Annotated in this window: 107 protein-coding genes, 5 tRNA genes and 7 pseudogenes (2 of these 119 only partly in view); 74 read left to right on the forward strand and 45 right to left on the reverse strand. The window is 28.2% G+C overall.

Going from position 1 to position 115,343, the window contains the following annotated elements; genetic code table 11:
- The 3 genes from QN326_RS01030 to QN326_RS01040 all read left to right on the forward strand — a co-directional run.
- On the forward strand, positions 1-509 hold the end of the coding sequence (locus tag QN326_RS01030; protein ID WP_342386692.1) for a DUF2963 domain-containing protein. It extends 568 nt beyond the left edge of the window; only the last 509 of its 1,077 coding nucleotides appear in the window; its start codon lies beyond the left edge, outside the window; it ends in the stop codon at positions 507-509.
- A 140-nt stretch (positions 510-649) separates the two neighbouring features.
- Positions 650-3,766 (forward strand): UvrD-helicase domain-containing protein, encoded by a 3,117-nt coding sequence (locus QN326_RS01035; protein WP_342386693.1) that lies wholly within the window; start codon positions 650-652, stop codon positions 3,764-3,766.
- A 304-nt stretch (positions 3,767-4,070) separates the two neighbouring features.
- Positions 4,071-4,484 (forward strand): hypothetical protein, encoded by a 414-nt coding sequence (locus QN326_RS01040; RefSeq protein ID WP_342386374.1) that lies wholly within the window; start codon positions 4,071-4,073, stop codon positions 4,482-4,484.
- Between the two features lie 617 nt (positions 4,485-5,101).
- On the opposite strand, the gene QN326_RS01045 is transcribed toward QN326_RS01040, so the two are convergent.
- The 17 genes and pseudogenes from QN326_RS01045 to QN326_RS01125 all read right to left on the reverse strand — a co-directional run bounded on the left by QN326_RS01045 (position 5,102) and on the right by QN326_RS01125 (position 18,436).
- Positions 5,102-6,598 (reverse strand): replicative DNA helicase, encoded by a 1,497-nt coding sequence (locus QN326_RS01045; protein ID WP_342386694.1) that lies wholly within the window; start codon positions 6,596-6,598, stop codon positions 5,102-5,104.
- A 21-nt stretch (positions 6,599-6,619) separates the two neighbouring features.
- The gene (locus QN326_RS01050) at positions 6,620-7,231 is read right to left on the reverse strand and encodes a hypothetical protein (RefSeq protein ID WP_342386695.1); all 612 of its coding nucleotides are present in this window, start codon (positions 7,229-7,231) and stop codon (positions 6,620-6,622) included.
- 37 nt (positions 7,232-7,268) lie between these two features.
- Positions 7,269-7,412, reverse strand: coding sequence for a hypothetical protein (locus QN326_RS01055; RefSeq protein WP_240992325.1), 144 nt, complete (start codon positions 7,410-7,412; stop codon positions 7,269-7,271).
- Positions 7,396-8,025 carry a dTMP kinase gene (gene tmk, locus QN326_RS01060; protein WP_342386696.1) on the reverse strand — a complete coding sequence of 210 codons (630 nt, stop codon included), beginning with the start codon at positions 8,023-8,025 and terminating at the stop codon, positions 7,396-7,398. The genes QN326_RS01055 and tmk overlap by 17 nt, the downstream gene beginning before the upstream one ends.
- Positions 8,026-8,083: 58 nt before the next feature.
- Positions 8,084-8,721: pseudogene (locus QN326_RS04155) on the reverse strand (lambda-exonuclease family protein).
- 105 nt (positions 8,722-8,826) lie between these two features.
- Entirely contained in the window at positions 8,827-9,090 is a 264-nt protein-coding gene (locus QN326_RS01070; RefSeq protein ID WP_069028159.1) for an SVM family protein, read from the reverse strand.
- A 20-nt stretch (positions 9,091-9,110) separates the two neighbouring features.
- Positions 9,111-9,917 carry a hypothetical protein gene (locus QN326_RS01075; RefSeq protein WP_011412560.1) on the reverse strand — a complete coding sequence of 269 codons (807 nt, stop codon included), beginning with the start codon at positions 9,915-9,917 and terminating at the stop codon, positions 9,111-9,113.
- 80 nt (positions 9,918-9,997) lie between these two features.
- Positions 9,998-12,301 (reverse strand): hypothetical protein, encoded by a 2,304-nt coding sequence (locus tag QN326_RS01080; protein ID WP_342386697.1) that lies wholly within the window; start codon positions 12,299-12,301, stop codon positions 9,998-10,000.
- 89 nt (positions 12,302-12,390) lie between these two features.
- Complete coding sequence (locus QN326_RS01085; RefSeq protein ID WP_011412557.1) at positions 12,391-13,293, reverse strand: hypothetical protein; 903 nt, start codon at positions 13,291-13,293, stop codon at positions 12,391-12,393.
- Between the two features lie 20 nt (positions 13,294-13,313).
- Positions 13,314-15,461: an ATP-binding protein gene (locus QN326_RS01090; protein ID WP_342386698.1), complete on the reverse strand. Its 2,148-nt coding sequence runs from the start codon at positions 15,459-15,461 to the stop codon at positions 13,314-13,316.
- Between the two features lie 61 nt (positions 15,462-15,522).
- Positions 15,523-15,771, reverse strand: coding sequence for a hypothetical protein (locus tag QN326_RS01095; RefSeq protein ID WP_342386699.1), 249 nt, complete (start codon positions 15,769-15,771; stop codon positions 15,523-15,525).
- A gap of 38 nt (positions 15,772-15,809) precedes the next feature.
- On the reverse strand, positions 15,810-16,253 hold the full coding sequence (locus QN326_RS01100; RefSeq protein ID WP_011412554.1) for a hypothetical protein: 444 nt from the start codon (positions 16,251-16,253) through the stop codon (positions 15,810-15,812).
- Positions 16,254-16,290: 37 nt separating this feature from the next.
- Positions 16,291-16,434, reverse strand: a complete 144-nt coding sequence (locus tag QN326_RS01105) for a hypothetical protein (RefSeq protein ID WP_187321650.1) — start codon at positions 16,432-16,434, stop codon at positions 16,291-16,293.
- A gap of 13 nt (positions 16,435-16,447) precedes the next feature.
- A complete protein-coding gene (locus tag QN326_RS01110) occupies positions 16,448-16,780 on the reverse strand; it encodes an HU family DNA-binding protein (RefSeq protein ID WP_011412474.1) in 333 nt (110 codons plus the stop codon).
- A 60-nt stretch (positions 16,781-16,840) separates the two neighbouring features.
- Positions 16,841-17,155: a single-stranded DNA-binding protein gene (locus QN326_RS01115; protein ID WP_011160778.1), complete on the reverse strand. Its 315-nt coding sequence runs from the start codon at positions 17,153-17,155 to the stop codon at positions 16,841-16,843.
- A 1-nt stretch (position 17,156) separates the two neighbouring features.
- The gene (locus tag QN326_RS01120) at positions 17,157-17,783 is read right to left on the reverse strand and encodes a sigma-70 family RNA polymerase sigma factor (protein WP_342386700.1); all 627 of its coding nucleotides are present in this window, start codon (positions 17,781-17,783) and stop codon (positions 17,157-17,159) included.
- Positions 17,784-18,013: 230 nt separating this feature from the next.
- Complete coding sequence (locus tag QN326_RS01125) at positions 18,014-18,436, reverse strand: hypothetical protein (RefSeq protein ID WP_342386701.1); 423 nt, start codon at positions 18,434-18,436, stop codon at positions 18,014-18,016.
- Positions 18,437-18,566: 130 nt separating this feature from the next.
- Between QN326_RS01125 and QN326_RS01130 the strand changes: the two genes are divergently transcribed.
- From QN326_RS01130 to pth, 36 genes are all read left to right on the forward strand, one after another.
- The gene (locus tag QN326_RS01130) at positions 18,567-18,998 is read left to right on the forward strand and encodes a hypothetical protein (protein WP_034171993.1); all 432 of its coding nucleotides are present in this window, start codon (positions 18,567-18,569) and stop codon (positions 18,996-18,998) included.
- A 35-nt stretch (positions 18,999-19,033) separates the two neighbouring features.
- Positions 19,034-19,366 (forward strand): hypothetical protein, encoded by a 333-nt coding sequence (locus QN326_RS01135; RefSeq protein WP_156956334.1) that lies wholly within the window; start codon positions 19,034-19,036, stop codon positions 19,364-19,366.
- A 476-nt stretch (positions 19,367-19,842) separates the two neighbouring features.
- Positions 19,843-21,798, forward strand: coding sequence for an ATP-binding protein (locus QN326_RS01140; RefSeq protein WP_342386702.1), 1,956 nt, complete (start codon positions 19,843-19,845; stop codon positions 21,796-21,798).
- A 201-nt stretch (positions 21,799-21,999) separates the two neighbouring features.
- On the forward strand, positions 22,000-22,716 hold the full coding sequence (locus QN326_RS01145; protein WP_342386703.1) for a hypothetical protein: 717 nt from the start codon (positions 22,000-22,002) through the stop codon (positions 22,714-22,716).
- A gap of 307 nt (positions 22,717-23,023) precedes the next feature.
- Complete coding sequence (locus QN326_RS01150; protein ID WP_011160495.1) at positions 23,024-23,293, forward strand: GroES family chaperonin; 270 nt, start codon at positions 23,024-23,026, stop codon at positions 23,291-23,293.
- Positions 23,294-23,492: 199 nt separating this feature from the next.
- Positions 23,493-25,103 (forward strand): chaperonin GroEL, encoded by a 1,611-nt coding sequence (groL, locus tag QN326_RS01155; protein ID WP_011160496.1) that lies wholly within the window; start codon positions 23,493-23,495, stop codon positions 25,101-25,103.
- Positions 25,104-25,260: 157 nt separating this feature from the next.
- Positions 25,261-25,962 carry a hypothetical protein gene (locus QN326_RS01160; protein WP_342386704.1) on the forward strand — a complete coding sequence of 234 codons (702 nt, stop codon included), beginning with the start codon at positions 25,261-25,263 and terminating at the stop codon, positions 25,960-25,962.
- A gap of 405 nt (positions 25,963-26,367) precedes the next feature.
- Positions 26,368-28,314 (forward strand): NAD+ synthetase, encoded by a 1,947-nt coding sequence (locus QN326_RS01165; protein WP_342386705.1) that lies wholly within the window; start codon positions 26,368-26,370, stop codon positions 28,312-28,314.
- Between the two features lie 93 nt (positions 28,315-28,407).
- Complete coding sequence (mnmA, locus tag QN326_RS01170; protein WP_342386779.1) at positions 28,408-29,571, forward strand: tRNA 2-thiouridine(34) synthase MnmA; 1,164 nt, start codon at positions 28,408-28,410, stop codon at positions 29,569-29,571.
- Between the two features lie 67 nt (positions 29,572-29,638).
- Complete coding sequence (locus QN326_RS01175) at positions 29,639-31,876, forward strand: RelA/SpoT family protein (protein ID WP_034172208.1); 2,238 nt, start codon at positions 29,639-29,641, stop codon at positions 31,874-31,876.
- A gap of 304 nt (positions 31,877-32,180) precedes the next feature.
- Positions 32,181-33,449: a histidine--tRNA ligase gene (gene hisS, locus QN326_RS01180; protein WP_342386706.1), complete on the forward strand. Its 1,269-nt coding sequence runs from the start codon at positions 32,181-32,183 to the stop codon at positions 33,447-33,449.
- Between the two features lie 3 nt (positions 33,450-33,452).
- Complete coding sequence (gene aspS / locus QN326_RS01185; RefSeq protein WP_034172205.1) at positions 33,453-35,213, forward strand: aspartate--tRNA ligase; 1,761 nt, start codon at positions 33,453-33,455, stop codon at positions 35,211-35,213.
- A gap of 9 nt (positions 35,214-35,222) precedes the next feature.
- Positions 35,223-36,533 (forward strand): tRNA lysidine(34) synthetase TilS, encoded by a 1,311-nt coding sequence (gene tilS, locus QN326_RS01190; RefSeq protein ID WP_342386707.1) that lies wholly within the window; start codon positions 35,223-35,225, stop codon positions 36,531-36,533.
- A gap of 121 nt (positions 36,534-36,654) precedes the next feature.
- Complete coding sequence (ftsH, locus tag QN326_RS01195) at positions 36,655-38,679, forward strand: ATP-dependent zinc metalloprotease FtsH (protein WP_342386708.1); 2,025 nt, start codon at positions 36,655-36,657, stop codon at positions 38,677-38,679.
- A 235-nt stretch (positions 38,680-38,914) separates the two neighbouring features.
- The gene (locus tag QN326_RS01200; RefSeq protein ID WP_011160506.1) at positions 38,915-39,826 is read left to right on the forward strand and encodes an RluA family pseudouridine synthase; all 912 of its coding nucleotides are present in this window, start codon (positions 38,915-38,917) and stop codon (positions 39,824-39,826) included.
- Positions 39,827-40,027: 201 nt separating this feature from the next.
- On the forward strand, positions 40,028-40,639 hold the full coding sequence (locus QN326_RS01205) for an ATP-binding cassette domain-containing protein (protein WP_238568788.1): 612 nt from the start codon (positions 40,028-40,030) through the stop codon (positions 40,637-40,639).
- Positions 40,640-40,721: 82 nt separating this feature from the next.
- Positions 40,722-41,765, forward strand: a complete 1,044-nt coding sequence (locus QN326_RS01210) for a MetQ/NlpA family ABC transporter substrate-binding protein (protein ID WP_342386709.1) — start codon at positions 40,722-40,724, stop codon at positions 41,763-41,765.
- A gap of 12 nt (positions 41,766-41,777) precedes the next feature.
- A complete protein-coding gene (locus tag QN326_RS01215) occupies positions 41,778-42,479 on the forward strand; it encodes an ABC transporter permease subunit (protein ID WP_034172202.1) in 702 nt (233 codons plus the stop codon).
- A gap of 120 nt (positions 42,480-42,599) precedes the next feature.
- On the forward strand, positions 42,600-42,923 hold the full coding sequence (locus QN326_RS01220; protein WP_342386780.1) for a cyclic-di-AMP receptor: 324 nt from the start codon (positions 42,600-42,602) through the stop codon (positions 42,921-42,923).
- A 75-nt stretch (positions 42,924-42,998) separates the two neighbouring features.
- Positions 42,999-43,223 carry a 30S ribosomal protein S15 gene (gene rpsO / locus QN326_RS01225; RefSeq protein ID WP_034172201.1) on the forward strand — a complete coding sequence of 75 codons (225 nt, stop codon included), beginning with the start codon at positions 42,999-43,001 and terminating at the stop codon, positions 43,221-43,223.
- A 157-nt stretch (positions 43,224-43,380) separates the two neighbouring features.
- Positions 43,381-43,923 carry a DJ-1/PfpI family protein gene (locus tag QN326_RS01230; protein WP_342386710.1) on the forward strand — a complete coding sequence of 181 codons (543 nt, stop codon included), beginning with the start codon at positions 43,381-43,383 and terminating at the stop codon, positions 43,921-43,923.
- 354 nt (positions 43,924-44,277) lie between these two features.
- The gene (gene rplM, locus QN326_RS01235; protein ID WP_011160513.1) at positions 44,278-44,736 is read left to right on the forward strand and encodes a 50S ribosomal protein L13; all 459 of its coding nucleotides are present in this window, start codon (positions 44,278-44,280) and stop codon (positions 44,734-44,736) included.
- Between the two features lie 4 nt (positions 44,737-44,740).
- Complete coding sequence (gene rpsI, locus QN326_RS01240; RefSeq protein ID WP_011160514.1) at positions 44,741-45,133, forward strand: 30S ribosomal protein S9; 393 nt, start codon at positions 44,741-44,743, stop codon at positions 45,131-45,133.
- 100 nt (positions 45,134-45,233) lie between these two features.
- Positions 45,234-46,583: a glutamate--tRNA ligase gene (gltX, locus tag QN326_RS01245; RefSeq protein ID WP_342386711.1), complete on the forward strand. Its 1,350-nt coding sequence runs from the start codon at positions 45,234-45,236 to the stop codon at positions 46,581-46,583.
- A 166-nt stretch (positions 46,584-46,749) separates the two neighbouring features.
- On the forward strand, positions 46,750-48,066 hold the full coding sequence (gene cysS, locus QN326_RS01250; RefSeq protein ID WP_342386712.1) for a cysteine--tRNA ligase: 1,317 nt from the start codon (positions 46,750-46,752) through the stop codon (positions 48,064-48,066).
- Positions 48,067-48,237: 171 nt separating this feature from the next.
- Positions 48,238-49,878 (forward strand): nucleoside kinase, encoded by a 1,641-nt coding sequence (locus QN326_RS01255; protein ID WP_342386713.1) that lies wholly within the window; start codon positions 48,238-48,240, stop codon positions 49,876-49,878.
- A gap of 286 nt (positions 49,879-50,164) precedes the next feature.
- Positions 50,165-51,457 carry a tRNA uracil 4-sulfurtransferase ThiI gene (gene thiI / locus QN326_RS01260; protein WP_041624672.1) on the forward strand — a complete coding sequence of 431 codons (1,293 nt, stop codon included), beginning with the start codon at positions 50,165-50,167 and terminating at the stop codon, positions 51,455-51,457.
- A 213-nt stretch (positions 51,458-51,670) separates the two neighbouring features.
- Positions 51,671-52,375 carry a TrmH family RNA methyltransferase gene (locus QN326_RS01265; RefSeq protein WP_011160519.1) on the forward strand — a complete coding sequence of 235 codons (705 nt, stop codon included), beginning with the start codon at positions 51,671-51,673 and terminating at the stop codon, positions 52,373-52,375.
- Between the two features lie 93 nt (positions 52,376-52,468).
- A complete protein-coding gene (locus QN326_RS01270; protein WP_342386714.1) occupies positions 52,469-53,023 on the forward strand; it encodes an inorganic diphosphatase in 555 nt (184 codons plus the stop codon).
- 247 nt (positions 53,024-53,270) lie between these two features.
- Positions 53,271-53,729 carry an SsrA-binding protein SmpB gene (gene smpB / locus QN326_RS01275; protein WP_011160521.1) on the forward strand — a complete coding sequence of 153 codons (459 nt, stop codon included), beginning with the start codon at positions 53,271-53,273 and terminating at the stop codon, positions 53,727-53,729.
- A gap of 207 nt (positions 53,730-53,936) precedes the next feature.
- Positions 53,937-55,793 carry a DUF2779 domain-containing protein gene (locus tag QN326_RS01280; RefSeq protein WP_342386715.1) on the forward strand — a complete coding sequence of 619 codons (1,857 nt, stop codon included), beginning with the start codon at positions 53,937-53,939 and terminating at the stop codon, positions 55,791-55,793.
- A 242-nt stretch (positions 55,794-56,035) separates the two neighbouring features.
- Entirely contained in the window at positions 56,036-57,109 is a 1,074-nt protein-coding gene (gene nusA / locus QN326_RS01285) for a transcription termination factor NusA (RefSeq protein ID WP_342386716.1), read from the forward strand.
- A 5-nt stretch (positions 57,110-57,114) separates the two neighbouring features.
- Positions 57,115-57,372, forward strand: a complete 258-nt coding sequence (locus QN326_RS01290) for a YlxR family protein (protein WP_011160524.1) — start codon at positions 57,115-57,117, stop codon at positions 57,370-57,372.
- 159 nt (positions 57,373-57,531) lie between these two features.
- The gene (infB, locus tag QN326_RS01295; protein WP_011160525.1) at positions 57,532-59,391 is read left to right on the forward strand and encodes a translation initiation factor IF-2; all 1,860 of its coding nucleotides are present in this window, start codon (positions 57,532-57,534) and stop codon (positions 59,389-59,391) included.
- Positions 59,392-59,394: 3 nt separating this feature from the next.
- The gene (gene rbfA / locus QN326_RS01300; RefSeq protein ID WP_011160526.1) at positions 59,395-59,736 is read left to right on the forward strand and encodes a 30S ribosome-binding factor RbfA; all 342 of its coding nucleotides are present in this window, start codon (positions 59,395-59,397) and stop codon (positions 59,734-59,736) included.
- A 301-nt stretch (positions 59,737-60,037) separates the two neighbouring features.
- Complete coding sequence (gene pth, locus QN326_RS01305) at positions 60,038-60,604, forward strand: aminoacyl-tRNA hydrolase (protein ID WP_342386717.1); 567 nt, start codon at positions 60,038-60,040, stop codon at positions 60,602-60,604.
- Positions 60,605-60,711: 107 nt separating this feature from the next.
- Here the strand turns inward: pth and QN326_RS01310 are convergent, their stop codons facing one another.
- From QN326_RS01310 to QN326_RS01355, 10 genes and pseudogenes are all read right to left on the reverse strand, one after another.
- The gene (locus tag QN326_RS01310) at positions 60,712-61,992 is read right to left on the reverse strand and encodes a hemolysin family protein (protein ID WP_342386718.1); all 1,281 of its coding nucleotides are present in this window, start codon (positions 61,990-61,992) and stop codon (positions 60,712-60,714) included.
- Between the two features lie 487 nt (positions 61,993-62,479).
- Positions 62,480-64,939 carry a replication restart helicase PriA gene (priA, locus tag QN326_RS01315; protein ID WP_342386719.1) on the reverse strand — a complete coding sequence of 820 codons (2,460 nt, stop codon included), beginning with the start codon at positions 64,937-64,939 and terminating at the stop codon, positions 62,480-62,482.
- Positions 64,940-65,097: 158 nt separating this feature from the next.
- On the reverse strand, positions 65,098-65,988 hold the full coding sequence (locus QN326_RS01320) for a hypothetical protein (RefSeq protein WP_342386720.1): 891 nt from the start codon (positions 65,986-65,988) through the stop codon (positions 65,098-65,100).
- Positions 65,957-66,436: an AAA family ATPase gene (locus QN326_RS01325; protein ID WP_342386721.1), complete on the reverse strand. Its 480-nt coding sequence runs from the start codon at positions 66,434-66,436 to the stop codon at positions 65,957-65,959. The genes QN326_RS01320 and QN326_RS01325 overlap by 32 nt, the downstream gene beginning before the upstream one ends.
- Before the next feature lie 12 nt (positions 66,437-66,448).
- Entirely contained in the window at positions 66,449-67,042 is a 594-nt protein-coding gene (locus tag QN326_RS01330; RefSeq protein WP_342386722.1) for a hypothetical protein, read from the reverse strand.
- A complete protein-coding gene (locus QN326_RS01335; protein ID WP_342386723.1) occupies positions 67,039-68,097 on the reverse strand; it encodes an ATP-binding protein in 1,059 nt (352 codons plus the stop codon). The genes QN326_RS01330 and QN326_RS01335 overlap by 4 nt, the downstream gene beginning before the upstream one ends.
- A 17-nt stretch (positions 68,098-68,114) precedes the next feature.
- Entirely contained in the window at positions 68,115-68,906 is a 792-nt protein-coding gene (locus QN326_RS01340) for a hypothetical protein (protein ID WP_034172390.1), read from the reverse strand.
- 405 nt (positions 68,907-69,311) lie between these two features.
- Positions 69,312-70,256, reverse strand: coding sequence for an IS3 family transposase (locus tag QN326_RS01345; protein ID WP_342386724.1), 945 nt, complete (start codon positions 70,254-70,256; stop codon positions 69,312-69,314).
- Between the two features lie 475 nt (positions 70,257-70,731).
- Entirely contained in the window at positions 70,732-71,367 is a 636-nt protein-coding gene (locus tag QN326_RS01350) for a hypothetical protein (protein WP_342386725.1), read from the reverse strand.
- A 158-nt stretch (positions 71,368-71,525) separates the two neighbouring features.
- Positions 71,526-72,344 (reverse strand): annotated as a pseudogene (locus QN326_RS01355) (toprim domain-containing protein); the annotation flags it as partial.
- A 55-nt stretch (positions 72,345-72,399) separates the two neighbouring features.
- Between QN326_RS01355 and QN326_RS01360 the strand changes: the two are divergent.
- A pseudogene (locus QN326_RS01360) lies at positions 72,400-73,011 on the forward strand (sigma-70 family RNA polymerase sigma factor); the annotation flags it as partial.
- Between the two features lie 569 nt (positions 73,012-73,580).
- Here QN326_RS01360 and QN326_RS01365 read toward each other — a convergent pair.
- The 4 genes from QN326_RS01365 to QN326_RS01380 form a co-directional block, all read right to left on the reverse strand.
- Positions 73,581-73,988 (reverse strand): hypothetical protein, encoded by a 408-nt coding sequence (locus tag QN326_RS01365; RefSeq protein WP_342386726.1) that lies wholly within the window; start codon positions 73,986-73,988, stop codon positions 73,581-73,583.
- Positions 73,989-74,186: 198 nt separating this feature from the next.
- Positions 74,187-74,501: a single-stranded DNA-binding protein gene (locus QN326_RS01370; protein ID WP_342386727.1), complete on the reverse strand. Its 315-nt coding sequence runs from the start codon at positions 74,499-74,501 to the stop codon at positions 74,187-74,189.
- A gap of 23 nt (positions 74,502-74,524) precedes the next feature.
- Positions 74,525-74,989, reverse strand: a complete 465-nt coding sequence (locus tag QN326_RS01375) for a hypothetical protein (protein WP_342386728.1) — start codon at positions 74,987-74,989, stop codon at positions 74,525-74,527.
- Between the two features lie 2 nt (positions 74,990-74,991).
- On the reverse strand, positions 74,992-75,516 hold the full coding sequence (locus tag QN326_RS01380) for a DUF2963 domain-containing protein (protein WP_013100863.1): 525 nt from the start codon (positions 75,514-75,516) through the stop codon (positions 74,992-74,994).
- Between the two features lie 773 nt (positions 75,517-76,289).
- Between QN326_RS01380 and QN326_RS01385 the strand changes: the two genes are divergently transcribed.
- A complete protein-coding gene (locus tag QN326_RS01385; protein ID WP_342386729.1) occupies positions 76,290-76,697 on the forward strand; it encodes a hypothetical protein in 408 nt (135 codons plus the stop codon).
- Positions 76,698-77,265: 568 nt separating this feature from the next.
- Here the strand turns inward: QN326_RS01385 and QN326_RS01390 are convergent.
- From QN326_RS01390 to QN326_RS01440, 11 genes and pseudogenes are all read right to left on the reverse strand, one after another.
- Positions 77,266-77,877, reverse strand: a pseudogene (locus QN326_RS01390) (sigma-70 family RNA polymerase sigma factor); the annotation flags it as partial.
- A 111-nt stretch (positions 77,878-77,988) separates the two neighbouring features.
- Positions 77,989-78,597 (reverse strand): annotated as a pseudogene (locus QN326_RS01395) (replicative DNA helicase); the annotation flags it as partial.
- A 19-nt stretch (positions 78,598-78,616) separates the two neighbouring features.
- Positions 78,617-79,222 (reverse strand): hypothetical protein, encoded by a 606-nt coding sequence (locus QN326_RS01400; protein WP_342386730.1) that lies wholly within the window; start codon positions 79,220-79,222, stop codon positions 78,617-78,619.
- Between the two features lie 38 nt (positions 79,223-79,260).
- Positions 79,261-79,410, reverse strand: a complete 150-nt coding sequence (locus QN326_RS01405; protein ID WP_342386448.1) for a hypothetical protein — start codon at positions 79,408-79,410, stop codon at positions 79,261-79,263.
- Positions 79,394-79,969: pseudogene (locus tag QN326_RS01410) on the reverse strand (dTMP kinase). Before QN326_RS01410 ends, QN326_RS01405 begins: the two are co-directional and overlap by 17 nt.
- A 124-nt stretch (positions 79,970-80,093) precedes the next feature.
- On the reverse strand, positions 80,094-80,735 hold the full coding sequence (locus tag QN326_RS01415; protein ID WP_342386781.1) for a lambda-exonuclease family protein: 642 nt from the start codon (positions 80,733-80,735) through the stop codon (positions 80,094-80,096).
- 5 nt (positions 80,736-80,740) lie between these two features.
- The gene (locus QN326_RS01420; protein WP_034172262.1) at positions 80,741-80,989 is read right to left on the reverse strand and encodes a hypothetical protein; all 249 of its coding nucleotides are present in this window, start codon (positions 80,987-80,989) and stop codon (positions 80,741-80,743) included.
- Positions 80,973-81,191 carry a hypothetical protein gene (locus QN326_RS01425; RefSeq protein ID WP_342386731.1) on the reverse strand — a complete coding sequence of 73 codons (219 nt, stop codon included), beginning with the start codon at positions 81,189-81,191 and terminating at the stop codon, positions 80,973-80,975. The genes QN326_RS01420 and QN326_RS01425 overlap by 17 nt, the downstream gene beginning before the upstream one ends.
- Before the next feature lie 73 nt (positions 81,192-81,264).
- The gene (locus tag QN326_RS01430) at positions 81,265-81,483 is read right to left on the reverse strand and encodes a hypothetical protein (protein ID WP_342386732.1); all 219 of its coding nucleotides are present in this window, start codon (positions 81,481-81,483) and stop codon (positions 81,265-81,267) included.
- A gap of 367 nt (positions 81,484-81,850) precedes the next feature.
- The gene (locus tag QN326_RS01435) at positions 81,851-82,162 is read right to left on the reverse strand and encodes an SVM family protein (RefSeq protein WP_342386733.1); all 312 of its coding nucleotides are present in this window, start codon (positions 82,160-82,162) and stop codon (positions 81,851-81,853) included.
- A gap of 64 nt (positions 82,163-82,226) precedes the next feature.
- Positions 82,227-82,349: pseudogene (locus tag QN326_RS01440) on the reverse strand (effector); the annotation flags it as partial.
- Positions 82,350-82,596: 247 nt separating this feature from the next.
- On the opposite strand from QN326_RS01440, the gene QN326_RS01445 reads away from it, so the two are divergent.
- Complete coding sequence (locus QN326_RS01445) at positions 82,597-82,809, forward strand: hypothetical protein (RefSeq protein ID WP_034172241.1); 213 nt, start codon at positions 82,597-82,599, stop codon at positions 82,807-82,809.
- A gap of 12 nt (positions 82,810-82,821) precedes the next feature.
- Here QN326_RS01445 and QN326_RS01450 read toward each other — a convergent pair whose 3' ends face one another.
- Together QN326_RS01450 and QN326_RS01455 are read right to left on the reverse strand one after the other, a co-directional pair.
- A complete protein-coding gene (locus QN326_RS01450) occupies positions 82,822-83,070 on the reverse strand; it encodes a hypothetical protein (protein ID WP_238568791.1) in 249 nt (82 codons plus the stop codon).
- Positions 83,071-83,081: 11 nt separating this feature from the next.
- Positions 83,082-83,480, reverse strand: coding sequence for a hypothetical protein (locus QN326_RS01455; protein ID WP_238568792.1), 399 nt, complete (start codon positions 83,478-83,480; stop codon positions 83,082-83,084).
- 606 nt (positions 83,481-84,086) lie between these two features.
- Here QN326_RS01455 and trhA point away from each other — a divergent pair.
- From trhA to QN326_RS01495, 8 genes are all read left to right on the forward strand, one after another.
- A complete protein-coding gene (gene trhA / locus QN326_RS01460) occupies positions 84,087-84,776 on the forward strand; it encodes a PAQR family membrane homeostasis protein TrhA (RefSeq protein WP_034172327.1) in 690 nt (229 codons plus the stop codon).
- Between the two features lie 241 nt (positions 84,777-85,017).
- Entirely contained in the window at positions 85,018-86,250 is a 1,233-nt protein-coding gene (locus QN326_RS01465) for an acetate kinase (protein WP_034172307.1), read from the forward strand.
- Between the two features lie 46 nt (positions 86,251-86,296).
- A tRNA-Ser gene (locus QN326_RS01470) sits at positions 86,297-86,384 on the forward strand.
- A gap of 402 nt (positions 86,385-86,786) precedes the next feature.
- Positions 86,787-86,862, forward strand: a tRNA-His gene (locus tag QN326_RS01475).
- An 85-nt stretch (positions 86,863-86,947) separates the two neighbouring features.
- Positions 86,948-87,022 (forward strand) — tRNA-Gln (locus QN326_RS01480).
- A gap of 50 nt (positions 87,023-87,072) precedes the next feature.
- Positions 87,073-87,154, forward strand: a tRNA-Leu gene (locus QN326_RS01485).
- A gap of 20 nt (positions 87,155-87,174) precedes the next feature.
- Positions 87,175-87,249 (forward strand) — tRNA-Trp (locus QN326_RS01490).
- 343 nt (positions 87,250-87,592) lie between these two features.
- On the forward strand, positions 87,593-88,282 hold the full coding sequence (locus QN326_RS01495; protein WP_342386734.1) for a hypothetical protein: 690 nt from the start codon (positions 87,593-87,595) through the stop codon (positions 88,280-88,282).
- 151 nt (positions 88,283-88,433) lie between these two features.
- Here the strand turns inward: QN326_RS01495 and QN326_RS01500 are convergent, their stop codons facing one another.
- Positions 88,434-89,159: a DUF2963 domain-containing protein gene (locus QN326_RS01500; protein WP_342386735.1), complete on the reverse strand. Its 726-nt coding sequence runs from the start codon at positions 89,157-89,159 to the stop codon at positions 88,434-88,436.
- A gap of 278 nt (positions 89,160-89,437) precedes the next feature.
- On the opposite strand from QN326_RS01500, the gene QN326_RS01505 reads away from it, so the two are divergent.
- The 24 genes from QN326_RS01505 to ileS all read left to right on the forward strand — a co-directional run.
- Entirely contained in the window at positions 89,438-90,211 is a 774-nt protein-coding gene (locus tag QN326_RS01505; protein ID WP_034172422.1) for a S26 family signal peptidase, read from the forward strand.
- A gap of 81 nt (positions 90,212-90,292) precedes the next feature.
- The gene (locus QN326_RS01510) at positions 90,293-90,934 is read left to right on the forward strand and encodes a uracil-DNA glycosylase (RefSeq protein ID WP_212508941.1); all 642 of its coding nucleotides are present in this window, start codon (positions 90,293-90,295) and stop codon (positions 90,932-90,934) included.
- Positions 90,935-91,117: 183 nt separating this feature from the next.
- The gene (gene dut, locus QN326_RS01515) at positions 91,118-91,570 is read left to right on the forward strand and encodes a dUTP diphosphatase (RefSeq protein WP_034172107.1); all 453 of its coding nucleotides are present in this window, start codon (positions 91,118-91,120) and stop codon (positions 91,568-91,570) included.
- Positions 91,571-92,175: 605 nt separating this feature from the next.
- Positions 92,176-92,991 carry a 30S ribosomal protein S2 gene (gene rpsB / locus QN326_RS01520; protein WP_342386736.1) on the forward strand — a complete coding sequence of 272 codons (816 nt, stop codon included), beginning with the start codon at positions 92,176-92,178 and terminating at the stop codon, positions 92,989-92,991.
- A gap of 101 nt (positions 92,992-93,092) precedes the next feature.
- Positions 93,093-93,917, forward strand: a complete 825-nt coding sequence (tsf, locus tag QN326_RS01525; RefSeq protein ID WP_034172106.1) for a translation elongation factor Ts — start codon at positions 93,093-93,095, stop codon at positions 93,915-93,917.
- 89 nt (positions 93,918-94,006) lie between these two features.
- Positions 94,007-94,732 carry a UMP kinase gene (gene pyrH, locus QN326_RS01530; RefSeq protein ID WP_342386737.1) on the forward strand — a complete coding sequence of 242 codons (726 nt, stop codon included), beginning with the start codon at positions 94,007-94,009 and terminating at the stop codon, positions 94,730-94,732.
- Between the two features lie 2 nt (positions 94,733-94,734).
- Positions 94,735-95,289: a ribosome recycling factor gene (gene frr / locus QN326_RS01535; RefSeq protein WP_011160543.1), complete on the forward strand. Its 555-nt coding sequence runs from the start codon at positions 94,735-94,737 to the stop codon at positions 95,287-95,289.
- Between the two features lie 71 nt (positions 95,290-95,360).
- Positions 95,361-96,278, forward strand: a complete 918-nt coding sequence (locus QN326_RS01540; RefSeq protein WP_011160544.1) for a phosphatidate cytidylyltransferase — start codon at positions 95,361-95,363, stop codon at positions 96,276-96,278.
- Positions 96,279-96,539: 261 nt separating this feature from the next.
- Positions 96,540-97,364 carry a triose-phosphate isomerase gene (gene tpiA, locus QN326_RS01545; protein ID WP_034172104.1) on the forward strand — a complete coding sequence of 275 codons (825 nt, stop codon included), beginning with the start codon at positions 96,540-96,542 and terminating at the stop codon, positions 97,362-97,364.
- A gap of 178 nt (positions 97,365-97,542) precedes the next feature.
- Positions 97,543-98,340, forward strand: a complete 798-nt coding sequence (locus tag QN326_RS01550) for an HAD-IIB family hydrolase (protein WP_011160546.1) — start codon at positions 97,543-97,545, stop codon at positions 98,338-98,340.
- 261 nt (positions 98,341-98,601) lie between these two features.
- Positions 98,602-99,468: a class II fructose-1,6-bisphosphate aldolase gene (gene fba, locus QN326_RS01555; RefSeq protein ID WP_342386738.1), complete on the forward strand. Its 867-nt coding sequence runs from the start codon at positions 98,602-98,604 to the stop codon at positions 99,466-99,468.
- A gap of 106 nt (positions 99,469-99,574) precedes the next feature.
- Positions 99,575-99,907, forward strand: a complete 333-nt coding sequence (locus QN326_RS01560) for a hypothetical protein (RefSeq protein WP_342386739.1) — start codon at positions 99,575-99,577, stop codon at positions 99,905-99,907.
- 269 nt (positions 99,908-100,176) lie between these two features.
- On the forward strand, positions 100,177-101,373 hold the full coding sequence (locus tag QN326_RS01565; RefSeq protein WP_342386740.1) for a phosphoglycerate kinase: 1,197 nt from the start codon (positions 100,177-100,179) through the stop codon (positions 101,371-101,373).
- A 160-nt stretch (positions 101,374-101,533) separates the two neighbouring features.
- The gene (gap, locus tag QN326_RS01570) at positions 101,534-102,541 is read left to right on the forward strand and encodes a type I glyceraldehyde-3-phosphate dehydrogenase (protein ID WP_011160550.1); all 1,008 of its coding nucleotides are present in this window, start codon (positions 101,534-101,536) and stop codon (positions 102,539-102,541) included.
- 375 nt (positions 102,542-102,916) lie between these two features.
- Entirely contained in the window at positions 102,917-103,597 is a 681-nt protein-coding gene (locus QN326_RS01575) for a hypothetical protein (RefSeq protein WP_034172099.1), read from the forward strand.
- A 624-nt stretch (positions 103,598-104,221) separates the two neighbouring features.
- Positions 104,222-104,695, forward strand: coding sequence for a hypothetical protein (locus tag QN326_RS01580; RefSeq protein WP_342386741.1), 474 nt, complete (start codon positions 104,222-104,224; stop codon positions 104,693-104,695).
- A gap of 142 nt (positions 104,696-104,837) precedes the next feature.
- On the forward strand, positions 104,838-106,526 hold the full coding sequence (locus tag QN326_RS01585) for a M3 family oligoendopeptidase (protein WP_342386742.1): 1,689 nt from the start codon (positions 104,838-104,840) through the stop codon (positions 106,524-106,526).
- 199 nt (positions 106,527-106,725) lie between these two features.
- Positions 106,726-107,541 (forward strand): ATP-binding cassette domain-containing protein, encoded by an 816-nt coding sequence (locus QN326_RS01590; protein ID WP_342386743.1) that lies wholly within the window; start codon positions 106,726-106,728, stop codon positions 107,539-107,541.
- Entirely contained in the window at positions 107,517-108,377 is an 861-nt protein-coding gene (locus QN326_RS01595; RefSeq protein ID WP_342386744.1) for an ATP-binding cassette domain-containing protein, read from the forward strand. Before QN326_RS01590 ends, QN326_RS01595 begins: the two co-directional genes overlap by 25 nt.
- Positions 108,378-108,389: 12 nt before the next feature.
- A complete protein-coding gene (locus tag QN326_RS01600) occupies positions 108,390-109,436 on the forward strand; it encodes an energy-coupling factor transporter transmembrane component T (protein ID WP_249291042.1) in 1,047 nt (348 codons plus the stop codon).
- A 93-nt stretch (positions 109,437-109,529) separates the two neighbouring features.
- Positions 109,530-110,780 (forward strand): serine hydroxymethyltransferase, encoded by a 1,251-nt coding sequence (gene glyA, locus QN326_RS01605; protein ID WP_034172093.1) that lies wholly within the window; start codon positions 109,530-109,532, stop codon positions 110,778-110,780.
- Positions 110,781-111,256: 476 nt separating this feature from the next.
- The gene (gene rsgA, locus QN326_RS01610; RefSeq protein ID WP_011160557.1) at positions 111,257-112,177 is read left to right on the forward strand and encodes a ribosome small subunit-dependent GTPase A; all 921 of its coding nucleotides are present in this window, start codon (positions 111,257-111,259) and stop codon (positions 112,175-112,177) included.
- Positions 112,178-112,373: 196 nt separating this feature from the next.
- A complete protein-coding gene (ychF, locus tag QN326_RS01615) occupies positions 112,374-113,465 on the forward strand; it encodes a redox-regulated ATPase YchF (RefSeq protein ID WP_011160558.1) in 1,092 nt (363 codons plus the stop codon).
- A gap of 113 nt (positions 113,466-113,578) precedes the next feature.
- Positions 113,579-115,343, forward strand: partial view of an isoleucine--tRNA ligase gene (gene ileS / locus QN326_RS01620; protein ID WP_342386745.1) — the 5' portion only. Its footprint extends 938 nt past the window's final position; 1,765 of the gene's 2,703 nt are visible here — the first part of the coding sequence; it begins with the start codon at positions 113,579-113,581; its stop codon lies off the right edge, out of view.

A 115,343-nucleotide genomic window follows, 5' to 3' on the forward strand; every position in this document is an offset into this window, starting at 1 on the left:
AATTTTTTAAAACTAAACTTTATCAAAATATTTCGGATTTTAAGAAATTAAATCTTACTGCTAGACAATTAAAAGATATAGGATTTACTTTTCAACAAATTAAAGAAGCGGGATATACTGCGGAAGAATTAAAAGATGCAGGTTTTAGTTTGCAAGAATTAAAAGCTTCTGGATATACTGCGGAAGAATTAAAAGATGCAGGTTTTAGTTTGCAAGAATTAAAAGATTCAGGTTTTAGTTTGCAAGAATTAAAAGATTCTGGATATACTGCGAAAGAATTAAGAGCTGCTGGATATACTGCGAAAGAATTAAGAGCTGCTGGATTTCGTTTGCAAGAATTAAAAGATTCAGGTTTTAGTTTGCAAGAATTAAAAGATTCTGGATATACTGCGAAAGAATTAAGAGCTGCTGGATATACTGCGAAAGAATTAAGAGCTGCTGGATTTCGTTTGCAAGAATTAAGACTTTCTGGATTTAGCCATCAAGAATTATTAGATGCTGGATATTAAATTAAGTATAAAAGTATTCAAAGACGAGCAGAGCGAACTAGGCGTCCAGCCGAAGAACATTACAATTAACCTATTACACCCCTCCTATAAAGTCCCCTTTGGGGATTTAGGGGGTTTTTAATATTATAAAGGAGAATAAGATGTTATTTAATTTATCAAAAGAACAAAAAGATATTATTAATTCAGATGCTTCTTGCATGTATATACATGGTGGAGCTGGTTCTGGCAAAACTACCATTTTAATTGAAAAATTAAGACAAAAAGAAAAAGAAAAACCTTTAATTTTGGTAGCTACTAATGCTACTAAAAATATTATTTATGATAAATTATTTTCATCATTAAAAGAAGATTATTCTTCTTATAATGATGATGAATTAGAAAAATATTTAAAAGATAATTATGAAATTAGAACATTTCATAGTTTTGCTTATTCTTGTTATTTAAAATATAATATTTTTAATGAAACAGCAAAACAACGAAAATTTATTGATGATGAAACTAAATTAAATATTTTAAAACTGATTTTAAAAGAAAATCAAGATTTAAAATTGTATTTTAAAGAACAAAGAAAATATTCATTTAGAAAGCTTTTACAGGAATTAAATAATTTAATACGTTTAACTTTTCAAAAAGAAAACTGTTATTCATCTATTAAAATTGATGATAAAGTTTTAAAAAAATCTTTTGAATTGTTATTAAATTTGTATTATGAAAAATTAAATTATTATAATTTAATAACTTTTGATGGTTTATTAATTGAAACTAGTGATTTTATTGAATTTGTTGAAAGAAATAATGGTTTAATTTATAATCGTCCTGTTTTTATTGATGAATTTCAAGATTTAAATTATTTTTATTATTTTATTATAAAAGAACTTTTATTTAATAAACCAAATTCTTTATATTGTTTTGGTGATTATACTCAAAATATTTATAGTTTTTTTGGTTCTAGTGAACGTATTTTGGAACTTTTTGTAAAAGATTTTAAACCTGAAAAACATTTTTTAAATGTTAATTATCGTTCTAAAGGTATTAATATTGTTAAAGCAGCTAATGAATTAATTGATAATAAGGAATATTTACAATTATCTTTTAGTGAAAAAAAATATAGAGATTTTATAAATTTTTCTTTTTTTGATAATTTTTATCAACAAATTAATTATTTGTGTGAAAAAATTAAAAATTCTTTAATTTATTCTACAACTGTTCTTTGCCGTAGTAATGGTGAATTACAAAAACTTAAAGATGAGTTTGAAAAAAACCAAATTCCTTTTACTATATCTGATAATAATAGTAAAGAAAATGAAATTGTTTTGTCAACGATACATGGATATAAAGGATATGAAAATGAATGCGTTTATTTAATTGGTTGGCAAAATCGAAATGAATCACAAGATAAAGTTTTAGAAAAAAAAATAATTTATACTGCAATAACTCGTGCTAAACGTGATATTGAAATTTTAACTTTAAATGATTCTTCTATTTTTATAGATTATTTTTATTCCTTAATAAAAAAAGAATTAATTTCTGATGATTTTACAAAAGGATTAAATGATAAAATTTTTGATTTAGATTATTTAAAAATTTGTTTACCTAATTCAAAAGATATAAAAAATTATGATGAATTATCTACTACTATTAAAATTTATAATGAAAAAGTTAACCAATTAGAAAAACAACATAAATTTAATCAAATTACTGAATCTTATTATAAGAAATGTTATTTAAAATTATGTGTTTTATTTAAGGAAATTTCTAAAAATATTTATAAAGTACAAAAAAAAGATAATGGCTATGAGATTCGTTTAAAAGGTTTTAATTATTTTATGTTTGAACCTTTGGAACGAATTAAATGTTATAAAAAACATTTAAAAGAAAAAAAAGAAGAAAGGTATTTGTCATTAAGTGATGATGATTTTAAATTTGATTATTCTTTAAAAAAGCAATTAAAAGAAAATAAATTGCAAGAAATTAAACCAAAATCAAAAATTTTAAGGCATTATCGAGATTCTTCACAAAATGCTAAGGATAAACTTTTATATAATTTCAAAGATTCTAAAAAAATATCTTTTATTACTTTGACAGCTCCTTATGATGATTTAAAAGGTAAAACTATAAAATATACTCATGAACCTGATATTATGGGGCAGGTAAGGAAACGTTTTATTCGTTTAGTGAGAAAAAATTATTTATCAAATTTATTTCAACAATGTTCTCAAAAAGATTTGGTTTATTCCAAAATGCAAGATTTTCGTTATTTTTGGTCTTTGGAAACTACTAAATTAGGAGTTATTCATTATCATATTATTTTTAATATTGATGTTTTAAATTCTTTTGGTGTATATTCTCGTTATTTGTGTACTGATAAAGATTATGCTTTGGGTTTGAAAAACCGACCTATTAAAGGAAATAAGAGTATTTTTTATGATGATTATTTAATGCATAAAATAGATGAAAAAGGTAATATTAAAATACCTCAAAATTATTACGAGAAAAAGAATGTTAAAGTGCCAAAAATTACTTTGCTTTGGGCTAATGCTTATGCATCTGTTATGAATAAAAATAATATAAAACATTATAAACATTTAAATCCAATTAGTCAAAACGTTCAAATTTTTAGACCATCAAAAAAAAATCTTTTATTTGAAAAAATTGAAATTAGTAAATGTAAAGTTTTTTATAAAGGTGCTTTTGATAAAAAAGATTATGTTAATAAAATTGTTTCATATGTTAGTAAATATGTTTCTAAAAATGATAAACAAATTGAATCAAATTCTAATAAAGGAATTGATTTTTATAGTCGTCATTTGTTTGGATTTTCTCGTACATGTTTTTCTTGTCCTCAAGAATCTTTTTTGGCATTATTTCCTTATGATATAATTAAAGAAATAGAATTAAGTTCATTTCCAATTGTTAATTTTAACTTTTCTAATATATTTGAATGGAATATTAAACAAAGAGTTAATGGAAGAAATATTAAAATTCCACATAATTTAACTTTGTTGTTTAAATCTTATATGAATCCAAATCAATTTCAAAATTCTAATTATTTTAGTTTAAATTTATCTAGTATTCAACCAAAAAATTATTTTCTTAATAAGAATTTTAAAAAATATTTTAAATTACAAAAACTTAAATTAAAACTTAAAAAAGATTATGAAAAACAAGATATTAAAATATTAAATAAAGTTGAATGTCAATATTGGTATAGATATCTTGAAAATAATTATATTCAAAGTTTACAACTTTCTCCTTAATTTAATTTTGATTAAATTAGTTTAAATTAAATATTTTTAATTAATTTTGCTGTCTAATTATTGGACGGCTTTTGTTGTTGGAAAAAAATAAATAAAATTATTTATAAATTTCAAAAACTTAAAAAAACTTTAAATTATTGAAATTATTAATGCTATAATATAAGTAATAAGAAAAAGATTTTTTTTAAAAGAAACAATATTTTTAAAAAACTCAGTAATCGCCTACAAAAACCCCTTGAAACAAAACTTTTATGAAAAAGTATTTGGTGAATTTTTAAAAAATGATATAAATAATATATCCGAAGTGTGTAAACCTAAAAGTATTTTTATAAAAAAACAAGAAATAGTTCAAAAAAAAGAAATAAATCAGTATATCTCATCAAAAGGTAAGTCAATTGATTTTTCTTTTAAATATAAAGATTTAGAAATTATTTTTTATGTTTTTCACAAATATACCAAAGAATCTGGCGGCTCGCAAGATAATCAAAAAAATGATGTAAAAATATCTATTGAAGAAGCCAAAACTGACACCCAAAAATATAATAAAAATATAATGATTTTATTCATTTGTGATGGCGATTATTATAGTGAATATAAAATGAAAGAATTAAAAAAAGTAGCAAATCAACAAAATCTTAAAGTTCTGAGTTCCAACGAACTACAATTTTTTTTGGATCAATTTTATTCACAAATAAAAAACAAAAACTTTTTAAATTAAAAATAAGTTTGAAATAAAAAAAATGTTAAACTAATTTAATTGAATTTGGTTTTTATTAATATTATTAGCTAAATTTAATTTAATTGTCAAAAAAATAATTATGATAAAATTAATATAATTAATGCCTTTAATTTGAAGGTTTTTTTATATTCAAATTTTAATTAAAAAAAAAGAAATAACAATTTAATAAAAAATATTCTTTTAAAGATAAAAAAGAATTAGAAATAAAAAATAAATATAGTTTTAGAAAAAAATTGTAAATAATTCTATAATTTTAAATTTTATTTTTATATTATAAGACCTTCAAAATTGAAGGTCTTTTTTTATATTCAAATGAACCCTTATGCTTTCAGTTTTTAATTGTTTTTTTCCAATAAAAATAACTAACAATAACACAAGAAGAATTATTTTTTAATTCATTATTATAAGTATAATAATTTAAGTATTGTATTTTATTGTGATTTAGTTCATATTTATATATTTATTTTATTTCTATTCTTTTTCATTATATATTTAACACATTTTTTATGATTATTATTTTTTTAGAGTTGATTTAGTGTTATTTTATAATTTGTTTGGAATTATTTTTCATTTATTTTAACTCCTAGTTTTTTTGATTAATAATAAGTTTCTATTTTATAAGGCAAAACATAACCGATTTCTTGGAAGGTTTGAGTGGTCATTTCAAAGTGATAAACTAAGGTTTTTTTGGTACCACTTCTATTTTTTTTGATACATACTTCGATTATTTTTTGATTTTCATTGTCATTATAGTCTGAATATATTTCTTCTAAGGTTGAATTATATATATTTATGGGTTTTTCTTTGTCTTTGAATAGTTTGGGTTGGAATTCAGACATCATTAAGACGATATCGGAGTTAGTTTCAATTCCCCCACTTCCTTTTAATGCTGTTATTTCTGGTGATTTACCTTGGTAATTGCTGTATGTATCTCTTGAAAATTGAGATAAAATGACAATAACAATGTTTAATTCAATGGCTAATTGTTTGAGTTTAGTCATAATTTCGTCAATGGCTAGACGGTCATTTTCTAAGTGATTTGTAGTTTTGGTTATTTGAAGGTGGTCAATGACGATAATTTCTACTTGTTTTTCTAAATGAAGGCGATAAACTAAATCGATTACATAATCAATATTTTTGCTTTTATCATAACTAAATGATAAATTTATGTTGGCGAAAAATTGTTTTGCTATTTTCATCCTTTCCGTGTATTTGAGAGGTGTGATATTGGTATCTTCAAAATTTTTATCTAAAATAACATCTAGAGGAATTTGAGTTTGGTGGGCTAATAAACGATTTAAATTTTCTTCTAAGGTCATTTCATAAGAAAAAACCAACATATGAGGATAGCAAGAATTTTCTTGGTGTTTGGTTTTGGCGATATCTAAAAGAAGATTGTAAACAAAAGTTGTTTTTCCTAAACCAGTATAGCCTCCAATAGTTATTATTTGGCCTTTTTTAAATCCATTTGTAGATTGGTTAAGTCCTTTAAAAGTTTCCGATAAGCGGTAATATTCTTCTTGGATTTTTTGTTTTGCTTGGTTGTCGGTGTCAAAAAATTCAGGATGTAAAGAGACCATTTGGTTTAGATTAAATAGTGTTTTATCAGATTTGTGGGGGATTGAAGAGATAAAGTTTCTTAATTTATCAAATATTTCTTGGTAATATAAATTTTTGTGGTATGGGTCTTGGTTTTCGTATGTGGGGCTGATGATTTTTATTAATTTTTGAAATAGTTTTTCTTGGGTGTAAGTGTGTTTAAGGTTGTCTAACACATGAGTGTTGTTTTGGTTATTAAAATCATCATTCAAATAATTTAATGATTCCAAAGTGAATTTATCTTTTGGGAAATTAGCTTGTAGATATGTTAGTAATTCTTGGATAATAACGGATTTGGTAGTAATTTTGTCAAATGGATGAGTTGTTTGTTTTTCTAAAAATAAATATTTTAAAGCTGTAAATATTTTTGTATTTTTGGGGTCAAGTAAATTTTTGGGATTGATTATTTGGCAATAAAGGTTTAACTTTTCCCATTGGCCTTGGTCGATATAATTTATTAATTGTTTTAACGCTTTTTGTTCACTGGTTAACATTTTAATATTAACTCCTTTTTTTTAATTCTTAATTATATTAATATTAGAAAAGGGGATGAATTTGGTGGTAATTAAGTTTTGTAAGAATTTATCGGCTGAATTGGAAAATAGATTAATTACCTCGTTTATACCTTGGACTTTTCCTTGATTTATTTTGTTGTTGAGTCTTTGGGTTTCCGTTCCATTATTAGTTAATAGATAGAATTCAAAGCGTGTATCTAGTTTTTTTAATTGTTGACCTTCTACCATGGCTTGTTTATAACGGTCTCGGAGGCAGGTTTTGAAATTGAAGGCCATTATTCGTTTGGTTTTAGTGAATAAAACCAAATCGAATTTAATGTCAGGTATAAAAAATAAATGTGATTGGGGGTATAAATGGGTGATTCCTTTATTGTTTAGATATAACAAAATTAAATATTCATTGATTTTACCACGGATTGATTTTTGACTTTGTGAATTGTAGTGGTTGTTTTGGAGATATTCGTTTAGGAGATTGTGGGTTTGTGTCATATACTCATTAAATGGTTGGTTGAATAATGAGGGTTGGATTATAAGTTTGGTGATGTCAACACATAAAGATTGGTGGTTAAAAACATTGATATTGTTGAAATGTAAATTATTTAATTGATTCATTTGATTATTCCTTTCTAAATAAAAAAAAGACTCTTGGTTAGAGTCTTTTGGGGTTTTTGAAATTTATTTTTTTAGTACGCCATCGAATGGTGCCATCTTTTTTAATAGTTTTGATTTTACCGTTGCTATAATGGATATATAGATTACCGTTTTGGTATTTTTTCTTAATTATTATTGCCATTTGATATTTCTCCTATTTTTTTGATTATTTGTTTTGTGTTGGATTTCCAAGTTTTGGGTTCCATTGCATTTAAAATAATTTGGGGACCTAGTTTTTTGTTTAAAAACTCTTGAAAACCTTTTTCTACTTGATAAAAATATGATAATGGGCTTGTTTCAATAACATCGAGTGTGTGATTAGTTTGATTTGCTTTGCGGTTTAGCCCTGTTTGTGGGTCGATTTTTAAATAAACTGTTAAATTTGGTTTAATAAATAATTTAGTTAAATTGTTAAAAAAATAATATTTTTTATCAATTCGATTAGGATATACGCGATAGGCGAAATTAGAGCCTAACCAACGGTCAACTAAAATGATTTTGTTTGTTTCTAAGTGGGGTTTGATGAGTTCTTCTTGGGTTTGAATCATATTGGCGAAACTTAAAAAATATCTAGTTAAATTGTGTAATTTGTTATGCGTTAAAAATGTTTCGCGTATGGATTCCCCAATTGTAGAACTTCCTAATCCGCGAATAACGATTACTTCTTTTCCTTGTTTTTTTAATCCGCGCTTAACGCTTTTTATTAAACCTGTTTTTCCGCTACCGTCTAATCCTTCGAATATAATTAATTTCATTGTAATTCTCCTTTTAATCTAATTTTGGGTATAAAAAAAGACCTTCAATTTGAAGGTCTTATTTGTGATTTAGTTTGGTTAATTGTTTTAAATAAATTGTTTGTGATAATTCTTTTTTTTGTGTTATGTAGTAATTCTAAATATTTTTTACTGTCTTTAATCATTTTATTAATGAAGTTATTATCTTGGTAAATGCGAACTACATGATAATTTGTGTCATTAAAATAAATTAAAAAATAAGCGAATTTAACTTGGCTACAGTAGAGTTGACATTGAACTTGGGCCCAGTAGTTTTTAGGGACTTCTTTGTTTGCAAAAAAGCCGTTCCAAGATGGGGGTGTGGTGTTGAATTCGTTAACATAAGGGAATTTGATTTCTAATAAAGTGTTGGTTTTTGAGTTGTATCCATCAAGTGAGGATGGAAACATTTGGACTTTATCGTCGGTAAAGATGGTATCGGGAAATTTTAGATTAGTGGTTTTTTCAAAGAAACTACACGCTAAGGGTTCGGTTTTGTTTCCATGTTAGGTGTATTTGTTGGTGGTAAAAGCAGTTCTAAATATTTTGTCACGGACTAATTGGGCGGCTAAGGTTATAAATTTATCATTGCCCGTGATGCTAACTATTTCGGAGGCGTTAATGTATTTTTGGCGATGTTGGTACCATTGTTGAGGTTCTTTGGTTGAGGTTGGGTATAAAAAAAGACTCTCGTGATGAGAGTCTTGGGTTGGATTTATTTGTTGGTTTTGGGGGTTGTTAATATTTGTATTAAATATATATTAAATTGTTTTTTAATTGGGATTATTTTAATTTATTTATTATATTTATGGTTTTCGCCATATCTTCTAATGATAAATTTTTATCTTTAACATAATAACTAATTTTTATGGGTTTATTTGGATTTATTCTAACATTTTTGGTTTCAATGTTATAAATCGTTTGAAGGGGTTTATTTTTTTCCATTGCCATTACTTGATGATTATTGGTGATAAAAAATAATCCTAAAAAAGTAAATAGAACTATTATTAATAAATATAATTGTTTTTTTAATCTAAAAATTAACATTTTTCTCTCTTTTCTGTTTTTTATTTATTTTCTTTTGTGTTGTGTTTTTGGGTATATAGGGTGATGTAGCCTTGTTTGGGGTTGAAGTGTAGGTAGTAGGTTTTGCTTTTCAAAACGCCTTCAGGACTTCTTTCGTTTGAGGTGCAGTTTACTTCATCCATGAAAAAGTCTTTATCTTCTTCGAGTAGGTGTTTGGGGCCTTCGTATTTGAGTTTTATGTAATGATTTGATGGATCTATACGAACACCATTGCCCCCACCAAATTGTGAATCATTTTGTTTTTCTTTTGTGTAGAAACCATCAAACTCATCTACTCGCATACCCTCATCGTACCATTTGTCAAATGGGTTTTTTACAAATAGGGCGAGGTCGGCGGGTTCGTGTTCGCGGTGGTGACCGCGTCCTAGGCCGTAGAGGCCGTAGAAGGTGTAAGTTCTTTTAATCATCGGAACACCTTCTTGCGCGATATCGGTTAATAGCCAACTTTTATTATTATTTTTTTGTAAATTATTTTCATTATATGTGTATTTTGCACCGCTTTTTGTTTGAAACCACTCCTCTTGGGTTTCTATTTTGGTTGAGGGAATTTCGTAGATTTTAGGTTTTGATTTGATTATATCATATTTATTATCTAAAAATAAAAATACTCCAAATCCAAAAACTGAAACAGACATCATGACATAATAAATAATCAAACCCGTCTTTATATTGACTTTTTTAATCCTATTTGTATTTTCTCGTTTTTGAATAAACCAAATCCATAAAGGGATTGACCCAAAAATGATACCCAAAAAAAATACAATAGTTAATATCTTAAATAATTCCATTCTATCTTAAATTTCCTTTTTTTAACTTACTTTTATTTTAACATAAATAGAACAATAATGCAAAAAAATATTCATTATTGTTACCATCCAAGCCATTGTTTGTATGTGTCCCATTTTGATGCAACAGATGCGGCACCACTAATTAAACCACCTATGCCTCCGCCAATAATCGTACCGACACCAGGTAAAATGGCAGAGCCCAATGAAGCTCCTATTATGGCTCCTGATTTCGTTGAAATAACTGTGTTTACTACTGCACCTGTTCTTTCTACGCTTTTGTCCCATTTGGAGGTTTTGATTTTTAGTTGGTCGGCTTTGGTGGTTAGGGTTGATTTGTCTTCTTCTAATCTAAGGATTTGGTCATCTAATTGCTTTTTCATTGCTTTGTGAGCAAGTTGTTCGGTTCTCAATTGCTCTTTTAGTTTTTCGATTTCGTGTTGTAGTTCTTTGTTTTCGAATCCTAATGAACCGCTTGCGCCTTCAAGTCCTGAGATTGCACCTTCTAGTTGTTGGATTTTGATTGCTTGTTGTTTAAAGGTTTTCATGTTGGTTTCAATTTCGGCGGTTAGTTTGATGATTTGTTCTGCTTGTTCTTGGATGGTTTGTTGTAGTTTTGCTATTTCTTCATCTTTTTGGTTGATTATTTCTTGTAGTTGAATTTCGTTAGCTTCTAAGATGTTGATTTTGCCTTTTAAGTCTTTAATTTGAGTTTGTTTATTATTTAATTGGTTAACTAATGCTTCGTTTGCATTGCCGTTTTTCACTAATTCATCTTGAATTTCTTTGATTTCTTTTTCTAGTTGTTCGTTTTCGGTTTTAGATGTGTTTAGTTGTTCTTGGATTTTATTTAAATCGTTAGTGTATTTTTCTTTTAGGTTTTTGTTTTCTAGTTTCAAAGTATCTATTTCACTTCTAAATCCTTGTTCTTTAATTTTTAGTTGTTGCATTTCGTTTTTTAAGGTTTTGATATGCGTTTCTTTGTTATTTAGTTCTTGTTGTAGAGTGTCATCAGGTTTTTGGTTGATAATTAAATCAGTGCATTCTTGTTGATATTTATTTAATTCTTGTTGTTTTTTGGTTAATTGTTGTTTAATTTCAGATAAATCATTATTTTTTTGTTCTAATAGGGATTTATAATTATTGAGTTTAGTTGGTGGAAGAGTTTCGCTTACGTTATGACTAAATTGAAACATCCAATCTGTTGGACTTTTTGTGATATTGTATATTCGGTGTATTTCATTTAGGTCTTTGTCTTTTATGCAGAAAAAATTATAGTAAAAAGAAAATTTAATATAGTAATACTTGACATTGTTAATTTTTATTTCTAGGCTATTTATTGTTTGTTTATTTTCGTTTTTTTGGGGTTGGTAAGGGTTGAATGGTTTTAATTCAACTGTAAAAGGCTCGGTAGAATAATATATTTTTTGGTCAATAACTCTTTTGACATTTTTTAAATCTAGGTTTGATGCTATTTCATTAGCTTTAATTTCACAGTTCTTTTCCCATTCATCAAAAAGTTGTGTTAAATTATTTAATTCTTGTTGTAAAGAAATTTGTTGATTTGAAAGACTAACTAATTCTTGGTTAATTTTATTGATTTGTGTTTGTTTAGTTAATAATTTTTCTTGTAATTGTTTAGTATTTTCATTGTTTTTTGCAATTTGTTCTTTTAGTTTTTTGGTTTCTTGTTCAAGTTCAGAAACCATGTTTTTGTAATTTGCAATTTGTTTTTGGATTTCTTCCAAAGTTTTTAAATGTTGTTCTCTTAAGTTTGTGGTTTCTTCTTGTTTTTGGGTTAATTGTTGTTTTAGTTTATCTTCATTTTGTTTTAATTGTTTGATTTCTTCTTCTTTGAGTGCTAGTTGAGCTTCGAAATTAACCTTTTCTTGGTTAATATCAGTTTTTAAGGTGTTAATTTCTGAATTTAGTTGTTGTTTTTCTTCATTAGATAAGTTAATTTGACTGATTAATTGTTGTTCTTTGATGTGTAGTTGTTCTTCTTTTTGGTTAATTTCTTGCTGTAGTTTTTCTAAATCTTGTTTGTTTGAAAACAATTGATTTTCTAATTGAGTTTTTTGGGTTTGTAAATTTTGGATTTCGTTATTTTTGTTTTGGGTATTTTCAATTTGATGGTTTAAATTAGTTTGGATATCGTTAATTTCTTGTTTTAATTTGTTTTTGGTTTCTTCTGTTAATTCTTGATTGTTTGCTAATTCTTTTTCTTTTGATGTGAGTTGATTTTCTAAGTTATCTTTTTGATTTTTGATGTTTAACATTTCTAATTGTTGAGCTTGTAAATTAGCTTCTAGATAGTTTTTTTCTTGTTCTAATTGTTGAGTTTTTGCTTTTTCTTGTTGGATTAACTCCTCAACTTGTTTTTGCATTTCAGGATTTAATTCATTTCTCTTGTTTTCTATTTTTTGTTTATGAATTGGTTGTTGTGTAGTTAGTTGAGGAGTTTGTTCGTTATTGTTTAGTTCAGGAGGTTTGGCTGTTTTTTTTTTTTTTGAGTTTCTCTTTCTTGGGGTTCATCTTTTGTGGTTTGGTTTGCCTCTTCGTGACGGTGTGTGTGAGTGTTTGGGTTTTTATTTTTATTTTCTAGTTGTTGAGGTGGATTTGGATTTCGGGTTCCTTCTTGATAAAATTGGTAAAGTTCATAAGCGGTTGATGCTATAGAAACCCAAAATAAAATTTTACCACCAATTTTACATATTTTACTACCGACATTCGCTATTTTGGAAGTAGCTTTTTTTTGAATTATTTTTTTAGTTCCTTTTCGGATAGCTTTTTTCGTGCCACCTTTTAACCAATTACCGATTTTACCAATTCCCAAACAAATACCGATTATACTCAGGGTAGTTGCGAGATAATAACCTAATTTATTTTGGCGTGAAGGTGTTTGATTAGGATTTTGATTATTGCCTGTTGCTTTATTATGGATATACTCGATAAAATCGCGAATTGGTTGAGTAATTTTATCGTATAACGATTTGGTTTTGGTAGCGGCATTGATTGTAAAATCGTTTATTTGGGAGAATATTTCAGGAAAGAATTTAAAAAGAACCCAATAAATACCACCTACAATTAGTGTGAGTGGTAATAAAATGAGGATTGTAGTTTTTAGTGGTTTGATTATTTTTACAAACCAATTATCTTGCTTTTGTTGGGTTGAAACGATTATTTTAGTAGGTTGTGCGGTTCTTTGTTGTTTAATTGGTTTTGTAGTTTTTGGGGTTGATTTAGTAATTCTTGTTGAAGTTTTTTTCATTATGGTTGCTTTGGTGGTTTTTGGGGTTAATTTTCTTTGATTTTTTGTGGTTTTTTTGGTTGTTTGTTGTTTTTTAGTTTTTTTGATTATGATTATTTTTTTTGCCATATTATTTTCTCTCTTTCTAATTATTTATTTTCTTTTGTGTTGTGTTTTTGGGTATATAGGGTGATGTAGCCTTGTTTGGGGTTGAAGTGTAGGTAGTAGGTTTTGCTTTTCAAAACGCCTTCAGGACTTCTTTCGTTTGAGGTGCAGTTTACTTCATCCATGAAAAAGTCTTTATCTTCTTCGATTAGGTGTTTGGGGCCTTCGTATTTGAGTTTTATGTAATGATTTGATGGATCTATACGAACACCATTGCCCCCACCAAATTGTGAATCATTTTGTTTTTCTTTTGTGTAGAAACCATCAAACTCATCTACTCGCATACCCTCATCGTACCATTTGTCAAATGGGTTTTTTACAAATAGGGCGAGGTCGGCGGGTTCGTGTTCGCGGTGGTGACCGCGTCCTAGGCCGTAGAGGCCGTAGAAGGTGTAAGTTCTTTTAATCATTGTTTGGTCTTTTGGGGGTTTTAGGTATTTGATTATTCCTTGTTTCCATGCTGTATATTGTTCTTCGCATTCTTTTCTGCGTTTTTTGATATCGTTCATGTTTTTGTTTTTATTTTGTTTGACGTCTATTGCCTCATCTAGGTCGGAAGGCAACATTACTTCATGAATTTTATTTTGTGATTTATATTTATTAGTTTTGTTGTATGCTTCGTTGATGATAGTTGTTAAATCACGATTTGAATAGTTTTTACCCTTACATTTGTTGGCGATATCATTTAAATGTATATATGTGTGATAACTAATTTGATAAGGTGTGATTAGGAATTTTAAGAAGTCTTCAATTTCGTGGTCTTTGATTAAGTCGATTTTGATTTCTTTGCTAAATCTACTTCTTAGGGCTTTGTCGATTTGATTAAGGTAGTTAGTTGCCCCCATTAAGACAATTTTTTTGTTATTACTGTTAAATCCATCTAGTTTAGTTAATATATTATTAATTATATTTTGACTTGTTTTGTTAGTGTTTTTGTCTTCTCTATTAGCAAGTCCACTGATTTCATCGATAAAGATAATTGCTTTACCATGTGATTCTGCTTCTTTCCAAATTTTTTCCCATTCTTCATTGCCTTCACCAACGTAAGTCTTATCTAGTTTAGAAGGTTCAAATTCAATAAAATGTGCTTCGGTTTCATTACATAAAGCTTTCATTAAAAAACTTTTACCTGTTCCAGGAGGGCCGTATAGTAGGTACCCTTTGGGTTTGATTTTGTCATAGTTAACTAAATCGTTGTTATCATCTTTGAAATAATAAATTAAATCTTCTAATTCTTCTTTTTCCCTTTCCATTCCGTATACATCTTTGAATGTGACTTTCTTTTTTTCAAGTTTTGGGGTGTTTGGGTTTTGGATGATTTCAATTTCGTTTTTTAGTTGTTTAATTTGTTTTTCGAATTGGATTAATTGTCCGTCTAAGAATAAATCATAACTTTTTAGGTTTTGGATTTCTTGGGGGTCATCTTGGTGTTGGGTGATTAGTTCTTTTATTTGTTCTTTGTTTGCGTTATTGTAATTAATTGATTGTTGCAAGGTGTTTATTTTTTGATAAATATCTTTGAAGTTGGTGGTTTTATCTATTTCTAATTTAGTTGTTTGGATTTTGTTTTGATTAGTTAATTGTGATTGTGTGTTTTCTACTCGTTTTTTAGTTTGGGTTTTGGTTTCGTCATTGATTTTATCTCGTTTTTGGGTTGTTTTGGTTATTTCTTGATTTATTGCGTTTATATCATTTTCTAATTTTGTTTTTTCATCATTAGTTAAGTTTGTTTGTTTGTTATTTAATTGGTTGGTTTTTTCTTCTAATTGGTTTTTCAGGGTATTTATTTCTTGATTTAAAGTGTTGATTTTTGCTAAATTAGAATTAATTTGTTGAGATAAAATGTTGTCTTCTTCTTTTATTTTTTTTGATTTTTCTATATTTTTTTGGTTGAATAATTCTAATTCTTGTAAACGAGTTTGGATTTCACTAAGTGCTTCTTTTTCTTTGGGGTTTAGTTCTTTGTTATTTTGTTTTGCCTCTTCGTGGTGGTGTGTGTGAGTGTTTGGTGGTGTATTTTGGTTATTGTTGGTTGTGAATGGTGATTTGGTTAATCCGATAATAAATAAAACAATAAGGATTAAAACAAATATTGATAAAAAACTAAGATATATTTTTGTTAATGTTTTCATGTTTTCTCCTTTCGTGTGAATTGGTACAAAAAAAAGACTCTCGTGGTGAGAGTCTTGGTTGTTATTTATTTTCCAGGGGTTGGATGGTTGGTTTTTGGATGATTTGGGTTGTTTGTTTGTGAGTGGGGTTTTTGTTGGTTTTGAGTTGATTGTGGGGTTTGGGGTTTGGGTTGGCTATTGTTTGTATTGTTTGGTTTTGGGGTTGGTAATTCTTGTATTCTTCTTTTGAACGGATGAGTGTCGTTAGGGTTGAATAGTTGAAGAAAACTAAAAAATAGATGTTTAAATATAAAACATAAAACGGTAACAAAAACTGCGCCCGTCATGAAGCCAATAGTAAAATTTGAATCAGTCATTTTCATTGTCCTTTCCGATTGAGGTGTTGTTGTGTTTTTGGGATTTTAACAATCTTTTTCTTTCTTTTTTAGATTGCCAAATGGCTACTTTATGTTTTTGTTGTTCTATTTGAGATAATGTTTTTTCTTGTGCAGTTTTTATTTGTTCTAGTTTTTGAAGTAATAATTGTTCTTGATGTTCTTGTTTGGTGTTTTTGATTTCTAAAGTTTGAAGTTTTTTATTAGGAAAAAATATGTTTATAATAGTTTGTTTAATAAAAACAATTGTATTTTTAATTAATTTAAAAATAGGTTTAAAACCAGTAATGATTAATATTGTAAATAGAGTTGTTTGTATTCCATCCAATCTTCTTTCCATGATTTCAGCAGCGGTAAATCCTTTAGTGTAATTTAATATAAAATTACTAATTATTGTAAATATTGAAAAAATCCACATTATTTCCTACTTTCTTAATAATTTTTATAAAATTTATTCATTTATTTTTAGATAATTTCTTTTTATTTTTAAAGGTTTTATTGGAATGATGTAAATTTATCCATTTACCTTTGTGGGTTTTGGTGGTTGAACGGTCTTTAAAGTGAGTTCCTTGGTATGTTTCGGTCATTGCGTCGCTCATGTTATTTCTCCTTTTATTTTAATTGAAGTTTTTTGACTTCGTCTTTGATTGGTTTTGACATTTTAAAACTAACAACCGTTTTTGCAGGTATTTTTAAATTTTTACCAGTTCTTTTGACTGTTTTTTTTCCTGTTTGTTTATTGATGATGAATTTAGTTTCGGGTGTTATGTGGGCTTTTCTAGTTTTTAAGATGAATTTGCCAATTTTAGAGGATAAAACTACTTCTTCATTTGATGTAATTGCTTTAATTAGAGCATTCTCAAATGAATTGTAAAACTCTTCGGTTTGGGTTATTGAGGTTTTATTTACCTCAGCTATTGATTTAATTAATTCTTTTTTATTCATATTTTTTTCTCCTTTTGGTTTATAAAAAAAGTCCATTTTGGGGACTTAATTTTTTAAATATTATTTAGTTTTGTTGTCTAAAAAGATGACGTTTTGGATAATTACTTTGGTGGTGGTTCGCGTTTTACCTTCGTTTGTGGTATATTTTTGGATGGATAATGCGCCTTCTGCATATATTTTTGAACCTTTATTTAAATATGTACTCATGTTTTCAGCTTGATTTCTAAAAACGACACAAGGGATGTATTGCACTTTATCTTTATTGTTAATTGCTAAATTGAAATCTATTTTAGGGATTTGTTCGTTGTTGCTATTGATATATTGTTTTTCTAGGTTATGAGCGATATTACCGATTAATTGGACTTTATTTAACATTTTATTTCTCCTTATTTTTATAATTTGGGTTTAGTTTTCTAATTGCATTATCTTTTAAATCTTCAATTTGTGAGAGTTTTAAATTAAGTTTTTGGGCGATGGCATGATTGGTTAGGGGTTGTTGATTAGGTTCGTTGTTGTTTTCTAGTGAGATACCAAAACTTAAACAAATAACATTGAATTCATTTTTACTTAGTTTAGTTTTTAGTTTTTTTATTAATAATTCATGTTTTACTTGTTTTAACCATAATTGATGTGGATTAAGGATTTTATTCCAATTAGGTTGTTTGTATTGTTCTTCTTTAAAACTGATATTGTTTGATTTGGTTGTTTTTTGGGGGATTGAAGGTGAATGGCTTTTTCTTATTAGTTCGCTGATTGCAAATTTTATTTTTGGAGTTGCATAAGTAACAAAGTCATAGCCTAAATCTTGGTAATTATTTAGAGCTTTGATTAATCCTAAAATCCCTTCTTGATATAAATCCTCTTTAGTTAAAACTCGCGGATAATATTTAAATTGATAAGCTAGTTTTTTTACTAAAGGTAAATGAAGTTCGATTAATTGATTACGAATTTCCAAATTCTTTTTATTTTTTAAAAAATCTTTAAATAATTTTTGTCTTAACATTCAATTCCTCTCTAAAAACATTTTTTAGAAAAGATATGAAATTATTTTTTTAGTCTTTGAAACAAAAAAAGACTAACTTAATAGTTAGTCTTAAAGAATTTTTAAAAAACAAAAAAGTGTCTAAACTTTTGGAACACCTCAAACAGGCTCAAAAACATATTTCATGAAAGAAAGAAAATAATAGAATTATTAAGAAATTCTTTAGTATCTAATTTATCTGCTCCCAACATTCAAGCAAATTTTTTTTCACCAGAACAAAACCAAAGATTAGAAGAATTCAAAACAACTAATCCTACATATCTAAATTTAACACAACAAGAAAAAAATATATTAGATGATTTGGAGAAAAAACTACAAGAATTTGAAAACGCATTAAATAACATTACATTATCAGAACCTAATAAAACTCCTAAAACAAGAGATAATTTAGCTGCATTAAAGAAAAAAACAACTACTGAATTACCACCTTTAACAGGCACTAATAAAAAAGACAAGATAAAATAAATAAGAACAAAATTAAATGAATTAAAAGAATCCATTAAAGAAGAAATAAAACTAATATTAGGACAAAAAATACTTGAATTAATGCAACAAACATTACAAGAATATTTAGAATAACAAAAAAAACAAATTAAAGATAAAATTAATAACATTATTAAAAAATTTACTACTGGTATTAATGCACCTTATTTTACTTTTAATCTTTCTAATAAAAAAATAAAATGGTATTCTGGAAGTCTTTATTATGATAGTATAAAAGAGTTAGAAAAGTATTTAGAAAATATGACATATAAAGCAACACTGCCTACAATAGATTCTAATTTAACTTTATCATTTAAAACAAAACAAAAGGAAAATGAATTAAAAGAAGTTGATTATGCTTATTATGATTTAGTTAATAATGATAATCAAGTTAATAATAATATGAGTGTTATTTTAAGATTTCGTCCTTTTGTTGCTCCTTTTTGTCTAGATGAAAAAAAACAAGAACAAGCATGTAAGAATTGTACTACATGTCAATCTAATTCTTGTCAAGATGAAAAAGATAAATTAAAACCATGCGAGCAACTTAAAACAGGATTTGGAGCTTGGCTTTCGCCTCAAGATTGTTTAGGAGAAATTCAACAAGAATTAAAAAACAAAATGATAATGCATCATCACAACAAAGAAAAACAATCTTTTTATTTTTTGAAAAACCAATATATAATTTTTTAGAAGAACAAACATATTCTATTAATCATAGTTCTTTTATGATAGATATATTACCTGATACTCATTTAAAAGGATTAGATTATATGCAAAGAGCTCATGAATCATGGGAGCATCATCATCAACCTAGCCAAACAAATGAAATACATCAAACAGGACAAAATATGTATCATAATTTAAATAATCAACTTAGAGACCCAGCATTTAATAGAGCATGGCAACAAGAAAATAAAGGTCAATATAATTATAACTATAATCAAAATTCTTCACCTTATCAAATAAATTATACTCCTACAATCTATCAAGTTCCTAATGCAAATATGCAAATTGTAATTCAACAAGAAACTCAAAATAATCAACAACCAAATCAATAACATTAATAATTAATATATAATATAATAATGAAAATAAAGGTTAATTATAACATGGCATATAAAAAAATGAACCTAAAAAGGATAAAGCATTAAAAGAAGTTGAAGTTAATGAAAAAGCAACTAACGTTCAAATTAAAAAAACAAAAGATTATAAAAATAAACTTAAAGTAGTAAAAGAAAATGAATTTGAATATGATGAAACATTAAATCTAGTTTCTAATAATGAATCTAAAAGTAATACGTTTTTCTTTGTAATTATTATTTTGATATGTATTACAGCATTAGGTGGTTCTGTTGTTTTTTCTTATATGACAAATGATACAATGGATAAAAACTTTCAAAAAACAAATGAAATAATTACTACAACAAAAACAGATGTTGAAAGTTTATCAACAGAAGTTAAATAATTAAAAGAAAACCAAACAAATAATAATCAAACTGATGAAAATAATAATACTCAAACTGATGAAAATCTTATGACTATTCAAGAATTACAACAAATGATGGAAGATATAATTCATGGAAATAATCTACATACTCTAAATGACCTTATAAATGCATTAGCTAATAAAAATGATCCATCTAAAAAACAATTACAACACATAGATAAATTTCCTGAAGGTACTAGATATTTTCCTATGCCTTTAGATGAATTTGAAGGATTACCTAGTTTTAAAAAAACTATTGGGATGGAAAGTGTTATAGACCAATTACAAGGTTTTCTTAATTATTTAAGTGATCCTTTATCTTATGTAGGTGTTGGGAAAGTTAAACCACCTCAAGGAGTCTTATTTTATGGGGTTCCCGGAACAGGTAAAACATTCTTTACTAGAGCACTTGCTAAAGAAGCTGGTAGACAAGTTGGTTTTTATGAAACTAATGCTGCTGAATTTGTTTATCAAACTCTTGTAGGAGATGGTCCTAGGTTTGTTAAAAAGTTATTTGAAGATGTAAGATTACATAATAAAAAAGAAGGAGTAAAAGCTTCTATTATCTTTATTGATGAATGTGAAGAAGCTTTTAAATATCTAAATAAAACTGCAAATTCATCTTCAGATCTACCTAACGTTGTAAACCAATTTAAAACTGAATTAACCTCAACAAAAAATGATCCTAAAAAACCTATTTTAATTATTGGAGCAACTAACTATTTTGATAAAATAGATGAAGCTATTAAATCACGTTTTACTTATCATATTGAAATTAAAGTTGGTCATGCAACAGCCAGAGCTAAATACTTAGATTTAATGATTAATGTTTTAAGAAAAAATCCTTTTCACGAAGAAGCATTAGAATATCTTTTAAAAACTGTTAATCCTTTTCTTGATAAGTTTGATGCAGAATCGCGTTCTAATAGACGTTTAGAAAATATGATTGAATCATCTGTTATTAATATGAATAATCGTTTAAGTGCTGAAAGTCGTGCAAAACAAAAAGAAATTGATGATAAAACTAAAAAATTACAATTAGAAGCAAATACTTTATCTTTATCACAAGAAGAAAAAGACCAACTCCAAAAAGACATTCAAGAATTAAAAACACAATTGCATAATAGAAAAATTAAATTAGAACAAATAGTTGAAAATGAAAGCCAAATGGCACAAATCAAACAACAAGAGACAAAAATAGAAAAAGAAACAGCCGAAAAGAAAGCCCAACAAATTATATTAGAAGAAAAAATAGCTAAATTGAATTTTGAAATAGAGTTTTTGCAAGAAGAATTAAACAAATTAAACGAGAAACAATCCCAACCAAAACCCTTACAACCTCCTACCTCATCAACTCTACAAACATCTGAATCAAATGCTTCTTCAACTCCGCCACAAGATGTAACGCCAACTCCTCCAAACAGTGAACAACAACCTCAACAACCAAATCCAGAGGCTGAAAAACTAAAACAACAAACAAAAGATAAACAAAAAGAAAAAGAAGAACTATTACAAAAAGAAGACCCATTAAAATTAGAAGAAGACATAACAAAATTAGTACAAAAACTGGCACAATTGGACCAAGAAAAAAAACCTTTTAAAGCAAAAGTTAAACAATTACAAAAGGACTTAGAAAAAGAAGTTAGAGTAGTTGATTTAAGAGCAGCTTTTTATCAAGTTTATGGTATGAAAATCCTTAATACACCAGAAGAACGTTGTAATGAATTACAAGAATTAGCTAAGGTTTATAATAAAAGAAATACACAAGTTCTTTATTCAACACAAGCAATGCATTATTTCAACCAAACCTTAAATCCTAAAATTAATCAATTAATGGAAGAAGCTCAATGTGATAAATTAATTGCTTATTTTGTAGAAGCTTCTAAAAGAAAGTTTTTAGAAACCAAACAAACATTACAACAAAACGATTTAGATGAAGTCTTTAAAGAAGTGTATGGCGGATTAGATGAATTAACACAAAAATTAAATAATAATTATAAATAAATAATGGATATTTTATATCCATTATTTATTTTTATCCTAATTGAAATTATTTATCTTTGTTGGATAAATTGAATAAATTATTTATATTAACATTATGTTATTGTATTTTGATATATGTTATAATTGAGGTGATAAAAGTGATATAATAATTCCTTAAAAATAATTTATCAAGTATATTAGAAAACTAAAAGGAGCAATATTTTGTATTTTTCCATCACTCAAAAGACTAAAAAGACTTTGCATAAATATATTCTAGCAGCTCATATACTTGCTTTAGCTCTTATATTATTTCATTTTTCTAAACAAATGGGGCTATATGATTATTTTAGGTCTCCTTTAACTTATAAAGCTTATTTTAATCTGGCCTTAGTACCTTTATTTTATTTAGGGTTTTTCTTTGGATTTAAGAAAGCTTATTTAATGCTTTTTATTTATCTGTTTTGTGAATTTGTAACTACTTTGGGACATTTTTGGATTTTAGCTGATTATGATATTTTTTTGCTTGAAAAAATAAATATTAATAAAGTAGCTTTTTTTATACTGAATTATCTTTTAAAAACTTTAATACCTCTTTTATCTTGGTCTTTTACAGGATTATTATATTGTAAAGATTTAAGTCATTTTAATATTAATAAAAAAAATATTATACGTTTATTAAGTATTTTAATTATAATTATGTTAATTCATGCTTGTCTTTATGCTATAAATGGTTATTTATGTTATTTGCCAAGTATTAAATATATTCTAAAAGATAATCCATATTATAATATCTTTTTTGCTAATGAAATAATTTCCTTTATCACTATTTTTGTTCTTAATTTAGAAACAGTTATTACTTGTAATTTATTATTATTTGGTTGTGTTATTTATCTTAATCCAAGATTAAAGATTATTTATCAAACTTATTTTTATGAATAAACAATAACATAAATGAATAAACAATAACATAAATGAATAAACAATAACATAAATGAATAAACAATAACATAAATGAAAAACTTTTTTTGCAATTCCCAATAAGACAAATTTAATAATATTTACCAAAAATATAAAATAAATTTTTGAATCCTCCAAACCAAATTATTTTTTTTAATACTTGCCAATTATTAAATCTTATGATATAATAAAAGTGCTTTGGCACTTAAATTATTTATTGCCAAAATTAAATCATTACAAAAATATTTTATTTGCTATAATAAATTATTAAATTAAAAGGAGTTTAATCATGAAACAAAAAACAATTATCCCTTTACATGACAATGTTGTTTTAAAATTGAAAATGGAAGAAACTAAAACAGCTAGCGGAATTATTTTGGCTTTATCAGAAAAAGAAAAATCCTCTGTTGGGGTTGTTGTTGGAGTAGGTTCCAAAGTTGAAGGTTTAAAAAAAGATGATGAAGTAGTTTATAAAAGCTATTCTGGTAGCAAAGTTACTTTAGGAGAAAAAGATTATTTAATTGTTGCTGTAAAAGATATTTTGGCACAAATTAAATAAGATAATATAGATAAGATAAATAATTATAAACTAAGTATTAATAAATAAAAAGACAATATTTTAAACTTTTTTTAAAATTATAAATCATAAAATTATAAATATTAATTAAATATCAATAAATCAATAAATAAAGATATAAAGATATAAAGATATAATAAGATATAATAATCAATAATCAAAATATTTAAGGAGTAATAAAATGAGTAAAAAAATACTTTATGGCAAAGAAGCAAGAAAAGCTTTATTACAAGGAGTAGATGCAATTGCAAATACTGTTAAAGTGACTTTAGGACCTAAAGGACGTAATGTTATTTTAGAAAAAGCCTATGATTCACCTGCTATTGTAAATGATGGTGTTTCTATTGCTAAAGAAATTGAATTAAAAAATCCTTATCAAAATATGGGAGCAAAGTTAGTATATGAAGTAGCTTCCAAAACTAACGATAAAGCAGGAGATGGAACAACTACAGCAACTGTTTTGGCACAAAGTATGATTCATCGTGGGTTTGATGCAATTGATGCAGGAGCTAATCCTGTTTTAGTAAAAGAAGGAATTGAGTTAGCTGCATTAACAGTTGCCAAAAAACTTTTAGCTAAATCTAAAAAAGTAGACGCCCAAGAAGATATTCAAAATGTGGCTGCTGTTTCATCAGGTAGTCAAGAAATTGGTAAAATCATTGCCCAAGCGATGCAAAAAGTAGGAAAAGATGGAGTTATTAATGTTGATGAATCCAAAGGTTTTGAAACAGAATTAGAAGTTGTTGAAGGATTGCAGTACGATAAAGGATATGCTTCTCCTTATTTTGTCTCTGATAGAGAAAGTATGACAGTACAGTTAGAAAATGCGTTAGTTTTAGTAACTGATCATAAAATTAGTACTGTGCAAGAAATTGTACCTATTTTGGAAGAAGTAGTAAAAGCATCTAGACCTTTATTAATTGTAGCTGAAGCTGTGGAAAATGAAGTTTTAGGGGTTTTGGTAGCTAATAAATTAAGAGGAACTTTTAATGTAGTTGTAACTAATGCTCCTGGTTTTGGTGATAATCAAAAAGAAATGTTACAAGATATTGCAGTACTTACAAAAGCTAATTTTGTTTCTAAAGAACTTAATATGAAATTAGCAGATTTAAAAATGGATGATTTAGGAAATATCAATAAAGCTATTATTAAAAAAGATAATACTACTTTGATAAGTAATTCTAAAAGTCCTGAATTAGAAAAACGTATTCAAGTATTAAAAACTCAAATTAAAAATGCTACTTCTGATTATGAAACTAAAAATTTGCAAGAAAGATTAGCTAAATTATCAGGAGGAGTTGCCTTAATTAAAGTTGGGGCTGCAACTGATACTGAATTAAAAGATAAAAAATTACGTATTGAAGATGCTCTTAATGCTACTAAAGCTGCTATTACTGAAGGAATTGTAGTTGGTGGTGGAAAAGCTTTAGTTGAGGTTTATCAAGAATTAAAAGATACTTTGGTATCTGATAATAAAGAAGTACAACAAGGAATTGATGTAGTAGTACAAAGTCTTTTAGTACCTACTTATCAAATTGCTTATAATGCAGGATTTTCAGGTAAAGATGTGGTAAAACAACAACTTTTACAACCCTTAAATTTTGGGTTTAATGCTAAAGAAGGTAAGTATGTTTGTCTCTTAAAAGAAGGTATAATTGACCCTACTAAAGTAACTCGTCAAGCTGTTCTTAATGCTGCTTCTATCTCTGCTTTGATGATTACAACTGAGGCTGCTGTGGTAAGTTTGAAAGAAAATAAAGATAATAACTTTGATTTAGGAACACAAGAATAATTTTTTATAACTAATAAAGCTTTATTTTTTTAATTATTGTCTCCCATTTTTCCTTTTTTCATGTTAAAATAATAGTAGGTTTTGATTGTCTTTTAACTCTTTGTTAGAAAACAACTCAAACCATATAATTATATAACGCAAGAAAGGAGAACAAACAATGCAAAATCAAAAAAATCAAAAATCTTTAGTTGCTAAAGTTTTAGTTTTATTTGCTGCTGTTGCTTTAATGTTTGTTGGCGTTCAAGTTTTTGCTGATGATAAACTAGATTTAAGCACTTTAGAATGTAAAGACGCTCTTGAACTTACTGCTGCTGATGCAGCTGATGCAGAAAAAGTTGTTAAACAATGGAAAGTTCAAAACACTTCATTGAATGCAAAAGTAACAAAAGATTCTGTAAAAGTAGTGGTTGCTGATAATAAAGTAACAGTTACACCTGCAGATGGTGATGCTGGAAAAGCTTTATCAGGTTCAAAAGTATTAATTTTAGTAGGCGTATGTGAATTAAATAAATTAACTTTAGGCACAGACAAAAAACTTACACTTACAGTTAAAGATGGCAAAGTAGATGCAGAAGCTGGTTTAAAAGCTTTAAAAGAAGCTGGAGCTAAAGTTCCTGCAACTGTAAACAAAGACGACGTAACTTTCACAGTTGGTAAAGACGACAATGCTAATAAAGTTACTGTTAAAGCTGTAGATGGTAAAACTACTGTTTCAGGACAAGTTGTCTTTGAATTTACTGTAGCTAAAACACCTTGGTACAAAACAGTGTGGTTCTTAACATTAGTAGCTGTTGTAGTTGTTGCTGCCGTTGCTGGTGGTGTGTTTTTCTTTGTTAAAAAAAACAAAAAAAATAAATAATCTTATTTAATCATTATTTAAAAAGCTAGGTTTTTTAACCTAGTTTTTTTTATTTATCTTTATTATTAATAATAGTTTTTAGCAATAAAATAATCTTTATAAATACAATTATAATCAAAAATTATTATTAATAATAAAAAAGAATCAATTATAAGGTTTTATTTGGGAAAATTATTAAAAAATTATATAATATATATAATGGTTTTATTTTTTTTATCATCCCAAACCATAAATTAAATATTTATCAATTTATTTAACATCATAAAAAATTATTAAATTATTTAAATATAAACAATAAAAATTATAGTTATTATTATAAATTATCTTAATAAAAAATATTAATTATCATAAATATTAATCTTTAATTATTAAATAATGAATAACTAAGGAAGCAAATGAAAGAAAATGTACAAAAACGGTTCTATTAAAATTGAATTAGCAAGCCCTCCTTTAACAGTAGGTAATCCCTTAAAAAATGCTTATAGTATGCAAAATGTTCTAAACAAAAGTAAAGCCAGTTTTGTTTTGTTCCCCGAACTTTGTTTAAGTAGTTATACAGCAGGAGATCTTTTTTTTGAAACTACTTTTTTAGAACAAAATTTTCAAGCTCTAGATTGGCTTTTAAAAAATAATTCTTTTGAAGGAGTCTATATTTTAGGTATGCCTCTTGCTTTGCATGAAGTTTTATTTAATGTAGCAGTTATCATTCAAAAAGATAAAATATTAGGAATAACCCCTAAAAAAACTATTCCCAATTATAAAGAATTTAGCGAAAAAAGATGGTTTCAATCAGGCAAAACCTGCGAATCCCAATACATCCAAATTTTGGGTCAAACAGTTCCTTTTGGAGATGTTTTATTTATTAATTCCCAATTTGATCTTATTTTTGGAGTAGAAATTTGTCAAGATTTATGGACTGTCTTTTCTCCTGGTGATCTACTTTCCTTAAACGGCGCTCATTTAATTTTTAATCCTTCTGCCTCAACCGATCACATAGGCAAACTTGATTTAAGAAAAAATGCCGTTCTTGATCATTCGCGCAAACAAATTGGAGGCTATTTTTACACTAGTAGCGGAATTACTGAATCTACTGTTGATAATTTATTTTCTAATCACAAAATGGCTGCTTTGTTAGGCGAAATGGTCGCCGAAAAAGATTTATTTAATCAAGATGTAAGTTTAGTAGTTGATGTTTGTGTTGATTTAATTAAATTTCAAAGAAGAATTGATACTACTTATGGTGACCAAAGAATAGGAAAACAACATCCTTTTTTAAAAGCTTATTTTGAACTCCAAGAAACGCCCCATTATCAATTTGAAAAACCAATTAATCAAACGCCTTTTATTCCTCAATCAAATGTTGCTTCGCATTTAAAATTGGCAAATGAAATCCAAGTATTAGCACTTAAAACTAAACTTAGCAATTTAAACGCCAAAATAATTGTAGAAATTACTGAAAATATTAATGATTTGTTAACTTTGGTAGTTGCTTTTCAAAGCTTTTCCTTGTTGCAAAAACCGTTAGAAGATTTCATTGTAATCCTAAATCCACTTCTTTTTTCCAACCAAACTCATTATCAACTCCTCAAATATTTTTTACAAACCAAAGGAGTTTGCCACATTTGTGAAAGTAGTTTTTTAAAGAAAAAAGATTTGTTAGCCTTTTTGGGACTTGACAAAACTGATGCCACCACTAACACAACTAATCTAACTGATGCCACAAATGACACAAGCGCAACAAATGAAATAAATGAAGCAAACGAAACAGCTACTTTATTCAACGATATTAACAACATTTCTACTTTGTCAAACGAACTTGCTTCTTGTTCCAAAGACCTAGATCAAGTTTTTTTAAAGGAATTAGCTTCCCAAACACAAAAGTTTTTGTTGTTAGAAAATAATAATTTTTCGGATATGGCTTTAGGAAAAAACAATCCTCGTAGTCATTACGACCACATTTATAATGTCAATGCTGGCGTTCCTAATGTTTTAGTCAAAGAATTATTACTTTATCATTTAGAAAAAAACTATTTACAAATTGCACCTGCCTTAAAAAAATTATATCAAAAATTAGTGCAAGAAAACATCAATCAAAAATTAATTATGGAAGATTTTATTCTTTGTTGCCACATTAAAAAAGGCTTTACCAAAACCAAAATTGCTTGGTTGTTGCAAATTGCCTTTGATTTGAGTCCAGAAAAAAGCAATCAATTAGTTGTTTCATATCTGAAAACTTTTTATCAAAATCAATTTAAAAGACAAAATATGGCACCAGGTCCTAAAGTTTTAGAAAATAGTCTTTCGCCCAGAAACGAATTTTTGCTTCCTATTTATCTACAAAGACAAGAATAAAAAGCAATAAATCAAAGTTCTAAAAATATAAAATCTCAAAACATCAATAAATATCATCAAAATAACAAATCAAAACACACACACACATAACAAATTAAAAACAAAGAAAAGGAGCAAAAAATGACAAAAGTTGTTGTTGGTTTATCAGGCGGAGTTGATAGTGCCGTTGCTGCTTTTCTTTTAAAAAAACAAGGTTATTTGGTAGAAGCAGTTTTTATGCGTAATTGGGATAGCAATCTTAATTTTGATATCCAAGGTAATCCCACTTTAAATGACATATGCTCGCAAGAACTAGATTATAAAGATTCCTTAAAAGTGTCTGAACAACTAGGAATTAAGTTGCATCGTGTTGATTTTATTGAAGAATATTGGCAAAAAGTCTTTATGTCTTTTATCAAAGCCTTTGAAAATAATCTTACTCCGAATCCTGATATTTTGTGTAATAATGAAATTAAATTTAGAGCTTTTATTGAGTATGCAACAACAAAACTTGCCCCTCAATATATTGCTATGGGACATTATGCTAACATTATATATGAAACTTCTTCAGACCAAAAATTATTTCCACGACTTGCTTGTGCTGTTGACCAAAACAAAGATCAAACTTATTTTTTATCACAACTAACAACTAAACAATTACAAAATATTTTGTTTCCTTTGGGCAATCTCACAAAACAAGAAGTACGCCAAATTGCTTTAGAAAATAATTTAATTAATGCCACTAAAAAAGATTCCACAGGGATTTGTTTTATTGGTGAAAGAAATTTTTTTCAATTTTTAAGCAACTATTTACCCGCTCAAAAAGGTGATATTAAAACTTTGGATGGGACTTTTTTAGCACATCATAAAGGAGTAATGTATTATACCATAGGGCAACGTAAAAATTTAGGTTTGGGTGATGTTCCCAGCCAAAAACCTTGGTTTGTCGTTGGCAAACACCTTCCAACTAACACTTTATACGTAGAACAAGGTAGCACACATCCTTATTTATACAGCGACAAAGCCTTAATTGGTGATATTGTTTGGCGCGGCAAAAAAACCAATTTGCACCTACAAGCCAAAATGCGCTACCGCCAACCCAATCAAGACGTTATTTTAACTTGGCTAGACCAAAACAACTTAGAAATTCATTATCCTCAAACAATTAAAGCAGTAACTCCAGGGCAAATATGTGCTTTTTATGATAAAAATATTTGTTGTGGGGCAGGCGTTATTAAAGAAGTTTATTTTCAAGGCACAAAAAGACTATACACTTAATTTATTTTTTGATTTCTTTTATTTTCTTTGCGTTTTTTTGCAAATCCTTAAAAAAGAAGGTGATAAGATGATTTTAGATTCCGATTTAACTTTAGAAAAAGATAAATTATATCAAGATTTAATGGCTGTGATTTCCAAAAATATTCAAGATGCCACCATTTTGCAAAAAATTACTCAAGCCTATCTTTTTGCCAAAGAAAAACATCACGGGCAAACACGTTTTACAGGAGAACCCTATATTATTCATCCTTGTGCAGTGACTAAAATTTTGGCACAATTAAACAGCGAACCCAATACTTTAATGGCAGGATTACTCCACGATGTTTTGGAAGACACTAATGCTACTATGCAAGATTTAACTTCTTTGTTTGGCGAAGACGTGGCTTATTTAGTTTATCGGGCAACTAAACTTACCAAAATTGCTTTTCACAAAAATCAAGGACATGCCGATAATCAACAAAAAATGTTTTTAGCAATGGCAAAAGATATTAGAGTTGTTATTGTAAAGATTGCTGACCGCTTGCACAATATGCAAACTTTAAATTCGATGCCTTCAGAAAAACAATTACGTATTGCCAAAGAAACCTTAGAAATTCACGCTCCTTTAACACATCGTTTAGGGCTTTTTGAAATTAAATCACAATTAGAAGATTTGTCTCTAAGATATGCTTTTCCTCAAGAATACTATCGTGTTTCTAATTTAATTTGGTTAAAAAAACAACAACGTGAAGAATCAATTACCAAAATTATCACCAATATTAAATCTCTTTTAGACAGCCACCAACTCAAAAATTACACTATTAAAGGGCGTGTCAAAAATATTTATAGTATTTATAAAAAAATTGTTAAAAGAAAAGTTAGTTTTGAAGAAATCTTTGACCTTTTAGCTATTCGAATTATTGTGCCTACTGTGGATTTGTGTTATCAATGTTTAGGGATTATTCACGGTCATTTTTCGCCACTTCCCCTAAGATTTAAAGACTATATTGCAGTTCCTAAACCTAATCTTTATCAATCTTTGCATACAACTGTTTTAACTAAGGATGGCTCTTTGTTTGAAATGCAAATAAGAACTCAAGAAATGGATGAAATTGCTGAAAAAGGAATTGCTGCTCACTGGGCTTATAAAGAAAATAAAACTTATTCCCAAGAAGCTAAACAACTAGAACTTGCCAAAAAATTAAGATGGTATCAAGAATTAGTTAAAATTACTATGGATGCCAAAAATCATCCCGAAGAAACACCCAAAGAATTTGTAGATTCTATTAAAAATGATATTTTAAGTGATAATGTCTATGTTTTTACTCCTACTCAAGAAGTATTTGAGCTTCCCAAAGGTTCTACCCCCATTGATTTTGCCTTTCGTATTCATTCCGCAGTAGGAAGCAAAATGACAGCAGCCATCATTAACGGGCAAATTGTACCAATTGATTATCAACTCAAAAATGGTGATATTATTTCGATTAAAACCAATAAAAATATTTTATCAGTTAATAAAGACTGGTTGCGCATGGTAAAAACAACACATGCCAAAAGAAAAATTAAAGGTTTTTTAAAAAAAGATATCAAAGAAAATAAAACTGAATATTTAGCAGAGATTCAAAAAGGAAAAGATATTATTGAAAAAGAATTAACTGCCAATAAAATTGAACTTTCCTTGATTGATAATAATTTTGTCCAAAAACATTTTGAGCGTTACAATATTCAAACTCTTAATGATTTTTATTATGAAATTGCTAAAAAACAATTAAATCCTAAGTCAGTAATTAATAAATTGCTTGTTTTAGCCAAAGAAACTTTAAGTCAAAATATTTTGCAAAAACAAATGGCAAAATCGCATAAAAAACTCAAACATCAAAGTGAGACAGGCGTTATTATTGAAGGTCTTAGAAATCCTAAATTAAAATTGGCAAGTTGTTGCACCCCTGTTTATAACGACGAAATCCTAGGATTTGTCACTAAAGGAAGAGGTATTATTGTGCATCGCAAGGAATGTAATAATTTAGCTCAATGTGATGAAAAAAGATTAATTACTGCTTCATGGCAACAAGACCCTACTATTGCTAAATATCCTGCTTGGATTAGTATTATTGCTTCTACCAAAGATACTTTAGTGCAACAAATTATTAATAAAATTAACAGTTTTAATGTAAGTATTTTAGAATTTAATGTTATTAATAAACAAAAATTAGAAACTATTATTAAGATTAGGATTTTAATAGCTAATACTAAAGAATTAAATAATCTAATTACTAATTTATATAAAATTTCGCAAATTTATCAAATTCAAAGAGTCAATAATTAAATAATTTATTATTTATAATGCAGACAATTATTTATTCCCCATTTATTTTATTTTACTCCATATATTAATGATGCCTTATTAAAATTATTTTGTTTATTGTGTGTTTGTGTGTATTTTTTAAATCATTTTCATGTATTTTTTAAAGTTTTATTAGCACCAAAAATTAAAAAATATAAAATCTCCAACAACAAAAACCCAAAAAGCTTTATCAAAACTTTTATCCCAAAACAACAAAAAAATAACAAAAAAATAATCATCACAAAATTAAAACCCAACCCAACCCCAAAAGCAAAGGAGCCCAAAGATGTTTTCTAAAATTAAAGGTACTTATGATTTGATGTCAGATAAAATGGTTTGTTGGCAAAAAGTAGAAAATCACATTCGCACTTTGTTTGCCAAGTATCATTTGCAAGAAATAAGAACCCCTATAATTGAATATCGTGGTGTTTTTGATAGAGCAGCTCAACATTCAGAAATGGTTTCCAAAGAAACTTATACTTTTGCAGATAAAAAAGGACGTTTTATTACTTTGCGTCCCGAAGGAACTGCTGGTGTTATTCGTAGTTATGTGGAAAATAAATTAGATAAAACCTCACAATTACACAAGTTTTTTTATTATGGACCTTGTTTTCGCTATGAAAGACCTCAAAAAGGACGCTATCGTCAATTTCATCAAGTAGGAGTAGAAATTTTAGGACAATCAAGCCCTTTTTTAGATGTAGAAGTAATTGCTCTTGCCTATGAAACCCTCAAATCATTAGGGATTTGTGATATTACTGTGAAGATTAATTCTTTGGGATGTAAAACTACATACAATAATTATTTACAAGTTTTTAAAAACTATTTACAAACACACTATCAACAATTATGTCCTTTATGTCAAGAAAGATTTGAAAAAAATATTTTGCGTATTTGGGATTGTAAAAATTGTCACAACGAACCTTTTTTAAAGCAAGCGCCACGCATTTTTGACCATCTTGTTGAGGACGCCAAAGTTCGTTTTTTACAAGTTTTAGAAGGGCTTAAACAAATGAATGTTAATTTTGAATTGTGTCATGATTTAGTCCGTGGACTTGATTATTATACTCATAGCGTTTTTGAAATTTTTTATAATAACAAACAAGGACATCAAGCAGTTTTAGGTGGGGGTGGTTGTTATGATAATTTAGTTACTTTATTTGGAGGAAACCCTTCGCCTGGTATTGGTTTTGCCTTAGGCATGGAACGTTTAATGTCGATTTTAGCCACTCATTCTTTTTGCAATAAAAATATCTTACCTTCTTTGGATGCCTTTATATTAGTTAGTGTGCCGCAATTTTTTTATCAAGGACTTGCACTTGCAACAACTCTCCGCCATCAAGGTTTTTCCGCCGATCTTAATTATCAGTTTTTATCTTTTTCCAAAAGTCTCAAACAAGCCTTAAAACAACAACCCCTTTATCTTTTAATTCTGGGACCAAAAGAATTTGACAACAATCAAATTACAATCAAAAATACTGACACCCAACAGCAAACCACCATATTGCAAAAAGATGTTGTTTCTTATTTTCAAAACAACAAGGAGTTAAATTAATTCATGAAAACTAAATATAGCCATTATAACAACCAATTACAACTTGCCCATCAAGGAAAAACAGTTTTTCTAAAAGGTTTTATTTTTCGTAAACGCAACTTAGGAAAAACTCTTTTTTTTGACTTACGTGATGTTTCTGGTATAGTTCAATTATTAGTTAAAGAAAATAATCCACAATACGACAAAATAGCTTTAATTAAATTAGAAACAGTCGTGCAAATTAAAGGTCAAGTAATTGAAAGAATCAATAAAAATCCTGATTTGCCAACTGGTGATATTGAAATTTTAGTATCTCATATTGAAATTTTAAGTGAGGCTCAAACCTTACCTTTAAATGTGTTTCAAAGTCAAGAAAGTTTAGAAGAAACCAGACTTAAATATCGTTATTTGGATTTAAGAAATCCTGAAGTTAAACATTTTTTGATTCAAAGACACCACATTACCCAAAGTATTCGTCAAACTCTTTTGAAAAATGATTTTTTAGAACTAGAAACTCCCATTTTATCTAAATCAACTCCTGAAGGAGCAAGAGATTATTTAGTGCCTTCCAGAATTTATCCAGGTAATTTTTATGCCCTTCCTCAATCTCCCCAACTTTTTAAACAATTATACATGATTGCAGGATTTGAAAGGTATTTTCAAGTAGCACGTTGTTTCCGCGATGAGGACCTCAGATCTGATAGACAACCTGAATTTAGTCAAATCGATATTGAAACATCTTTTTTAAATCAAGATGAAATTATGTCCTTAACAGAAGAAATTATAGTAGATTTATTTGCCAATATTTGGAAAAAACCACTTTCTCAACCCTTTTTAAGATTAACTTATCAACAAGCCTTTGAACTTTATGGTTCTGATAAACCAGATTTAAGAAATCCCCTTAAAATCACCGATTTTACTACTTTTTTTGATACTACCACTTGCCCCCAAAATATGTTTTCAGGCAACATTAAAGGCTTTAAAGTTTCTAAAACAGCAGTTTTGACACGCCGAAAACTAGATGAGTATCAATTGTTTTTTAGTAAACATTTTAACTTGAAATTGTTTTCTTTTGTTAAAAAAAATGATAAAATTATAGGTGGAATATCTCAATTTATTAAAGATGATTCTTTTTTAAAAAATGAAGAAATTTGTTTTGTCGTTTCTGGCACAAAAGACATTATGCACAAAGCTTTAGGTATTTTTCGCACCAAACTAGCCCTTGATTTATCTTTGGTTGATACAACTCAAGAAGCGTTATTATGGATTGTTGATTTTCCTTTGTTTGAAACTACTCAAGAAGACCTGCCCCAACCAGATCTTACTTTGGAAAACTCAAATACTTCCAACCGTCTTTATTCTTTGCATCATCCTTTTACTGCTCCTTGTGATATTGCTATTTTGAAAAGCAATCCTCAAAAAGCTCTTGCCAAAACCTATGATTTAGTTTGGAACGGCTACGAAGTGGGTGGTGGTTCGTTAAGAATTAACAATCCCCAAACGCAAGAATTAATTTTTAGTCTTTTAGGATTTTCACAAGAAGAAGTGCAAACTCGTTTTGGTTTTTTAGTCGAAGCCCTTAAATACGGCACCCCACCTCATGGAGGACTTGCCCTAGGCCTTGATCGTCTTGTGATGTTGTTTACCAAAACCAACAATATCAAAGATGTTATTGCTTTTCCTAAAACCCAAAGTGCCAAAGATTTGATGTTAGAAGCTCCCAGCGCAGTTGACCAAGAACAACTCAACACCCTAAAACTCAAATTCAAATGCAATTGTAATTAAGGATGTTTCATGAAAACTATCAAACTTGCTTGTAGTCTAGATGCCAATCAAACTTATATTATAGCTGTAAGTGGCGGCGTTGATTCAATGGCTTTACTTCATTGTTTGGTTGCACAAAAAATAAAACTGCAAGTTGTGCATTTCAACCATTTAGCGCGCCCTAATGCTTGGAAAGATAAAGAATTAGTCCAAAGTTATTGCCTGCAAAACTCCCTTTGTTTCCATTATTTTGAACTTAACTGCCCCCAAAAAAACTTTCAAGCCCAAGCACGTTTATTAAGACAACAAAAATTAATGCAAATAGCTACAAAGCACCAAACTCCTTTTATTTTAACAGCCCATCATTTAGATGATTTGGCAGAAACTATTTTACAAAAAATAACTAGAAGCAGCACTTTGCTAGGTTATAGTGGCATGCAGATCCAAACTTCTTGGCAAGATTTCATTTTTTTGAAACCTTTTTTATACGTTCCCAAAGCCAAAATCATAAGTTATGCTGCTTTTTACCAAATCCCTTTTTTGGAAGATTACACCAATCAAAACTTCACTTATCAAAGAAACCAAATCAGGCACCAAGTTATTCCTTACTTAAAAACCCAAACTAGTTTTTTGCAAAATATCCCAAAATACCAACAAACTCTTTTGCAAGCCTATAATTTTATTCGCAAACAAACTCTTTTATTTCTTACAAAACACACAAATCATAGTTGTAACCCACCAAACTCTTTTGCGCTTGCACCTTTTTTAAACCTTGATTTAGTTATTCAAAAAGATATCATTTTATTATTATTAGAACAACAAAATATTACTAAAAGTTTTATTTTTATCCAAAATATCATCAAAGGCATTAACAATCCTTATAAGCCTAATTTATCTTGGCATCTTAATTTTGAGTGGCATTTAATTAAAGATTACAAGCACATTACATTAATGAGTCCTGCACCACCACTTTCCTTTGCTTTGTCAAAACCTTTGTTGTGTGTTTCTACATGTAATCTTTGTCTTGTTTGCATTTCTCCTTCGTTACAATCCCTCAATTATAATCCTCAAAAAGTTAGTTTTCCTTTAAAAGTGCGTTTGCGCCAACCAAAAGACACATTAAAATTTAGTTTTGGCACTAAAAAATTGAAAAAATTTTTAATTGAAAAAAAAGTGCCCCTTACTCAAAGAAATAATTTATGGTTAGTAGTAGACAATCTAGACAATATTTTATTTATTCCTCACTTATATATCAACCTAACTTTAGGAAACCAATCGAAGATTTATTTAGCTTTTAAAAACTTTTTTACTTCTTCAAATTGTTTTTCTCAAACAAATTAAAAATGAGAATCCAAAAAAATAAATGCAGAAATTACATCCATCCCAAATTAAACTCCAAACATTAAAATATTTGATTTCAATGTTTAACTCAAAGATAATTTCTTGCAAGAAAGGTTAATTTATGTCATTTTTTGATAAAATTTTTAAAAAATTCCATATGGGCGTCCTTTATTTTGCTGTAATTTTAATAGGTGCCACTTTTATTTATTGTTATTTTACTAAGAATGCAAAAAAAGATAACAATACATTTGATGAACTTGCAAAAGATAACAAAATTGAAAAAATTATTTATGAACCTCACTATTTTAATTCATATTTTTGTAATGTTGTAGTTACTACTACAGACGGCAAAGTAATTGATTTTTTTAATATTCCTTGTGAAAAAGTATTTGACCAAAAACCAAACGGCAAATACAAATATAAAATTGATTCTGTAGATCCTAGACCTTGGAATGGTTATGAACCTGTTGTTTGGGTATTTAGACAATGTTTAACAATGTTAATTTTTTACTGTTTTTTTCTCTTTTTTGCCGATACTATAAAACAAATGGGACAAGAAATTTTGGCATCAGCCCCTGGTAAAAAAGGTTCTAAAAGTCGCAAAGTTATTATCAATCAAAAAAGATTTACTTTTTCAGATGTAGCAGGAGCTGATGAAGAAAAAGAAGAAATGTCAGAATTGATTGACTTTTTAAAAAACCCGCGCAAATACGCTGCTATGGGAGCAAGAATTCCTAAAGGAGTTTTGTTGTATGGACCTCCAGGTACAGGAAAAACCTTACTTGCCAAAGCAGTTGCAGGTGAGGCAGGCGTTCCTTTTTTTGCTGCTTCGGGTTCTGATTTTGATGAAGTTTATGTAGGTGTTGGTGCTTCACGTGTCAGAGATCTTTTTAAAGAAGCTCAACTGGCAGCTCCTTGTATCGTTTTTATCGATGAAATTGAGGCAGTTGCTAGAAAAAGAGGCTCCAATATTGGTGGGAGTAACGGTTCTGAACAAACCTTAAACCAACTTTTAGTAGAGATGGACGGCTTTAACCAAAAAATGGGTGTTATTGTTATTGCAGCTACTAACCTCCCCGAAGCTCTTGACTCAGCTATTTTGCGTCCTGGACGTTTTGACCGTCACTTTAATATTACTTTACCAAATGTTAAAGACCGTGAAGCTATCTTAAAATTACATGCAAGTAATAAAAAACTTTCAGAAGAAATTAGTTTAGAAGAATTAGCTAAACAAACCCCAGGTTTTAGTGGTGCTCAATTAGAAGGCACCTTAAACGAAGCTGCTTTATTAGCTGCTAGAAGAAATGCTACTTTTATCAATAAAAAAGATATCAGCGAAGCTTTAGACCGTATTTTAATTGGACCTGCTAAAAAATCTAAAAAATACAATGACAAAGAAAAACGTATGGTAGCTTATCACGAAGCAGGACATGCTGTTATTGGAATTAAAATTCCTTTTGCCCAAATAGTGCAAAAAATCACCATTATTCCCCGCGGAAACGCAGGCGGATACAACTTAATGCTTCCTCAAGAAGAAACTTTCTTTTCTTCCAAAAAAACCCTATTAGCCCAAATTACTTCCTTTCTGGGCGGACGTGTTGCCGAAGAATTAATGTTTGACGACGTTTCTAACGGCGCTTACAACGATTTTAAACACGCTACGCAAATAGCTAAACTGATGGTAACTAAATACGGCATGAGTGATTTAGGACCAGTGCAATATTCAGGAAATACTTTCCAAAATGATTTTTCTGATCCTAAAGGTTTAGAAATTGACCAACAAATTCAAAAAATTATTGCTAATTGTTATCAACAAGCCAAACAAATTATTCAAGAAAACCAAGATTTGCTTGACACAATCGCTAAATATTTACTTGAAATTGAAACTCTTAATAAAAGAGATATTGATGAAATTGTAGCTACAGGAAAAATTGCTTGGTGGGAAAAAGAAAAAGAAGAAGCCAACAACCCAACCCAACCAACTTCTCAAATGCCTTCCAACAACGAAACAACTAGCACTGATACAACTCCTTTAAATGATGAATTGAAAACAACAACCAATTTAGAAAACCAAGAATCAAACGAATCAAATCCAAACAATAAGGAAACAACTTCTCCAGAAGTTGTGTCAACAGATTCCGAATAAACCCAAAACCAATCTATTTTTTCATTTCTAAAAATAGTTTTTTGCAAAAACCAAAAATATCTTTACAATTAACACCAATTTTAAGCTTGCTTAGAGTTGGTGTTCGTTATGATAATTTAAATTTATCACCAATGCTTTTTCTTGATTTTTTAACCTTTTTATTATTTTTTCTTTATTTTTGAAACCCAATTCTTTTACTACATTTTTTTAACTTTTAGAAAACAAGGCCTTTTACATGAATGAAAAAAAAGAGTTTCTTATTTCTGCCAGTGAGGCATTTCAACGTTTAGATCATTTTTTATTGACTCACATTAATTTAAATAAAAGTCAATGTCAAAAATTAATTTTGGCACAACAAGTTTTGGTCAACTCTAAACCTGCGAAAAAAAGTTATTTGCTCAAAGCCCAAGACCTAATTACAGTTATTATCCCTCAAACTCAAGAATCTGTTAATTTACAAACTCCTCAAAATCTTAATTTAGACATCATTTACGAAGACCCCTATTTAGCAGTTATTAATAAACCTGCCAATTTGGTAGCACACCCTTCTTTAAGTTTTCAAGAAACAACCTTAGTTAATGGCTTGTTGTACCAATTTGCAACTTTAAGTCATGTAGATACCCAAAGACCTGGTATCGTGCATAGACTTGACAAAAATACTACTGGTTTATTAATTATTGCCAAAAATAATGATGTAAGCGACAAACTACAAATTGCGTTCCAACAAAGAAAAATTACCAAAATCTATTGGGCTTTAATTGAAGGTTTTTTAGAAGATAAAGGCACTATCAAACTGCCTATTGGAAGAAATCCTCATAATCGATTAAAAATGCAAGTTATTCCAGACGGTAAAACTGCTGTTACTCATTTTAAAACTTTGCAACGTTTTTCTCACTTTTCTTTGATGGAATTTAATTTGGAAACAGGAAGAACTCATCAACTAAGAGCACATTTTTCCTTCCTCAAACGTCCTATTATAGGAGATCTACTTTATGGTTCATCACACCATATTACTCCTTTAGGTCAATTTTTGCATGCCAAAATGTTAAAATTCAACCACCCTATCACCAATCAAAATCTTATTTTAGAAGCACCCTTACCTGCTAATTTTGAAAAGCTTTTACAATCTCTTAACAACTCCAATTAATGCTTTAAACTTTTTTATCTTTACTTTATCATTTGTGTTTTAAACTTTTTATTTTTTTCACCCACTTTCCAATTTTACAATCATTTAAATTAAAAAAACAATAAACAAGGAATTATTTATGATTAAAATTAATAATCTTTCGAAAACTTTTTTCCTTAAAAAAAAAAACTTCCAGTTTTACAAAACATTTCACTTGCAGTTTTGAAAGGCGAAATCTTTGGGTTAGTAGGAACTTCGGGTTCTGGCAAAACTACTTTATTAAAAATTATGAATGGATTTATGTTGCCTGATAAAAATGCTAATTCTTCCATGCAAAAAGCTTTTAGTCATCTAGAAAGTGCTATGATTTTTCAAAATTTTAATCTTTTGAGTAATTTAAATGTTTTTGAAAATGTGGCTCTTCCTTTAGAAATAAGAAGCACTCCCGAAGAACAAATTACTACTAAAGTAAATAAAATGCTAGATTTTGTAGGACTTCGCCAATTTGCAACTGCCTATCCTAAAACGCTTTCGGGCGGACAAAAACAACGTGTAGCCATTGCACGTGCCTTAGTTTACGAGCCTAAAATTATTTTTTGTGACGAGCCTACTTTTGCCCTGGATGAAATGACAAGTCAAGAGATTTTGAAGTTATTGCAAACAACCAATCAAAAACTAAAAACTACCATTGTTTTGGTTTCTCATAATGTTGCAGTAATTAAAAGTTTGTGCCATCGTGTAGCTATTTTGGAGCAAGGAAAATTATCTAAAATTGCTACCCTTAATCCTTCTTGTAAATTTGAAGCTACTTCTTATCAAAACATTTTTATCTAAATTTTATCCTTTTTTATCATACAAATGTTTTTGTCCAACAAAATATTAATAAATAAAATTACTTAGAAAAGAGACACATTACATGTTTAAACTATCTTCTTTATCTTCCAAAACTAAAAAAAATCTATTATTTGCCTTATTAACTATTTCTCTTTTGTGTAATTTGCTTTTGGGTTATTTTCTTTGGGATGCTAAAAAATCTTTAGCTCATACCCCTTCCAACCAAAAAAACCATAAATTAACAGTAGCAACTGCTCTGCCAACTATTAAATATTTTTTAGAAGAATATGCCAAAGACCGTTTAAAAGAATACAATATTGATTTAGATGTTCAATATATAAGTTCTAGATTTAAACAAACCAATGAATTACTTTTAAACAAAAAAGTTGATGCTAAATTAGACGCTCATGTACATGATTTAAATATTTTTAATAAAGAAAATCCAAATATTCCAGATCAAGATAAATTAACTTTTAGCCAAGTAGTTTATTTAGCTAAATTTGGGCTTTTTGCTAAACCTAATACTTTTAATAATTTAGAAGAAATTAAAAAAAACAATCATCCTAACAACCTTAAAATTTTGATGCCACAAGACAATTTTCAACGTTCTTTAGCTTTGCGCGTGTTGCAAGAATTAAAAATTATTGAAGAAATAAACCCAGAACGCACTCTTAGCACTGAAGAACAATTTAATTTAAAAACTACAGATTTTAAACCTACTAATTTATATCCTGACATAGAATACACTACTGAATCGGATTTAATGACAATTACATCTAGATTTCTTGCTCCTAATGATTTTGATTTATGTCTTAATTATCCTACTCTTATGGGATTGGGAATAAATAATTTTATATCACTAGGAATAATGCAAAAACCCACTAATTTAGATGATATTATTTATTCTTATACCATTTCTTTAGTGACTACTAACAATAATAAAAATAACTGGAAAATTAAAATTTTACAAGATATTTTAAAAGAAGAAGAAGCTATTGCATATATGAAAAAAAGCCAATTTGCAACCAATTTTTATATGATTCCAAGACAAGAAGTTAAACAAATAAGTAAAAACATTAAAGATAAATATTTAGGCAAAACAGGCGCTGCTCCTGCTTCTAATTAATGTAAAAACTCAATGGAAAATAATATTTTTATTCGTTTGTGGAATGTTTTAGCTAAAAATCAATTGGTATGGAATGGTTTTAAAGAAACTCTTAAAATTACTTTAATAGGTTGTTTTATTGCTTTTTTTCTAGGGCTTATTTTAGGAGTTTTATTATATTTATTCAAAATACAAAAACATTATAAAAGATATTGGATTTTAAATAGTTTGATGAATTTTTTCATTTCTACTCCTTTTTTAATCTTAATTGTTTTATTACTAAAATTAATTTTAATCCCTTATTTTCGCATGGGTTATGGCTTTGGTACTGCCCTTTTTTTCTTAGTCTTAGCTATTGCTCCTCTTTTTGCTCGTCATTGTGAACAAGCTTTTTTAACTACTAATCCAGAATTATACCAAACATCATTTAGTCTTGGAGCAACTAAATTTCAATTTGTGACTAAATTTTTGTTAACAGAAACCCGTTCTGATATCATTTTAAAACTAGCTTCTCTTTTTATCACTTCCCTTGCTTATTCTTCTGTTTTGCAAATTGTAGGGCATCAAGGTATTGCAGCAGTGGCAATTGATAATGGCTATAACGGACATTATGATTTTGAACCCTTTTTTACTCGCTTTGATTTAATTATAGTATCTGTTTTGCTTACCTTTATTTTAACTCAAACAGTTTATTTTTTAGGAAATCGCATTGCTTTTGCCCTTGATAAACGCTAATTACATCCATTTTTTACCAAATTTTTTCCTCTCACCAACTTTTTTATCATTTTTTTCCACAATTTAGTCTTTTTTTTCATCAAATAAAGTAAAATAAGGTATAATACTCTTGTGGATAATATGAAATTAATTATAGCTATCGTTTCTAGTCACGATGCTAACAAAGTACAACAATCTTTAATAGAAAATAGTTTTTTTACAACTAGATTAGCTACTAAGGGAGGTTTTTTAAAAGAAGCTAATGCAACTTTTATTTTAGGAGTCAAAGAAGAACAAGTACCCAAAGCTTTAGAAATTATAAAAACCCATTCTCATAAAAAAACTCAAATGATTCCAAAAAATATCATCAATGAGTTTAGTGCTTATAATTCTTTTCCTACCGAAGTTTCTGTGGGCGGAGCAACGATTTTTGTTCTTGATGTGGACCAGTTTTTAAAAGTTTAACATTAATTAATAATTTTATCAAACCTAAAACCTATCAAATTCAACCAAATTTAAATTAAAAAAAGGAGTTTTTACGTGGCATTAACCAAAGAACAAAAACAAGAAATCATTAAACAAAATTCACGTTTTGCAAAAGACACAGGTTCATCTGAAGTTCAAATTGCTATTTTATCAGCAGAAATCAAACAATTAAGTGAACATTTAAAACAACACCCTCATGATTTTCACTCTAAAAGAGGTTTGTTTATGAAAAACAGCAAAAGACGTAATTTAGTAAAATATTTAGCAAACCAAAATTAATAATTCAAATATCACAGCTTTTGTGGTATTTTTTTATTTTTATTTTCCTTGCATTTAATTTACTCAAACCAACCCCAACCCCCAAAAATTACTTACACGCACGCACGCACGCAACTAAACGCATAACAAAGTTAAAAAGGAGACAACAAGGAACAATATGAAAGGTTTATTAGTTTTATATGACGGATTTGAGGATTGTGAGGCTTTAGTCACAAGAGCTTTATTAAATCGCGTATCCCTTCCTTTAACAACTGCAACTCTAAATCCCCAATTAGAAGTTATGTCTTCTAGCGGGCTTTGTGTAAAAGCAGATGCCAATTTAGCTACTATTAATCCTTTAGAATACGATTTTTTAGTTATTCCTGGAGGACCTTACGTAGCGCAAATTATTGAAAAAGAAACTTTTTTATTAAAATTAATTCAAAAATTTGTTGATGCTAATAAAGTTATTGGAGCTATTTGTGCCGCTCCCATGTTTCTAGGCAAACTAGATTTATTAAAAAATCACACTTTTACTTGCTTTCCTTCTTGTAATCATTTTATTGAAGGTACTTATTTGCCAGACCAAAAAGCTGTTATTAGTGATAAATTTGTAACTTCGCGTTCTCCTATAACCGTCTTTGACTTTGTTTTTGCTTTAGTAGAAGTGCTGAAAGGCAAAGCTTTTGCTTTTGCTTTTAAAAATTCCCTTAATGTTTAGTAAATGTTTAGTAAATTTGGGACTTTTTATTTGTATATAAAAAATATCAAAATTATCTGATAACCATCCAACCATTATCCTCTTTTTTTCAATTTTTTTTACACAATTTATGCATTATTTTTTAAAAAAAGTTGACAAAATGATTTTTTTTACTTGACTTAATGACATTATTTTAGTAAAATATTAAGAGAATATTGAAAATAAAAAATTAATATTTCATAATAATTAAGACTATTTCATATCTAAATTACAAAAGATTTCATAACTCTTTTGTTTTTGTCGCTTTCAAACAAAACACAAATACACACATAAAATTAATCACTATTTTTTCATTAATAATAAGGAGAAAATTCCATGACAGAACAATTGCAACCAAAAAACAATCAAAAAACTTTAATGGCTAATAAAACAACAGTAAAACCTAAATGGCACCTAGTAGATGCTAAGGGCAAAACCCTAGGCAGATTAGCTACCAAAGTGGCTTCCATTTTAAAAGGAAAACACAAAACACATTACACGCCACACGTAGACAATGGCGATTATGTTATTGTTGTAAATGCTGCCTATATTCATTTAACTGGCAAAAAATGGCAACAAAAAACTTACTACAAACATTCAGGTTATCCAGGTGGTTTAACTAAAGTTGTAGCTTCAGAAATGATGCGTAAATTTCCTACAAGAATGGTTGAAAAAGCAATTTTAGGAATGGTTCCTCATACTAAATTAGGTTCACAAATTGGTAAAAAATTATTTGTTTATGCCGAACAAAACCACAATCACCAAGCGCAACAACCAGAAAGTTTAGAGGTTTAATTAGATGAAAAAAGTAAATTATTTTGGTACTGGTCGTCGTAAAAGTGCTGTGGCAAGAGTTATTTTAACTAATGGTACTGGCAAAATTACAATCAATACTAGAGATTTTGAAAAATATTTACCATTACCTGCAACACGACTAGAAATGATTCAACCTTTAGAATTAACTGAAAAAAGAGAAGCTTTTGATGTAAGTGTTAATGTAAACGGCGGAGGGCTTTCAGCTCAAGCAGGCGCTATTCGTTTAGGAATTGCACGCGCTTTAATTGAAAGTGTTCCCGAATTAAGAGCCATTTTAAAAAAAGCTGGTTTATTAACTCGCGATGCTCGTTGTGTTGAACGCAAAAAATACGGTTTAAAAAAAGCTCGTCGAGCACCACAATTTTCCAAACGTTAATCCAAAAAAAGAACTTTGTCAAAAAGTTCCTTTTTTTTAAATTTTCCACCAACACCTCCCCTATCGATTTTAAATTAAAAGGAAAACCCTTACTGTAACTATGAAAAAAATTAAAGTTCGTTATGCTCCAAGCCCTACTGGTTTTTTGCATATAGGAAATGCCCGCACTGCTTTATTCAATTATTTGTTTGCCAAAAAAAATCAAGGAGAGTTTATCATCCGCATCGAAGACACCGATTTTTCACGCAATGTTGAAGGCGGCGAGGCTTCTCAATTAAAAAATTTACGTTGGTTAGGAATTGATTGGAGCGAAGGGCCCGATATCCAAGGACCTTTTGGACCTTATCGCCAATCAGAAAGACTTGCCATTTACCAAAAATACGCCCAAAAACTACTTGATCAAGATCTCGCTTACAAAGAATTTCAAGAAGGACACACCACTTTTGCCATAAGATTTCGCGTTCCTACCAATCAAACTTTTGCCTTTGATGATTTAATTAGAGGCAAACTTACTTTTCAAAGTCAAGAAATCGAAGACTTTATTATCCTCAAATCAAACGGCTATCCTTCTTATAATTTTGCAGTTGTCATTGACGATCACTTAATGCAGATTTCTCATATTTTTCGAGGAGAAGAACACATCACTAACACTCCTAAACAAATTATGATTTATCAAGCTTTCCAATGGCATCTTCCTCAATTTGCTCACATGACTTTAATTCTTAACGACAACAAAAAAAAATTAAGCAAAAGAGATGCTAATATTATGCAATTTATTGAACAATATGAAAAATTAGGATACTTGCCACAAGCATTATTTAATTTCTTATCTTTGTTAGGATTTAGTCCTTTAAGCCAAACCGAAATATTAAGTCCCCAAGAATTAATTAATTTATTTGATGTGGCACGCCTCAATAAAGCTCCTGCTATGTTTGATAAAACTAAACTAGATTATTTGAATAATCAACATTTAAGAAAGTTGCTTCCAGAAGTAATTGCATCATTTATTTTGCAAAAAAAATATTTAGCTCTTACAACCGCTCCTACAAATTACAAAGAGTGGATGACTAAATTTGTGGCTTTGTTTCAAGATAGAATGCATTATATGCAACAAATCACAGATTTTTATCAACTTTTTTTTCAATCCACACCTTTTTTATCGCAAGAAGCTACACATTTTTTACAAACTAATCCCCAAACAACCCTTATTTTAAAAACTTTTTATAATGTTTTTGATGTTATTGTATTTGAAAAAGATGTTATTGCTAATTCCATTAAACAAGTTACTAACCAAAATGATTTTGCTAAAAAAACACTTTTTATGGCTTTGCGTATCGGAACTACTTGCAAAATGCATGGTCCCAGTATCGCCCTTTTATTAGAATTGTTAGGAAAAAAACAAGTACTTAAAAATCTATCTTATGTTTTAGAACAAGCCCAAAAATTTTAATTAATTCCATTTGAAAAATAATATTTATATATTTCATAATTAATTTAATTTACTTATCATTTTATTTTATATAATTCATTCCATCGCAATTTAACCCTTATTTTTTTCTTTTATTTGCCCCCTCATTTTTCTTTATGCCATTTTCCAAACAAAAAGGATTTCTTTAATGCTAAAAATTTATAACTCTTTAACTCGCAAAAAAGAATTTTTTAACCCTGCCCATCCGCCCCAAATTAACATGTATGTTTGTGGACCTACTGTCTATAATCACCTGCATTTAGGAAACACCAGACCGTTAATTTTTTTTGATACAGTGAAAAGATATTTAGAAATGCTTAATTTTAGGGTATATTATGTAGTAAATATTACTGATATTGATGATAAAATTATTGAAAATGCCCTTAAAAACCAAGTTTTGGAACAAGATTTAGCCAATAAATATATTAAATCTTTCAACAATCTCCTCAAAACCCTAAACATTCAAACCATTAATTTTAAACCTCAAGCTACTCAATATATCAATTCTATGATTGTCTACATCCAAACTCTTTTAGACCAAGGATTTGCTTATTTTACCGATCAAGGAATATATTTTCGTGTATCTAAAATTGATGATTATGGTAAACTCAAAAAACAAGATTTATCCCAACTTAAACAAAATGCACGTAAACAATTAGACCCCCAAAAAGAATTTCCAGGAGATTTTATTTTATGGAAAAAAACTTCGCAAGGTATTACATACCCAAGTCCTTGGTTTTCAGGGCGTCCTGGTTGGCATACTGAATGTGCAACTATGATTGAACAACTTTTTAAATTGCCTTTGGATATTCATGGAGGAGGTACAGATTTAAAATTTCCTCATCATGAAAATGAAATTGCCCAAACACACGCCCATAGCCACCAAAAACTAGCTAATTTTTTTATGCATGTAGAAAGATTATATTATCAAAATCAAAAAATGTCTAAATCTTTAGGAAATATTATTTGGTGTAAAGATTTATTAAAACAATACAATCCTTGCATAATAAAGCTTTTAATTTTGAGTACTCATTACCGCAAGCCAATCAATTTTAGTTATGATTTGATGGAACAAGCCCAACAAAAATACCAAAAAATAACTGATTTTTTAACTAAAAATAATTTTTATTTAAAAGTTAATCAATTTTCTTGCCAAGCCTTAGACCAAGATATAATGCAGTTATTTCATCAATTAATGCAAGATGATTTGGCTACTCATAAAGTAATTGATTTAATGGAACAAACAATTAAACAAGCCCATCAAACCCAAATTTTGGATAAGTTATCCCAATTTCAAAACTCTTTATTATTAATTTTAAATATTTTAGGAATTACAATTCCATTTAACAAACCAACAAAAACAGACTTACAAACATATTTTTTGTGGCAAGATGCAAGAAAATGTAGAGATTTTGCCCAAGCAGATATTTTAAGAAAGCAATTATTAGATAAAGGCTTTATTTAAAAACTTTGAAACGCTCCAATAATTTGCCCCCACATTTTAATTATTTTTTTTACCTTTTTTTATTTTTCAATATTATTTATTGCAATTCACAAACATTACAATAATTTTATTTATTTAGAAAAAGACCTCTTAATTGAGGTTTTTAATATATTATCAGTATCAGAGGGAATCGTGCTAAAAGTTTATTATAATCAAACCATCCTAAATGTTACTTTAAACACTAGTTTAGAGACTTTAAAAAATCAATTAAACCTTAAAAATGTTTATGCTGCCAAAGTAAACAATAAATTAAAAGAACTTACCTTTAAATTGCATGCCCCCATCAATCAAATTACTTTTTTAGGCGCTTGGAACGCTGCGGCTGTAAATATTTATGAAGCTAGTTTAAGATATTTAGTTGCTATGGCATCTTACAAACTTTTTGAAAATATTTCATTACATTTTACTTATTATAGTTCTTCTAGTATTTTGGTATCTTTTCCCAAAGAAATTACCTTTTTGCCAGAAATGTTTCAAAAAATTAAAGAAGAAATGCATTTGTTAGTATCGCAAAAATTAGATATTACCAAAAAGAAATTGCCCCTTGAAAAAGCCTTGCAAATTTATCAATCTTTGGGATTTGGGGATAAAATTAGTCTCCTCAAACAAAAAGCTCCTTCCTTTGCTACCCTTTATTTTTGCCAAAACTATTGTAATTATATGTATCAAGGTTTAGTTCCTAACACTAGTTATTTAGATAAATATCATTTATTTTATCATCAAAATGGGTTTGTTATGCAATTTGTAACTCCTTTTAGTGATGAAAAAATTCCTCCTTTTCAACAAGAACCTCTATTTGAACAAATGCTTACTCAAAGTTTGGCTTTTAAAAAAACTATTCAAATGCAAAATGTTTCCCAAATTAATCAATTTGCCAAAACTGCTCAAAGTCAATTTAATTTAATTAATCTTGCAGAAATTAATCATCAAAATCAGTTGCAACAATTAAGTGCTAAAATTGCTAAACGTGCCTCCAATCTTAAAATTATTAATATTTCGGGTCCTTCTTCTAGTGGAAAAACTACATTTGCTAAAAGATTACAATTACAATTACAAGCGTTTGGAATTTGTACTTTTATTATTGCTATGGATAATTATTATTTGCCTTTGAAAGATATTCCCAAAGAAAAAGATGGCATCTCCTTTGATTTTGAAAGTATTGATGCCTTAAATATTCCTTTATTTAATCAAAATATCTATGATTTGCTGACTTGCAAAAAGACTACTATTCCCCAATTTGATTTTGTTACTCGTAGTCATACCCAAAAAGATATTCAAACCCATAATCATATTATTTTGGTAGAAGGAATACATGCCATAAACCCTAAACTTACTCCTTTTATTCCAAGATTACAAAAATTTCAAATCTATATTGCCCCACAACATCAATTATCACTAGATTTCCACAATCCTTTACATTTAACCGATGTGAGGTTTTTAAGAAGAGCTATAAGAGATTATATTTCTAGGAATACTACTATTTTAAGGACTTTTGAGTTTTGGGATTCTGTGCGAAAAGGGGAGTTTAGATGGATTTATCCTAATCAACAAGAAGCTGATTTTGTTTTCAATTCTGAATTAATTTATGAATTTAATGTTTTGAAACCATATTTAATTCCTTTGTTATTGCAAATTCCTGAAACAAGTAAGTATTTTGATAAAGCTCAGTATTTTTTAAATTTGTTAAGTTTTTTTAAATCTTTTGATTCTAATTTAGTGTTTCATGAGTCTTTGTTAAAAGAATTTATTGGTGGGAGTCCTTTTTATTTTTAGATTATTTTATAATTAAATATTTTGTTATATGGAAAGATTAACTTTTTCAAAAGTTAATCTTTTTTTGTTGAAAAAGATATATTATATAAATGAGGATGTATAAATTATAATTGCAGTATTTAAGGCAAAAACTTATCAATATGCAGTTGTATCACAAAAATAGTTATATTCATGTTATAATTAAGCTGTAAAAAGTTATTATATTTTAATATTTAAGTGTATAAAGATATTTAAATATAATTTATTCAAAAATATTCATACACAAAATATTGATGTGAGGAACTTTATGTATCAGAAAAAAATTTTAATTAGATTTGGAGAATTATTTTTAAAAGGAAAAAATAAAAAAGCTTTCATTAATACATTAAGACAATTATTACAAAATAAAATTAAAGACCTTTGCAACGTTCAAATGTATTTTAAACATGATTATGCTTATCTAGAATATATTTATGATGCAAGTTTAGAAAAAGAAATTCTTAAAAGATTATCTTATGTATCAGGGATTTCTTCTTTTGTTGTAGTAAGTCAAGCAAGTAGACAATTAGATGATATTGTTCAAAAAGCTTGTTTATTGTTGCAAGAAAAAATTACAAAAAATACTTCTTTTAAAATAGAAACCACTAGAAAAGATAAAAGTTTTGCTTTAAAAAGTTTGGAACTTACCCAACAAATTGCTCCTTTAATTTTAAAGCAGTTTGAAGGTAAATTAATAGTTGATGTTAAAAATCCTCAAGTTATTTTACATGTTAGTATTAGAAAAGAAAACACTTATCTTTATTTAAAAAGTGATGAAACTCAAGCTTTAGGAGGGTTTCCTGTTTCTTCTGGTGGTGGAGGAACTGTTTTGATGAGTGGTGGTATTGATTCTCCTGTAGCTGCTTATTTGGCGATGAAAAAAGGTATTACAGTAGAGTTATTACATTTTGAATCAAGCCCTTTAACTCCTTTAGAATCAATCCAAAAAGTAATTGATTTAGCTAAAGTTTTGAGTCGTTATGCTTTTGGTAATCAAATTAAATTGCATTTAGTGCCTTTTAGATATTTGCAAGAAACAATTACTAAAACAGTTCTAGATTCTTATATCATTAATGTTATGCGTCGGATGATGTATCGTTTAGCTTCTCAATTTGCTTTTCAAAAAAATCATTTATGTTTAATTAATGGTGAATCAGTAGGACAAGTAGCAAGTCAAACTTTGGAAAGTATGCAGACAACTACTCAAGTAACGAGTATGACTATTTTAAGACCTTTAGTTACTATGGATAAAAATGAAATAATTAAAATAGCTAAACAAATTGATACTTTTGATATTTCTATTCGTGCTTTTCATGATTGTTGTACTCTTTATTTGCCTCAAAATCCCACCACTAAACCAACTATTCTAAAAGCTAAAAGAGAAGAGCAAAAAATAGATTATTTTCCCTTATTAAATGATGCTTTGCAAAATACAATTACTCTAAATATAGACCAACATTTGCAATTTAATATCTGTGATTATGGTTTTTTTGATGTAAAAGAAGCAATTAAGCATTTTTGCGAACAAAATCCAGAGCAAACAATTGTAAGTCAATATTAAAATACAAAAGATAAAAAACAATTCAATAAAATAATATTCAATAAAATAATATTCAATAAAATAATATTCAATAAAATAATATTCAATAAAATAATATTCAATAAAATAATATTCAATAAAATAATATTCAATAAAATAATATTTAAAAAGAGCGTAAAATGCAAATTAATTTTATATTTTTATGCTTTACTAATTTCATTCAAAGGAACATTTATGATTACATCGAAACAAAATCCTACTTTTAAAAAATTAAAAAAATTACAATTAAAAAAATATCGCGATTTATATCAACAATTTTTAGTATATGGTGATCATCTCATTGAACAAGCACAAAAAAACAACGCTGTTGTTACCATTTTTACTTCTAATGAGGAAAAACCAGGGACTTTTATTGCGCCTTCTTTGATGAAAGAATTATCTCAAACTAAAACTGTCTTTGAGCAAATGGCTCTTTGCAAACCTACCTCAGAGAATAATTTATTGTCTGATAAAATTTTAGTTTTGGATGATATTCAAGACCCTGCTAATTTAGGAGCTTTAATGCGTTCTGCTAGTGCTTTTGGGTTTAATCAAGTTTTTGCCAGTTTTCATAGTGCTGATTTTTATCATGAAAAAACTATTAGATCAAGCCAAGGTGCCTTATTTTCGCTTTCCTTAAAAAGAGGCAATACTAAATCCTTTTTAGAAGAAATTAAAGAAAAAAACTATTCTATTTTTAGTGCTTTTCCCCAAAAAGCCAATATTACTATGGAAGATGCTAAAAAATATCCTAAAAAAGTATTAGTTTTAGGAAACGAAGGACAAGGGATTTCTTTGGAAACAGAAGCCCTTTCTGATTATTTTGTAAATATTTGCACTCAAAATGTCGAAAGCCTAAATGTTGCAGTTGCAGGAAGCATTTTAATGTATCTTTTGTAATTACCAAAGATAAAAATTTATTGCAAAAAAATAAAACAATAAAATATCATAAAACAAATTATAAAATAAATAAAATAATAAAGAGGTTTAAAAATGAATATATTACATGATATTAATCCTGAAAGAATTACCAAAGAAGAGTTTATAGTAGTTATTGAAATTTCTCAAGGAAGTAAAAAAAAATATGAGATTGACAAAGAAACAGGTCTTTTGTTGCTTGATCGTTTTTTGACAACTGCTTTTCGATATCCGATTAATTATGGATTTGTTCCTTTAACTCATTGTGAAGACAATGATCCTTTAGATGTTTTGGTGTTATCTCAAGAAATCCTAGATCCTATGACTTTGGTAAAATGTCGTCCTTTGGGAGTAATTAAAATGATTGATAATGATGAATTAGATGAAAAAGTAATTGCAGTTCCTGTTTTTGATAAGTATTTTTCTCATTTACAAGATTTAAAAGATATGCCTTCGCCAATGATTGCAGAAATTAAGCATTTTTTTGAAAATTACAAAGCTTTGGAAAAGAAAAAAGTAGTTATTGAAGCTATACAAGATAAACAAGCAGCATTTAGTGCTATTGAAACAAGTCTTTTAACTTATCAAAAAGTTATTAAACCTTCTTTAAAGAAAGAAAAAAAGCAATAAAAACCTTCTTATATTTTTGCAAATAAAGTTTATTTGTGTTTTGCCTCCATATCATTTTTCAGTTTTAATAAGGCTCAATTGTAATTAAATTATTTCATTAATATTTGATTAAAATGTTTGAAAAGAAAAGATTTGACAATAATATTGGTGATAAATATACTGTACAACAAACTTATTTTTAAAAAAACTTACTAACTCAAATTTGATTATTGCATTTATTTCATTTTGCAAAGGAAAAGTTTAAATTATGAAAACAATTATCACTAATAAAAAAGCATTTTATGATTATTCTTTAGAAAAGAAAAAATATCAAGCAGGAATCAAATTATTAGGAAGCGAAGTAAAATCAATTAGAATAGGAAAAATTAATTTATTAAACTCCTATATTCATATCAAAAATGAAGAAGCTTTTATAGTGAATATGACTATTTTAAAATATCCTTTTAGTTGTTGTTTGGCATATGATGAAAATAGAACTAAAAAGCTTTTGTTGCAAAAACATGAAATTATCCAAATTAAAAACAAAATTAAAACTGAAAAATTGTCTGTTATTCCTTTAAAAGTTTATTTTAATAAAAATTTAGTTAAATTAGAAATTGCCTTATCTAAAGGTAAGAAACAACACGATAAAAGAAATGCTTTAAAAGACTTTGATGCTAAATTGCGTATTCAAAAAACATTAAAAAACTTTAATCAAAAACAATAACCCTTAACCCTTGTATTTTTTAATGAATAAAAAACCAATTTTAAAAATCCCCAACTTAAATTGCTTAATATTTTGTATTTTTTTGTAGTTTAACAATAATTTATAACAATTAAATTTTTGCAATAATAATGATACAAAATAATCAATTATTTTGTATTTTTTGCTTTTATGCAGATATCAAATTAGACAATAATTAAGGACACATGAATGAAAATTTCTAAAACTCGTTTTATTAAGTTTTTAAAAGTTTTAAAATATTTGAATTTTAAGTTTTTGTATCAAAATAAATCTCAGTTTCTTTTGGATTTTTCCAATGAACTCAAAGATTTAATTAATGAAGAAACTTATGCTAAAAAACTTGCTTTTTTACAAGAAAATCTAAGCGAGCAAGACGAATATCAAGCTGTTTTAAACCAAAAACATTTAAACATTATGCAACCTTATTACAAACAATTAGAGCTTTTGGTAGGTTCTTATTTGGAAAAACATTTTCCAGGAGAAGTTATTTTTTCTTTGGAAACTTATCAACAAAAAAAGTTTCAAATGAATAAACAAGGATATCAATTTTATTGTTTTTTAGATGGATATCAAGAAGACAAAACTACTATTCGTATTTTTGAAACTAAAACTACTACTAGCAAAAAATTCTTAAAATTGCAATTTGTAAACGATAACAAAGAAAAAATGCCCTTTTTCCATTATACAAGTCCTAACACCTTATCACCTTTTTGCAAGGGCTCCAATCAAGACAACCCATCTTATCAAAAAAAAATGCAAACTTTTTTTAATCCCAAATCACAAGAAGGAAAATACATCTATGATTTAACTTATCAAAGATGGGTAATTGAAAATAATTTAACTGAGGCACAAAAAAAGAAAAAAATAGAGTATTATTTGGTAGTTCTTAATTCGGATTATGTTTATGATTGCAAAAGTTGTAATGCGGCTTTGGATCCTAACTTGCTTACTTTTATTGATTTGACTTTGATTACACAACAAGGAACTCAAATATTAGAAAATGATGCCAATCTTTTAATTTCTTATTTGTCTTCAAAAACTAACAAGCCAAACGACACTTCTTCTTATTATTTGTTGCCTGAAAAAATCCTTCATTTTTATGAAAACATCCCTTCCAAAGACAGTATTTTTACTTATTTTTATAATCATTTAGGTTTTTTTGACTCCCAAAACAAACAAAAACACGAAACACAACAGTTAATTTTGCAACAATATTATCATGTTTCTGACATTCCTTTTGCTTGGTTGAATCGTTTTGATAACAAAGTGCAACAAAAAGTTACCCAAAAAAAGCTTCCTTATTATTGTTTTGATAAGATTAAAGCAGGGTTGCAAATTCTAAAATACCCTCTTTATTATTTAGATTTTGAGGCTTTTCCGTGTCCTTTTCCTAGATTTAAAGGCGAAAAACCCTATACTCAATCCTTATTTCAATTTTCACTTCACATCGAAAAAATCCCTGGTTTGTGCAACAAAGATAAAAATCACGTTTCTTTTTTGGCACCCGATCACGCCGATTACAGAAAAACCCTATTAGAAAAACTAACCAATGCCATTTTAGATGATGGAGGCTCCATTATTGTTTATCATAAAGCTTTTGAAAAAACACGCCTTCAAGAATTATCTTTGCTTTTTCCTGAATATTCCTTGCAAATCCAAAACATTATTGCGCGTATTTTCGATCTTAAAGACCTTCTAAAAGGCAGCAAAACTTTTTATCAAAACCTAGGATTTGATTCCGAACAAGCCGCAGGCATTAATTTTTATCATCCCCATTTGCAAGGTTCTTTTTCTATCAAAAAAATTACTCCTTTATTTTGCAATTTGAATTATCAAAATTTAGTTATTCAAAATGGTATTGAGGCTTTTTTAACTTATATTCAACTGCCTAAAATGTCTCCTTTGCAATTTCAAGCGCAATTTCAAGCCTTAGAACAATATTGCAAACAAGATACTTGGGTAATGGTAGAAATTTTGAAAGGACTTATCAGCCAAACCCAAAAACCTAATTTCTTATATTTAACTCCTAAAGATATTGTCCAATAGTCAAATTTATTATTTTTATCTCCTTTTTACTCACAAAATTCCTTAAGGATGCATAAAAAATTGTTATTTGCCTTGGGAAATGATATAATTATATTATGAGTTATTTTTTTTTCATCAAAAGATAAAAATGGTGCTTGTAACAAATCACTGTTTTTTTATTTTGTATCTGGTTTTAGTTGGTTGCGTTTGTTAATGTTAAATTCGCCCACATCTAACAAGATGCATTTACTAGGAGGTATCGTTTGATTAGTAAGAATTTTTTTAAACTTTTAGATAAAATCGCTCAAGAAAGAGATTTAGATAAAGACCAAGTTATTGATGCTTTTGCTAAAGGATTGATTTCTGGTTGCAAAAAAAATCATAAAGTTAAAAGCTGTAAAATCGAGTTAAAAGAAGACAAAAGCGAAATTATTTTATATAAACAATTTTTGGTTGCCGACGAAGCTACTATGAGCACTATTAATTTAAAAGAGTCAACTCCCATTACTCTTGAAGAAGCCCAACAAATTAAGCCTCATGCCAAAATAGGTCAAGTAATTGATATTAAAGTTGATCCTAAAGATTTTAATCTATACGCTGTCAAAGAACTTAAAAATCAATTCAAAGAAGAGCTTACCAAAAAGAAAAGAGAAAGCATTTATAATTTTTTCAAACAACAAGAAGGCAAATTAATTAGCGCTAAAATTATTTCGGAAAACGATAAATTTTATAATTTGGAATTAGAAAAAGAAATTACTACCTTGCTGCCTAAAAAAGAAATTGCTTCCAATAATGAAATGCAAGTAGGCGAAAGAATTCAAGTTTTTTTGTCAGAAGTAAGAAAAACTACTAAATGGCCTAAGATTTTTGTCAGTTGTAATCATGTGGGACTTGTAGTTAAAGTGTTAGAAGAAAATATTCCTGAAATCCAAGAAGGCATCGTTAAAATTGCAGGGGTTGCCCGCATTTCTGGCGAACGTACCAAAATTGGTTTATTGTCCTGCGACGCTCAAGTAGATGCCATTGGCTCTTGTATTGGCGAAAGAAGTAACCGTATTAAAAATGTTATCAAAATCCTTAAAGACGAAAAAGTTGATTTATTTGTTTGGAGCGACGATCCCCAAGAACTTATTGCAAATGCCCTCAAACCTGCTTCATGCCTTCAAGTTGTCATCAAAGACGACATTAACAAATACGCTCTTGCAATTGTTCCTGACGACCAATTTTCTTTAGCGATTGGTAAATTAGGTAAAAATGTTAAATTAGCAGTGGAAGTAACTAAGTGGAATATTGATATCAAAACCTTAGATCAAGCCCAAAAAGAAGGATTAATTTAATTGTAATGACTGTTTTGCGAACTTGTATAGTTTCTAAAAAAATTCAAGATATCAAAAAAATGATTAGAATAAATAGCACTAAACAAGGAAAAGTAGCTGTTGATTTTAATTTAGCACTTCAAGGAAGAGGAGCATATCTAACTTTAAAACTTGAATATGTTATTTTGTCGCAAAAAAAGAAACTTTTAGATAAAAAACTCAAAACCAAAGTTCCTGAAGAAATATATCAAACTCTTTTAAAATTGATTGCTTTACAAACTTAGTAAACATTTTTATATTTTATTTATGCATTTTTCCATCTTTGAAATATTTTTTGTTCACTTCACACTTCACATTTTTTATTTTTTGCCCAATTTATTTTTTATGTTGCAATCTTTTATTTTCATGCATTAAAAATTATTAAAATTAAAGGAGGGATGTAAATGACCCTTAACAAAAAAACAAATAATGAAAATTCATCCAAAACTACCCCTAAATTATCCAAGGAAACGGATTTGCGAAACGATTTTGCTAGTAAAAACTATGTTTTTAATCCCCAAGACAAAGTTTTTCAAATCGCTCAAGTTTTTGGCATTACCAGTGCTGTTTTAATTAAAAAATTATTACAATTAGGACTTAAAGCAGATGTTAATCAAACCTTAGAAAAAGATATTGTTGAACTTTTAGCCAAAGATTACAATATTCAAGTAAGCGAACCCCAAGAAAAACACACCCCACCACAACTTCAACCGCAAACGCCTTCCCTCACTAAAACCAAACCCAACCAAAAACTTAATTTGCAAAAAAAATCGCCCATTGTAACTATTATGGGACACGTTGACCACGGCAAAACTACCCTATTAGATGCCATTCGAAAAACTCGTGTAGTTGATCAAGAATTTGGAGGCATTACCCAACATATAGGAGCTTATCAAGTTGAATACCAAGGCAATAAAATAACTTTTATTGATACTCCAGGACATGAAGCTTTTGATAAGATGAGGGCTAGAGGAGCTAAAATTACTGATATTTGTATTTTGGTAGTAGCAGTTGATGATTGTGTCAAACCACAAACCTTAGAAGCCTTGAAGCACGCCCAAAAAGCCCAAATTCCTATTATTGTTGCTTTAAATAAAATTGATAAACCCAATAATAACACACAACAAATTATGCAAGAATTATCTAGTTATGATTTGTTGCCTGAAGAATGGGGCGGCACTACTCCTTATATTGCTATTTCTGCTTTAAAAAGAGAAGGTTTGGAAAAAATATTAGAAATTATTCTTTTAGTTAGTGAAATCCAAAATTTACAAGCTAATCCCGATCAAAAAGCTCAAGGAACAGTTATTGAGGCAAGCCTTGATAAATCTTTAGGACTGGTGGCTACTTTTATTGTAAGTGATGGCAACCTCAAAGTAGGCGATATCGTCGTTGCTGGAGCTTCTTATGGAAAAATTCGTTCCATGGAAGATGAAAACAAAAAAAAACTAACCAAAGCCTTACCTTCGCAACCTGTGCGTGTTGCAGGATTAAAAGAAGTGCCTCAAGCAGGAGATATTTTTTACGCCGTTGCTAATGAAAAACAAGCACGCCAAATTGTAGCCGAAAAAAAATCCCAAACTAAAGAAAATTTAGCCAAAACCCTTTCACCTCTTAATTTAGAAGATATTTTACAAGACTTAGAAACCGAAAAACCGCAAGAACTAAATATCATTTTAAAAGCTGATACTCAAGGAAGTTTGGAAGCGCTTCAAGGTATGATTGCCAAAATTAAAGTATCTGATCTTAAAGTGCAACTTTTGCGCGCTGCTGTTGGCACCATTACAGAAACAGATATTGCTTTTGCCAAATCATCAGACAGTTTGTTAATAGGCTTCAATATCAAACCTGCTTCTTCCACACTCAAATCTGCTCAAAGACAAGAAGTAAAAATTACTATTCATAATGTTATTTACCGCATTATTGAAGATATTGAACAAAAATTAAAATCTATGATTAAGCCTACTTTTGAAGAAGTGGTTACTGGTAAAGTAGAAGTAAGAAAAATTTTTAATATCAGTAAAGTTGGCAATATTGCTGGTTGTTATGTGACACAAGGTATTGTCAATAATAGCGATTTTGCCAAAGTAATGCGCAATGATGAAGTTTTATTTAAAGGTAAAATTGCATCCTTAAAACATCTCAAAGACAACATTAAATCTGCCAAACAAGGTTATGAGTGCGGCATTTTACTTGATGGTTTTAATGATTTTGAAATTAATGATATAATAGAAACATCTAAACTAAGCAAAGTAGAGGAATAAAAAATGGTAACAACAGCTGAAAGATTGTCTAGTCTAATTCAAAAAGAATTGGTGTTAATTAATGATGTTATTCAAGACGAACAAATAGGATATATTAATTTAACCGATGTTAAAGTAACAAAAGACTTGTCTTTTGCTAATGTTTATTACACTATTTTAAGCGATGATCCAACTGTTTTGAAATTAACAGAAGAAACTATTGAACAAAATAAAGTTGTTATTCGGTTGGAATTAGCTAAAAAAATTAAAAATTTTCGTAAAATACCTGATTTAGTTTTTAAATATGATAAATCTTTATCTTATGGACGCCGTATAGAAAATATTTTAAAAGATATTAATAAATAATTCTTTCTTTGTTATTTGTTTCAATAATTTATATAAGAGATGCTTTAATAAAGGCGTCTTTTTTCTTTATTGGCGTTGGTATTTTGTTATCTTTGTTATTAAAAATAATTTGCGCACAAAATAAAAAAATTAAAATCACTTTTCTTTGTGCAATTCCAAAAAATAATGTAATTAGTAAAATAATTCAAATATATAATTGCAAAAATAAATTTGCAAACGGCTTTTGTTTTGCTTTTTTGCTTTTGCTTATCATAAATAATAAAATGAAATAATAAAACACAACAAAAAGAAAGGAAAAACGATGAAACTTATTGTAGGTTTGGGCAATCCAGGTACCAAATTTGTAAACACTCGTCATAATGTTGGTTTTGCTGTTGTTGATTCTTTTTTAAGTCAAAATAAATATCAAATCTTGAAGGAAGACAAAACCGCCCACATTTATCAAATTAATTTTAACCACCACCAATCATTATTGATTAAACCACAAACGTATATGAATTTATCAGGTGAAGTGGTAAAAAAAATTATAAATAAATATCGCATTAAGATAGAAAATATTTTAGTTATTGTAGATGATATTTATTTGGATGAAGGCAAATTAAAGTTAAAAATGCAAGGTGGTCATGGAGGGCATAACGGATTAAGGAATATTATTGATCGTTTAGGCACTAAACAATTTAAAAGGTTAAAAATAGGAGTAAGTTTAGATTCTTGCATTCCTTTGGATCAATATCTTTTAACGCCTGTCAATGCAAGCAGTCAAAAAAATATTTTAAAAAACATTAATATTATTAATAAAATTATATTTAATTTTATCCAAGATGTGGATTTTAATATTTTAATGAATGGGTATAATTCTAAACTTTGATTTTGTATTACCCATTATTATTTATTTGAAAATAAATGATTTCTTAATTGAACAAATTTATAAAGGTATAAAAAAAGAGCAAATATGAAAATATTTGCTCTTTTTATTTATTTTATTTCTTCTTGTAAATCTATTTTTGTGATTTTGATTTGAGAAATTACTTTATCATTGTGTTTTAAGATTGTAAATTTAAAATTCTTGTAAATGATTTCGGTATTTTTGTCATTTGGTTTGGGGAATCTTCCCAATTGTCCTATTAAAAAACCACTTAAAGTATCATAATCTTCAGTGTTAAATTCTAATTTAATTGCTTCTGCGACCTCTTCTAAATCAGCAAATCCATTAACAATATATTCATTTTTGGCAACTTCTTTAATCATTAGCTCTTCGTTGTCGTATTCATCCGAAATTTCACCTAAGATCTCTTCAATTAAATCCTCAAAAGTAATTATTCCAGCTGTGCCACCATATTCGTCAATTACTATTGCCATATGGGTTTTGGTTTTTTTCATTTCGCGGAAAAATTCATTAGTATTTTTTGTATCTGGGACCAAATAAGGTTTTCTAATGAATTTTTTCAAATCAAAAATTTTATTTGGGTTTGAGGACATTAAATAATTAAAAATATCTTTAACATGTAAAATGCCTATAATATTATCAATACTATTTTCATAAACTGGAAAACGTGTGTATTTTTCATTTTGGATAGTTTTAATTAATTCTTTTTTGGTAATTTCAACATCAATTGCAACTACTTCGGTGCGGTGGCGCATTACTTCAGAAATGTTTGTGTGATCAAATTCAAAAATATTTTGAATCATTTTATTTTCATCTTTGTCAATGATTCCTTTTTGATAACTTGAAGTTAACATTAAGCGTAGTTCGTCTTCTGAGACTTGTATGCTATTTTTGTTAGGATTTAGTCCGAAAACAATAAGAAAAAGATTACTTACTTGAGTCAAAATCCAAACCAAAGGCGTAATTAACCAAGCAATTAAGGAAATAGAACCAGAAAAAAGATAAGCAATTTTGGAAGGTGCATGCATTGCTATGCGTTTAGGAATTAATTCTCCAAAAATAATAGAAAGGGTAATAATTAAAGCCTCAATTCCGATGTTATGTAATGAAAAATGCCCTTCTGTTTCTCTTAGCCAACAAGATGTTACAATATTTCCTTGAAAAAAAGTAATGATGTGAATCATAATTTGAATTACTGATAAAAAAGTGGTTGGTTTGGCTTTGATTTTTTTGACTCTTAGAGCATTTTTATTGCCCTTTTTGATATCTAATTCAATTTTGCTTTCGTTAGTAGAAATAAAAGATATTTCGCAAGCTGCAAAAAAAGCATTTAATGCGATTAAAATAATCAATATGACTATCGGATTCATAAGAAAAAACACCTTTTGGCATTAATGCACATTTTTTTATTTGCTAAATTTGATTTTTTACCCACAAACGTCTTTTTTTCAAAGATCTTTATTGTGCTCAATTTTATACTATCACTATCGTCCATATTTTTTTGAAACAACACCTCGCATTTAATTTATATTTTTAATAACTAACTGATTTCATTTTAACATAAATAATAAAAAATGTCAATTTATAAAGTAAAATAATTGCTGGTTTTTCATTGGTTTTTGCTCGCTTTTTGTGGTACATATTTTTTTGTTAATGGAAAATAAAAGCAATAAAAAAGAATAGTAATTTTATTTGGGTGTTTCTTTTGGTTTTGTGATTTTTTTGTGATTTGTGGTAATTGAAAAAATTGATGACTATTTTCAAAAACTTCTGTTTGCTATTATTGTTGCCTTTTGGTTTGGCGTTTCTTTTTTGCCTCCATGCAATTTTAATTTATCTTTGGATTTTATAATTTGTTTACAATAAATTAGCAAACCTATCAAAAATAATTAAAGCATCTTGGTGAATGTTGTTTTCCAAAATAAAATCTAGATCCAAAGGCCAAATGCTATATTTTAGTGTCAATAAACAGCGATAACGGTTATTTTTTTTAGGAATAAGTGATAAAACAGGACCTAAAACAGTTATTTTGTGTGAAAAGCGATTGGCCAATACTGCTTTGATGCGGTAAGCAATATCAAAAGTTTTTTTAAAATCTTTATGAGAGATTAAAATTTGGCTCAGGTATCCAAATGGAGGGTTTTGTGATATTTTTCTTTCTTCTAAAAGTTGTCTCAAAAACTCCTTTTCTTCATATTTGACTGCCGCATTAATTGCAAAATGGTCTATATTATAGCTTTGCACAATTACTTTGCCTTGTTCTTTTCTGCCACAACGTCCTGCTGCTTGAATGAGTAATTGAAAGGTTTTTTCTGAGCCTTTAAAACTAGGAATTTTGAGTAAAGAATCTGCCATTAAAATACCTACTAAAGTAACTTTGTGAAAGTCAAGTCCTTTGGCAATCATTTGAGTTCCTAACAAAATATCTGCTTTTTCTTGATTAAAATCGTTCCATAATTTTTCGTATTGACTAATTTTTGTGATAGTATCTGAATCAAATTTGATAAGTCTTGCTTGCAAAAATTCTTTTTGGAGATAAGCTTCGATGTATTCGATACCAACGCCTACTTCTTTTATTTGTTCTTTGGAGCAGCGCATGCATTTTGGTGTAAATTGATCTTTATAGTTGCAATGACTACATTTTAATAGTTCTTGTTTTTGATAAAAAGTAAGGCTATTGTTGCATTTATGGCATTTGGGGACAAAGCCGCAAAAACGACATAAAACAAATGGTGCAAAACCTTTAGTGTTGATAAATAAAATGGCTTGTTGTTGTTTGGCTAGAACTTCCCTTAATGCATGTTTGAGGGTTTGTGAAAAAGGTTCTAAATTGCCTTTTTTTAATTCTTCTTTCATGTCTACAAGTTCGATGGTAGGTAAAGCATCAATTAAAGCTCTTTTGGTAAGGCTTAAAAGTTGATAATTTTGTTGTAAAACTTGATAATGACTTTCCAAAGAAGGAGTAGCGCTTCCTAAAATTAAAGGAATTTTGTGGTATTTAGCCCTTATTTGTGCCAAGGTTCTTGCATCATAAGTGGCGCGCTCTTTTTCTATTAAAGCCTCGTCGTGTTCTTCGTCAATGATGACAATTCCTAAATTATTTAAAGGAGCAAAAATAGCACTACGAGTGCCTAAAACAATGCAGGCTTGTTGTTCTTTGATTTTTAAAAATTGGTCTAAATGTTCTTTGGGGCTTAAATAACTGTGTAAAATAGCTATATTTTTGTTTGTGAATTTGGCTTGGAGGCGTTGCATTAAAGGAGCTATTAACATTACTTCAGGTACCAATAATAAAACTTGTTTATTTTGATTGAGAACTTTGGTAATTAAATGGAGATAAATTTCAGTTTTGCCTGAGCCTGTTTTTCCGTATAAAAGATAAGTTTTGTGGTAGTTAAGATTTATTTTTTGTGCTATTTGTTGTTGTTCTTCATTCAAAATTATTTTTTTGTCTTCTGCAAGTAAATCAAAGTTGTGATTTAGAACTATACTTATTTTTTGTTCTGTTTGTAAAAGAATCTTTTTGCGGATTAAGGATTGAATAATGCTGTTTGAAGTCAATTCTAAGGCTTTTTTTCTTGTGATTTCTTGAGTTTTTATTTTTGGTTTGCTATGTTTGATTTCATTTGAGCTTGTTTTATCTAACATTTTTAAAGGTTTTAAAGGTTTTAATTGTTTTAATTCTTTTAATTTTGCAATAAAATCTTTTTGCTTGGGTGTTAATTTTATATCTTTTTGTTCACTTAATTGCGGATTAAGGTGGTAAATGCATATTTTTTTTTCAGTGTTTTTTTCTTTGAGTTGTAAAATATCTTTGATTATGACAATTTTTTTCTTAGATAGTTTTGTAAAATGTTCTAATAGTTTTTCTTGCGATTTGTTTTTGGGATTTAAAAAAAGTTCCTTTTTGTTTGCGAAAAAACCTTTGAGATTTTCAGGAAATAACTCCTTATTTATAATTTTAATTTCTTTTAAAAAAGATTTTACAAATTCTTTGGGGAAAATAGTTTCATAAACTAAGGCTTTAATAATGAAAGGAGTTTTTAACATTTCTTGGGATAATAAAAAAAATTCTTGATCAAAATAAGGAGTTTCATCTAAAATAGTTATTATTTCTTTTAAGTTCTTATTGAACTTGCTATTTTCTTTTAAATTGATAATATAGCCTAAGCGTTGCGAATTAGCATTACCAAAAGGAACTACAACTCTCATTGCTTTTTTGATTATCTTTTCAAAATGGGGTGGTACCAAATAATCAAAAGGTTTGTTAATTCCTTGATATGTAGTTTTTATATCTATAATTATTTCAGCTATCAATTTTTTATCCTTGCTTTCCTTATTGCTTTAGTTTTTGAGGGTTTGATACTTCAATTATAACAAAATTATAAATCATTTGGGATTAATAAAAAAAGAGACTTTAAAAAGCCTCTTTACGATTTGTTTGATTGTAATTAATGTGTGTAAACGATTTTAATTTATTTTTTTACAGTAGCTAATTTATTTTTGTTAGGTTTATTACCTACTTTGGTTTTAGTTTTTTCAGAATTTTCTTTTTGTGCTTTTGGTTGTTGTGTCTCATCTAAAGCATAAATTTCTTTTTGACTTAAAGTATCTTTATCTAATAAAGCTTGGGTTATTTTTTCTACTAATACTTTATTTTTTTCTAAAATGTTTTTAGCTTGTTTGTAGCATTCATCTACTATTTTTTTAATTTCTTGGTCTACTTGATAACGAGTTTGTTCGGAACATTTTTCAAAGTTAATATATCCTAAAGGACTAATTCCTGAATAAGCCACCATCCCAAAAGCAGTGCGAGTAGCTTGTTTAAGATCGGAATACACTCCATTAGTTCTAGCTTTAGAAAAGAGTTCTTCAGCGGCTGCTCCACCTAAGGCAACAACGATGTTATAGGTGAGTTGTTTTTCGGTATTGCAAAAATATTCTTTATCAGATGTAGGCCACATATAACCTAGAGCGCCTCCTCTTGGAGTAATAGTGAGGGTTCTTACTTTTTCAGAACTATGAGGGTGCTTCATTACAATTACGGCGTGTCCTGCTTCGTGGTAAGCTGTCATTTTTCTTTCTATTTCATGAATAACTAAAGATTTTTTGGCAGGTCCCATATAAACTTTGTCAACTGACTCTTCTAATTCATCCATAGTAATAAAAGCTTTTTGGTTTTTGGCTGCTAAAAGAGAGGCTTCATTAAGAACAGCTGCAAGTTGGGCTCCATTCATTCCTGGAGTTCTTTTAGCTAAATGGCTAAAATCCACTAAAGGGTCTATTTTTTTGTTACGAGCATGAATTTTTAAGATTGCTTCTCTAGCTTTTACATCAGGAAGGATATACTTGAATAGTTCTATCAAAACGTCCAGGGCGAAGCAAAGCAGGATCTAGAGTATCAACTCTATTAGTTGCAGCTACTACAATTACTCCTCTATTTTGGTTAAAACCGTCCATTTCAGTAAGTAATTGGTTAAGTGTTTGGTCTTTTTCGGAATTTCCTCCTTCTCCTGAATTACTTCTTTTTCCTCCTAAAGCATCTATTTTATCGATAAAAACGATACAAGGAGCATTATTTTGTGCTTCTTTAAATAATTTTCTTACGCGTGCTGCTCCAACTCCTACATACATTTCAACAAATTCGGAGCCAGATGCTGAATAAAATGGCACTCCTGCTTCTCCTGCAAGAGCTTTTGCAAGTAAGGTTTTACCTGTTCCCGGAGGACCTTCTAATAAAACTCCTCGTGGGATTCGTGCTCCTAAAGTGATATATTTTTTAGGATTTTTTAAGAAATCAACTAATTCTTTCATTTCTTCTTTAGGTTATTGGTTTCCCGCAACGTCTTGGAAAGTTAATTTGCTTTTTTGTTTCATAGAGGAAGTTTTGTTGTTTTTAGAACCAGCTCTTTTTTGTAATAAGAAATTATTAAAAATATAAAACATCCATAAAGCTGATGAAAAAATACTTAAAATACCAAAAGTATTAGATAAACCGTTGGTTAAATATTCTTGGGAATTAGTCATTAAATGATTTTTAGGTTTTTTATCTTCAAAAACTTCTTCGCCGTCTTCTTTATAGATTTTTTTACTTTCTTCTAGTAATTTATCTTGCAAAGTGCGATACATAATATCATCCATATAAGCATAAGCAACATCTTCATTTTTATAATAGACTTCTATTTTATGAATAGTACTTTGTTTAAAGGAACTATGTCCTAAATTAATAATTTTAATTTTTTCGATATCTTCGTAATTATCTTTAGTCACTTTGTCAATTAAAACAAATGGCATATATTCTTTTTTATTGTCGTTATTAAACCATTGGTGATTAATTTCTTTAATTGATAAAAATAAAACTAATGCTAAAATGACAGTAATACAACTCCATTTAATGATTTTATTTATTATTTTATTCATAAAAAGCCTCGTAATCTTTTGTTTTTCAAGTATTTTTTAAAATAATATATTAAAACAAACATAACTATTGTAAATGCTACCAAAGCACATGACACTTTGATTAATAAACTTAAATTAAATGCAGGGTTAGTTTTGGTTGGTAAAAGTTGATTTTTATTGGCATCTTGTAAAACTCTTTGAAAACCTTGTTCTAGATTATCAGCAGTTAAATAGGAATGATTTTGTCTCATAGCTGCTAAAGCACTTTCAGAAACTAAAGCTTTTAATTGAACAGGGCTGAATTTATTATCATAACATTTTTGACTTAAATCTTTTAAAATTTGGGGTTTTAGTTTGCCATTTTGATCTTTTATATCATTGTGTAATTCTTGATCTTTGACAAAAAAGTCTAAAAATTCTTCTATCTCTTCAGGTTTAGGCAAATCTAATTTAAGTTTCCTTTCTAATCTTTCAGGTCTTAACAAAGCTTTATCTAGTACATCAGGGCGGTTAGTTGCTCCAATAACTAAAATTGGTTTAGAAGGGTCTCTATCTTTGGAATTAAAACCATCTAGTTCTGTTAATAATTGATTAAGTGTTTTATCATAACCCCCAGAACCTCCCTTACTGCCGTCATCTGACCTTTTGGCACCTACTGCATCTATTTCATCAATAAAAATAATACATGGTTGGTTAGATTCTTTTGCTTCTTTGAATAATTCCATTACTTTATTTACGCCTGTTCCTATATATTTGTCTTGTTGGAATTCAGAACCACTCCTATATAAGAATTTTACTCCTGCTTCTTTAGATAATTCTTTAGCTAAAAAAGTTTTACCAGTTCCTGGGTGACCGTAGAATAAATAACCTTTAGGAACTTTAATTCCCATATCTTGGTATTGTCTAGGGTTTTTAAAAAAATGGAATAATTCTTTAAGTTCTTTTTTAGTTTCTTTAGCTCCTTTAACATTGGATAAAAATTCTTTAGTGTCATCTTGTAAAGAAATAAAATCTTTAAAATAAAGTGGAATAGAATCTGTGATAATGGAATTCAATCCGTTATTTAAATTTTTCATTTCTTGGTTTAGTTTAGCTAAATTATCTTGTAGAAATACTTGTTTAATAATCCTATTTTATCTTTACCTTTTTGAGATAAGGTAGTATTTGTGGTTTGTATTTGTTCGTTGTGATCTTTTTTAATTTGTATTTTAGTATCAAATTTAAATAAATGTTCTAATAAAGCTTTAAAATCAAGTTCTTTATTAATTGTTTCTAGATTCCAGCGGTTTTGTAAATTATTCTTATCTTCTTGTGATAATTGAGAATATTTATTTTGATAATTAGTTTGGATTTCTTCTTGTTTTATAAATATGCGCTGTACTAACTTATCTAATGATCCTATTTTTTCCTTATTTAGATTAGTAATTTTAGTTTCTAAAAGATAAAAATTTTGTTCTAAAAAAACAGTTGTATCTTGTTTTAAATTTGAGTATTGGTTATATAATGATAAATTAGTATCTTTGTTTTGAGCATTTAGGTCAAATTGTTCGCTAATTTGTTCAAAGCGTTTTTGTAGATCATAAGAATGTCTATTAAAATCTAATAATTTTAAATTAAGGCTATCTAGATCTTTTAATATTTGATCTAAATTTTTTACTTCATTTTTGAGAGGAAATAAATTGCTTTTTGTAGTAGTGTTGTCATTAGGATTTGTGTTTGTGTTTTGGTCTTGTGGTTGTGCTTGTGAAAGAGGAGAATTAGAAGCTGTTATTGTGTTTGGAGAAGTAGAAACAGAAGCAGAATTGGGTTGTGATGCTTGTGGTGTTGTCTGTGATTGGGGTTGTTCTTCGTTTGATGTTAAATAATCAAATCCTCTTTTTAACAATTTTATGCCTCGTGAAAATATAGTTTCTTGTTCTTGTTCATTATCTTTTGCATTATAAGGTTCATTATGAAGTGTTCCGTTTTTTAATACAATTTTTCATTTTAAAATTGTTCTTTAAGGCTAAAAAATAAGTTGATAATTTCATATCTTTTCAAACTAAGGAAATATTTTGTTGAATTAAAAAAAGTGTCTAAATTTTTTTTGATAATTCTTTAGTTTCAAAAGATATTTTTTTAAATATTTTATCTTTACACTATCTAGTTAGGTAAAAAAAGTGAAAAAGTCGTCAACAAAATGAAAAGAAAATGATATTTGATATAAATTTAACATTTTTCTTTAAAAAAGGCGCACTAAAGTAACCTTTTTCAAGGTTATATTATTTTATATGTTGATGCAATTAAAAATTTATCTCAGATTTTTAGAATATTGAAATGGAGTTGAATGGTTTAATTTACTTAAAATCCACTTATTATTCCAAAATTTTGGAAAATGATTGATTAATTTTTTAATTTTTTCAGGTGATTTTTGAAATAAAAATGGATTTTGATGTTGTAAGATTGTTTTCATTTGGCCGAAAAAGTTTTCAATGACTGCGTTATCACGGGGAGTGGCTTTTCTTGACATGCTGATTAAAAAACCTTTTTTTGTTAAAGTTTGTTGAATTTTTAATGATTGATAAACTGTTCCTTGATCGGAGTGAATAATACAAGGATTACTAATTTTCGGTAATTTTTTAATAGTATTTAAAACTAAATCTTTATTTTGGTGGTTTGAAGTGTGAGAAGCAATAATTTGGTTGTTAAAAGAGTCTATGATGCAAGAAAAATATAAAAAACCTTGATTAGTTTTGAAATAAGTGATATCAGTAAAGAGTTTTTGGAGGGGGTTGGTTGAATTAAAATTTTGATTGATTAAATTAGGAATCACTTGAAGATTATTTTTTAAATTGCGATAAGTAAAATGTTTTTTGATTCTTAAACGACAACTAATGTCGTTTTTTCTCATAATGTTATAAACTTTTTTCTTAGTGATTAACTCGTTAAAGGTTTTTTGGTATAAAGTAGTAATTTTACGATGACCGTAAAAATATTGATAATGCAAACATAAAGCTTTAATACGTTTTTGTTGTAACAAGTATTTTTCTTCTTTTTCTTTTAGTTTATTTTTAACTTTTAACCAATAATAATAAGTACTTCTTTTGATTTGAATCGTTTTTAAAATGGTGGTTAAATTCAGAGTTTGATTAAATTGATTAACTAAATTAAAAACAATCTTTTTATCAATTTTTTTAATCTTTTCAATTATTTTTTGTAATAATTTAACTTTTTGATGAAGTTTTTCTAATTTCATAATTAAAATACCAAATCTCTAAATAAATTATTTTATATATATATTTATATATTTACTATTATAACTCTAAAGATTTTTTATTTGATAAATAAGTGCTTCAGCACGTTGATATTTTTGTTTTTTATAATACTAATAATAATACTTGGTAAGGCTGTTAATTTAAAAATTAAAGTTTATTTAATGATTGAAATAAATTAAAAAAATAAAATTACCTAAAAGAGGTTTTTATGATATCGATAAATAATAATGATATGAAAAATGATAATTCGATAATATCAAATATCGAGTATCATTATAATTATCGATATAAAATATCAAATATCACTCCTTAAATGAGTTAATCTTTATATAGATTATTTTAAAAGACAAATGATGATAAAACGATGAGTGAAGGATGATAAAACGATGAGTGAAGGATGATAAAATGATGAGTAAAGGATGATAAAATGATGAGTTAAAAAATAAATTAATTATTTTATGATTTGTCTTTTTTTAAATATCTTTTATAATCAGGACGTAGCTTTTTCACCCGATAACCTTGTTTATCTTTTGTTAAAAATAATTTGATGTGTTTTAAATCTTCCAATTGATAATAAATAACATTTAATCCTTTTTTATAATTTGTTTTTATAGGATTGTTATATTTATCTACTTTTTTGTCATCTAATTTATATAATTTTAAAGTGTCTAGTTTGTCTATGGTTATCTTACTTATTAATTCTTTAATATAGTCTTTTTGTTCGTTGAGATAATTAATTTGGAAGATAGGGAAATGTGTTTTAAGGGTATTGTTTTGGCATTTTGGGGGTGATATGGGGTTGGTTAGGGTTTGATTATTATTATTGTTTTCGGTAGAGTGAGTTTTGATTATTTCTATTCTATACTTTTTCATTTCATCTAAGATTTGTGGGTCTACAAATAGAGTTTGGTTTTTTGGGCGGTAGTTTGCTTGTTGATAGGAATTTTTCTTTTTAGAATGATAAACAATTGTAATATTTAATAATTCTCCTTTTAATATTTGTAAAAAGTTTTTGATTTGAACTAAGTCGTTGGGGGTTGATTTTGTTTCCCAACCGCCCCTAATGATTCCTTGATTTGTTTCGTTTTTCATTTTTTTCTCCTTTTTATTTGGTTTTTTGTTATAAAAATAAAAATCCCCTAAGTTGCGAAAATAAAATCGCAAAATTTAGGGGTATATGCGTGTGTTTGGGGGTATGTTAATGTTATTATACATGTAAGGTTTAATATATTAGTTAAAAAGCAATAATTTTAATCAATTATTTCTACTTTGTCTTTTCCAAAAAAATAAATAGCTAAATCGACTATGATTTTATTTTTGGCCTCTTCATAAGTAATGTATGGGTCTAAAAAACATTTTTGATATGCTTCTTTTCCGAATTGGCGTAATAAATCATCAACATCTTTAAAAGTTTTATCATAAGGTGGTAAAATGCGTCTAATTTCGTAAATAATATTTTCTTCTTTAAGTTGTTCTCCTAAGGCTTCACTGCGTTTTTGACCTGTTTCATCGTTATCTAAAGCGATAATGACTTTGATTTTTTCTTTTTTAAGAATTTCTATTTGTGATTTAGAAAGTAGTTGAGTGACACAAATGAGACCGACAACGTTTTTAATCCCGTTTTGCCAACAACTAATGACATCGAAAAAACCTTCATGAATAATGATGGTTTTCGTTTGTTTAATAGAAGGTAACGCTTCAAAAAAACGATAACTGAAATGAAAAGTAGTTGTTTGACTAAAATTATTGAGTGATTTATATTTAGGTTGGAAATAAGAAACTTCGCGAAAGTTATTTTGATAAAAATGAAATGTTTTATTATATCCGTTTTCAATGGGGATAATGATGGAACCATGAAAAGTATCGTGATAATATGTTTTATTTTGTTGATTGGTTTTATCTTTGATAAAACCATATTCGATTAATTTTGTTGTATCGATATTTTGCTTTTTACAATAATTTACTAAACGAAAAGATAAAGGTTTGAGGTGTTCCAAAAGTTTAGACACTTTTTTGCTTTTTAAAAATTCTTTAAGACTAACTATTAAGTTAGTCTTTTTTTGTTTCAAAGACTAAAAAAATAATTTCATATCTTTTCTAAAAATGTTTTTAGAGAGGAATTGAATGTTAAGACAAAAATTATTTAAAGATTTTTTAAAAAATAAAAAGAATTTAGAAATTCGCAATCAATTAATAGAACTTCATTTACCTTTAGTAAAAAAACTAATTTATCAATTTAAATATTACCCTAAATTTTTAACTAAAGAGGATTTATATCAAGAAGGGATTTTAGGATTAATCAAAGCCCTTAATAATTACCAAGATTTAGGATATGACTTTGTTACTTACGCAACTCCAAAAATAAAATTTGCAATCAATGAACTAATAAGAAAAAGCCATTCACCTTCAATCCCACAAAAAACAACCAAACCAAATAATATCAGTTTTAAAGAAGAACAATACAAACAACCTAATTGGGATAAAATCCTTAATCCACATCAATTATGGCTAAAACAAGTAAAACATGAATTATTAATAAAAAAACTAAAAACTAAACTAAGCAAAAATGAATTCAATGTTATTTGTTTAAGTTTTGGCATCTCGCTAGAAAATAACAACGAACCTAATCAACAACCTCTAACCAATCATGCAATCGCGCAAAAACTTAATTTAAAACTCTCCCAAATTGAAGATTTAAAAGATAATGCAATTAGAAAACTAAACCCAAATATAAAACCTAATGATTTATTAGATGAATTTCAAATAAAAGAATTAAACGAAAAAGAACAAAAAGAGGAGATTTATAAAGATTTAAAAATAGATTTAGATAAAGATTTTTAATCTTTTTATGTGTATTTTATTTTACATTAAATAAATAAAAATTGTATTCCGCGGAATGTTAATTTTAATCAATTAATCAATTTTATAATACCTCTAAAACTCCTTATTTTATATCTATATTCAATTTTAAATTAAATTAAGTATAAAAAAGTATTCAAAGACGAGCAGAGCGAATTAGGCGGCCAGCCGAAGAACATTACAATTAACCTATTACACCCCTCCTATAAAGTCCCCTTTGGGGATTTAGGGGTTTTTTTTATATCAAAAATTCGCTAGGTTTTACGTTGGGGGGGGAACTCTATACTAAAAAGGAAATGTTAGGCACTTTTTTTATTTTCCCTCGCGCCTTTACCGTGAGCATCGGTAAAGGAGTAGCGAGAGAACGAAAAAACCGCCTTTGCGTGAAGACGTAAAGGCGGTTGGAGAGTCCATAATTAAAAAAAGTAATTTATATTTATATTAATTTAATGTTTAGGAGGATAAGTAAAGAAATTTTGAGCTAAAGAGTTTCTGTACATATCAAGAGGCACAAAAATACTTTTTTTCCCTATTAAACGATTAGATATATCTTTTTTTATTTCTTCTAAAGTAGTTGAATCGTCTAAAATCCAATTAACAATAGCTATTTTAAGAAAATCATTTCTTCTTTTATCGGAAGGAATTAATACTTTTTCTTTAAAAATATCAAAATCTTCTTTTCTATATTCTTCTTTTACTGATATTTCTTGTTTTTGTTCTTTATTGCTATTAGAAACATTACAAGCAAAAGTATTATATTTTGAATTTGTTAAAATGTAACTTAGAGAAAATAAAATTAAACAAAACAAAATTTTTTTATTAATAAATTTAAATTTATTAAAAATTGATTTCATTTTTTAAATCTCCTATTTTTAATTTTTTTTAGAAAAAAGAGTTATAATATAAGTGTATTCAAGAACGACACTAATGAATTATTAATATTAACAGATAAAAAATGTTAAAATAATTAATGACTCTATTTATACGTTTGGTCGTTCTTGCGTATATGTAGGGTCATAATTTTATATTTTAATTTAATAGGGGCCTTTATTTTATTTATCTTTACTATCTAAAAAAATAACTTTTTTAACTATTACTTTAGTAGCAGTTTTGTTTTCGCCTTCGTTATTAGTATATTTTTTAATTGACAACGTTCCTTCTACATATACTTTTGAACCTTTATGTAAATACATACTCATGTTTTCAGCTTGGTTTCTAAAAACTACACATGGTATAAATTGGGCTGTATCTTTATTATTAACTGCTAATTGAAAATTAACTTTAGGTATTTGACCTTCATTAGTATTAATATGTGTTGGCTCTAAGTCATGGGTGATATTACCTATTAATTGGACTTTGTTTAACATTTTATTTCTCCTTTCTATTTATATTAAAGTAATAAGGCAACAGGAGCTGCTATTGGGCCTACAGAGGCAAAAATAGGAGCTAGAACTACACAACCAATTACAACTGCACCTGTAGCTAGAGTTACTACTGCGATATCTTTAACTAATTTATTTTCATCGTTATCATAATTTGAGTTCCAATCAAATTGATATTGCTCTTGTTCTTGTTCTTGTTCTTGTTTTTCAGTTTGAGGTTTTAATTGTTGTTTTTGGTTTTTTAATTCTTTTAAACGTTTTAAAGAATTAATTAATCCAATTATATTATTAACTTTATTAGTATCATGGATATATTGAGTTTGATATTGAGATTGGGTTTCAACTTTATTATTATCTTGAATTGATTTAAATAATTTAGGTAATCTTAAACCTAAAAGGAATAACAGAATTAAAAGAATAATTGCAATAAATATAGTCCAAATTATTAATATAATTTTTCTTTTTTTATTCATTATTAACGATTTATTATTTCTTTAACAATTCCGTCTGGGTTATAATATGTTGTTTTGATTATTTTGCCTTCGGAGTTGATTTCATTAATAGAAGAAATAGTTTTACCATCTAATAGATAAAATGTTAATTTGCTTAGTTTACCTTCGGGGTTGTATTCCTTAATAGAGGTAATAATTTTACCATCATCATGATAAGAAATTATTTTAATTAATTTTTTAGTTTGAGAATCTAATATTTTAATATGATCTATAATTTTACCATCTTGTTTATAAACTATTTCTTTTTCAGTTGTTAATTCATCAACTTCAGATTCTATTTTTCTAAGAATAGCATTATATGTTTCTTGTTCTTGTTGAGGATTAGTTTTAGATGTTAAAGTAGGTTGATTTTGGTTATCAGTTTTAGGTTGGGGTTTATTAATAGCTAATAAAAGAAAGATTAAAAGAACCAGGATAACTCCACTAATAAATAAACCCCAAATGATAAATATTTTATTTTTCAATTTTTTTTGATTATTGGTTTGCATAATTTTAATCCTTTTTTTTATAATTTTGATTATATATTGGTTTAATAAAATTTTGTTTTTTTTGTAAATTAAGTTTGTATTCTAAATCTGATATTTTTTTATTTAATTGTTTTAATTCATCTAGATTCAAGTTATTAGTTTCAACTGGTTGTTCTGAATTTGATTTAGGAGTAAATAAATATTTTAATAATAGTATAAAATAATATATTCCTAAAATAAAATATTTAATTGGGCAATAAATAGTATATTTTATTATTTTTTTTATAATGTTAAAGATAGAACCTAAAAAACATAATAAAGTGATAAAGATTAAAATGTAAAATATAGATAAAACGAAACTCAATATTATTCCTATAGAATTTGGGATATCAAATAAACTAAAACTAACATTTCTGATGGCAATAATGTTGTTAAAAATATTCTTTAAAATGATATAATAAAGATAGCGTAATCATTTATTTTATCAATAAATGCGCTTATGTTTAAATTAAGGTTTTGCATTTAATGCATCCTTTCATGATAGTTATATAAATCTTTGGTCTTTGAGAAAATTGGGATTTACATAACTATTTTTTTATACTTTTTTAATGTGGGATTAATATAACAAAAATGACCCTACATATACGCAAGAACGACCAAACGTATAAATAGAGTCATTAATTATTTTAACATTTTTTATCTGTTAATATTAATAATTCATTAGTGTCGTTCTTGAATACACTTATATTATAACTCTTTTTTCTAAAAAAAATTAAAAATAGGAGATTTAAAAAATGAAATCAATTTTTAATAAATTTAAATTTATTAATAAAAAAATTTTGTTTTGTTTAATTTTATTTTCTCTAAGTTACATTTTAACAAATTCAAAATATAATACTTTTGCTTGTGATGTTTCTAATAGCAATAAAGAACAAAAACAAGAAATATCAGTAAAAGAAGAATATAGAAAAGAAGATTTTGATATTTTTAAAGAAAAAGTATTAATTCCTTCCGATAAAAGAAGAAATGATTTTCTTAAAATAGCTATTGTTAATTGGATTTTAGACGATTCAACTACTTTAGAAGAAATAAAAAAAGATATATCTAATCGTTTAATAGGGAAAAAAAGTATTTTTGTGCCTCTTGATATGTACAGAAACTCTTTAGCTCAAAATTTCTTTACTTATCCTCCTAAACATTAAATTAATATAAATATAAATTACTTTTTTTAATTATGGACTCTCCAACCGCCTTTACGTCTTCACGCAAAGGCGGTTTTTTCGTTCTCTCGCTACTCCTTTACCGATGCTCACGGTAAAGGCGCGAGGGAAAATAAAAAAAGTGCCTAACATTTCCTTTTTAGTATAGAGTTCCCCCCCAACGTAAAACCTAGCGAATTTTTGATATAAAAAAAACCCCTAAATCCCCAAAGGGGACTTTATAGGAGGGGTGTAATAGATTAATTGTAATGTTCTTCGGCTGGCCGCCTAATTCGCTCTGCTCGTCTTTGAATACTTTTTTATACTTAATTTAATTTAAAATTGAATATAGATATAAAATAAGGAGTTTTAGAGGTATTATAAAATTGATTAATTGATTAAAATTAACATTCCGCGGAATACAATTTTTATTTATTTAATGTAAAATAAAATACACATAAAAAGATTAAAAATCTTTATCTAAATCTATTTTTAAATCTTTATAAATCTCCTCTTTTTGTTCTTTTTCGTTTAATTCTTTTATTTGAAATTCATCTAATAAATCATTAGGTTTTATATTTGGGTTTAGTTTTCTAATTGCATTATCTTTTAAATCTTCAATTTGGGAGAGTTTTAAATTAAGTTTTTGCGCGATTGCATGATTGGTTAGAGGTTGTTGATTAGGTTCGTTGTTATTTTCTAGCGAGATGCCAAAACTTAAACAAATAACATTGAATTCATTTTTGCTTAGTTTAGTTTTTAGTTTTTTTATTAATAATTCATGTTTTACTTGTTTTAGCCATAATTGATGTGGATTAAGGATTTTATCCCAATTAGGTTGTTTGTATTGTTCTTCTTTAAAACTGATATTATTTGGTTTGGTTGTTTTTTGTGGGATTGAAGGTGAATGGCTTTTTCTTATTAGTTCATTGATTGCAAATTTTATTTTTGGAGTTGCGTAAGTAACAAAGTCATAGCCTAAATCTTGGTAATTATTAAGGGCTTTGATTAATCCTAAAATCCCTTCTTGATATAAATCCTCTTTAGTTAAAAATTTAGGGTAATATTTAAATTGATAAATTAGTTTTTTTACTAAAGGTAAATGAAGTTCTATTAATTGATTGCGAATTTCTAAATTCTTTTTATTTTTTAAAAAATCTTTAAATAATTTTTGTCTTAACATTCAATTCCTCTCTAAAAACATTTTTAGAAAAGATATGAAATTATCTACTTAATTTTAAGTTTTAAAGAACAATTTTAAAGACAAAAGTTGTCTAAAAAAACGTAACAGTGCACCTTTAAAAGTTTCTGATAAGCGGTAATATTCTTCTTGGATTTTTTGTCTTGATTGTTGATCGGTATCAAAAAATTCAGGATGTAAAGAGGCCATTTGGTTTAAAGTTAATAAAGTTTGGTCGGATTTGTGGGGAATTGAAGAGATAAAATTTCTTAATTTATCAAATATTTCTTGGTAATATAAATTTTTGTGGTAGGGGTCTTGGTTTTCGTATGTGGGGCTAATGATTTTTATTAATTGTTGAAATAATTTTTCTTGGGTATAGGTATGTTTTAGATTGTCTAAAAAATGAGTATTATTTTGGTTATTAAAATCATCATTTAAATAATTTAAATAATCTAAAGTAAAATTATCTTGGGGGAAATTAGTTTGTAAATATGTTAATAACTCTTTGATAATAATGGGTTTTGTAGTGGGTTTGTCCCACGGATGAGATATTTGTTTTTCTAAAAATAAATATTTTAAAGCTGTAAATATTTTTGTATTTTTGGGGTCAAGTAAATTTTTGGGGTTGATTATTTGACAATAAAGGTCTAACTTTTCCCATTGGCCTTGTTCGATATAATTTATTAATTGTTTTAACGCTTTTTGTTCGCTGGTTAACATTTTATATTAACTCCTTTTTTTATTTTTTAATTATATTGATATTAGAAAAAGGGATGAATTTGGTGGTAATTAAGTTTTGTAAGAAATTATTGGCTGAATTGGAAAATAAGTTAATTACTTTATTAATGCCTTGTACTTTTCCTTGATTGATTTTGTTGTTTAGTCTTTGAGTTTCTGGTTCGTTGTTGGTTAATAAATAAAATTCAAAACGAGTATCGAGTTTTTTTAATTGTTGCCCTTCTACCATGGCTTGTTTATAGCGATCACGAAGACATGTTTTAAAATTAAAAGCGATAATCCGTTTATTTTTCGTAAATAACACTAAATCAAATTTAATGTCGGGGATGAAGAATAAATAAGCTTGAGGATATAAATGAATGATTCCTTGGTTTTGAAAATAGAGTAAAATAAGATATTCATTGATTTTACCACGGATTACTTTTTGACTTTGAGAGTTGATGTTATTTTGGTTAAAATAATGGTTTAATTGTTGGTAATTGGTTTTCATATATTCGTTAATAGAAAGATTAAAGGTATCTTTGTTAAAAAAACATTTTAAGATTTCCACAGTTTGGATATTAGTATTAAATTTTTGAATATTAAAAAAATCTTGGTTATTTAACATTTGATATTCCTTTCTTTAAATAAAAAAAGACCTTTAAATTAAGGTCTTTTGTTGGTTTTTTTAGTTTTAAAAATTCTTTTTGTTTTCCAGGTAATGGTGCCATCTTTATGAATGGTTTTGATTTTTCCATTAGAAAAATAGATGTAAGTATTGCTGTTTTGACAGGTCTTTTTAGTTATGATCGCCATTTGATAGTACTCCTATTTGTTTAATAATTTGTTTGACATTGGATTTGATAGAATCACTTCCGTTTAAAATTAATTTATTAACTCCACTAGTATAATGAGTGAGATAATGATTGTATCCTTGACGAACGGTTTGAAAATAAGTTAATGATTGTCTTTCAATGAGATCTCTTTGATGGTTTTTTTGTTTTTTCTTTCTAGTTCTTCCGATGAGAGGATCGATATCTAAATAAATTAATAAATCGGGTTTTTTTAAGATAGTTTCATGATTCAACTTAAAGATCTTTTTTAAAGGGGGAAGTTGTTTCTTTTACTTGGAAAAAGGAAATAATTGATAAGCATAAGCGGATGGTAACCAACGGTCTAAGATGATTAATTGGTTGTTTTTAAATAATTCCGCTTGGATTTGAGCCATATTCGCGAGACTTAAATAAAAACGAGTGAGATAATCTACTTGTTGAAAATTTAAAAATAAATCTCTAATTTCCTTCCCAATAGAACTGCTCCCTAAACCTTGATAAAGTTGATGAGGGGTTTTTAATTGGGGTTGAAGAGAATTGATAAGAGAAGTTTTTCCACTCCCGTCGAGTCCTTAAAAAACGATTAATTTCGTCATTTTTTTCTCCTTTGATTTTTAATTTGGGCATAAAAAAAAGACCTTCAAATTGAAGGTCTAAAAATATTAATTATTTAATTTTACTTAATTGTTTTAAATAAGTTGTTTGTAATAATTCTTGTTTTGTTTTGTGTAGTAATTCTAAATATTTTTGACTATCTTTAATCATTTTAGTGATAAATGTTTTATCTTGATAAATCCGAACAACATGAAAATCATCATTATTGAAATAAACTAAAAAGTAAGCTAAGTTCGCTTGAGAACAGTAGAGTTGACATTGAACTTGGGCCCAGTAGTATTGAGGGATATTTTCTAGATAGGGATTGTTTAAAAAACTAGTCCAAGTGGATGATATTTCTTGGTTTTCATTAACAAAAGGACATTTAATTTCTAATAAAGTATTGGTTTGAGAATTATAACCATCTAAAGAAGCGGAAAATTGTTGGTGATAATCATCCATAAAAATAGCGTCTTCAAAGGTTAATTTGGTTTTTTGAATGAAAAATTGACGTGCGATGGGTTCTAGTTTTTGTCCATGAAGAGTATATTGATTAGAGGTAAAAGTGGTGCCAAAGAGTTTATCATGAACTAATTGTTCCATGGAACGAAAGGGATCTAAACTCGTAATGGAAGCGATTTCAGAAGCGTTGATGTATTTTTTTCGATGTTGGTACCATAATTTAGTGCGTTGATTTAAGTTTTTGATTCTCATAATATTCATTCTTTCTTAAATATTTTCTTTAATAAGAATAAAAGATATTTTCCTAAATAATAAAAGAAACGAAAAAGATGATAAAGACATTTAAAAAGAAAATCAATTAAATATAAAAGATGAGGGATAAATAATAAAATAATCGTTAATAAACCTAAGTTTAACCATTGATTTTGATAAGTGAAGAAATAATGACTGATAGCATTAAGCATGTTATTTAGTTTAGTTAACCAAGTATTAATTAAATTCCACATGATGATTTGGTTGCTTCGTAGTTAAATATTGATAAAATTGAACCACTATTCCTTGTTTTAGTTGGTGAAGACTTAGTTTGACAGTGAAAAGATAGAATTTAAGAACATAATAAATGGTGATAATTGGAATAAATGAAAGTAGAGTGATGATGAAAAAGATGAGATTACTAGGTAAAGATTGAAAGATTTTTTTTATGAACATTGTTTTTGTTTCCTTTCCAAAGTTATGTGTGTTGTTAAATAAAAAAAGACCCTGGAAGGGTCTTGGTTTGTGATTATTCTTTTTTTTTAGGAATTGTATCTAAAAATATTTCTTTGTGCAACTTTTGCATTGCTTTTAAAACTTTTTTATTATTTTCAAAACTTATTTCTCCTGAACATATTAATTCAACACATTTTAATTCAAATTCTTTTTTAGTCAAATCTTCGAATTTTAATTTTTTGTTACATTGTATTGTTTTAATTATGGAGAAAAGTATTAAAATAACATTCAAAATTAAACTTATTATTAAAATAAATGATTTAATTTCCATTTTTTTGATTTCCTTTTTTTATTTTTTATCCCTCAGATGGGATTATAATGTAGAGATAGTTTAGTTTAAATAAGATATTATTTTTATATTGTGTTTTTAAAAAATTACTAGTATTCATTAATTTTTTTTATCCCCTATGATAATGGTTATAAATTATCAAATATGAAAGTTTGAATAATATTCACTATTATACAACTTTATGAATTGAATATTGAAAAAAAATGATTAAGGTGCATCATTATTTAAAGGATTTTAATTTGGTGTTTTTCTTTAATTTTTTGTTGAGTATAATTGTAAATTTGGATATTTTTGTTTGCTTGGTTTGTTTTTAAAAATTTATATTAATTTCTATAAACATCAATTTTATAACTATTTGTTTTATAAACAATTTAAAAAAATGGTTTTTTTGTTTTTCCAAATTATCATTGTTTATTTTTTCATCTTCTTTACTATATTTTGATATTTGTTCTAATTGCTGAATTTGTTCTTGACATTTATTAATATTTGTTTCTTTAATTAATTCATTATTTAATTTGTCCATTGCCATAACTTTATTATTATTATTTATTAATAACAATCCTAAACAAATAAATAAAATAATATTAAATATTAGTAAATATTTTTGTGATTTAAATATCATATGAAAGCTCATTTAATTTTTATTCCTTTATATTTTAACATATTGGAAGTTGTTAAAATTTTTATCACCAGTCATCGCTGGTTCTTTTATTATATTCGGCTTCCTTGACTTTATCATTATTCTGTTTATCTTGGTAAAGGGATAAAGTTTTACGGACAGGGTTAAAGTGGAGGTGAAAATTAGTTAAATATATTAAAAAATAATGACAATAATGACAAAATATAAAAAAGTTATTTTAAAAGTTGTATAATATCTTTATAAAGGTAAAAAAGCAAACCAAATATGGTAAAGATAAAATCAAGCCAAAATTTATGTCTAAAAGATTAAAATAAAAGCTGAAATGCAAAAACGGCATTAAAAAACTAACTTATATTATTTTATTTGATGAACTAAAAATAATTTATTAATAAAAATAAAACGAAAAGGCGATATTCATGTTAAAAAGACAAGCTAAAGAACAAAAAATTAGAAGAATGTTGAAAAAAGTTAATATTGATAAATTAAAAATTGTGATTTTGAAAAATTGTAGTAAAAAAACTCATTTTGAAGTTAAAAATCAGATTCTTTTTGTCAATCCTCAAGTGAAAGTTATTGTAGATCAAGTTTTGGAAGAATTGAGGAAAAAAATGGATTTGAAAAATAATTAGTCATTTACCAAATTATATATTTAATTTATCAGATTCATTTATAATTTCTAATATAGTTGTTTTTATAAGAGTTTCTAATTCTTGCATATCTTTTTGAAATATGGTAGTTATATTACCATTTTGAGCTATTTTTTGAATTATTTTTTTGAGAGTTTGGAATTTGTTTCTTAACTCCATTAAATTAAAAGATTGTTTTCTTAATTGTTTTATTAAAATATTTTGTTCTGGATTAGATTCAAGTTTGGCATTTGCATTAGCCATCAAATTTTGTTTTATAAAATCTTAATGTCTGTGATTTTGAGTTTGCCTGCATTCATATCAATTATAATTTTATTTTTTTCAAGCAAGCTTAGTTGATTTTTTAATATTTGATCTATATCATTATTAATATAGGTTTGTATTTTATCCAAAATATTTGTTGCTGTTTGTTGCCATTTATTTGTGTTATGCAATAATTGGTCTTTTAAAGCTAATATAAGTTCGGTATTTGGTTTTTCTTTTTTCCAAAAAATATGCATTTTATTGTTTTGATTTTGATTTAAGGCATCTAAAAGATTATTTTGGGTTTGGTATGATTTCATTTTTTCATCATTAAAGTTTAAAAAAATAGCAAAAATTTTGTGTTGGATAGCATCAGTAATTTTTTGATTTGCATTACTTTTAGAAAGCATATGATAATTATAAGCAAAAACTTCTTGGTTCCAATCAGGGTTTATTTTTCTAAATTCGGTTTTTAAATTTTCTAAATTAGGATTGAGACCTAAATAATGTTCAATAATGTTTGTCTTGGTATCGGGTTTGATTTCAGGAAGGATGTGGCTTAATTTTGCATTAGGAACAGATTTATTTTTTGTTTAATAAAAATAATTGCAGATAACAAAATTATTAGTGCGATAATAAATGTGATAATTATTAAATACTTGTAGTATTTAGTTTGAATAGATTTCATGAAAAATAACAAAATCCTTTCTATGGAAAACTAGTTTCCTTAAATATTATACTATTATTTACTGACTATACATTATTATATTTTGAAATGTTGAAAAATTCATATTTTATCTTTTGTCAATTTACAAATTTAGTTTAGCAACTACTTTTATGTGGTAAAATATATAAGAATTAGTTTTTATTACAACTTAATCTAATTTATAAATTATTTAATAAAGTTAATTATTATTTTTAAATGTTTCCTTATTTTCCTTATAACTTATTTAATTTCTAAACTTTTTATAATCTCAGTAATTGCTACATATTCCAAGCAAGAAGGGAGTTTTATTGTGAAATGGGCTACTAAACCAAGTGATAAACAAACTTTGGGCGAAGAAATTGCCAATGCAATTTCCCATGGTTTAATGATTCCTTTAGGAGTTTTTATTCTTGTTTGTTTTTGTCTTAAAGCCTCTGTAATGTCAAATCCTAACGGTTATATTGTACTTGTTTTTAGCATATCGATGATTATTCTTTATTTGATGAGTACTTTGTATCATTCTTTATCCTTTACCAAAGCTCATAATTTTTTTCAAAAGACCGATCACATTAGTATTTATTTATTAATTTGGGGAACTTTTGCCCCTATTTTGTTACTTTTGCCAGAATTGCAAAAACCCTTATTTCCTCAATCAAATGTGCCAATTTCCAAAGGACAATGCTTTTTTGTTTGCCAATGTATTTTGGCTTTTTCAGGTATTATATGTAAAGTTTTTTGGATGAATAAAGGAAAAATCATTCATTTAATCTTTTATGTTTTGCTTGGATGGAGTGGGCTTTTGTTAGTGCCTGCAATGTGGAAAGCCAATATTTTTCATTTTGTTTTACTGGGCGGTGTTTTTTACAGTTTAGGCATCTATTTTTATGTTAAAGATAATAAAAAATATTTTCATTTTATTTGGCATCTTTTTGTTATGGCAGGAACTTGTTTTCATGCTTGGGGCATATATCGTTTGCTTGAAATTTTGCCAAACAATTAATAACAAATTGAAAAATTTCCAACAATAAAAAGAAATCAAACTTGCAAACAAATAATTACAAACCCAAAAATAATTCCACTCATTAAAAGAAATTATTAATTAAAAATAAAAATAAATCAAATAACAAATAATTAAAATCCCAATCCCAAACTCAACCCAAAAAAATTAAGTCAAACAACAATTAAAATTAATATACAAACAAAAAATAAATTATTACACATCAAAAAACGGAGAAAAATATATGAAAATTATGTCGGTAAATTCTGGTAGTTCTTCTTTAAAATTTCAATTATTAGAAATGCCACAACAAGAAGTAATTGTTTCAGGTTTAGTTGAAAGAATCGGTAGCAATCAGGCTGTTTTTACAATGAAGACCAAAGACAAAAAAGACAAACAAGTATTAGAAGTGCTAAATCATCAAACAGCAGTAGAGTTATTGCTAGATGCTTTGATTCAAAAAAAAGTTATTAATACTTTGGAAGAAATCGAAGGAGTAGGGCACCGCGTAGTTCAAGGTGGAGAAATATTTAGCGATTCTGCTGTTTTAACTGAAAAAACTCTTGCTCAAATTGAAAGTTTATGCGACCTAGCTCCCTTACACAATCCTGCAAACATCATAAGTATTAAAGCTTTTCAAAAAGTACTTCCCCAAGTTTTTCAAGTAGCTGTTTTTGATACTACTTTTCATCAAAGTATGCCCGCAGTTAATTTTTTATACGCCACTCCTTATTACTGGTACCAAAAATACCAAATTAGAAAATACGGAGCTCATGGTACATCTTATAAATATATAACTGAGCAAATGCAACAAATTTTGGGTAAAAAAAACGCCAAAATCATTATTTGTCATGCTGGCAACGGCGTTTCTTTATGTGCAGTTGATTCTGGTAAATCAGTTGATACTTCTATGGGTTTTACTCCGTTAGAAGGGGTTCCTATGGGAACTCGTAGTGGCAATATTGATCCTGCAGTAGTGAAATTTATAGCTGAAAAAGAAAACAAAACTGTTGCTTGTGTTATCGATGATTTGAATAAAAAATCAGGTTATTTAGGAGTATCAGGTATTTCTAATGACACTCGTGATATTTTGGCAAGCATTAAAGAAGGCAACCAGCAAGCCATTTTGTCACACGACATCCAAGTTAAGCGTATAGTTGATTATATTGCTAGTTATTACGTATTATTAAAAGGCGTTGATGCTTTAGTATTTACAGCTGGTATTGGCGAAAATTCTTCTTTTTTCCGTTCTGAAATTATTAAACGTTTATCAGTTTTAGGAATTAAGTTAGACGAAGAAAAAAACAAAGTTCAAGGCAAACAAGAACTTATTACAACTTTTGATTCTGCAATCAAAGCTTTTGTTGTTCCTACCAATGAAGAACTTGCTATTGCTCAAGATGTTTTGCGTTTACAACAAAATCAAACTAATCAAGATAAAGACGATCAGCAAGAATGTTTTTGCTGTTGTGGCTAATAATTAAATCACAAACCCAATCACTTTTATAGTTTTGGGGCTTTTTGGAGGAATACTCAAGTGGCCGAAGAGGCACGCTTGGAAAGCGTGTAGATCCAAAAGATGCGAGGGTTCGAATCCCTCTTCCTCCGCCAACTAAAATTAGCTATTTTTTGTTAGTTTGCAAAGTCAGTTTCATTTTGATAAAAATAATTTCCATAATTTCATCGCTCATATTATTTTTTTAAGAACTTGTTTTTTAAGGGCTTGTTGTTGGGAAATGTTTTGGTAATTTGTTTTTTTTGCATTTGTTTTTTGCGTTTTTTTGGCATTTGTTTTTGGAACTTTTTAGACTTATCTTTTTTTCTTTTGAGGTTTTTGGAATGCACATTTTTTATCTCAATTTATTCCCTCAAATCTTTTTTAAACATCGCCACCAAAAATATTGACTGCAAAAAACTTATAAAAACAATCAACCTAACTTTTTTACTTTACAAATTAACAAAATCAAGGTATAATATTCTATGTTATGGAATTTTAATTATTAAAATTATTTGGCGGTTATGGCGAAGTGGTTAACGCGGCGGCTTGTGGCGCCGATATGCGTGGGTTCGATTCCCACTAGCCGCCCCAGAATATATTTCACAAAATATAAAAATACAAAAATTATTATAAACATTATTTAATAATAAAATATCCAGATTATAAAGTTATATTGAGGCCCATAGCCAAGTGGTAAGGCAACGGACTTTGACTCCGTGATTCGTTGGTTCAAATCCAGCTGGGTCTGCCATTTTATAAGTGTTTATGAGTGATTAACGAACGAAAATAACAAAGGTAAACGCGGGTGTGGCGGAATGGAAGACGCACTAGACTTAGGATCTAGCGCTTAGGCGTGCAGGTTCAAATCCTGTCACCCGTACCATGCAACCTACTTGTAAATGAAGGGATATGATGTCAATGGTAGCATAACGGTCTCCAAAACCGCTCGTTCGGGTTCGAATCCTGATATCCCTGCCAAAAAAATTACCCCAATAAAAATATTTTAATAAAATAAAAAAACAATTAATTTTTTTGACAATCATTTTTTTGCTTTATTAAGATATTTTAAAATGAATTTTTTAATCATTTTGCTCTTAAAATCTAAAAAAACCTTATTTATCTTTTTCAAACTACCCAAAAAAACAACTTTATCTTAAAAAACCACCAAAATCAATTGACAATTGTTTCTTTTTTTGATTAAATAAAGGTGTAGATATAAAGTTTTATGATAAAATAAATATAAGCTATATTTAAGTTTTTTATAAAGCTAACAAATAAAGTATAAAACTTTTACAAACGCTTTTATTAGGAGGTTGGTTTTTTGAGATTTGAAGAATTGGTAACTTGGGTTTCCAATAATCCTTGGATTTGGGTTGTTGGCGCTGTTTTTTTCCCTGTATTGATATTTCTTTTAGTAAAATTAGTGATTAAAACGCTAATTTTCATTTATTTTGTTAATTTTCGTATTGCAGCTTTTTTTAGTCCTTCCAAACCGTCTAAAGAGAGCAAAAACAACGACAACAAAAACGAACAACCTCAAATTCCCAATGTTTTGATTAATAACAAAGACTTTGATTCTAATTGTTTAATTAATTTAAAATTAATGGAGATGATGGACAAAAAAGATAACAACCGTTCGCAAACCGATCTTTTAGAATTAAAGCATAAAATGCTTGAAACTTATTTTAATCAAAAGATCTTTGAATTAGAAATGAAACAAAAAATTAAAGAATTAGAAGAAAAACAACAGCAATCCAAAGCTGATACCATTCCTAATAATGCCCAAACTTTTAACTCACAAAAGAATTTTTGGGATGAAATCCCAGAAACTTTAAAACAAGTTTTAGAAAAATTAAATAACATCGAAGAAATGCAGTTCGAAATTTTACAAGATTACACTAAAAAAACTTATTACAGTTCTGATGATAGAGTTTTGTACGTTCATCCAGAAGACTTTTTGCACATCAATAAAGCTTTAGGACATAAAAAACAACAACAATTAAAAAATTAAATAAAAATATTAGGATGAAAGTATGTAAAAGCCCCTTTTTGCATGCTTTTTCTTTTTATCATTTCGAAAAAACTACCTTTTTTAAACTAGTTTTGATTTTGCCTGTAAACAGATTACCTGATTTTTCCTTGCAACATCTTTCCAAACAATTCTAATTACCATTATTTTTTATGACATCACCACTATTAGGATCATAATTATAAACCTCTTTATCATCATTTTTGCTTTGATATTTGTATTTTGCACGCCAAATTCTTATTTCTGTTTTGGGGTCATATTTATTTATATAATCAATATTTCCATTAGGGAAATATTTTGTATGTTTGATTTTATTTTGGGTTTGAGGATCATATTCTAAAACATATTCTACTTTGCCATTTTTACTATTATGGTGAGTTTCTTTTATAACATTTCCGCTTTTAGCATCATATTCATACATATATAAAATATTTGATTTGTCTTCTGCAAAACTTATTTCTTTAATTAATTTTTGCGTATGCGGATCGTATTCTTTAATATCTAAGATATTTCTGTCATTTTCAAAGACAGTATGTTTAATTTTATTGGCAGTTTGCAAATCATATTCTATGATATACCAAACACACTTTTCATCACCATTAAACGCTGTGAGTTTAATTTTTTTATTTGTTTTGCTATCATAATCCAAAATATGGTCAATGTTTCCATCCATGTTATAGATTTTTTTTTGAATAACATCCACATTATGATTAGGTTTGTTTTTTGTTGGGCTTATATTATCGATACTAATTATATTATCAATATTGTCAAAAGATTTAAAAATTAGCACCACTAACAACAATAATGTAAAAGTAGTTTTAATAGTTGCGAACCTAGTTCTTAATTTTATAATTTTCATATTTTTTAATTTATTATTGGGAAATTCTTAGATGTAATTTAATTTATCTTTCATTTAATTTATTTATTGTGAGATTAAGCATTTTTATAATACTTTGGATTATATGGTATTTTCAATATTATTATAACATTTATTTTATAATAATAATATTTTTTTAGCACTTATAATTGATTCATCAAAAAAAAATCTTGTTCTATGCTATAATTAATTTGTATAGTTGAAAATAATTAATAGTTAATAAATAAAAAAGGAAACAATGATTATTATGGTAATTATTTATGTTCAAAAATAAAACAAAAACTCCGCCACAAAGTCAAAAAACCAAATCTATCCTTTTAATTTTAAAAAAAAGTATGATTATTATTTTAGATTTTTTTCTAATCTATCTCTTTATTGCTTCTTTGGGTAATGCTTTTTTTCCTAAATATTCAGCCAAATATCTAGGCATTGCTGCTTTTCCTGTGGCTTCTGGTAGTATGGAACCTTTTTTACATGGTCCTAAAAATGAGGATTCAGGACAAATAGGGGATTTAGTTTTTATTAGAGGTGTTTGGGACGCTTCCAAACTTATGCCTGTTGGTGCTGTTGATGGGAAACAAATCACCAAAAATCCTACAACCAAACCTTATAAAGTAGGCACAACTCATCCAAAAAACGGCGATGTTGTAATTTTTGAAAACCCTAATTATAATAATCCTAATGTTTCTGAACAAGAAAGACAAGCAGCCCAAAAATATCGTTTTATTATTCATAGAGTCGTTTATAATGATTCAAAAAACGAATTAATTGGCACTTGGGGTGATGCAAATGATACCCAACACAAATACGAACAAAAAATTCCTTATCACAAAATTGTAGGAAAATATGTTTGTAAAGACCGTTATATTTTTCCATCCATCAAAAATTTCTTTTCTGATCTGTTTGCTTATATTGGTTCTTTCTTTGCTTTTTTATTTGAAAATCCCTTATATTTGTTTTTAATAATCGTTTATTTAATGATTATGGCGTATCTCTTATATTTCTTAATTAAAGAATTAAAAGCAGCCAAATAATTACAAAAATGCAATCAAATAACACCAAATTACAAAATAATACAACAATTTTACAATAACAAACCAAAAGGTAAACAATTAATGTGGCAACAAATCATTAATAATCAAAAAACTAAACCTTATTTTAAAAAAATATTTACTTTTTTGCAAGAAGAAAAAACCAATCACAAAATTATTTATCCCAATCAAGAAGATATTTTTGCAGCTTTTAATTTAACTCCTTTTGAAAAAGTGAAAGTAGTTATTTTGGGGCAAGATCCTTATCATGGCAAAAATCAAGCTCACGGGTTGTCTTTTAGTGTAAAAACCTTCCAAAAACCACCTAGTTTATCCAATATTTTTAAAGAATTACAAAATGATTTACAAATTACTGCTCGCACCAATAATTTAACTAAATGGGCGCTAGAAGGCGTTTTGATGATTAATGCTATTTTGACTGTTGAAAAAGATAAACCTTTAAGTCACCATCAAATTGGTTGGCAAGAATTTACCAAAACTATTTTTCAAGCTTTGCAAGCTAAACCAAATATAGTCTATATTTTGTGGGGAAAATTTGCTCAAACCTACGAACAATATATTTGTCAATCCCAAAATTGCATAATTAAAAGCCCCCATCCTTCCCCTTTTTCCGCTCATAGAGGCTTTTTTGGATCTAAACCTTTTTCTCGTGCTAATACTTATTTACAAACTTGTGGAATTAAAGTTGTTGATTGGAATCTTTAACTTTTTTATAATATTTTTAATTTTATAATATTTAAACCTATTTTGTTGAAAATTTTTATTTTTGCCACCTTTTTAATTATTTTTTGTCTCTCGTTTTGTATTATTTTTATTTTGTGATTTTCATTTATTAATTTAAAAGTAAAATTACTAACTACCCCAAAAGAAAGCCAAGGTTTCATTTTTATGAATAAAACAAACCGTTTTTTTGAAAAAGTAAGCAGTTATCAAAATCAAGGAATCAACCTTCCCCAACGTCAAACCAAATTCAGCGCTGGTTATGATTTTGAAGCAGCCCAAAGCATGGAAATCCCACCGCAAACAGTCATTTTGGTTCCCACAGGAATTAAAGCATCTTTTCCTTGGAACGAAGTTTTATTAATTTATGTGAGGTCTTCTTTGCCCTTGAAAAAACAACTAACCCTTGCCAACGGCGTGGGAGTAGTCGATAGTGATTATTATAATAATTTGCAAAATGAAGGTCATATTTTTATTGCCTTGTATAATTTTTCTAAAAACCCAGTTAAAGTTTGTAAAGGCGAAAGAATTGCACAAGGAATTTTTCAACCCTTTTTTCAAATTACCCAAGAAAAAGAAAATAATTTTGCCAGAAAAGGCGGTTTTGGTAGCACAAAGTAACAAAATTGTATCCAAATCAACAAAAACATTGTTAAATGGTTTTAAATATGGTAAAATATGTTAGGAAAAAAGTTATTTATTTTTATTTTTATTATTTCAAAAACATTTTATTGTTTGTTCTTTGTTCTTGGTTTTTAATGCATTTGTTTGTTTGTTGCCGTTTTTGCTACTAGGCAAACCATTTTGCCCGTCAATTTTGATTATTTAATTATTTTTTTAATTGTTATATTTGTGATTTATAAATTTATAATTATCAAATAATTATTAAAACGCCATTTTCCTTCCCCAAACAAACTTGCAAAAAAGCTTTTATTTAATTATAAGGGATGTATAAATGCATTGCTCAAACATTTTTGACACAATTAAAAAATTTAGCAATTTAGCAATTTGGAACAATATTTGCAAATAGAAATAAAAACTTGATGATGCATCATCATTTTGGATCAATTTTGATACACAATTCACAATTAAAAAATGTATTAAATATTTAAAATGCAAAAGCCCAAACACAAACAAAATTATCATTTATTTATTTATTTTTTATCATAATTTAACACAATATTTCAAAAAATATCAATTAAAATAAAAAGGAGTTTTTAATAACAATGGCAGTAGTTACAACAAAACAATTATTAGAATCAGGAGTATATTTTGGTCATGCCACTCGCAAATGGAATCCCAAAATGAAACCCTACATTTTTACTTCTAGAAATGGCATTCACATCATCAACTTGAAAAAAACCTCAGAAGAAATTGAAAAAGCTTATCAAGAATTGCTAAACATCATTACTTCAGGCGGCAAAGCTTTATTTTTAGGCACTAAAAAACAAATTCAATCAGCGATTAGAGAAGAAGCGCAACGTTCACAACAATACTACGTGGATCATCGTTGGTTAGGTGGCACATTAACTAATTTCAAAACTATTTTAAAAAGAATCGAATTACTTCATTTGCTCCACAAAAAAGAAGAAGAAGGACTTTGGAAAAAACTTCCTAAAAAAGAAGTAGTGCAATTAAAGCGTAAAAGAGACAAATTAGAAAAATTCTTAGGCGGCATCAAAGACATGAAAGACTTGCCTCAAGCTATTTTTGTTGTTGACCCAGAAAAAGAAAGCATCGCAGTTGCCGAAGCGCGCAAATTAGGAATCAAAGTTTTTGGAATTGTAGACACTAACTGCGACCCTGATTTAGTAGACTACATTATTCCTGCTAATGACGACGCTATTAGAGGAGTGAAATTAATTATTTGGTTAATGGCTAATGCTTGTGTTGAAGGCACTGGTGGCGTTGCTGAAAAAGCAGAAACTTTTGATGCTAAAAACCCATTAAAACCTCAAAATTACAATGCCCCTAACAAACGTCCTTACCAAGATTCACCAAGAAAACCATCTTACCAAAATCAAAATCAAAACCAAATATAATTAAACTTTTTTTGGTCCTTAACTAACCAATACGCAATTTTTATTTTTACAATTTATAATTAAAAGTAATTAAATCATTAAAATTTAGAATGGAGCAACAAATGAAAATTACAGCCGAAATGATTAAGGATTTACGTCAAAAAACGCATGCTGGAATGAAGGAATGTCACAAAGCTTTACAACAAACTGAAGGCAACATCGAAAAAGCCATCGTGTTTTTAAGAGAAAAAGGCATCATTAAAGCAGCTCAAAAACAAGGACGTGCAACTTCTGAAGGCATCACTAATATTGTTTTTGATGGCAATAACGCTTTTTTATATGAAATCAATTCTGAGACTGATTTTGTTTCCAAAAACGAACATTTTCAACAATTAGTAAAAGTGCTTGGAGAAATTATTTTAAAAAACCAATTATCTAACGCCAAAGACCTTTTAGCCTTTAATTACCAAAATAAAACCGTTCAAGAATTATTGTTAGAAAAAACCTCAGTTTTGGGCGAAAACATTACTCTTAAACGTGTTTTAAAAGTTACTAAAAAGCCTCAAGAATCTTTTGGAACTTACAAACACCAAGGCGGACGTATTTCTGTTTTGGTAGTTTTAAAAAACGACTGCCCTTCTGTATCAGAAGACATAGCGATGCATATAGCTGCTTCCAAACCGCAATTTTTAACTCCTGACAAAGTAGATCCTACATTTTTAGCAGAAGAAAAAAAGATTTTACATAAACAAACTGCCAAAGAATTATCCGACAAACCCGCACAAATGATAGAAAAAATTGTTGAAAATCGTTTAGGCAAAATGTTAAAAGACATGTGTTTATCAGAACAACCTTTTGTCAAAAATGCAGATCAAAAAGTAAAAGATTATCTTAAAGCCAACAACACTGATGTAGTTTCTTATGTGCGTTGGGAAATGGGCAACTAATAATTCAAAAATCTTTATTTCATACTTTATTTAACAAACTCAAATTTAGACTCTTTTAAAGATGTTGCAGATGTTTATGAAGAAAGGTTTTGTGGATGCATAAAAAAATTCTTTTAAAATTAAGTGGTGAATCCCTTAAAGGCGAATCTTTATACGGAATTGACCCTCGCACCATTAAAAAAATTGCTTGGGAAATCAAAGAAATCAAAGATTTAGGAGTCAAAATTGCCATCATTGTAGGAGCAGGTAACCTTTGGCGTGGACGCACTGGTGAAGAACTGGGTATGGATCGTTCTCAGGCAGATTATATGGGAATGCTTGGAACTATCATGAATTCTTTAGCTTTGCAAGATGCCTTAGAACAAACAAACACCATCACACGCGTGATGACTGCCTTTCCTGTTTCTTCGGTAGCCGAACCCTATATTCGCCGTAAAGCTATTCGTCATTTGGAAAAAGATAGAGTAGTTATTTTAGGTGCAGGGGCTGGTTCTCCTTACTTTTCCACCGACACTGCTGCTGCCCTAAGAGCTGCTGAACTAAACATTGATGTTATTTTAATGGCTAAAAATAATATTGAAGGTGTTTACAATAAAGATCCCAAAAAACATCAAGATGCCGTTTTAATCAAACACATGAAACACCAACAAATCTTATCTCAAAGACTGGCAGTTATGGATATTACAGCCGCTTCTCTTTGTTTAGAAAATAACATCGATATTTTAGTTTTTAATATGTTTAAAAAAGGTAATATCAAAAAAGTTGTACTCAAAGAAGGCAACATAGGTACTGTTATTAGTTCAAAAGGAGAATAAATATGCAACAACTTGCCAAAGATATTCTTGCGTCGTTAGAAACTAAAATGACTCAAGCCCAAGAAGTAATGTTAAAAAACTTTTGCGATATTCGCACTGGAACTGCTAATCCTAATATTTTAGATAAAATTACTGTTAATTATTATGGAGCACCCACTTTTTTAAAAACGTTAGCCTCTATTAGCGTTTCTGAAGGCAACCAACTCAACATCAAACCTTACGATAGCACTTTAATTCCTAATATTAAAAAAGTTCTTTTGGCATCTAATCTAGGAATCACTCCTCAAACTGATGGTTTAGTTGTAAGACTTGTTTTCCCCAAACCAACCGAAGAGAGAAGAAAAGCTTTAATGAAAGAAGTAGAGCAACTAGCAGAAAAGACCAAAGTAGCTATTAGAAACGTGCGTCGCGAAGGCAATGACAAAATCAAAAAAGTTGAACTTACTAAAGATTTAGAAACTTTTTATTTAAATCAAATTCAAACATTAACTGATAAAAACATTAAACTTATTGAAAAACACACCACCACTAAAAACACTGAATTATTAAAAGCTTAAAATGATTTCGTTTTCCAAATACAACAATTTTACCCAATTTTTACCTTTCGCTTTAAAAAAAGGAGGTTTATATGATAAAAAAGAGAATAATAACAGGGGCCACCTTAGTTTTATTTTCTTTTTTCTTTTATTATTATGCCCCTTTAGAAATCAAATTTGTAGTTTTTGCCCTTTTAGCAATAAAAGCAGTGCAAGAAATGTTTTTTATACTCAAACATCCCAAAGATAACCAAAAACAGACCTTTATTAAATTTGGGTTAGTTGCCACTTCTACTTTATTATTTTTTACAGTTGTTTGTTTGATGTTGTATCCAAATATTTGTCAAAATCAAAACTTAATAAAAGACGCAAAACAATTAAACTTTTTATTCCTTAATAAAGACACATTTGTATCCCTAACAAAATCAACTCCCTCGAACCTAAATTTTTTCCTTCTTTTATTCTTACCTTTTGTGTTAGTTTTAATAATGCTAGTTTTTTTACCTTTTTTGCAAACTAAAGATGTAAGCAAAACCTTTCTTATCACCTTTTATATTGGTTTTTTGATGGCTTGTCTTTTTTCTTTGTTTTTCCTGCATTGGCATTATTTGCTTTTGTTTTTTTTAGCAGTTATGCTCACTGATTCTTCTGCTTTTTTAGCACGTTTCCCGCGTTTTTGCCCCTTTTTAGGAACAAGACCCCTAGCTTTTCACCTAAGTCCTAAAAAAACTCAAAAAGGTGCTATTTTAGGCACTTTTGGCTCTACTATAACAGTTTTGATGGTCTTTTTATTTATTGATTGCAACTCTTGCATTAGTTTCCCCATCTATGCTTTTTTAATTTCTATTATTTCTCAAATTAGCGATTTGTTAGCTTCCAAATTTAAAAGAGATTATGGCATCAAAGACTTTGGAAGTTTCCTTCCAGGTCATGGTGGTTTTTTAGATAGGTTTGATTCTTGGCTTTTGAGTTCTTTTTTTGCTCTCATACTCTTTAATTTACCTTTTTAAACAAATCCAAACTACCATATTTATTTATATTTTTTCAACATTTAATCTTTTTGCCCTTGCCTTGTTATGATATAATTTTATTTGTAAATGTTAATATAAAATAATAACTCTTTTCGCGTTTTTCCTTTCTCTTTATCACAAATTTAAATTCAATATTTTAAAACTTTTTAACAATTTCCATTTCAAAAATATTGATTTAAAAAATTAGTTCAAATTTGTCCACCATCTATTTTTTGTAAAAAAATATTAAAGGAGTAATTTATGAATTACAAACCAAGACCAAAAGTGATTGCAGGTAATTGGAAAATGTACAAATGCAAAGACGAAGCCCTGGAATTCATCCAAAAAGTAAGCTTGCAAGTTCCTGACCAAACCCAAGTCCAAACTTTAATTTTCCCCCAACTTACCTTATTAGATTCCTTAGCACAACTCCAAGGCACTAATTTACAAGTAGGGGCCCAAAATATGTTTTATGAATCCGAAGGCGCTTTTACTGGCGAAGTTTCACCACAAAATTTGCTTTCATTAGGTGTCAAGCACGTTTTATTAGGACACAGCGAAAGAAGAACTTTTTTTGGAGAAACCGATCAAACAGTTAATCTAAAACTTTTATCAGCTCTCAAACACAAATTAGTTCCTACTGTTTGTGTGGGCGAATCGCTTCTTACCAAGGAAAATAACCAAACCCAAGTTTTTTTAGACCAACAATTAACCAACATTTTTGCAGGTGTTCCAGAAGAAGCATTACAAAACATCATCATCGCTTATGAACCGGTTTGGGCAATTGGTACAGGCAAAAGTGCAACTCCCCAAGATGCTAACAAAGTCATTGAACAAATCAGAGACAAAGTCACTGCACTTTATTCTTCCCAAGCATCTTGTGCCATGAGAATTATTTACGGCGGTTCAGTGTCTGTTGCCAACATTAAAACCATTTTAGAACAACCCGCTATTGATGGCATTTTAGCAGGAAAAGCTTCCCTCCAAACTGAGGATTTTTTATTTTTTGCTCAAATAGCAAGCAAACAAGCCTTAGCTTCCACTAAAGATATTTTTCAAAAAAATGATTGTCCTTTTTGCTGTTAATTCCAATTTACAATTAGGAAAATAAGACAAACATTTAGCAAAAGTTTTTATTTTAATTTGCTACAATTAATTAATTCATCCCCTTTTTTTCTAATTTCATTTTTGCATTTTTTCTTTCATTTTTGCATTTCATCATTTTTTGTGTTTCTCAAATACGATAGGATAATAGGAGTTTCAAATGAAACAAAAAAAAGAATCTTTATTTATTTTTGATATTGATGGCACCCTTTTAAGTTCTAAATATAAAAAAATCTTTCCCCAAACAATCAAAGCCATCCAAACTTTAGCCCAAAACCCTGATAATGTTTTAGCAGTTGCCACAGGAAGAAACATTAAAAGAATAGATGTTTTAGGCAATTTGCTACCTTATTTCAAACATTTTGTCTTTTTTAACGGCGGTCTTACTAAATATTTTGATAAAGTAATTGATGATAGACCTTTTAAAAAAGAAGTAGTCAAAGAACTAATCGCAAAAGCCCATCAAGCCAAAATTCACATAGGTCTTACAGGAATGACACAAGAAATTGTACCAAGCCCACAAGACTTAATTCCGCCTTCATTAGGAGAACTTTACTGCACTAATAAAAAATCTGTAGTGGACCCTGAATTTCATCTGCACAACAATGTTTATCAAGTGTGGTTATTCGAACCCAACAAAGAAAAATTGCAAAATTTTCTTAAAGATTTGAAAGATTTGCAAGCGTATTATTGGAGAACTAATGGTGGTGTTGATTTGGTGCCTCAAAGTGTGAATAAAACTTGTGGTATTAAAAAATTAAAAGAACTTTACCCCCATCATCAATTAGTTTGTGTAGGGGACGGCTATAATGATGTTGAAATGCTTAAATTAGCTGATGTAGGCATCGGATTGGAAAACACCAATTGCCAAGAAATAAAAGATAATTGCAATCTTTTAGCTCCTCATATCGACGATGATAAATTCTATGATTTTTTAAAACTACACCATTTAGTTTAATTTTTTCTTTTGGATTTTGATTTTAAAACAGCATGAATTTTTACTTACTTTTATAATTTTTATATTTTTTTCTCTGTTTTGTGATTTTAAAACTGTTAATTTGCATTCCTTTTGACCAAAAATAATATATTTTGTTTTTTGCACTTATACTTGCAAAACTACCCAGAATCCTAAATTATTTTTTAGTCCAAAAGCCAATTAACAAACCTCATTAATTACAATTTAGATGCAAATCTAAAACCAAAGAAAGGATTAAGTTAAATGTTAACTTCCGATAAAAATGTTCTTTTAAAAGCGCATCAACAAGAATACGCTATAGCTCAAGTAAATATTAATAATTTAGAATGGACCAAAGCTGTTTTACAAACTGCCGAAGAACTAAAATCACCTGTTATTTTAGGAGTATCCGAAGGAGCTGCGAAATATATGGGAGGGCTTAAAACAGTCGTTGCAATGGTAAGAGAACTAGACGCCTTTTATAAGGTTTCTGTCCCTGTTATTTTGCATTTAGATCACGGTTCTTATGAAGGTGCTAAACAAGCAATGGAGGCAGGATTCACTTCTGTTATGTTTGATGGCAGTCATTATGATTTTGCCCAAAATTTAAGTAAAACCAAAGAAATCACCGAGATATGTCACCAAAAAGGACTTTTAATAGAAGCAGAAGTTGGGGGCATCGGCGGCGAAGAAGACGGCATTATTGGTCAAGGAGAAATTGCAGATCCTCAAGAATGCAAACAAATTGCTGATTTAGGTGTTGATATGCTTGCTGCTGGAATTGGTAATGTGCACGGTAAATATCCTGATAATTGGACAGGACTTGATTTTAGTGTTTTTGCCAAAATTAGAGAACTTACCAACAAACAAACGCCCCTAGTACTGCACGGAGGCACTGGTATTCCTGAAGACATGATTAAAAAAGCTATTTCTTTGGGAGTAGTAAAAATCAACGTCAACACTGAATTTCAATTAGTTTTTGCCCAAGCTACTAGACAATACATTGAAGAAAAAAAAGATTTAACAGACAAAGGCTTTGATCCGCGTAAGTTATTAAATCCCGGCTTTTTAGCTATTAAAGAATTAATGAGACATAAATTAGCTCTTTTTGGTTCAATCAACAAAGCTTAATTATTGAATATCAATATTTCCCAATTTTAAATCTTTCCCTTAAGAAAATATAGCTACAATTATAAAAAATTTCTTTTTTACATTTTAGAGAAGAAAGGTCCAAAATATGGCAAGTTCTAATACAAATATGAACACCAACAATACCATAGTTATTGTGTTATTAGCAATTAAAACACTTGTACCTATTGTTGTGGGTATTTTAGCCTTGCGCAGTTATTTTAAAGGCAAAAAAATTGAAACTAAACGTTGTTTTATTAAGTGGTTAATTAAAGATATTAAAATTAGGTTAACTGAATGCGATAATTTTAAACTAAAAGAACAGTTTTCTTTAAAAATTCAATTTATTGTGGAAAGAATTGATGATTTTGAAAAGCAACGGTTAATGGGAGGCAAAATGTTTTTAACTTTTGTAATAGGAGCTTTTACCAATCGCAAATAAAACCTTATAGAAGGCGAACTTGACCAATACTTAGAAGAACTAAATGCCATTAAAGACGAATTGCCAGAATCAACAATTGAAAAAATTAAAAAACATAAACGATAAAATAATACCAATATTTAAAAATTATTATTCCTCTAAACTATGGATAAAATAAATAAAATAAAACAACAAAAAAATAAAATTAACCATTCAAACAAACTATTTACTAATTTAGATAAAAATAACTTAAAAATAATTAATATTTCCTAAGTGAAAGGCATAAATGCATGACAAAATCCTTAACTAATATGAATATTACAAATAAAAAAGTTTTATTGCGAGCAGACCTAAATGTTCCTTTAGAAAACAGCGTTATCACAGATGACAACAGAATTAAGGCTATTTTACCTACTTTAAAATATTTAGTTCAGCAAAAAGCTAAAGTTATTATTTTTTCTCATTTGGGACGCGTTAAAACTGAAGCTGATAAAGCCCATTTTAGCTTGCAAGTGGTAGCTGAAAAAATTGCTTTTTATTTACAACAAAAAGTAAAGTTTGTTCCAGAAACTCAAGGCAACACCTTAAATCAAGCTGTTGGCCAGATGCTTCCAGGGGATGTTTTAGTGGTCCAAAATACTCGTTTTGAAGATGTTCCTTTCAAAAAAGAAAGTAAAAACGACCCCGAATTAGGCAAATATTGGGCATCTTTAGGTGATTTTTTTGTCAATGATGCTTTTGGTACATGCCATCGCACCCACGCTTCTAATGTAGGTATTGCAACATATATCAAAGAAAAATGCTTTGGTTTTTTGGTCGAAAAAGAAATATCTTTTCTCAAAAAAATTGTCCAAACTCCTCAAAGACCTTTGGTTGCTGTTTTGGGTGGCTCCAAAGTATCTGACAAAATTGGAGTTATTCGTAGTCTTTTGCAAAAAGTTGATGTTCTTTTGATAGGTGGAGGAATGATCTATACTTGTCTTAAAGCCAAATGTTTTAACATAGGAACTAGCTTGTTAGAAGCAGACAAAATCCCTTTAGTAAAAGAATTATTAGCTTCTCCAGAAGGCAAAAAAATCGTTTTACCTAAAGATTTTGTTTGTGGCAAAGAATTTTCGCCAACAACACAAGCAGCTGTTTATAGTTATGATAATATTTCTGATGATGTAATGGGACTTGATATCGGACCTCAAACAATTGAACTTTTCAAAACGTATTTACAAACGGCTCAAACAGTTGTTTGGAATGGTCCTGTAGGAGTGTTTGAATTTGAACAATTTTCTAAAGGAACCAAAGCTTTAGCCGAAACAATAAGCAATCTTTCGCCCAATACAACTACCATTATTGGTGGTGGCGATAGCGCTGCTGCAGTCTTTAAATTCGGTCTAGATCAAAATTTCAGCCATATTTCTACGGGTGGAGGCGCTTTTTTAGAATTTTTAGAAGGAAAACCAATGCCAGGGCTTGCATGTATGGAGAAACTGTAATCACAACTCCCCTATTTTTATTTTATTTTTTGATCATTATTATTCTTCAAATTACCAAATATTACAAACATCACAAAATAAAACAATCCACACAACCAACAAATAGATCCATCATTTACATTAAAAAAGGATAAAAAAAGAAAAAGAGGTTTAATTAATTATGAAAGTTAAAGTAGCAATTAATGGTTTTGGGCGTATCGGTAAATTAGCCTTTCGTCTTGTTTTTGGAAATCCTAAATTTGAAGTAGTAGCTATCAATGATTTAGCAACTTTAGAAACTATTTCTTATTTATTAAAATACGACAGCATTCAAAAACCTTACAAATTAGACGCTGTTAGTTTTGAAGACAACTATTTAGTAGTTGAAGGACAAAAAATTCCTGTGTTTCAAGAAAAAAATCCTCAAGATTTACCTTGGAAAAAACTAGGAGTAGATATTGTTTTAGAATGTACAGGTTTTTTTACTAGCAAAGAAAAAGCAGCTCTTCATTTAGAAGCTGGAGCTAAAAAAGTGTTAATTAGTGCTCCTGCTACTGGGGATGTAAAAACAGTTGTTTACAATGTTAATGACCAAATACTTACTAAAGAAGATGCCATTGTAAGCGGGGCTTCTTGCACTACTAACTGTTTGGCGCCCGTTGTTAAAGTCTTAAATGACAACTTCGGCATCAACCAAGCTTTTATGACTACCGTTCATAGTTACACCAGTGACCAAAGTTTAATTGATCAAAACCATCCCAAAGGCATTTGGACACGTCGCGGTAGAGCTGCAGCCTTTAATATGGTGCCAAGTTCTACTGGAGCTGCCAAAGCTATTAGTTTAGTTATTCCTGAATTAAAAGGAAAACTGGATGGTACAGCAATTAGAGTTCCTACAATTACAGGCTCTTTAGTTGACCTTACCGCAGAACTGACTCAAGAAGCTACTCCAGAAGCCATCAATGAAGCTTTCAAAAAAGCTGCTAATGGAACCCTAGCCTACGTTACAGATCCTATTGTTTCCTCAGATGTTATTGGAACAAGTTATGGTTCTTTATATGATTCTCACACTTTGCAAGTCCTCAAAGAAAAACCTAAATTTATTAAATTAATGTCTTGGTATGACAATGAAATGAGTTATGTTAGTCAATTAGTAAGATTGCTTCACAAAGTAGCAACTTTAGTTTAATCCTTTTTGAATCTATCTTTATTACAAATGAAACTCCTTAGACCATTTTTTTGAAAGTGGTCTATTTTCTTTATTCTCTCCTTTGCAACCCTTCAAAAATATTGTTATCACCTTATTATTAATTAAATTTATTATCAATATCTTTTATTAATGATTTTCTATTGGCGATCATCCCACTATTTTTTCTCCACTTTTTTCCCTTAGTTTATATTTTTATTTGCAACATTATATTATTATAAAATATTATCAAAACCAATAATTATTCCCTTGCTAAAAATACCCCCCCTTCACCTTTATTTTATTTTTTTACCCCAATTATTACTTTGCCTGATGAAAAGTAATTTTGATATTTCTTTAGAAAGAAATTAATCTCATATGCTAAAAACCAACAACAAAGAAACAAAAGTTTTTTTCTCCCCCTTGCAAAAACACATTATTGCTTCTACTTTTTTAGGATTCACAATTGTGTTAGAATTTGCTTATGATAAGTTAGGGATTGCCAAAATGGGAGCAAATATTGGCTCTTTTATTAAAGTTTCTCTCCTTCCTTTAATTTTAATTGGTTTTTTATTGGGCAAAAAACATAGCTTTCTTTTTTGTACTCTTTATGCCTTATTTCATCTATTTAAAGCTATTTTTTTAAGTGAATCCACCAATATTTTAGTTTATATGCAAGCCCAACAAATGCGACCCTTACAACAAATTGCAGTTTTACTTTTGGATTATCTTTTAGTTGATTTATCTTATAGTCTTTCTTTTGTTTTTTATACCCCTAATTTAAAATATTTTGATAATTATAAAAGCATTTTACTTAATTTATTAATAGTTTTTACCTCTGTTTTTGCTTTTAAATGTTTGGCTTCTTATTTTATTTGGTTGCCCCTTATTGCAAATAAACAAAATTATTTCCCCTTTTTAGCTCCCCTAATCAACTACCCTATTATTTGGTGTTTTTGTTATAATTTAATCCCCGTTTTTGCTACTTTTATCTTTATTTTTATTTTTTTATTTTTCTTAAATCCTAGAATTAAAACTTACCTTAACTATTATAGATAATTTTTGCCCCCCTCCTCTTTTTTCCTCAATGTTGTCAAAAAACATTTTATTAATTCAATATAAATAATAAAATTACATACACAAAGAAAAGAGAAAAACTATGCATAATAATTACTATTTCCAACTTTTAAATCAACCCTTTGTAGCTTTTGTGCCACCCCTTCTTGTCCTATTTATATTTTCCTTATTGCTATTGTGTTATCATTTTTTATTAAAAGCTAGTATGTTTGTACCCATTTTAAATAAAGGAACTACATTTGAAAAAGTTTTTAGGAGATATTTATAAATGATATTTATTAGCCTTATCAAATAAGAATTTTTTTAATTTCAGTATTATTTTACAATTTATTCCCCGTTTATTATTTCTTTTTCTTCGATGTTGTCAAAGAACATTTTATTAATTTAATATAAATAATAAAATTACACACACAAAGAAAAGAGAAAAACTATGAATAATAATTTTAATCGCAATCAAAAACTTTTAAGACAAAAATTATCCTAACTTCTTTTTTAACTTCCTTATCTATTGTTTTATCTAAAATACTACAAATTATATTCCCAGATAAAACAACATCTTTTCCAGGGTTTCATTTTATTCATATAGATGTAAATATTCTTGTCTATGTGCGTTTTTTACCTTTAATTGTAATGTCTTTTTATGTTCCTTGGCATCTTTCTTGCCTGGGTGCTTGTTTGGTTGAAACAATTGGATATTTTGTAGGATATGGTTATGAATTTTGTTATCAGTTTGAACTGATTGCTAATTTAGCTTGTGTTTTATCGTTTGGATTATTACCTGGTTTGTTGTTAAGACACCAAGATAATTTTTTAAAAATGTATTTAGTTGTTGTCCTGTTATCAGCTTTATATCAAACATTATATTGGTATGTAATGTTAAAATGGTGGTGGACAGCCGAAATAAATATTTTTTCCCAAGATATTACCATCCAACAAATTGCAACAACTATGGTAAATAAAGGGCTCTTTATTGCTTTGCCCCTTGTCTTTGTGACTTCCTTTTTTGTATTTATCCTTTTAAAAGAGCTGTTTAAAAGATTGCAATTTTTAGCAGATACTTACGAATTTTATAAGAAATAATCAAATTTATTAGTTTATAATTAAAATGTAGTTATTCGACAATAAAATATTTTTTCAAACTAACATAAATAAAATTCAACTTGCCACACCGTTGCTATTTAGATATTTTTCATAAAAATTAAAAAGATAGGATTAAACCAAAGTGAAATTTCAAGATTTTGAATATCAAAGAGTGGATATTGCTCAAAACAAACAAACTATTTTGCCTATGATAGAGGCTTTTTTGGATGCTTCCTTACCAGAACAAATTAAAATTATTAACCGTCTTAATTCATTAATGGATGAAATTAATTCCATGTTTACTTTGGCAGAAATTAGGCATAGCCTAGATGTAAAAGATACTTTTTATCAACAAGAAAAACATTTTTGTGACCAAAATGCCCCTTTGCTAACCGAATTACAACATCAATTTAGCCAAACTATGGTAAAAAGTAAACATTATGACGCCTTAGTACAAGAATTTGGGCCCCTGTTATTTGACCAAACCAAACTATTTTTAAAAACATTTGACCCTAAAATTATTCCTTATTTACAAGAAGAAAAAACTTTAACAACCAAATATCAAAAATTAATTTCTGATCCTTCTGTTGCTTTTGAAGGCAAACTTTATAATTTAAGTCAAATGGCTCCTTTTTTGGAATCGTCCCAAAGGCAAACTAGAAAAAATGCCCAATTAGCTGTTTCGCAATTTTTTGCTAAAAATGAGCAAGAATATGACCTTATTTATGACCAATTAGTCCAAACACGAACCAAGATGGCTCAAATATTGGGATATTCCAATTTCGTTGCCTTAGGTTATGATCTTTTAGGACGCACTGATTACGATGCTAACCAAATTGCAGATTATCGCACCAACATTTTAAAATATGTTTTGCCGTTTTATACCATGACTCAAAAACGTAAATCCAAACGTTTAGGTATTGCTAAATTGGAAAGTTATGACAAAAGTTTTAATTTTTCAAGTGGCAATCCCAAACCTCAAAGAGGAGTTGATTTTCAGTTAACCCAAGCAAAAAAAATGTATCATGCAATGTCTCTCCAAACCAAATTATTTTTTGATTTTCTCTTAGAAAAAAATCTATTAGACCTAGATAGCAAACCCAACAAAACAGGCGGTGGATACTGTACTTACCTTCCTAAATATAGCGCTCCTTTTGTTTTTGCTAATTTTAATGGCACAAGTCATGATGTAGATGTTTTGACTCACGAAATAGGACACGCCTTCCAAGTTTATCAAAGTCGTCATTTAATTCCTGAGTATCGTTGGCCTACTTTTGAAGCAGCTGAAATTAGTTCTATGGGAATGGAATTTTTAGCTTATCCGTGGGTAAAAGATTTTTTTGCCCAAGATGTAGACAAATATCAATTTCTACATTTAATCCAATCCCTTAATTTCTTACTTTATGGTGCTTTAGTGGATCATTTTCAACATGAAGTTTATCAAAATCCTCAAATGACTCCTGCTCAAAGAAAAGAGTGTTGGCGTAATTTGGAAAAAAAATATTTGTTGTTAGAAACTTATGAAGGCGATCCTTTTTTAGAAAAAGGTACTTTTTGGTTCCGTCAAAGCCACATTTTTTCTACTCCTTTTTACTACATTGACTATACTTTAGCCCAAGTTTGTGCTTTAGAAATTTGGCTTTTAAGCAAGCAAGATTATTCCAATACTTGGCAAAAGTACTTAAAATTATGTCAATTAGGCGGTTCACAAACTTTTTTAAACCTTTTAAAAACTACAGGACTTACTAATCCTTTTGAACCTAATCACTTAAAAAACATTGTTTCTTTTGTAACTTGTTATTTGCAAAAAATTGATGATACTAAATTTTAATTACACCATTTTATAACAATTTTTCACTCCTTCCACAAAAACTCAATCTTATTTTATATCTTATATTACGATTTGCGATTCGTTGCAAAAGTGGTTTTGCCTTTTTCAAACTAACCTCCCCTCGAAATAAACCAACTACCTCAAAAATGCCCCATCAAAACTACCAAACAAACAAAGAAAGAAAGAAAAATTTAAAGTTATGATATCTATTCAAAATTTAACTTTTTATTACGGTTGTAATCCTATTCTCAAAGACCTTAATTTAACCATTCAAAATAATTCTTGGGTTTCTATTGTTGGTCATAATGGCTCGGGAAAATCTACTTTAGCCAAAATTTTAGTAGGGCTGCTTTCTTGTACCAAAGGACAAATTTTAATTGACAATATCGTTTTAAATGAAAAAAATTTGCCCCTTTTGCGACCTAAAATAGGTATGGTTTTCCAAAATCCTGATTATCAGTTTACAGGACTTACTGTAAGAGAAGATATTGCGTTTGGATTGGAAAATTATAATGTTTGTAGAGAAGAAATTATAGCCAAAGTTTGGCAATATGCCAAAATGGTAAAAATAGATGATTTATTGGACACAAACGTGAATCAACTTTCAGGGGGACAAAAACAACGTGTAGCAATTGCCTCCATTTTAGCGATGGAGCCCGAAATTATTATCTTTGATGAAGTAACTTCTTTTTTAGATCCTCAAGGCGCTTTGGAAGTGCAAAAAATTATTCAAAACATTAAAAATAAAATTTTGATTACCATTACTCATGATTTAGAGTTTGCTGCCAAAAGTGATGAAATTATTGTTCTTGATCAAGGAAAATTAATTACCCAAACCCCACCCCAAAACTTTTTTCAAGACCCTTTATTTTTGCAACAATATAAATTGAAACCTCCTTTATCATTAGAGCTTTACTATGAAATTTTAAAAGACAGCACCACTAAAAACATTAAAAATAATCAAATGTTAGAAAATTTAAAGGATATTTTATGGCAATACAATTTGAAAAAGTAAACTTTTATTATAATAACCAACCCCACCCCCCCCAAAAAACTACTGCCACTTTATCTGACATTAATTTAAAAATCAATTCTCAAAATGAATTTATTGCTTTAGTGGGGAAAACCGGTTCAGGCAAATCGACCTTAGTGCAATTAATGAATGCTTTGCTTACCACAAATATAGGAAAAGTAACAGTTTGTGGCACTACCATAACTTCTAAAACAAAAAAAGAACTCTTAGTGCCCTTGCGCCAAAAAGTAGGTTTAGTTTTCCAATTCCCTGAATATCAATTATTTGAAATAACTGTTTTAAAAGATGTAATGTTTGGTGCTGAAGTTTTTTTAAATAACAAACAACAAGCCCAAAAGCAAGCTTTCAAAACTTTAGAACAAATCAACATTCCTCCCGCTTTACATCAAAAATCTCCCTTTCAAATTAGTGACGGACAGCAAAGAAAAGTCGCTATTGCAGGTATTTTAGCCATGCAGCCTGATATTTTAATCCTTGATGAACCTACACGTGGTCTTGATTTGGAAAGTAGCTCTGATATTATGGATTTTTTACAAATTTTGCATCAAACATTTCACAAAAATATTATCATTATTACTCATGATATGAATTTGGTTGCCCAATATGCAAAACGTGTTTTGGTTTTGTCTCAAGGAAAATTGCTTTTTGATGGCACAAAAGAAACTTTTTTTGAACACCCCCGATTTGAGCAATTTAACTTAGATATTCCTGATACTTTTAAAATTTTAAAACATTTAAATCAAACTTTAGGAATCCCCTTTCAAGCACACTATTGTTTTAGCACCCTTGCCCAATATTTAAAAGAATTTTATTGTTAAAAGGTATTATTGATGAAAAATAATGATTTTACAAATAATAATTTATCCCACCCCTCTTTATCGCGTTGTTTTTTGTACCAACTCCATCCTTCTATCAAAATTCTTGCTTTTGTGTTGCTGTTAGTTTTTATTTTAAAACTGCCCATTAATGTTGAAAATATTGCTCCAAATCAAGTTTTTATTTTTGCAAACCCCAAACGCATCACTTTATTTTATCTTTTTTGTGTGGTAGCTTTAATGAGCCTTTGTTTCTTTTTTGGAGTAACTTGGAGTTATTTTTGGCAAAGAATTAAACATTTAAGATTTGTTTTTATTATTTCTTTGGTAATAAATTTAGTTCCTTCGGAAGATACTTCTTTTAATGCTTTTATGCGAGCTCAAATTCCTATTTTAAGTTATGATGCCATCCATTCTTTTTGGTTGTTTTTAATATGTATTTTATTGTATAATTTCACTAAAAAATATATTCCCTTTAAATTATCTTATTTGTTATTTTTGCTTTTGTGCGTCTTTGTTATTCCTTCGTATTTTCCTTCCAATATACAAGAAATTTTGGGTTGCAAACCTAAAAATTATATATTGCAAACGACTTCTTTTCTAAGAATTTGTTTTATTATGACAAGATTGTTTTTAATTGTGATGTTGTTTTTTTTATTCAATAAAATAACTTCTTTTATCGAAATTCAAGATGGTCTAGATATTATTTTGTCTCCTTTAAAAAAACTCAAAATTTCTACTGAAACTTTTACTTTGATGCTTTCTTTAATTTTTATGGCTAATTCTTTTTTATTGCAAGAAACCAATAAAATTTTAAAAGCTCAGACAGCAAGAGGCATGGATTTGCACAAAAAAAATATTTTTAAAAGAATTAATCATCTTTTAGCCTTATTGGTTCCTATTTTTGTGTTGGTTTTTAAAAGGTCTTTGGTAATTTCTAATGCTATGGAAGTAAGAGGTTATGTTTTGGGAGCTCCTCGCACCAAAATGATTACTTATCGTTGGAAAATGCTTGATTTTATAACCATAACTACCATTTTTGCTCTATTGTTTATCAAATAAATTCGTATTTGTAAATGCTTTTATAAAACATTTTGTTTTTCCAATAATTACATTGAATGCCCAAAAATAAAAAAAGAAAAAGGTTGTGCCCAAATGAATCAAAAGTTAGGATTAAAAGACCAAGATCAAGAAATCTTTGATCTTATTGAACAAGAAAAAATTAGACAAAAAGAAAATATCTTATTAATTGCTTCGGAAAATTTTGTTTCTCAAGCAGTATTAGATGCCCAAGGAAGCATTTTGACTAACAAATATGCAGAAGGTTATCCTCAAGCTAGATATTATAATGGTTGTAAAAATGTAGATCAAATAGAAAAAATTGCCATTCAAAGAGCAACCAAGCTGTTTGGTGCTAAATATGCAAACGTCCAACCTCATTCAGGTTCACAAGCCAATATGGGAGCATTTCAAGCCTTATTAAAACCTGGTGACAAAATTTTAGGATTATCTTTAATGGATGGAGGACATCTTACTCACGGTCATAAATTAAGTTTTTCTGGTGGTTTTTATGAAGCTCATTTTTATAATGTCAATCCCCAAACTGAAATGCTTGATTATGATGAAATTCGTAAAGTTGCCTTAAAAGTTAAACCTAAATTAATTATTGCAGGATATTCGGCTTATTCTAAAACTATTAATTTTAAAAAGTTTCGTCAAATTGCTGATGAAGTTAATGCCTATTTAATGGCAGATATTGCCCATATTGCAGGTTTAGTTGCTTGTGGGCTTCATCCTTGTCCCTTTGAAGCTAACGCCGATGTTGTTACTTCTACTATGCACAAAACACTGAGAGGACCGCGTGGAGGTTTGATTTTAACCAATAAAGAAGAAGTATTTAAAAAAATAAATCGTGGTATTTTTCCAGGTATTCAAGGAGGACCTTGTATTCATACTATTGCAGCTAAAGCTGTTGCTTTTCAAGAAGCGATGATGCCTTCCTTTAAAGAATATCAAAAGCAAGTTATCAAAAATGCAAACACCTTTGCTAAATCCTTCCAACAAAAAGGTTATCGCATTGTAAGTGGAGGCACTGATAATCATTTATTTTTAATTGATGTTAAACATAAAAATCCTGAGTTTACAGGATCCAAAATTGCAAACATGTTAGAAAAAATAAATATTGTTGTCAACAAAAATACCATTCCTTTTGATCAAGAAAAACCTTTTGTGACAAGCGGTATTAGAATTGGCACACCTGCTATGACAACAGTAGGTTTTAGAGAAAATGATTTTATTTTAGTTGCAGATTTGATGGACAAAGCTATCAATCACTTGGACGACGAATCTTATTTAGCCCAAATTAAACAACAAGTTTTGGCTTTATTAAGTAAATTTAATAAGTAAAAAACAACATCCCTATTTTCAAACATAAAAATAATTATTTTGTAATCCTACATTTTTTCTTTCCTAATTCCATTAACAAAATATTAATAAAACATTAACAAAAGACTCCTTTTTATTAAGGGGTCCTTCCTTTTTTATGTAACAATTTTTGCCACCCCCCAAAACTTTTTTATTTTGCAACAAACATCCCATTTGTCAAAGTCACACCCATAAAAACATTAGCAAATAAACTCTGCTTTTGCTTATTTAAACCCAATTTATCTTTATATGTAATTATTGTTTTTTTATATGTTATAATAAAAATAATTAATGGTTTTTTTAATTAATTATAAAAAAGTTACTCAAATTAGAATAAATTAGTATCTAGCATTTTTTATCGCACACACACACAATTTAAAAATTTTTAAAAAGTAATTTAGACAAAATAAGAAAAAAATAATTAAAAAAGATTTCAAAATATAAAAAGGAGTTATTATTTGGAAAAAGCTTTAGTATTAAGATTTTTGGCTGGAGTTTATTATATTAAAGATTTAGAAACTCAAATTATTTTGGAAGCTAAAAAAAGAGGCAAATTAAAAACCCCTGATATCAAAACTACCCAAAAAGAAAATAGTTCTGCCTCTGACTTTATTATTAAAGTAGGCGATATTGTGTTTTATGAACTTTCTTGTGATACTTATTTAATTCAATCTATTTTGCCTCGTAAAAATGAATTAAAAAGACCTAATGTTGCCAATATTGACCAGGTATTGCTAGTTTTTTCCTTAGTAAAGCCCAATTTTCAATTTCTTTTATTAGATAAGTTTTTATTAATTTTAGAACAACAAAAATTAGATGTAGTTTTGGTTTTTTCTAAAATAGATTTGTTAGAACCTGAAAACCTTACAACAATGCAACAACAATTATCTTATTACCAAAAATTTCAACCCTTTTATTATATTAACTCCAAGCAAAAAATAGGAATAGATGCCCTTAAACACATTTTTGCTAATCAAATTACAGTTTTGGCAGGACAAACCGGAGTAGGAAAATCGACCTTACTCAAAGCCTTAATTCCAGATGCCAAACTCAAAACACAAGAAATTTCTGAAAGTCTTGGCAGAGGCAAACATACCACCAAAAACGCCCAATTATACGAGTTTAATGGTGGATTTATTGTTGATACTCCTGGTTTTTCCAAACTAGACTTAACTACTTTTTGCCCTAGGACTTTAAAGAATTTTTATCCTGATTTTGTAGAACATGTTTGTGATTGTTTTTTTGGTGAAAGTTGTCTTCATTTGCAAGAAGAAAAATGTGGCGTTAAAAAATCCTTAGAAAACGGCAAAATACTTCCCTCTCGATATCAAAATTATGTGAGCTTTTACGAAGAAATCAAAAACCAACTCAAATATTAGTTATTTTTTATTTTTTTGCACATTTTTTTATAGCATCATTTTAGAACTCAATTTAAGAATTGCTACAAGATTGCATTTTATCTATTTTTTACACAATTGTAAAATCGCATTTTACCCCCAACCAAAAAACCACCCCCCCTTTTTTTTACCAACCAATTATTTTTTACAAAATAAAATACCATAAGGAAACTCAAAAATGAAAGTCGGAATTATTGGTTTGCCAAATGTGGGCAAATCTACCTTATTTAATGCTTTAACTAAAATGCAAGTTTTAGAAGCTAATTATCCTTTTGCCACTATCGAACCTAATGTTGGCATTGTAGAAGTTTCAGATTCGCGTCTCCAAACTTTATCTCAAATTTTTCAATCTCAAAAAACTATTTCTGCTTTGATAGAATTCAAAGATATTGCAGGTTTAGTGGCGGGAGCTTCCAAAGGCGAAGGGCTTGGCAATCAATTTTTAAGTCATATTCGCAATGTAGATGCTATTTGTCATGTGGTTAAATGTTTTGAAGACCCCAATATTGCTCATGTGACAGAAACGAATAATCCTGTAGAAGAAATTGATATTATTCAAACAGAACTAGCTTTAGCAGATTTAGAACAAATTGAAAAACGCTTACTTAAACTGGGTAAACAAAAAAATAAACTTGACAAAGAATTATTGCAAGAAAAAGCGTTATTAACCAAAATTAAAACCCATTTAACTACCCAAGATTTAAAAAATTTGGTTTTTTCGGATGAAGAATTAAAGCTTGTCAAAACCTTTAATTTGTTGTTTTTAAAACCTTCCCTTTATTTAGCCAACATTAAAGAACATGATTTATTATCTTTGGATTCCAACGTTTTTTATCAACAAGTTTTAGCGTATGCTACTAAAGAATCCAAAAAATTAATTCCTTTGTGTGTGCAATTAGAAAAAGAAATATCGTCTTTAGACTTTGCAGAAAAGCAACTTTTTTTAAAGGACTATGGTCTTGTAGAATCAGGGCTTACTAAATTAATTCAAGAAAGTTATGCTCTTTTAGGTCTCCAAACTTATTTTACTGCAGGACCTAAAGAAGTTCGTGCTTGGTCTTTTAAAAAAGGTCTTAAAGCTCCCGAATGCGCCCGCATTATTCACACCGATTTACAAAAAGGTTTTATTAAAGCCGAAGTTGTTTCTTACCTTGATTTATTAGAAGCCCAAACTTTTCAAAAAAGCAAAGAAAAAGGCAAAGTTCGCATTGAGGGCAAAGAATACATAGTTAAAGATGGTGATATTATTACTTTTAGATTTAATGTTTAGTTTAATATTCAAACTTTTAATTTTGAAATTCGATTTTTTCTATTTTCAACTTTAACCCCCCCAAATAACAAATTATCAATTTAACAACCTAAAAATAAGGAGATAAAAAAGATATGACAACAAATTATAAAACAACTCTTTTGATGCCAAAAACTGATTTTCCTATGAAAGGAAATTTAGGCAAAAACGAAATTAACATTCAAAAACATTGGCAAAAACTTGACTTATATCAAAAAAAATTACAACAAAATCAAGACAACAACCCTTTTATTTTGCACGATGGACCTCCTTATGCTAACGGCAATATTCATATGGGACACGCCTTAAACAAAATTTTAAAAGATTTTATTGTTCGTTTTCGTAGTATGCAAGGTTTTTACACTCCTTTAATTCCTGGTTGGGATACTCATGGTTTGCCAATTGAGGCAGCAGTTCTTAAAAAAACTTCTAAAAATGCTTTTACCAGAAAGTCTTTCCTAGATAAATGTCAAGAATTTGCCTTGGAAAATGTTAATAATCAAAAACAGCAATTTCAAAGATTAGGTATTTTAGGAGATTGGCAAAATCCTTATTTAACGTTGGATAAAACTTTTGTTGCTGATCAGGTAAGAATTTTTGGACAAATGGTTGACAAAGGCTTAATTTTTAAAGCCCTCAAACCCATTCATTGGTCACCTACTTTAGAATCTGCTTTAGCAGAAGCAGAATTAGAGTACCGCAATCACCAATCTCCTTCTGTTTATGTTGCTTTTAGCATGAAAAAACTAGATATTTTTGACAATGTGGCTTTGGTAATTTGGACAACTACTCCTTGGACTTTGCCTGCCAATGTAGCAATTGCGGTGCATCCCGAAAAAGAATATCAATTAATTGAAGTTTTACAAAAACACTATTTGGTAGGAACTAAAAACATTCCTTTTCTTCAAAAAGTTTTTGCTTGGAACAAAGAAAACATCAAAGTTGTTGCTACTTTTGAAGGAAAAACCTTAGAACATTTAACTTACCAAAATCACCTTGTTTCCAAATTCGGAAAAATAATTTTATCACAACACGTTTTGGATGAAGAAGGAACAGGACTAGTCCACATCGCTCCAGGACACGGTTTGGACGATTTTTTAGTAGGTCAAAAATATAATTTAGATGTTGTTTGTAGTATTGATAAAAAAGGTATGATGACAGATGTTTCCAAATATCAAGGTCTATTTTACACCAAAGCCAACGAAGCTATCATCTCTGATTTAGAAAAAGACCATTCTTTGCTTAAAGCAGATGTAATTTTGCACTCCTATCCTCATGATTGGCGCACTAAAAAACCAGTTATTTCTCTTGCACTTCCTCAATGGTTTGTCTCTATTAAAAAAATTAAATCTCTTTTGCTAGAAGAAACCCAAAAAGTTAAGTGGATTCCACGTTGGGGAGAATTAAAAATGACTAATATGATTACTAATCGTGAGGATTGGAATATTAGTCGTCAAAGAACTTGGGGCGTCCCCATTCCTATTTTTTACACCGAAACCCATCAACCCATTCTAGATTTAAAATTAATTAATCATGTAGCTGATTTATTCGAACAGCATGGAATGGATATTTGGTATGAATGGGATGTTAAAAAACTACTTCCTGAAAACTACATTAATCCCCAAAGTCCTAACAATTTGTTTACCAAAGAACTAGATATTATGGATGTTTGGTTTGACTCAGGAACTTCTTATAGTGTTTTTAAAAAACGTAATCAAGTTTTACAAAGTGATGTTTATTTGGAAGGCTCTGATCAATATCGTGGTTGGTTCAATTCTTCTTTAATTACTTCTGTAGCCACTCAAAATCAAGCTCCTTATAAAACTGTTATTACTCATGGTTTTGTTTTTGATGGTGAAG

It is taken from the genome of Candidatus Phytoplasma asteris, from assembly GCF_038505995.1.
In the GTDB taxonomy this organism is placed as follows: domain Bacteria; phylum Bacillota_I; class Bacilli_A; order Acholeplasmatales; family Acholeplasmataceae; genus Phytoplasma; species Phytoplasma asteris.

Bases quoted from the DNA above. Each gene is read 5' to 3' on its own strand.
- QN326_RS01385 (WP_342386729.1), top strand. From the start codon at position 76,290: ATGAAATCAATTTTTAATAAATTTAAATTTATTAATAAAAAAATTTTG.
- gltX (WP_342386711.1), top strand. From the start codon at position 45,234: ATGAAAAAAATTAAAGTTCGTTATGCTCCAAGCCCTACTGGTTTTTTG.
- QN326_RS01345 (WP_342386724.1), bottom strand. From the start codon at position 70,256: ATGAAATTAGAAAAACTTCATCAAAAAGTTAAATTATTACAAAAAATA.
- QN326_RS01080 (WP_342386697.1), bottom strand. From the start codon at position 12,301: ATGCAAAAACAAGTTGAGGAGTTAATCCAACAAGAAAAAGCAAAAACT.
- QN326_RS01365 (WP_342386726.1), bottom strand. From the start codon at position 73,988: ATGAAATCAATTTTTAATAAATTTAAATTTATTAATAAAAAAATTTTG.
- QN326_RS01100 (WP_011412554.1), bottom strand. From the start codon at position 16,253: ATGTGGATTTTTTCAATATTTACAATAATTAGTAATTTTATATTAAAT.
- QN326_RS01310 (WP_342386718.1), bottom strand. From the start codon at position 61,992: ATGAATCCGATAGTCATATTGATTATTTTAATCGCATTAAATGCTTTT.
- QN326_RS01505 (WP_034172422.1), top strand. From the start codon at position 89,438: ATGTTCAAAAATAAAACAAAAACTCCGCCACAAAGTCAAAAAACCAAA.
- tmk (WP_342386696.1), bottom strand. From the start codon at position 8,025: ATGAAATTAATTATATTCGAAGGATTAGACGGTAGCGGAAAAACAGGT.
- hisS (WP_342386706.1), top strand. From the start codon at position 32,181: ATGTTTTCTAAAATTAAAGGTACTTATGATTTGATGTCAGATAAAATG.
- QN326_RS01280 (WP_342386715.1), top strand. From the start codon at position 53,937: ATGAAAATTTCTAAAACTCGTTTTATTAAGTTTTTAAAAGTTTTAAAA.
- pth (WP_342386717.1), top strand. From the start codon at position 60,038: ATGAAACTTATTGTAGGTTTGGGCAATCCAGGTACCAAATTTGTAAAC.
- QN326_RS01140 (WP_342386702.1), top strand. From the start codon at position 19,843: ATGACTATTCAAGAATTACAACAAATGATGGAAGATATAATTCATGGA.
- QN326_RS01070 (WP_069028159.1), bottom strand. From the start codon at position 9,090: ATGTTAATTTTTAGATTAAAAAAACAATTATATTTATTAATAATAGTT.
- rpsI (WP_011160514.1), top strand. From the start codon at position 44,741: ATGAAAAAAGTAAATTATTTTGGTACTGGTCGTCGTAAAAGTGCTGTG.
- ychF (WP_011160558.1), top strand. From the start codon at position 112,374: ATGAAAGTCGGAATTATTGGTTTGCCAAATGTGGGCAAATCTACCTTA.
- QN326_RS01400 (WP_342386730.1), bottom strand. From the start codon at position 79,222: ATGTTAAATAACCAAGATTTTTTTAATATTCAAAAATTTAATACTAAT.
- QN326_RS01415 (WP_342386781.1), bottom strand. From the start codon at position 80,735: ATGAGAATCAAAAACTTAAATCAACGCACTAAATTATGGTACCAACAT.
- groL (WP_011160496.1), top strand. From the start codon at position 23,493: ATGAGTAAAAAAATACTTTATGGCAAAGAAGCAAGAAAAGCTTTATTA.
- QN326_RS01500 (WP_342386735.1), bottom strand. From the start codon at position 89,159: ATGAAAATTATAAAATTAAGAACTAGGTTCGCAACTATTAAAACTACT.
- QN326_RS01055 (WP_240992325.1), bottom strand. From the start codon at position 7,412: ATGGCAATAATAATTAAGAAAAAATACCAAAACGGTAATCTATATATC.
- QN326_RS01050 (WP_342386695.1), bottom strand. From the start codon at position 7,231: ATGAATCAATTAAATAATTTACATTTCAACAATATCAATGTTTTTAAC.
- QN326_RS01370 (WP_342386727.1), bottom strand. From the start codon at position 74,501: ATGTTAAACAAAGTCCAATTAATAGGTAATATCACCCATGACTTAGAG.
- QN326_RS01115 (WP_011160778.1), bottom strand. From the start codon at position 17,155: ATGTTAAATAAAGTCCAATTAATCGGTAATATCGCTCATAACCTAGAA.
- QN326_RS01595 (WP_342386744.1), top strand. From the start codon at position 107,517: ATGGCAATACAATTTGAAAAAGTAAACTTTTATTATAATAACCAACCC.
- QN326_RS01560 (WP_342386739.1), top strand. From the start codon at position 99,575: ATGGCAAGTTCTAATACAAATATGAACACCAACAATACCATAGTTATT.
- rplM (WP_011160513.1), top strand. From the start codon at position 44,278: ATGACAGAACAATTGCAACCAAAAAACAATCAAAAAACTTTAATGGCT.
- QN326_RS01175 (WP_034172208.1), top strand. From the start codon at position 29,639: ATGATTTTAGATTCCGATTTAACTTTAGAAAAAGATAAATTATATCAA.
- QN326_RS01090 (WP_342386698.1), bottom strand. From the start codon at position 15,461: ATGAAAACATTAACAAAAATATATCTTAGTTTTTTATCAATATTTGTT.
- QN326_RS01215 (WP_034172202.1), top strand. From the start codon at position 41,778: ATGGAAAATAATATTTTTATTCGTTTGTGGAATGTTTTAGCTAAAAAT.
- QN326_RS01045 (WP_342386694.1), bottom strand. From the start codon at position 6,598: ATGTTAACCAGTGAACAAAAAGCGTTAAAACAATTAATAAATTATATC.
- QN326_RS01565 (WP_342386740.1), top strand. From the start codon at position 100,177: ATGACAAAATCCTTAACTAATATGAATATTACAAATAAAAAAGTTTTA.
- QN326_RS01150 (WP_011160495.1), top strand. From the start codon at position 23,024: ATGAAACAAAAAACAATTATCCCTTTACATGACAATGTTGTTTTAAAA.
- QN326_RS01135 (WP_156956334.1), top strand. From the start codon at position 19,034: ATGATAGATATATTACCTGATACTCATTTAAAAGGATTAGATTATATG.
- QN326_RS01210 (WP_342386709.1), top strand. From the start codon at position 40,722: ATGTTTAAACTATCTTCTTTATCTTCCAAAACTAAAAAAAATCTATTA.
- QN326_RS01335 (WP_342386723.1), bottom strand. From the start codon at position 68,097: ATGAAAAATTTAAATAACGGATTGAATTCCATTATCACAGATTCTATT.
- QN326_RS01550 (WP_011160546.1), top strand. From the start codon at position 97,543: ATGAAACAAAAAAAAGAATCTTTATTTATTTTTGATATTGATGGCACC.
- QN326_RS01085 (WP_011412557.1), bottom strand. From the start codon at position 13,293: ATGGCAAAAAAAATAATCATAATCAAAAAAACTAAAAAACAACAAACA.
- QN326_RS01375 (WP_342386728.1), bottom strand. From the start codon at position 74,989: ATGAATAAAAAAAGAAAAATTATATTAATAATTTGGACTATATTTATT.
- frr (WP_011160543.1), top strand. From the start codon at position 94,735: ATGCAACAACTTGCCAAAGATATTCTTGCGTCGTTAGAAACTAAAATG.
- glyA (WP_034172093.1), top strand. From the start codon at position 109,530: ATGAATCAAAAGTTAGGATTAAAAGACCAAGATCAAGAAATCTTTGAT.
- QN326_RS01590 (WP_342386743.1), top strand. From the start codon at position 106,726: ATGATATCTATTCAAAATTTAACTTTTTATTACGGTTGTAATCCTATT.
- QN326_RS01405 (WP_342386448.1), bottom strand. From the start codon at position 79,410: ATGGCGATCATAACTAAAAAGACCTGTCAAAACAGCAATACTTACATC.
- QN326_RS01200 (WP_011160506.1), top strand. From the start codon at position 38,915: ATGAATGAAAAAAAAGAGTTTCTTATTTCTGCCAGTGAGGCATTTCAA.
- QN326_RS01125 (WP_342386701.1), bottom strand. From the start codon at position 18,436: ATGTTATTAATTTTATCTTTAATTTGTTTTTTTTGTTATTCTAAATAT.
- QN326_RS01270 (WP_342386714.1), top strand. From the start codon at position 52,469: ATGAATATATTACATGATATTAATCCTGAAAGAATTACCAAAGAAGAG.
- QN326_RS01265 (WP_011160519.1), top strand. From the start codon at position 51,671: ATGATTACATCGAAACAAAATCCTACTTTTAAAAAATTAAAAAAATTA.
- QN326_RS01510 (WP_212508941.1), top strand. From the start codon at position 90,293: ATGTGGCAACAAATCATTAATAATCAAAAAACTAAACCTTATTTTAAA.
- QN326_RS01165 (WP_342386705.1), top strand. From the start codon at position 26,368: ATGTACAAAAACGGTTCTATTAAAATTGAATTAGCAAGCCCTCCTTTA.
- QN326_RS01230 (WP_342386710.1), top strand. From the start codon at position 43,381: ATGAAAGGTTTATTAGTTTTATATGACGGATTTGAGGATTGTGAGGCT.
- QN326_RS01540 (WP_011160544.1), top strand. From the start codon at position 95,361: ATGATAAAAAAGAGAATAATAACAGGGGCCACCTTAGTTTTATTTTCT.
- infB (WP_011160525.1), top strand. From the start codon at position 57,532: ATGACCCTTAACAAAAAAACAAATAATGAAAATTCATCCAAAACTACC.
- QN326_RS01330 (WP_342386722.1), bottom strand. From the start codon at position 67,042: ATGAATAAAATAATAAATAAAATCATTAAATGGAGTTGTATTACTGTC.
- QN326_RS01445 (WP_034172241.1), top strand. From the start codon at position 82,597: ATGTTAAAAAGACAAGCTAAAGAACAAAAAATTAGAAGAATGTTGAAA.
- QN326_RS01120 (WP_342386700.1), bottom strand. From the start codon at position 17,783: ATGTTAAGACAAAAATTATTTAAAGATTTTTTAAAAAATAAAAAGAAT.
- fba (WP_342386738.1), top strand. From the start codon at position 98,602: ATGTTAACTTCCGATAAAAATGTTCTTTTAAAAGCGCATCAACAAGAA.
- QN326_RS01425 (WP_342386731.1), bottom strand. From the start codon at position 81,191: ATGTTCATAAAAAAAATCTTTCAATCTTTACCTAGTAATCTCATCTTT.
- QN326_RS01160 (WP_342386704.1), top strand. From the start codon at position 25,261: ATGCAAAATCAAAAAAATCAAAAATCTTTAGTTGCTAAAGTTTTAGTT.
- QN326_RS01075 (WP_011412560.1), bottom strand. From the start codon at position 9,917: ATGGAATTATTTAAGATATTAACTATTGTATTTTTTTTGGGTATCATT.
- tsf (WP_034172106.1), top strand. From the start codon at position 93,093: ATGAAAATTACAGCCGAAATGATTAAGGATTTACGTCAAAAAACGCAT.
- QN326_RS01455 (WP_238568792.1), bottom strand. From the start codon at position 83,480: ATGCTTTCTAAAAGTAATGCAAATCAAAAAATTACTGATGCTATCCAA.
- tpiA (WP_034172104.1), top strand. From the start codon at position 96,540: ATGAATTACAAACCAAGACCAAAAGTGATTGCAGGTAATTGGAAAATG.
- QN326_RS01325 (WP_342386721.1), bottom strand. From the start codon at position 66,436: ATGAAAGAATTAGTTGATTTCTTAAAAAATCCTAAAAAATATATCACT.
- QN326_RS01465 (WP_034172307.1), top strand. From the start codon at position 85,018: ATGAAAATTATGTCGGTAAATTCTGGTAGTTCTTCTTTAAAATTTCAA.
- rpsB (WP_342386736.1), top strand. From the start codon at position 92,176: ATGGCAGTAGTTACAACAAAACAATTATTAGAATCAGGAGTATATTTT.
- QN326_RS01450 (WP_238568791.1), bottom strand. From the start codon at position 83,070: ATGGCTAATGCAAATGCCAAACTTGAATCTAATCCAGAACAAAATATT.
- QN326_RS01105 (WP_187321650.1), bottom strand. From the start codon at position 16,434: ATGAGCGACGCAATGACCGAAACATACCAAGGAACTCACTTTAAAGAC.
- QN326_RS01290 (WP_011160524.1), top strand. From the start codon at position 57,115: ATGACTGTTTTGCGAACTTGTATAGTTTCTAAAAAAATTCAAGATATC.
- tilS (WP_342386707.1), top strand. From the start codon at position 35,223: ATGAAAACTATCAAACTTGCTTGTAGTCTAGATGCCAATCAAACTTAT.
- QN326_RS01435 (WP_342386733.1), bottom strand. From the start codon at position 82,162: ATGATATTTAAATCACAAAAATATTTACTAATATTTAATATTATTTTA.
- QN326_RS01575 (WP_034172099.1), top strand. From the start codon at position 102,917: ATGCTAAAAACCAACAACAAAGAAACAAAAGTTTTTTTCTCCCCCTTG.
- QN326_RS01600 (WP_249291042.1), top strand. From the start codon at position 108,390: ATGAAAAATAATGATTTTACAAATAATAATTTATCCCACCCCTCTTTA.
- QN326_RS01130 (WP_034171993.1), top strand. From the start codon at position 18,567: ATGACATATAAAGCAACACTGCCTACAATAGATTCTAATTTAACTTTA.
- QN326_RS01220 (WP_342386780.1), top strand. From the start codon at position 42,600: ATGAAATTAATTATAGCTATCGTTTCTAGTCACGATGCTAACAAAGTA.
- dut (WP_034172107.1), top strand. From the start codon at position 91,118: ATGAATAAAACAAACCGTTTTTTTGAAAAAGTAAGCAGTTATCAAAAT.
- cysS (WP_342386712.1), top strand. From the start codon at position 46,750: ATGCTAAAAATTTATAACTCTTTAACTCGCAAAAAAGAATTTTTTAAC.
- gap (WP_011160550.1), top strand. From the start codon at position 101,534: ATGAAAGTTAAAGTAGCAATTAATGGTTTTGGGCGTATCGGTAAATTA.
- QN326_RS01350 (WP_342386725.1), bottom strand. From the start codon at position 71,367: ATGAAAAACGAAACAAATCAAGGAATCATTAGGGGCGGTTGGGAAACA.
- smpB (WP_011160521.1), top strand. From the start codon at position 53,271: ATGAAAACAATTATCACTAATAAAAAAGCATTTTATGATTATTCTTTA.
- QN326_RS01380 (WP_013100863.1), bottom strand. From the start codon at position 75,516: ATGCAAACCAATAATCAAAAAAAATTGAAAAATAAAATATTTATCATT.
- aspS (WP_034172205.1), top strand. From the start codon at position 33,453: ATGAAAACTAAATATAGCCATTATAACAACCAATTACAACTTGCCCAT.
- thiI (WP_041624672.1), top strand. From the start codon at position 50,165: ATGTATCAGAAAAAAATTTTAATTAGATTTGGAGAATTATTTTTAAAA.
- QN326_RS01035 (WP_342386693.1), top strand. From the start codon at position 650: ATGTTATTTAATTTATCAAAAGAACAAAAAGATATTATTAATTCAGAT.
- rbfA (WP_011160526.1), top strand. From the start codon at position 59,395: ATGGTAACAACAGCTGAAAGATTGTCTAGTCTAATTCAAAAAGAATTG.
- QN326_RS01420 (WP_034172262.1), bottom strand. From the start codon at position 80,989: ATGTGGAATTTAATTAATACTTGGTTAACTAAACTAAATAACATGCTT.
- QN326_RS01110 (WP_011412474.1), bottom strand. From the start codon at position 16,780: ATGAATAAAAAAGAATTAATTAAATCAATAGCTGAGGTAAATAAAACC.
- ftsH (WP_342386708.1), top strand. From the start codon at position 36,655: ATGTCATTTTTTGATAAAATTTTTAAAAAATTCCATATGGGCGTCCTT.